Here is a 110,536-nt window from a genome sequence, read left to right as displayed (position 1 = left end):
CAGGTTATCAGCCAAGGGCTATCGCGGTCTTCACCGTCGATGTGATAGGGAGTGTATGTCATGATCTCGTCATAGTGGCCAAGCAACAGATATGCCAGTTGTGCGCCAAAGGGAATTGCGGGAAATGGCCGCGCGTGTTAGCGGTAACGCGAACTTGGACACGCCGCGCAGCACGCCGAGGCAAAAGGACCCGACATGAAAAGAGACCGTAACGTCAAGATCGTCGCAACGCTTGGGCCGGCCAGCTCGACCTATGAAATGATCCGTGCGCTGCACGAGGCGGGCGCCGATGTGTTCCGCCTGAACATGAGCCACGGCAAACACGAAGAGATTGCCGAAAAGCACAGCATCATCCGCCAGGTCGAAAAGGACCTGGACAGCCCGATCGCGATCCTGGCTGACCTTCAGGGGCCCAAGCTGCGCGTCGGCGAATTCGCCAAGGGCGAGGAAGAGCTGGAATGGGGCGAGACCTTCCGTCTTGACCTGGACCCGGCCCCCGGCACCCACAAGCGCGTGAACCTGCCCCACCCCGAGATTTTCGCCGCCCTCAAGGTTGGCGCGCATCTGCTGGTCAACGATGGCAAGATCCGCCTGCGGGTCGAGGAATGCGGCGAGGATTTCGCCAATTGCACCGTTGTCACCGGCGGCACCATTTCCAACCGCAAGGGCGTGAACGTGCCCGACGTGGTGCTGCCGCTGGCCGCCCTGTCGGAAAAGGACCGCAAGGATCTGGAATTCGTCTGTGCGCTTGGCGTTGACTGGCTGGCGCTGTCCTTTGTGCAGCGCCCCGCCGACGTCGAAGAGGCCCGCGCCCTGTGCAAGGGCCGCGCCGCGATCCTGTCCAAGATCGAAAAGCCCGCCGCCGTCGAAGCCTTCGACGATATCCTGGCGGTGTCCGACGGCATCATGGTGGCGCGTGGCGATCTGGGCGTGGAACTGCCGGTGCAGAACGTCCCGCCGATCCAGAAACGCCTTGTGCGCAAATGCCGTTCGGCGGCCAAACCGGTCATCGTGGCGACCCAGATGCTGGAATCGATGATCGAATCGCCGATGCCGACCCGCGCCGAGGTGTCGGACGTGGCCACCGCCATCTACGAAGGCACCGATGCGATTATGCTGTCGGCCGAATCCGCCGCCGGTCAGTACCCGGTCGAGGCTGTGACGACGATGAACAACGTCGCCATCGAGGTCGAAAGCGACGAAACCTACCGCGAGATCATCGAAGCCTCGCGCCATGCCAAGCGCAGCACCGTGGCCGACGGCATCGTTGCCGCCGCCCGCGAGATCGCCGAGACCGCGAACATCAAGACGATCTGCTGCTTTACCTCGTCGGGGACCACGGCGGCGCTGGTGGCACGCGAACGCCCGCGCGTTCCGATCATCGCCATGACCTCGCTGCGCGGCACCGCGCGCCGGCTGTCGCTGCACTGGGGCACCAACTGCGTCATGACCGGCGAGCTTGAGCGCTTCAAGCAGGCAGTGGTCAACGCCGCACGGGCCGCACGGGCGCAGGGCTATGCCGGCGAGAACGACCAGATCGTCGTGACCGCGGGCGTGCCCTTCAACGTGCCGGGCAGCACCAACATCCTGCGTGTCGCCCCCTGCGACGAACGTTTGATCTATAGCACCGATCCGGAGTAACCTGTCGTTAACCTTTGACAGGAGCATCGGATGGATCCCGATACGACTTTGGTGGTCGGCATGGTCATGGCCGTGCTGGCCATCCCCGCCATCGTGTCGGCGTTGTCCGATGGCCGCGCCCCGCGGGTAGCCGCCATCATGGCGATTCTGGCCGGGGGGCTGATGGTCTATGCCATCAATGAAAAAGAGGGCGGATACCGGATCAAGGACGTCCCCGACGTGGTTTATCACGTGATCGGCGATTTCCTCTGACAGGCGGTGTTTTCCGCGGTCCGACCCCCCTTGCCAAACGCGCCGCAGCCTCCTATACGGCGCGTTCCAACCGTGCGTCCGGCCCAAGTGGCATGCCGAGTCGCGCGCTGTAGAAGGAGTACGAAATGCCCAAGATGAAGACGAAGTCGAGCGCGAAAAAGCGCTTCAAGGTCAGCGCCACCGGCAAGGTGATCGCAGGCCAGGCCGGCAAGCGCCACGGCATGATCAAGCGCCACAAGAAATTCATCCGCGATGCGCGCGGAACCACCGCTCTGTCCGCCCCTGACGCAAAGATCGTCAAGGGCTACATGCCCTACGACCGCTGATAGGAGGCTACCGATATGTCCCGAGTTAAAGGCGGAACCGTTACGCACGCGCGTCACAAGAAAGTCATCAAGGCAGCCAAAGGCTACTATGGCCGTCGCAAGAACACCTTCAAGGTGGCCGCACAGGCCGTCGACAAGGCGAACCAGTACGCAACCCGTGACCGCAAGAACCGCAAGCGCAACTTCCGCGCCCTGTGGATCCAGCGGATCAACGCGGCTGTCCGTGCCCATGACGAGGCACTGACATACTCCAAGTTCATCAACGGCCTGAACCTGGCCGGGATCGAAGTGGACCGCAAGGTTCTGGCCGATCTGGCCGTGCACGAACCCGAAGCCTTTGGCGCGATCGTCGCCCAGGCCAAAGGCGCACTGGCAGCCTGAAGCTGATCACATCGGGTGGCAACACCCAAGCGACCCCGCCCGGCCCCGCCGCGGCGGGGTTTTCTCTGTCCGGGCGAAAAGCCTGCGCCAAACGCAACGCGGGCAATCCAAAGGATCGCCCGCGCCGTCTGAACAAACGCCCCGCATCACTGGTCAGCGGACTATATCGGCAAAAAACGGTGCCTAGCTCAGAGAGTTGAGACCGAACAAATTGCCTTCGGTGTCCTGGCACAGGCTCACCCAGCCGAATTCGCCGATCGAGAACTTGGGCCTGATCACGACCCCTCCGGCCTTGGCAACGCGCGCCTCTTCGACGGCACAATCCTCGGCCATGAAATAGATGACGGTTCCGCCCTGCCCCGGCCCGGCATGCGGCGACTTGGTCAGCGCACCCGCCGCGCCATAGACGCCCATGTCGGCCGGAAAGCTCATCATCTGCGATTCGCCCGTGGGATCGCCCATCGGCGCCAGCTTGACCGCCAATACGGTTTGGTAAAATTCCACGGCCCGGTTCAAATCGTCCACGTAGATGTCGAACCATCCAACTGCGTTCATCCTGGTCATTTCAAACGTCCTTGTTCTGTCGCTATGTGCATGACCTAACAAGACGCTGCCGCGCTGTATTGTAGATTTCAGACATCGAACTTGCGGGTGTATTTTCCCGGCGTGTAGCCCGTGGCCTTTCGAAAGGAATGGATGAAGTGGGACTGATCCGCGTAGGACCAGGTGTCATTGCCGTTCAGGGCCTGCTGCAGGCGCAGCACCTTGAGGAAATCATGCGGCGCAAAGCCCGTGGTGCGTTTCAGCGTGCGCTGCAGCTGTCGCGCCGATATCCCGGCGGCCTCGGCCATGTCGGCCACCGACACGATGTCATCAAGGTGCTGGAATATCTTTTCGGTCACCGGGTTCGGCGCCAGGAATTTCTGGTCGACCAGCCATTCGACCAGCCGGATCAGGATCGGCATCTGGTCGGCAAAGGCACGGCCCGCTAGCTGACGGTTCACGTCAAGCAATGGCAGATCGCCCTGATACGGCTGGTCGATGACGCCATGGCAGATCGGTTCGCGGCTGTCCTGCCAGACGCCGGGCAAAAACCGGATGTTCACAAAGTGAAAGCTGCGCCCAAGGTTGAATTCTTCTGACGTGGCGCGCAGTTTCGACACCCCGGTGATGCCCCGGTTGTCCTGGTCAAAGACGATATAGGCACAGGCATCGGGCAGGGCGTGAAACCGGTAGTCCTGCGGCAGCGCGTGCTCCGTCTTCAGTTCCAGAAATCGGTGCACCAATCCGCGCAGATGGCTTGGCGGCTCGACCTCGACGAACTGCACGGCGTCGACGGCCTTGTCCTTGCCGTTGCCCTTCGGGTCATACAGATCCGTCTTGCCGCTCATGTCCCACCATCCCGTCCAAAGCCGTTTTTCTACGGGCTTTTGAAGCGCTTGGGAACCCTCGTGCCAGGGGCGGAGCCCCGCCTTTCGGCAGGGCAATACCGCCCCGGGGACCGGCCTAGCGCAGCTTGGCCAGTTCCGGGTCGATATAGAACATCGAGTTGGGAAGATTGGCCTTTTCCAGCCCGCCCAGAACCACCGTCGTCTGGTTGCCGTCGCCGTCGGTGATGATCCACTGACGCAACTCCACCGGGTTGGCGGTGAATTTCAGCTGGATACTGCCATACTCGGGGCGCTTGGGGTCCTGTGCCGTCACCACGGTCGCGGTGCCGTCATAGCTGTGGTTCTTGACCATGCCCGCCTGCGCAAGGTTCACGTTGCGATCCAGGATGATCGACAGCGGCGTCTGGTTCAGCGGATAGGTTTCCGGCTGGGCGTTCAGCTTGCGATCCAGGATATAGACCGACCCGGCCGAGGCCAGCACCAGCGCCCGTTCCGGCGGGTTATAGTCAAAACGCACCTTGCCGGGGCGCTTGATCGCGATCTGCCCGGTGGAAATGGTGCCATCACTGTTGATCTGGGTGAACGCCCCTTGCGCCGCCTGAATCGTGTTCAGGTAGCGCGAGATTTCGTTCAACGACAACTGCTGCGCCTGCGCGGGCATGGCCAGCGTGATCAGCGTGGCAAAAGCGATAAGAATACGGATCATCAAGCTTCCTTCCTGCTCGGGATGTCCCCTACTTGGCATTTTCGCGCCGGTTATGCGATAGCGCGGGAGGTAAACAAGATATCATCGGCAAGGTTCCCCGTTTCAAGGGGAATGGCCCTGCCGCACCATCAAGCGAAAGTCCATGGTAGAGGCTTTGACCAAAGCACAACAGACCCTGACCGCGCTGGTGCTTGAGGACCAGTTGCAGCGGTTGGTGGACTGCACGCGCGCGGGCACCCCGCTTGCGGTGTACGAAAACCTGCTGTCCTATCCGCAAGACACCTATGACTGGCTGATCGCGCTCGGGCTGCTGCCCGCCACCGCTGGCAAGACGCCAAACGCCCTTTCGCTGCCCACCAACAAGGCGGACAAGCTGCTGAAACCCGCCGATCAGATCAGGGCGCTGGCGCTGGGCCCGCAGGATTACCAGCGTGCCGTGGCCACCTTGTTCAAGGCAAGGCTGTTCTGGCGCAAAGGGCTGAAATTCCACCCCACCGAAATGATCCCGGACCCCGAGGGCGCGGCGCTGTTCAAACTGCTGGCAGATTGCGGGCTGCTGCGGAAACAGGGCAAAGTCTGGGTCTGGACCGAAGGCACCAAGCCCCGGCTTGGCCCTATCCCGCCGCCCAGACCGCCACAGCCCCCTACGCGGGCGCCGGTGGTCTACGACAGCCTGACGCCGATGCTGAAACTGCGGTTCCGGCTCGCACTGTGGATGGGCGGCTTGCAAGGGCTGGCGCGGGCCATCCGGCGGCACAGGCGCAACGGCGCTTGGCACATGAAGGGCAACGGGTTTTACGCCCTTGATCCGGGTGACATCAGCGATCTGGACCTTGCGCGCCTTGTCATCATGCTGGGCTACAAGAAACCGCACTGACAAAAAGGGGCGCAGCCCCGGCCGCGCCCCATGTCACTGTCCTGTCCCGGTTTACTGCTGTTCGGGCACCAGGATTTCGCGCTTGCCGACGTGGTTGGCCGAACTGACGACCATCTCGTCCTCCATCTGTTCGACAAGGCGCGCGGCCTTGTTGTACCCGATGCCCAGCTTGCGCTGGATGTAGGATGTGGAACACTTGCGGTCCTTGATGACGATGGCAACGGCCTGATCGTACAGCGCATCCTCGCCGCCGGTGTTGCCGCCGGTGTTCAGGCCCAGCACCGCGTCGATATTGTCGGCCTTTTCGTCGTCCGGCCCCTGCACCACGCCCGAAACATATTCCGGCGGACCAAAGGCCTTGAGGTGGTTGACGATCTCCTCGACCTCTTCGTCGCTGACAAAGGGGCCGTGGCAGCGGGTGATTTTCGATCCACCCGCCATGTACAGCATGTCGCCCATGCCCAGCAGCTGTTCGGCGCCCATTTCACCCAGGATGGTCCGGCTGTCGATCTTGGACGTCACCTGGAACGAAATCCGGGTGGGGAAGTTCGCCTTGATCGTGCCGGTGATCACATCGACCGAAGGCCGCTGCGTCGCCATGACCAAGTGAATCCCCGAGGCCCGCGCCATCTGCGCCAGACGCTGGATGCAGGCTTCGATTTCCTTGCCCGCCACCATCATCAGGTCGGCCATCTCGTCGACGATCACGACGATATAAGGCATCTTCTTGGGCTCGAATTCATCTGTCTCGAACACCGGTTCGCCAGTTTCGTCGTCAAACCCGGTCTGCACCGTGCGGCTGAACATCTCGCCCTTTTTCAGCGCATCGGCGACGCGGCTGTTATAGCCGTCGATGTTGCGCACGCCCATCTTGGACATCTTGCGATAGCGGTCTTCCATTTCCCCCACGACCCATTTCAGGGCGACAACCGCCTTTTTCGGGTCGGTCACGACGGGGGACAACAGGTGCGGAATGCCGTCATAGACCGACAGTTCCAGCATCTTTGGGTCGATCATCACAAGGCGCAGTTCCTCGGGCGACAGCTTGTACAGCAGGCTCAGGATCATGGTGTTGATGGCCACCGATTTACCCGAGCCGGTGGTCCCCGCGATCAGAAGGTGGGGCATCTTGGCCAGGTTGGCCACCACGGGTTCGCCGCCGATGTCCTTGCCCAGCGCCAGCGGCAGGGCGTGCTTGCCGTCACCGTAATCGCGCCCAGCCAGGATTTCGCGGAACGACACCATTTCGCGGTTGTCATTGGGCAGTTCGATCCCGATCACGCTGCGCCCCGGAACGGTGGACACGCGCGCCGACAGCGCCGACATGGACCGCGCGATATCGTCGGCCAGACCGATCACGCGGCTGGCCTTGAGACCCGGCGCAGGCTCCAGTTCGTACATGGTGACGACGGGGCCGGGGCGGACCGAAACGATTTCGCCCTTCACGCCGTAATCATCCAGAACCGATTCGAGCATGCGGGCGTTTTCCTCAAGCGCCTCGTCCGACAGAACGTGGCGTTCGATCTGGTCGGGCGGCATCAACAGGCCCAGCGGAGGCAGCTCGTAATCGCTGTGCCGTTCCTCGAACTTCAGCTGCGGCTGGGCCTCGGCCTGCGCGCGTTTCGACGGCTGGATCGGCTTGCGCACCGGCTGCTGCACGACCTTCTTGGGTTCGGGCATCGGCGGCACGGCGCTGCGCGCAGCGGGTTGGGGCGCGGCGGCATCGTCAAGGATCATCGCCTCGTCTTCGTCGTCCTCGTAGATATGGACGTCGTCGTCGCCATAGTCGTCAAAGTCGCGCATGTCGGCATAGGCGTCCACCATCGGCGCGGCGGCGGGCTGGGGCGCCTGCGGCACGGCGGTCGCCGCCGGAGCTTGCGGGTCGGCACGCGGGGCAACCGAAACCGAAGGCGCTTGCGGGATCGCGCCTGCGGCGGCCACGGTTCTGGCAACCGCGGCGGTCAGCGGCGGCTCGGCCGGGATCGCGGCCCGCGCCGCGCCGGTCAGGGGCGGTTCGGGCGGCAGGCCCGCACTGGTCGGGGCGGGTTTGAAGATCAGCGGCAGGGGACCATGCCCGCGCCCCTTGGTCAGCGGCTTGCTGGGGTCATGCGCGGGCTTGGTCGCGACCATCGGATCGTCGCGGCGGCGCGCCCGGATGACATCGGCGATCTTTGCCTTGACCCGGTCGGCCCCCGGCGCATCGACATCGTGATCGACAACCGTTTCGACCATTTCGGGTTCGGGCATCGCCTCGCCGCGCTTGATCAGCGCCGGCATCCGGGACAGGAAACTGGTCTTTTCCGGCGGCTCCGGCGCGTCCGCGACCTCTTCCAGGAAGGACGGCATCGGGCCCGTGGCCACGGCGGTTTCGGGGCGGCGCACGCGCGGCGCGGCGGGCATCGGCACGGCCTTTTGCGCGGCGGCCCATTCTGCGGCCTCGGCGGCCTCGGCCTGTTTGCGGGCGCGGCGCTCGGCATTGGCGCTTTGCATTTTCGAGGCGGCGCCCATGGCACCATTGGCGCTGCGACCCAGCACGGCCAGCAGGCTGGCATAGGCCATCACGACGCCCAGCATCAGGAACCGCGCCAGGCCTTTGATCTCGGTCCGGGTAAAGCCCAGCACAAAGGCGCCAAAGACCACGATGACGATGCCCAGCAGCAGCTGCACCAGCTTCAGCCCAAGGCCCGGATCAACCGGCAAAAGGTTCAGAAGCGAGCCCATCATCATGTCGCCGAACAGCCCGCCAAGGCCAAAGTTGTGGCTCCAACCGGTGCTTTCGTGCAGGCCCGAGGCATAGACCGAACACAGGGCAATCCAGATCGGGGCAAAGATCAGACGCGACAGCGCTCCGACTTCTTCGCGGTGCAGCGCAAGACGGCCGCCCCAGACCAGAAAGGTCAGCGCCACGGCCCAGCTGCCCCAGCCGATGATCATGAACAACGGCGCCGCGATCGACGCACCGATCCGCCCCATCCAGTTCTGCACCGGCGCATCCGTCGCCGTCATGAAGGACGGGTCCTCGGGCGTATATGACGCGATCATCGCCGCAGCCATCAGCCCGACGATCACCAGGGCAATCCCCAACAGTTCGCGGCCACGCTTTTCCAGCGTCATCGCGGTGTTTGTGTCGAACAAGGGGTCGCGCCCCCGTGTCTGATAAGATGCCATGCCTCGCCTCGTCTTCTTTTTACTTTTTATCGCCATACAGGCAGTCCCGGATCAGCGTCAGCCCGGCCTCGGTTTCGTCATGGGGGGCGACGATCGCCACCCTGACAAAGCCCTTGCCGGGATTGCCCTGCGCCGTGTCCTTGGACAGGTATTCGCCGGGCAGGACCCGAACACCGGTTTGCTGCCACAGCTTCAGGGTGGCCGCTTCGCCATCTTCGACAGGCAGCCACAGGAACATGCCCGCCCGCGGCGCCATGTAGCCCGGGACATTCCCGAAAATCCGGTCAGCCAGTTCGTATTTCGCAACGTACAGCGCGCGGTTTTGCACCACATGCGCCTCGTCCTGCCAAAGGGCGGCGCTGGCTGCCTGCAGCGGCAGCGGGATCGGCGCCCCGGAATAGGCGCGCAGTTGCTTCATCCGCGCAATGCTGCCCGGCCCGCCCGCGACAAAGCCGGATCGCAGCCCCGGCACGCTGGATCGTTTCGACAGCGAATGAAAGCTCACCACCCGCTCAGGATCGGCGCCCATGCGGCGCGCCACGGTCAGCACGCCGGTCGGCGGCGCATCGCGGTAGATCTCGGAATAGCATTCATCGGCCAGGATCTGGAAATCGTACCGTTCGGCCAGGTCGATCAAGGTTTCCCAATAGGCATCGTCGGCCATCACGCCCTGCGGGTTTGCGGGCGAACAGATATAGCACAGCGCGGCGCGCTTCAGCGTTTCCTCGGGCAGGGCGGCATAATCGGGCAGATGCCCGGTATCGCCCGTCGCCGGCACAAAGACCGGCTGCGCCCCGACCGAAATCGCCGAGATCATGTAAACCTGGTAGAACGGATTGGGCATCAGCACCGCCGGACGCTGGCCGTCCTTGGTTTCCGGGCACAGCGCCATGCCGGCGTTGTACAGGGCCTCTCGGGTGCCGTTCGCGGCCATGATCTGCGTGTCGGGGTCAAGGGCGACGTCAAAGCGCCGCTGCACCCAGCCCGCGATGGCGGCGCGCAGTTCCGGCGTGCCTTCGTTCGGCGGATAGCGGCCGAAATCGGCGGCATTGTCCGCGATGATCTGGCTGATCCACGCAGGAAACGGGTGCTTGGGTTCACCAATCGACATGTGCCGCACCGGCCCACCCGGTTCATGCACGTCCAAAAGGGCGCGCAAACGCGGGAACGCATAGGCCGGTAGGTTCGAGAACCGCTCGGGGAACATAGGATTTCGCTTTTTACTGCCTCGGACGGCGGGATCGTTGTCGCCCCGCTTTCTGGCAGGATACGGAATTTGAGGGGGTTCTGTCCAGAATCTTGCGGCCATGCCCCGGGCTTGTGGCGGGAATGTCGCATAACGGCTTCGGCGACTGCCCCCCTGCCCCGCCGGGACAGGGGCACTGCGCGCCGCCGCGCGGCGCAGAGGCCGCTGCCGGATTAGGCCAGCGCGGTTTCCACCGCCTTGGCCAGATGCAGCAGACGCTCTTCGGCCATCGGCGGCGCCATCAGGCTAAGACCACAGCTTTTGGTGCCGGTGGGCAGGGTGATGGCGCATCCGCCCATCAGGTTGCCGACCCGCGTGTTACGCAAAGTAATCAGGTTTTCAGTGACATAGTAGTCACCCTGCTGCATCAGCTTGTCCAGCTTGGGCGGCAGGTTGGGCGCCGTCGGACAAAGCACCGCGTCAAAGCCCGCGGTCTGCCTGGCCCAGTCTGCGCGCGCCGCCTCAAGCCTTTGCCATGCCGCAACGTAATCGGCGCCAGTGAACTGCGCCCCGGCGGCAAACCGGTCGCGGATCGGCCCGAACATCAGCTGCGGCTGGGCCTCGATGGCCTTGCCCCAGGTACCCCAGGCCTCGGTCGTATAAAGGATGGCGGCGTCCTTCATCGGGCCTTCGATCGCGGGGAAATCAAACGGGACAATCTCGGCCCCCGCCGCCCGCAGGCGGTCAAGCGTCTCGGCATGGGCGCGCGCCGGGGCGTCGCGCAGATCCTCCATCACGATGGTCTGAAGCACGGCAAAGCGGCGGCCCTTCAGACTGCCCTGCCCGCGCAGGTCGATGGGCGTGCGCCCCTCAAGCGCGGCCAGCATCAGCGCGGCATCCTCGACCGTGCGGCACAGCGGCCCCACCGTGTCGAACCGCGCCGCCAAGGGCACGACGCCTTTCAGGCTGATCCGTCCGGACGTGGTCTTGAGCCCCACCAGATCGTTCCAGACCGACGGAATGCGCACCGATCCGCCGGTGTCCGACCCGACCGCCGCCGCCGCCAGCCCAAAGGCAACCGAAGCCGCCGCCCCAGACGAAGACCCCCCCGCAACCGCGTCATGGTCGTTCACGCAAGGCGGGCTTTGCGTCACCGGGTTCAGGCCCAGCCCGGAAAAGGCAAGTTCCGACATATGCGTCTTGCCAAGACAGACCAGCCCCAGCGCGGTGGCGCTGCGCAACACCTCGGAGTCACGGTCCGGAATCCGCCCGCGCAACAGGTGCGATCCCGCCTCGGTCACCGTGCCTGCCGTGTCGAACAGGTCCTTCCAGCTGACCGGAATCCCGTCCAGCGGCGAAAGGCGCTGGCCATTGGCGGCGCGGACTTTGGCGGCTTCGGCCTCGGCCATGGCGCGCTGCGGTGTCAGGCGGGCATAGATGCGCGGCCCCATCGGATGGGCCTGGATCGCGTCCAGAAAATGTCTGGTCAGCGCAACCGGATCAATCTCGCCTGCGCCGATCCCCCGGCCCAGTTCCGACGCGCTCATCTTTGAATAGTCCATCCTGTGGCCCCCTGCCGTGTCACCCGAAAGGTAGCGGCAGCGCGGCGCATGGACAATCCCGATAAGGGGCGCATATTCAACCGCATGGATAGCGATCTGATCATTGTCGGCGGCGGTCTGAACGGCCCTGCCCTTGCCCTGGCCGCCGCTCAGGCGGGCCTGAGCTCCACCGTCATCGACGCCCTGCCTGTCGCCACCCGCGAAGCCGCAGAATTCGATGGCCGTTCCTACGCGTTGGCGTTGTCGTCGCAGCGAATGCTGGCGGCGCTGGGGCTGTGGGATGGACTGGCCGACCTGGCCCAGCCGATAAACGAAATCAAGGTCTCGGACGGCCGCGTCGGCGATGCCAGCGTGTTCCTTGGTCTGCATTTCGACAGCGCCGAGATCGAAGAGGCCCCGATGGGCTATATGGTCGAGGACCGGTATCTGCGCCGCGCGCTGCTGGACGCGATGGAGGCCAGCGACCACATCACCCACCTTTCCGGCGAAACCGTTGTTTCGCAACAGGTTGACCCGTCTTCCGTCACCGTGACGCTGGCCTCGGGGCGCGATCTGTCGGCGCGGCTTTTGGTCGGCGCCGATGGGCGCCAAAGCGGCACCTGCGCGCGCGCCGGGATCAGGCGCACGGGCTGGACCTATGGCCAGACCGCGCTGGTCTGCGCCATTGCCCATGAAAAGCCCCACGGCGGGGTCGCTCACCAGCTGTTCCTGCCGCCCGGACCGCTGGCCATCCTGCCGCTGAAAGGCAACCGCAGTTCGATCGTCTGGAGCGAGCGTGACGCCCAGGCCCGCGCCATCAACGCCCTGCCCGAGGCACAATACCTCGAAATCCTGCGCCCGCGGTTCGGCGATTTCCTTGGCGACATCAGCCTTGCCGGGGGGCGCTATACCTATCCGCTGAACCTGACGCTGGCCAATGCCTTTGTGTCGGACCGCATGGCGCTGGTCGGGGATGCAGCGCACGGCATGCACCCGATTGCCGGTCAGGGCCTGAACGCCGGGCTGCGCGACGTGGCGGCGCTGGCCCATGTCATCGCCCACGCCCAGCGCCGGGGCGAAGACTTCGCCAGCCCGCAGGTCCTTGCCCGCTACCAAAGCTGGCGACGCTGGGACACCGCATCGCTTGCGGCGGCGACGGACCTGTTCAACCGGCTGTTTTCCAACGACAACCCCCTGCTGCGCATCGGGCGGGATATCGGCATGGCGCTGGTCAATGCCGCCCCGGGCCTGCGCCGCAACTTCATCCGCGAAGCCGCAGGCCTGACCGGCGAGCTGCCCGACCTGATGCGCGGCTGACCCCCTTCCCCCCTTTCCCGCCGCATGGCACAAGGGCACAAAGCGAACGAAAAGGGGGGCAAGATGACCCGGAAATGTGCAATCGTCACCGGCGCGGCGCGCGGCATCGGTCTGGCCACGACAGACCTGTTTCTGGACAGGGGCTGGCAGGTGGCCATGGTCGACTGGGACCACGAGGAACTGACACAGGCCGCCGCGACCCGGTCCAACGTCCACGCCATCACCACGGACATCTCAAAACCCGACGAGATCGCGCAGATGGTGCAAGGCACGCTGGACTGGGCGGGCCGGATCGACAGCCTGATCAACAACGCGGGCATCGCCGAATTCGGCTCTATCACCGAATGCACCTATGACATGTGGCGCCGGGTCATGTCGGTCAACCTCGACGGTGTGTTCCTGTGCTCGCAAGCCTGCACCGAGGCGCTGAAACAGACGCAGGGCTCGATCGTCAACATCGCCTCGATCAGCGGGCTGCGCGCCTCGACGCTGCGGGTGGCCTATGGCACCTCAAAGGCGGCGGTGATCCAGTTGACCAAACAGTACGCGGCGGAACTGGGCGAATTCGGGATACGGGTGAACTGTGTCGCGCCCGGCCCGGTGCGCACGAAACTGGCGATGGCGGTGCATACGCAGGAAATCATCGACGCCTATCACGATGCCATCCCGCTGAACCGCTATGGCTCGGAACGCGAACTGGCCGAGGTGATCTGCTTTCTGGCCTCGGAACAGGCATCCTATGTCACCGGCCAGGTGGTCGCCGCGGACGGCGGCTTCGATTCGACCGGCGTGGGGCTTCCGGCGCTGCGCCGCCCGGCAGAGCGAGCGTAACGAAAAAGCGCCCCGCCCGACGTCCGGGCGAGGCGCTGACCCTTGCGGCAGGGCGGGGTCGATCCCGCCCTGCGATGTCTCACTTGATGCGCTGGCCATTGGCCAGAACGTGGCCCTGGTCATTGATCTCGATGGTCGACGTGGCCGTATCCGGCGCCTGGCCAGGCACGGTGAACATCGACAGCATCATGCGCGCACCCATGGCATCATTTTCGGACATCAGCCCCATGGCGATGATCTTGTCGATCAGCCCCTGCGCGCCGCTGACCGACAGGTTCAGCGTACCCTCGGGGCGCGGCAGGCCGTCAAAGCTTTGCGTGTCGGAGTTGTCAAAGGTAAAGGCCCCGTCGCCGGTGATCTTGCCGCCGGCCGCTTCGACCAGCAGACTGTTCAGCGTCACCGCGTTCAATTCACCCGGCACGACCTCTCCGGTTTCGAGTTTGGACATCGCCTCTTCGTCCATCAGGCTGATGAAGGGGGTGACCTTGGCGGTCAGATCCGCCGACACCGTAGCCGGATCGCGCGGCAGTACAGCCGCCGGATCAAAGATGTTCCAGATCATTTCCGAGGTCTTGAACCCGGCCAGCGTCAGGGCGATGGCGGCATCCTGCGGCTCTTCCGAGGCCTGAAGCGGCATCGAGAAGCTGAACTTCGTTTCCGCCATTTCGGCGTTGATCGGCAGCGGCAGCTCTGGCCCCGCCATGGCCAGCACCATGTCAGTATTGCCGACCTCATAGGTGATCTGGTCATCCGACATCGCGAATTTGAGCAGACCCGACCCGGTGGTCATCGTGCCGTTGGTCGTGCCATTGTCGGTCACCGCGAATTCCACGGCGCTGCCGGAATGCGTGATCTCGGCGGCGGCGGCAAAACCGCTCTGGAACAGCGTCATCGGGTCCGAAAAATCAAGCCCGTCCGGAATCAGGGTCTCGCCGCTCATCGCAACCCCCCCGAGCTTGACGTTGAACACGCCGCCATCATCGCTGCCCGGATCGTTGAAGGCCGCGTCGACAACCATGTCACTGGCCGCCATGGTCTGCGACACATTGCGAACGCCCGACATCATGACCGTCCGCGAATTGCCGGTCAGCCCCGTCAGGGTCATCATCACGCGCGCCATGTCGCGGGTGATTTCCTCGCCATCGATCATCAGCTTGGCCAGGGAAATCCCCAAGGCATCGGCGGTATAATCATAGGTCATGTCTTCGGGCGCGCCCGAAACCACCATCTGCAGCCCCGAATGGGTATAGTCCAGGACCATGTCCACAACGTCGCCTTCGATGTCCATCTTCATCGCGATGGGCATGCTTTCGGGAAAGCTCAGGGCAACGGTGCCATCGCCGCGATCCGTCAGAACCACCTGGTCCATCGCGAAACTGGCGCTGCCTTCGCCCTCGGGGATCGGCATGGTGATCACCACATCCGAAACCGTCAGCGCATCCCCGGACAGCGCCTCGGATCCCTCGACCGAATAGCCATAGCTTTCCATGTAGGTTTCCAGATCGTCCCAGACCTGCTGGGGGGTGACATCCGCAAGCGCCGGGCCCGCCATGGCGCAAAAGGCCAGGGCAGAGACTGATGTAAGCCGTTTCATGAATATCCTCATCGGTAGCGATTAAATGACTGTCCTCAGTGTCTGCCCGGACGACAAGCCGGTCAAGGGACTGGATTCCATACTATGTACGCTTTACCTAGATTGTAAGAGAGTGTCGGACCGGAAAGGGCCAAACCATGGATTTGACAGGAAAAACCGCACTGATCACCGGGGCAAGCCGCGGCATTGGCGCCGAAGCCGCCAAAATATTCGCCAAGGCCGGGGCCAAGGTGGCGCTGGTCGCGCGCGGGGCCGATGCCATCGCCGAACTGGCCGGAGAGATCGGCCCGAATGCCGTGGCCATCCCCTGCGACATCGCCCGTTACTGGGAAATGGAACAGGCAGTGGCGAACTGCCTCAGCGCCCATGGCTCGCTCGATATCCTTGTCAACAACGCCGGTGTCATCGAACCCATCGCCCACATGGCCGAGGCCGACCCCGACGCCTGGGGCGACGTCATCGACATCAACCTCAAGGGAGTCTTTCACGGCATGCGCGCGGCGCTGCCGGTGATGCTGGAACAGGGCGGCGGCACCATCCTGACCATCGGATCGGGCGCGGCGCATGGCCCGGTCGAAGGCTGGTCGCACTACTGTTCGTCCAAGGCCGGCGCGCTGATGTTGACCAAAATGGCCGACAAGGAATACCGCGATCAGGGCATCCGCGCGCTTTCCCTGTCGCCCGGCACCGTCGCCACCCAGATGCAGCGCGAAATCAAGGCTTCGGGGATCAACCCGGTGTCCAAACTCGACTGGTCCGACCACGTCCCGCCAGACTGGCCCGCCCGCACCCTGCTGTGGATGTGCGGGGCCGAGGCTGACGGCTTCATGGGCGACGAGGTTTCGCTGCGCGATCAGGCCATCCGGGCCAAGGTCGGTCTGGCGTGATCGAGCTGAGCAAGGAAGACAGCGGGCTGTGGATCGCCACGATCAACCGCCCCGACAAGGCCAATTCCCTGACGCCCGAGATGCTGGAACAGCTTTGCGTGATTGCCGAGGACGCGCGCAACGCGCGCGGTCTGGTGCTGACCGGCACGGGCAAGGTGTTTTCCGCCGGGGCCGATCTGGACGCGGCACGCGCCGGGCTGGCGACCTCGCCGCTGTGGGAACAGCTGTCAGGCGCGATTGCCCGCCTGCCCGGCATTACCATCTGCGCGCTGAACGGCACCGTCGCGGGCGGCGCCATGGGCATGTTTCTGGCCTGCGATCTGCGGATTTCCGTGCCGGGGGCCAAGCTGTTCTACCCGGTGATGAAGCTGGGCTTTCTGCCGCAGCCGTCTGATCCGGCACGCCTGCGCGCGCTTGTCGGCCCGGCGCGGGCCAAACGCATCCTGATGGCAGGGGAAAAGATCACCGTGGACGAGGCGCGGACATGGGGCCTGATCGACCGCATCGACGACGGCGACATTCTGGACACCGCGCGCGCGCTGGCGGCCGACACGCTGGCGGCCAGCCCGGACCACGCCGCCGCGATCAAGCGCCTGATCGGGTAACCCGGGGCGCGCGGCTGTGCTCAGCGATCACGCAGACAATCGCGCCAGCACGGTTTCGGGCGTGACCCGGCCCAGCGCCTTGCCGTCCTCGACCACGGTCAACGGTCCCTTGCCCAGATGCGGGATCAATTCGCGGATCGGCGTTTCCGCCTCGACCTGCTGGCCGCCCTCGCCCGGCTCCATCACGTCGCGCGCGCACAGCACGCCCAGCGGGTTCATGTTGGCGACGAAATCCGCGACATAGTCAGACGCGGGGTTGGAAAAGATATCGCGCGGCGTGCCCAGCTGCACGATGCGCCCGCCCTCCATGATGGCGATGCGGTTGCCGATCTTGAAAGCCTCGTCCAGATCGTGCGACACGAAAATGATCGTGCGCTTCAGATCACGTTGCAGGTCCAGCAATTCATCCTGAAGCCGGCTGCGGATCAGCGGATCAAGCGCCGAAAACGGTTCGTCCATCAGCAGGATCGGCGCATCGGTGACAAAGGCGCGGGCCAGCCCGACGCGCTGCTGCATGCCACCCGACAAATCGCCAACCTTGCGATCCTCCCAACCGGCCAGCCCGACAAGGCGGATCGCCTCGTCCGGGGCCTTGTCCAGATCCTTGCCCTCGGCCATGTTGCCTTTGCCCAGCTCCAGCGGAAAGCGCACGTTTTCGTGCACCGTGCGCCAAGGCAACAACCCGAACTGCTGGAACACCATGGCGATGCGCGACTGGCGCAGCCTGCGCAACTGCGCCGCGCCGCAACTGGTCACATCAACCATGCCGTCACCATCGTTGACCATCACCTTTCCGCGCACCACCGGGTTCAGCCCGTTGACCGCACGCAGCAGCGTGGATTTGCCCGACCCCGACAGGCCCATCAGCACCAGGATCTCGCCCTCGTGCACTGTCAGGGAACAGTCATGCACCCCCAGCACCTGCCCGGTCTGTTCCTGGATTTCCGGGCGCTCCATCCCCTTGTCAGCCAGCGGCAGCGCCTTTTGCGGCTCATCGCCAAAGATGATCGAAACGTTATCGAAAATGACGGCGCTCATTTGTCCCCCCAGCGCAACGCGCGGTCCAGCATGATGGCGACGACGACGATGATCAGCCCGGCCTCGAACCCCAGCCCGGTGTCGACCCGGTTCAGCGCCCGCACCACCGGCACGCCCAACCCGTCTGCCCCGACCAGCGCCGCGATCACCACCATCGACAGCGACAGCATGATGGTCTGGTTCAGCCCCGCCATGATCTGCGGCAGCGCGCTTGGCAGCTCGACCTTCCACAGCTTCTGGCTGGGGGTCGCGCCAAAGGCATCCGCCGCCTCGATCAGCGCCGTCGGCGTCGAGGATATCCCCAGATGCGTCAGCCGGATCGGCGCGGGGACGACAAAGATCACCGTCGCGATCAGCCCCGGCACCATGCCGATGCCGAAAAACACGATCGCCGGGATCAGGTAGACAAAGGTCGGCAGCGTCTGCATCAGGTCCAGCACCGGGCGCATCCAGCCGTACAGGCGCGGACGATGCGCAACCGCGATCCCGATGGGCACCCCCACCCCCATGCAAACCACACAGGCCGACAGGACCAGCGTCAGGCTTTCGGTGGTTTCCTCCCAATAGCCCTGGTTCAGGATGAACAGGAACCCCAGCGCGATCAGCGCCGGAACCTGCCAGCGCCGGTGCAACAGCCATGCCGCCCCGGCCAGAACCGCCACGACAACCAGCGGGTGCGGCGTTTGCAACACCCACAGGATCGCGTCGATCAGCGCCTCCATCGCGACGGCCATGCCGTCGAACACAAAGGCCCCGTGCGTTTGCAGCCAGTCGAACATCGCCTCGGCGGCGTCGCCGACCGGTATCTTGTGCTGTGTCAGCCAGTCCACCGCGCACCCCTTTTCGGTTTCCCCGAACATGCGGGCTTTGACGGCAATTGTGAAGCGGCTTTCCGACACCGATCCGGTTTGCGAAACCTGCCAAACGGTGCCATCCTTCCGCCATAGCGCAGGAGCACCCCGATGTCCGATATCGTTTTCTACACCAATCCCATGTCGCGCGGCCGTATCGTCCGCTGGATGCTGGAAGAGGTCGGCGCGCCCTATAATACCGTGGTTCTGGACTACGGCCCGCCGATGAAGTCGCCCGAATACCTGGCGATCAATCCTATGGGCAAGGTTCCGGCCATCGTGCACAAGGGGCAGGTGGTGACGGAATGCGCGGCGATTTGCGCCTATCTGGCCGACGCCTTTCCCAAGGCCGGGCTGGCCCCCGCCGTCACATCGCCCGAACGCGGCCCATATTATCGCTGGATGTTCATGGCAGCGGGGCCACTTGAAACGGCGGTGGTCAACCGGTCCTTCGGCTTCGAAGTGCCGGACGATCCCCAAAGCCGCGCCCGCGCAGGTTGGATCGAGCTGGACGCCATGGCCGATATGCTGGCCGATCTGCTGTCAGACGGGCGCGACTGGCTGCTGGGGCCGGATTTTTCGGCCCTCGACGTCTTTCTGGGGTCGCAGATCGCATGGGGCCGCCAGTTCGGCACGGTGCCTGACCGAAAAGGATTTGACGGATACATCGGGCGGATCATGTCGCGACCGGCGGCCCGGCGCGCGCAGGAACTGGACGACGCCGCCGGCAAATGACCCGCGCCGCCCCGGCACGGGCGGTCAGGCCGCGTCACGCAGCGGATCGCCCGCCCCCTCTGGGCTGTCACCTTCAAGGTTGAAGTCCGATACGATCTTCATCAGCGCCTGCGCCACTCCGGCCAGTTCGTCCGAAGACGTTTGACTGCTATCGGCCAGCGACAGGTTCTGCCCGGTCAACTCACGCAACTCCTGCATCGTACCTTCCAGCGCGACCAGGTCGCGGGACTGGTCCTTGGCGGCGGCGTTGACGTCGCTCAGCGCACCGTCGATCCGCAGGATCTGGTCGATGATGGCCTGCAATTCCGCGCCGGAGCGATCGACCAGCTGAACCCCGTTCTTGATCTGGTCGACGTTTTCGCCGATCAGCGTCTTGATCTCCATCGCCGCGTCCGATGACCGGCCGGCCAGCGCGCGCACTTCGGTCGCGACCACGGCAAAGCCCTTGCCGCTGGCCCCGGCGCGCGCCGCCTCGACCCCGGCGTTCAGGGCCAGCAGGTTGGTCTGAAAGGACAGCTCTTCGATCATCGTGGTGATCTGGCCGATCTTGTCCGAGGACACCGATATCCGGTCCATCGCCGCCACCGCATTGGCCACGGTTTCGCCCGACTGCACCGCGCGATCCCTGGCCTGACCGGCCATTTCCTTGGCTCCGACGATGGCTTCGTTGGTCGATTGCACACCCTTCGCCAAACGCCCCGTCGCTTCGACCGTCGCCTCGATCTGCGCCACCTGTTCGTTGGTGCGCTGCGCCAGGTCCGAGGCGCTGGCCATCATGTTCTCTGACCGCAGCTCAAGATCCTGCACGGTCTTGGTGATCTCGCCCATAACGGCGCGCAGGTTGTCCACGCTCTGGTTGAAATCCTCGCGGATCGCATCGTATTCGGGCGACAGCGGATCGTCGAAACGCAGGCTCAGATCGGCGTGTGACAGCGCGGCAAGCCCTTCGGTCACCAGATCGACAACCTTCTGGTGCCGGGCGTTCAACGACGCCTCATCCGCCTCTTTCTTTTGTATGGCTTCCTTGCTCAGCTGCTTGAAGCGATAGACCGCCTCGGCCATGCGGCCAATCTCGCCTTTCTGGTCCTTGAAAGGCACCCAGGCTTCGAAATTGCCGTTGATGAATTCGTTCATGATGCCGATCAGCTTGCGCAGACGGGTGGTCAGCCGTTCCACCAGAACCACCGCCAGCCCCAACCCGAACAGGCAGCCGACCAGCACGATCACGGATTGCCGCAGCATCGTGCCCTGCGCTTCGGCCCGTGCGGCATCGGTCACGGCAATCAACTGCGCGCCCAGCCCGCTTTCGACCGCGCGCAGCTGGTCGATCCAGGCGGTCGAGGCGGCGAACCATTGCGGCGCGGTAAGATCGCCCAGCGCACCGCCATAAGGCAGGGCATGGATCGTGTCGCGCATGGCCTGCGCGGTCTGCGCGGCCCGGGTGGCGCGGATATCCTCGGCAAAGCCGGGCTGACCCAGCACCGCCTGCGCCCGCGCCAGATAGGCCCCCTGGCGCGCCGACAGCGCGACAAAGCGCTGGTGGACCTGCGGTGCAAAGCTGTCACTGCCAAGGCCCGTGGCGCCCATGGCGCGTTCCAGCCCGGCCGCCTCCTTGGCAAGCGACAGGTATTGCTGCGCCTCCATCAGGATCGCGGTCCGGTCCATCGCCCGGCCGGTGCGGACCCTGGTCGATACCTCGATCAGCGCGTTGATGATGCCGGTGTAGTACCCGGCCAGCTCCGGCACGGTCATCGCCAGGCCGTCGATCGCCGCGCGCTGCGCGTCCAGCACGGCAAGCCCGTCCAGCGCCGCCTGCACCTGCTGCGGCTCGATGTCCTGTACCGCCGGAACGATGGTCTGGAACGCCTGCCGCACCCCGTCGGTTTCCGCCCGCTGCGCGCTTAGCGCATCGGCGAAATTCGCCCCGGCCGAGGCGATGAACCCCGCGGAATAGCCGCGTTCCTTTTGCAACTCGTGGATCAGGTCGCCGATGCGATCCGAATCCTCGGCAATCTGCATCAAGGCGCCTTGCGCCCGCGTTTCGGCCAGATGGCCACGCAGTCCCTGTGTCGCCAGAAAACCGACCAGGCAGATCAGGGGCAGCAGGGCGCCCAACATCACCATTCTCAGACTCATTACACCCGCTCCGCGCCGCACTTGTACCAAGGGGACTTTAGGCGCGATTCCTGAAGCGGATATTAAAGCGCTGATTTGTCACCAATTTTGCACTGTTTCCACGAACCCCGCGGCCTGACCGCCTGCCGGGTTTAAGGTCTGTCCAACACCCGCGCGAACCCGGACCGCGGCAAATAAGTCACATCTTCACCCGCATCAAAGCGGCGTTGAAAACAGCGACAGGCGGCACCTCAACCCGATGGCCACAGAAGCCCCTGAAATCGCCGAACAACCTAAATACATGAGAAATACTCTCTTTAAGACCGATTATTTTAAATTTCACTTACCCAAAGCCACTACCTATCTCTCGGATCAGCAGAAATGCTCCTGATCCTACGGGTCGGGACACTCTTGATGGGGAAAGGATAGACCCATGACAGAAGCACACAAATACGGCGCAAGCGCGCTGGCACTTTTCGTTGTCCTGTCTGCGTCCGCAGCCTCGGCACAAGGCCTGGTCGGCGGCGACAGCGTCGCGGCAGACCGCAACGAACAGCTGATCGAAGACATCGAAGACGATGCCGAGCGCGAGCTTGATCGTTTTGGCAACGAAAACCGCCCGCAGGGCTTTACCGGTTCGGCCGCCCTGCGCGCCATCGGATCGTCGGGCAACACCGACAGCGTCGACGTCGGCATCGGCACGGACCTGAACTATGTCTGGGGCCAGAACGGGATCGAACTGCAGCTGAACTACGCCTATGGCGAAGACGACGGCAAGAAAACCGAAGAAAGCCTGTTCTACGGGCTGGAATACACCCGTGACTTTACCCCGACCGTCTTTGGTTTTGGCAAGGTTCAGGGCTCGGTCGATGCCTTCTCGGACTTCCAGACCGACACCTTCGCCAGCTTTGGTGTGGGCTACCGTGTCTATAACGACCAGACCAAACAGTGGTCGCTGCAGGCCGGCCCGGGCTATCGCTTTGCCGAGCTCGAAGACATCACCCGCGCCGACATCAGCGAAGGCGCCTTTGGCGTCAGCTCGGACTATGCGCACAAGCTGTCCGAAACGGTGTTCCTGACCAATGACACGGACGTGATCTGGTCGGAATCCGACACCGCGCTGTACAACGATCTCGCGCTCAGCGTGGCCGTCAGCAAATCGCTGGCACTGCGCACCAGCGTCCTGACCGAGTACCACTCCGAAGTGGCCAAGGGCACCAAGAACACCGACAACACGTTCGGCGTCTCGCTGGTCTACTCGTTCAACTAAACCGCGCAGACCCCTCGTGATCCTTGGGGGCGGAGCAATCCGCTCCCCTTTTTCATGCCTGCCGCTGCCCCGGTCCGCGCAAGCGCCCCACGCAAAAGGCCCCACCACCGGCGGGGCCTTTCGGGTTTTCGGATCGGCTCGGGCAACCGCCCTGGCGCGGGTTTACTCCAGCGCGGCCTTCACGGCGGCCATGGCGTCGCCGCCATCCTTGGTGGTCACACCGGTCAGCCAGCCGTCCAGCACGCCGGCATTGCCCTTGAGCCAGGCCTTGGCCGCATCCTGCGGGTCTTCGCCGCCATCCAGGATCGCGCCCATGATCTCGTTCTCCATGGCCAGGGTGAATTCAAGGTTGCTCAGCAGCGCGCCCACGTTCGGGCATTCCGCGACATAGCCCGCACGGGTGTTGGTATAAACCGTCGCGCCGCCCAGATCGGGGCCGAAATAATCGTCGCCCCCGGTCAGGTAGGTCAGGTCATAGTTGGCGTTCATCGGGTGCGGCTCCCATGCAAGGAAAACCACAGGCTCATCGCGGCCATCGGCGCGGCCAACCTGCGCCAGCATCCCCTGCTCGGACGATTCCTTGACCTCGAACCCCTTCAGCCCAAAGGCATCCGCCTCGATCATGTCGATGATCAGGCGGTTGCCGTCATTGCCCGGCTCGATGCCATAGATCGTCTCGTCCAGCGCCTCGGCATGTTCGGCGATCTTGGCGAAATCGGTGATGCCCAGCGCTGCGCCGGCCGCATTGGTGGCCAGCGTGTATTTGGCGCCCTCAAGGTTGGCGCGCACGGTGTCGACGGTGCCTGCCTCGCGGTAGGGCGCGATATCGGCCTCCATCGTCGGCATCCAGTTGCCCAGGAACACGTCAATGTCCCCCGCCGCCATCGAGGTATAGGTCACCGGCACCGACAGCACCTTGATGTCGGTCTCATAGCCCAGCGCGTCCAGCACCAGCGTCGTCGCCGCCGTGGTCGCCGTGATGTCGGTCCAGCCGACGTCGGAAAAGGTCACGCTGTCGCAATTGGCATAGGCGGACGAGGCCGCAATCGTCAGCGCCAGCGCCGAAGTGGTTGTGCGGATCATGGTGGAACTCCCTGTTTTGAATTTGCACGCAGTGAACGCCCAAACCGCCCATTTTGCAACCAAAAGACCGCCCTCGCCCATGGCGCGCGCCTGTGCCATCATTCGCACCAAAGCGACAAGGGGAACCACCATGGCCGATCTCGAAACACGCATCGCGCAGGGGCGCGGCGACACCCCCGCCGATCTGGTCCTGAAGGGCGGTCAGATGCTTGACCTGATCACCGGCGATCTGCTGCACGGCGACATTGCCATCTGCGGCGATACCATCGTCGGCACGCTGGACAGCTACGAGGGCCGCGAAACCCTTGACGTCACCGGCCTGATCCTTGTCCCCGGCTTCATCGACACCCACCTGCATATCGAATCCTCGCTGGTCACGCCTTTCGAATTCGACCGTTGCGTCGGCCCGCGCGGCATCACCACCGCGATCTGCGACCCACATGAAATCGCCAATGTCATCGGCGCGCCCGGCATCCGCTATTTCCAACAGGCCAGTCAGCACACGCTGATCGACATCAAGGTCCAGCTCAGCTCCTGCGTGCCCTCGACCCATATGGAAACCGCCGGGGCCGAGCTGGGTGCAAGCGACCTTGCCGAGCTTATGCACCCCCCCTCGGGCCTTGGCCTTGCGGAATTCATGAACTACCCCGGCGTGATCTTTCGCGACCCGCAGGCCATGGCGAAACTGGCGCTGTTCGAGGGCGGCCATATCGACGGCCACTGTCCGCTGCTGTCGGGGCGCGACCTGAACGCCTATATCGCCGCCGGCATCCGCACGGAACACGAGGCAACGACCCCGCAGGAGGCGCTTGAAAAGCTGCGCAAGGGCATGCGCGTGCTGATCCGCGAAGGGTCGGTATCCAAGGACATGCACGCCCTGCGCCCGCTGCTGACCGAACGAACCGCGCCCTACATGTGCCTGTGCACCGATGATCGCAACCCGCTGGATATCGGCGAATACGGCCACCTCGATTACATGATCCGCGAAATGATCCGCCTTGGCACGCCGCCGCTGGCCGCCTACCGCGCCGCAACCCTGTCCGCCGCCGAGGCCTTTGGCCTGAAAGATCGCGGCATTCTGGCCCCCGGCAAACGCGCTGATATCGTCGCGCTCGACAGCCTTGAGGGCTGCCATGCGCAACTGGTGCTGGCGGGCGGTGTCCGCCTGACCGACGCCGCTTTTGCCGCGCGCGACACCATTGCCCCGGTCGGGCGCCATTCGGTCAAGGCGCCCAAAGTCAGCGCCAGCGATTTCCGCGCCACCGGCAACAAGACCCAGACCGACGTGATCGGCATCCGCCCCGGCCAGATCCTGACCGACCACCTGCACGAAGACATTGCCATCGTCGACGGTGACAAACGCCCCGACGCGGCCCGCGATCTGGTGCGCATCGCCGTGGTCGAACGCCATGGCAAGAACGGCAATATCGCCTGCGGTTTCGTGCGCGGGTTCGGACTCAGGGCCGGGGCCATCGCCTCGACCGTCTGCCACGACCACCACAACATCGCCTGCGTCGGCATGGATTACGATGACATGGCGCTGGCCGCCAACCGGCTGGGCGAAATCGAGGGCGGCTTTGTCGTGACCCAGGGCGGCAAGGTGCTGGCCGAACTGGCGCTGCCCGTGGCGGGCCTGATGTCGCTGGACCCGTTCGAGGTGGTGCGCGACCGCCTTGTCCACCTGCGCGACGCCGCCAAATCGCTGGGCGTGACATTGGAAGAACCGTTCTTGCAACTCGCCTTTCTTGCCCTGCCCGTCATCCCCGCGCTGAAAATCACCGACCGGGGCATGGTCGACGTGGTGAAATTCGAGATCATCGGCTGATCGCGCCGCCTTGGCACCAAGGCGATCAATCTGTACCAAACCGCCCCCGGATTTCGTACCATACGCGGGCACGCCGGTTGCCTGTACGCTGCGCTACTGTTGACGCACGCTGGCTGAACGATCCCGGGGGCAGCATACGCTCCCCCCGAGGCGTTGTGATTTCACCCGTTCAAAGCCGCGCCAGCAGGCCCGGGGTTGGCCAGCCATCGACCGGCAGGCCCAGCTCCTGTTGCACCGCCCGCACCGCTTCACGCGTGCCCGCCCCCAGAATGCCGTCGATCTCGCCCACATCAAAGCCGCGCGCGGCCAGCTTGGCCTGCAATTGCTTCATCTGCTCGCCCTCCAGCCCCGGTTCGGGGTTGCCCGGATCATAAACCGGCGCGCCCTGCAGCCGCGTGCCGAAATAGGCGGCGGTCAGCACGTAGGTAAAGCTTTGATTCCACTCGAAATAGACCCGAAAATTCGGGTAGGCGATAAAGGCCGGGCCCTTGTGCCCCTGCGGCAGGATGATCGAGGCGATCAGCCGCCCGTCATCCAACTGCCCCTGCCGGGCGGTGACGCCCAGCTGTTCCCATTCAGCAACCGATTTACCGGTCTGCAAACCACTGAGCGACCAGTCGAAATTGGCAGGCAGGCGGATTTCCTGCAACCACGGTTCGCCGTGCCGCCAGCCCAGGTGCGACAGCATCTTGGCCCCGGACATAAGCGCATCGGGCGCGCTGGTTTTCAGCGTCACATGGCCGTCGCCATCGCCATCGACGCCGTTTTCAAGGATGTCCTTGGGCAGCATCTGCACCATGCCGATTTCCCCGGCCCAGGCGCCTGTTGTGGTCGCCGGATCAAAATCGCCCTTTTCGTACAGCGACAGCGCGGCAAAGATCTGCGGGCGGAAAATCTCGGGGCGGCGGCAGTCATGGGCCAGCGTGACAAGTGCGTTCAAGGTGTTGAAATCGCCCTGAAACGCGCCGTAATCGGTTTCAAACGCCCAGAACGCCAGCAGCACGCCGCGCGCAATGCCATAGTCCCGCTCGATCCGGTCGAACACCGCGTCATAACGCTCGGACATCTGGCGGCCCTTGTCCAACCGGTTCTGGCTGATCAGCTTGCGCGAGAATGTGATGAACGGGTCCTGAAAGATGCCCTGCCGGCCATCTGCCCTCAAGACGCCTTGATCTTGCTGCGCCGAGGCAAGGAATCGCCGCGCCGTGTCCGCGTCATGCCCCAAACTGGCGGCTTCCGCGACCAATCCATCGACAAAGGCCGAAAAATTGCCACCACAGGGCGTGTCCTGCGCCTGGGCAGCGCCTGCCACGAAAAGTGCACAAATCCAGCTGACGACCCGCATGATGCCTCCTATCATCTTGTTATTGAATGCACAGTATCAGCAGCGCAGCGCAGGGCAAGCCGCGCAATACGCGGCCCTCCGCCCATGTTCACTTTTTGTTCAAATACATTACCATCGCGTTAATGCTTTATTCAGAAATTTGATCACATCTTGTCCCAAGCGCCCACCCCGGGTTTTGGCTGGTCTATTGTGCAGAGGAGATTGAGATGGTTCTGATTGTCGAAAGCAATTCAGCTCTCGCGCTGCTCTGGCAACGCCATCTTGAACGTCTGGGGCACGTGGTCCGCATTGCCGATGACGAAGACCATGCGCTGGGTCTGCTGCGCGAGGTCGAATTCGACATCATCATCCTGGATCTGGTCCTGGAAAACGGCAGCGCGCTAAGCATTTCGGACTTTGCCAACTATCGCCAACCCGAAGCGCGGGTGATCTTTGTCACCAACTCGTCGTTCTTTTCGGACGGGTCGATCTTTCGCCATTGCGCAAATGCCTGCGCCTTCATGACCACCGCGACCGCGCCCGACGATCTGGCCGCGATGGTCGAGCATTATTCCGCCATGCGCGCCTGACAGCCCCTTTCGGCGTCAAACCCTGTCGCGGCCATGCGGCCCGGCGAAATCGGGTTGCGGGCCGATCGGCACGATCCGGTGCGGATTGATGCTGTCATGGCTATAGTGGTAGTGCCGCACGATATGCGCAAAATTGATCGTTTCGGCCACGCCGGGCCATTGATAGAGCTCGCGCAGATACCCCCAAAGGTTCGGATAGTCGATGATCCGCGCACGGTTGCACTTGAAATGCCCGTGATAGACCTTGTCGAATCGGATCAGCGTCGTGAACAGGCGCCAGTCGGCCTCGGTCAGGGTGTCGCCCATCAGGTAACGGTGCGTCGACAGCCGCTGGTCCAGCCAGTCCAGCGTTTCGAACAACGGGTGAACGGCGGCGTCATAGGCCTCTTGCGAGGTGGCAAAGCCGCTTTTGTAGACCCCGTTGTTCAGCGTGTCATAGATCCGCGCGTTCACCGGTTCGATCGCCTCGCGCAGCGGCGCGGGCCAATAATCGTCGGTATTGCCGGTGATCGCATCAAAGGCCGAGTTGAACATGCGGATGATTTCCGAACTTTCGTTCGACACGATGGTCTGGCCCTGCTTGTCCCACAGCACCGGCACCGTCGCCCGCCCCGTCACCCCGGCATCGGACTTGATGTAGATGTCCCTAAGGTAGGGCAGCCCATACAGGTCATCGCCGGTGGCCCCGTCCTGATCGGTTTCAAAGGTCCAACCTTCGTCCAGCATGTCGGGATGTACCACACTGACCGAGATCACATCCTCCAACCCTTTCAGGCTGCGAAAGATCAGCGCGCGATGCGCCCAGGGGCAGGCATAACTGACATACAGATGATACCGCCCCGCCTCGGCCCGAAAACCGCCAACCCCGGTCGGCCCGGCAGAGCCATCCCTGGTCACCCAGTTCCGAAAGGTCGATTGGGCGCGTTTGAACGCCCCGTCCTTGGCCAGGTCCTTCAGGGATTGCCTGTGCCACTTGCCGTCAATCAGATGGCCCATGAAATGTCTCCTTTCGCGCTTGAAAGGAAACCTAGGGCACCAGAGCGGGCGCACAAAGCCAGACCCGCGCGCAGCCCTTGGCGCATGAGCGCACAGAACCCGCGATCAGCGGTCCATCACCGCCTTGATGATCCACAGCAACAGCATGGCGCCCAGAACCGCGCCCACAAGACCGGCCAACATGCCAGTCAGCGCCAGCAGGAACCGCAGGACCAGCGCGCCGATCAGCGCACCCCCGATCCCGACCCCGATCGTCTGCAGCGTGCCAAGCCGCAGGTTCATGAAGCGTGTCGCCAGAAACCCGGCAGCCGCCCCCACGATGATCAACCAGACAATACCCATTTCCGTTTCCTCACTTGCGCCAATGCGTCGGCACGATGATCAACGCCCCGACCGAGGACGCAATCGCATTCAACCCCGGTGATCCGAACCCGATCCCGAACATGAGCCGAACGAAATAGGCCAGGAAGGCCCCGCCAATGCAGATGATGATGCTTTGCAAAATGCCGTTGTGGGTAAACCCGGACCGCTCCGAGGCATAGCCCACGATCCCGGCAATCACGACCGTACCGATCAGGGTCGGAAACATGGCTCAACCTCCCAGTCTTGCGCCCTTTGGAATGGGGTGGCCGCGCAGGAAAACCTCTGCGTCCTGCACACCCTTCCCGGCACGTTGCGCCCGCGTAACCTGCACCGCACCCGCGCCGCAGGCAATGGTGAATGCATCATCCAGCGCCTCGCCGGCCTTGCCCTCGGACGCGACGACCCGCGCGCCCAGCAGCTTGACCCGTTCATCCCCATGCAGCGTCCAGGCCCCGGGAAAGGGCGACAGCCCGCGGATCTGGCGGCTGACCTCCTCTGCCGGACGCGTCCAGTCGATGGCCGCCTCGGCCTTGTCGATCTTGGCGGCATAGGTCACGCCCTCTGCGGGTTGCGCCTGCGGTTCCAACCCATCCAGTTGCGCCAGCGCCCGCACGATCAGATCCGCCCCAAGGGCGCTCAGCCGGTCGTGCAAACCGCCGGTGGTTTCCTCCTCGCCAATCGCGATCGCCTCGCGCAGCAGAACCGGCCCGGTGTCCAGCCCGGCCTCCATCTGCATGATGCAGACGCCGGTCTGCGCGTCCCCGGCCATGATCGCCCGGTGTATCGGCGCCGCCCCGCGCCAGCGCGGCAGCAGGCTGGCGTGGATGTTCAGACAGCCCTGCGCCGGCGCATCCAGAACCGCCTGCGGCAGGATCAACCCATAGGCCACGACCACCGCCACATCGGCGCCCAGCGCCGCGAATTCCGCCTGCTCGGCCGCCGCCTTCAAAGACACCGGATGGCGCACCGGCAATCCCAGCGCCTCGGCCCGCGCCTGCACCGGCGTCGGACGATCCTTCTTGCCACGCCCGGCGGGGCGCGGCGGCTGGCAATAGACGCAGACCACGTCGTGCCCGGCCCCGATCAGCGCTTCGAGCACCGGAACCGAAAACTCGGGACTTCCCATAAAGACCACACGCATCGCGCCACCCCTGTCTTCTTCTTGGTCCATACACTCCGGGGGTGCGGGGGCTGGCCCCCGCTCCGCCCTTCGCCAAATCCGTTACCGCGCGAACTTGCGCGACTTCTTCACCAGCATGTCCCGCTTCATCTTGCTCAGGTGATCGACATACAGCTTGCCGTCCAGATGATCGATCTGATGCTGCACCGAGGTCGCCCACAGCCCGACAAAGTCGCGCTCGACCACCGCGCCGCTGGCATCCATGAACCGCACCGTCACCGCGCGCGGCCGTTTGATCACCGCCGACACACCGGGCAGGTTCGGGCTCGCCTCTTCGTGTTCGCGCAACTGCACGCTGGCGTGCAGCACCTCGGGGTTCGCCATCCGCACCGCGCGGCCCCGCTCTTCCGAGGCATCGACCACCGCCAGACGCAACCCCACCCCGATCTGCGGCGCGCCAAGGCCGACACCCGGCATCGCCTCCATCGTGTCGATCATGTCGGTCCAGATGGCGCGGATCTCGTCGGTGATCCCGTCGACCGGGGCGGCCGCCCGGTGCAGGCGCTTGTCACCATAGGGAATGCAGGGTCGTACCACCATCACAGCGCCTCGTATTCAGACAGGGCCAAAGCCCGTGCATCCGCGTCCAGACGGTCGACATGCAGTGTGCCATCCAGATGATCCAGCTCGTGCTGCGCGCAGATCGCCTCGAACCCCGTCAATCGTCGCCGACAATCGCGCCCCTCGGGGTCGGTATAGGCCAGTGTCACCTCGGCAAAGCGCGGTACCTGAACCTCGATCCCCGGCATCGACAGGCAGCCTTCGCCGCCGCTCACCCGCGCCTCCGAGGTCTCGACAATCGCCGGGTTGATGCAGGCCAGCGGGGTCTTGTCACCGCTTTTCCAGCCTGCATCCATGACGAAAACCCGTGCCAGAACGCCCACCTGCGGCGCGGCCAGACCGCGACCGGGCGCGGCATACATGGTTTCGAACATATCCACGATCAGCGGCGCAACTGCGGCCACATCCGAAACCGGATCGCAGACCCGGGACAGGCGCGGATCGGGCCATGTCAGGATCGGCAGCACGCTCACGCGCGGGCCATCTCGCGCTTGAGCTTTTGCATCTTGCGCGTGATCATCTGACGCTTGAGCGGCTTGAGATAGTCAATGAACAGCTTGCCATCGAGGTGATCGATTTCGTGCTGCACGCAGGTCGCCCAAAGCCCGTCGAATGTTTCGGTCTGCAGGTTGCCGTCGCGGTCGATCCATTCGACATCCACCACCTTGGGGCGTTCGACATCGGCGTATTGGTCCGGGATCGACAGACAGCCCTCTTCATAGACGTTCTTTTCGTCGGACGAGGCCAGAATCCGCGGGTTGAACATCACCAACGGGCGCGGCGCCTCGCCCTCGGCCTTGACGCAATCCAGCACGATCAGGCGATCCAGCACACCGATCTGCGGCGCGGCCAGACCAATGCCCGGCGCGTCATACATGGTTTCCAACATGTCCTCGGCCAGCACGCGCAGGTCGTCCGACAGGTCGGACACCGGCGCGCAGACCTTTTTCAGGCGCGGATCGGGGTGGATGAGAATAGGGCGTTTCATGGCGCTTCACTTAGGCAATACCCGCCTTTTGCGCAAGTCATGGCCTTGCACATGGGGCAAAAGCCGCTAGCGTCGGAAAAAATGATACGAGGACACCAGATGAGCCGCTTTGACGAAGAAATCGACCGCTTTGGGACCCATTCCGTGAAATGGGACATGATGGAGGCGATCTATGGCGTTCCGGCCTCGGACGGGTTGTCGATGTGGGTGGCGGACATGGATTTCCGCCCCCCGGAGTGCGTGCAAAAGGCCGTGCAGGGCATGGCCGATCACGGCATCTATGGCTATTTCGGCGATGACCGCGCCTATCTGGAGTCGATCTGCTGGTGGATGCAGACCCGCCATGGCTGGAAGGTCGACCCCAAGTGGATCTTTTCGACCCATGGGCTGGTGAACGGCACCGGCATGTGTGTCGATGCCTTTACCAACCCCGGTGACGGCGTCGTCCTGTTCACCCCGGTCTACCACGCCTTTGCCCGCGTCATCAAAGCCGCCGGGCGCGAGGTTGTGGAATGCCCGCTGGCGGTTCGCGATGGCCGCTATGAAATGGATTTCGACGCCTATGACGCGCTGATGACCGGAAACGAGCGGCTTTTGATCCTGTGCTCGCCGCACAACCCCGGTGGCCGGGTCTGGACCCGCGCCGAGCTGAAGGGCGTGGCCGCCTTTGCCAAGCGTCACGACCTGATCCTTGTCTCGGATGAAATCCACCATGATCTGGTCATGCCCGGTCACAAGCACATCCCGATGCCGCTGATCGACGGCGACGTGTCGGAACGGCTGGTGATGATGACGGCGACCACCAAGACCTTCAACATCGCGGGCAGTCATATCGGCAACGTGATCATCCCCGACGACGACCTGCGCGCGCGCTTTGCCGCGCGCATGGCGGGGCTGGGGATTTCGCCCAACTCCTTTGGCCTGATCATGGCCACCGCCGCCTATTCCCCCGATGGCGCCGCCTGGGTCGATGATCTGGTGCAGTATCTGGATGGCAACCGCAGGCTTTTTGACGAGGCTGTCAACGCAATTCCAGGTCTGAAATCCATGCCGATGGAGGCAACCTATCTGGCTTGGGTCGATTTCGAAGGCACCGGCATGACCCGCGAGGAATTCACCCACCGGGTCGAAAAGGACGCGCATATCGCCGCCAACCACGGGCCGACCTTTGGTTGCGGCGGCGAAAGCTATCTGCGTTTCAACTTTGCCACGCCGCGCGCAAGGGTGGCCGACGCCGCCGAGCGGTTGCAGCGCGCCTTTGGCGACCTTCAGTAAGTTTCAACGGCAGGAGCGAGGGGCGCTGCCCCTCGCGCTCCCCGGAGTATTTTCACCAAGAAGAAGATGCAGGATCAGACCTTGGGCGGCCGGGGTTTGTAGACCGGCAGGCGCCATCCAAAAGCGATGGAGCCCGCACGCAGGGCAAGCGTGGCAAGCGCGCAGGTCAGCGCGGCAATGCTGGGGGTCAGTCCCGCTGCGTGAGCGATGGCCAGAGCGGCCGAGCCAGCAAGCGCGCAGGTGACATAGAGTTCCCCCTGTTTCAGGACGAGGGGGACTTCGTTGGCGACCACGTCGCGCATCAATCCGCCAGCGCAGCCGGTGGTGATCCCCATGACCAGGATGATCGGTGCAGGTTGGCCAAGGCTGAGCGCGATGCCCGCCCCGGCTGGCACCGCAACCGCCAGCGCGGCGGCGTCCAGCCAGACGATCGCCTGGTAGCGGCTTTCGAGCAGGTGGGCGGTGAAGAAGACCAGCACGGCGGCGCCGCAAGTGATTGCCAGGTAGGCCGGGTCTGTGATCCAGATCGGCGTTCGGTCCAGCAGCAGATCGCGCAGCGTGCCACCGCCAAGCCCCGTGAGGCTGGCGAGGAAGGCAAAGCCGACGATGTCCAGCTGTGCGCGGCTGGCGACAAGTGCGCCGGTCAGGGCAAAGACAAGGACGGCGGTGTAATCGAGAAGGGCAAGCAGGGTCATGGCGGCGGTGTAGCTTGGATTTCCGGGTGAGGCATCCGGAAAGTTCAGCGATGTTGGGTCGGCCGCGAAAGACGGGGCTTTCGCGCGGGGACCGGGTGTCTGGAATGGTGAGGGGGTGGCTGGTGATCTTTTTGCCTTGCAAAAAGACACCCTTGCCACCGGCCGCGAAAGACGGGGCTTTCGCGCGGGGACCGGGCGTCTGGAATGGTGAGGGGGGTGGCTGGCGATCTTTTTGCCTTGCAAAAAGACACCCTTGCCACCGGCCGCGAAAGACGGGGCTTTCGCGGCCTACTTGAACGGGGCCATGCCGGTGCGGGCGAGTTCGTCGGCGCGCTCGTTTTCCGGGTGACCGGCGTGGCCCTTGACCCATTCCCATGTCACGTCGTGGCGCGCCTGGGCCTCGTCCAGCCGCTGCCACAGCTCGACATTCTTGACCGGTTTCTTGTTCGAGGTCTTCCAGCCGTTGCGCTTCCAGCCGTGAATCCAGCTGGTCACGCCGTTTTTCACATAGGCACTGTCGGTGACCACGGTGATGCGGGAAGGGCGGGCGAGGGATTCAAGCGCGTGGATCGCCGCCAGAAGCTCCATCCGGTTGTTGGTGGTCTGTGCCTCGCCGCCGCTGAGTTCGCGTTCCTTGAGGACGGTTTCGCCCTCGACCGCGCGCAGCAGGGCGCCCCAGCCGCCGGGGCCGGGATTTCCGGAGCAGGCCCCGTCGGTATATGCAAAAAGATCAGCCATAGGCGGTGACGGATATCCAAGGCGAGAGGGCGCCGTCAAGGCCCCTATCCCTGCCGGTTTGAAAAGGCCCGGGCGAAAGGCCCGCATCCTTCAAGAGCCCGGTCAGATCCTCTTGGGTGTAAAAGGCGTAAAGCCGGCCCAGCCGGTCGCGTTTGCTGCCCTGCCCTTCCTTGACCGCGATGTGGAACCGGCCACCGGGGCGCAGGATGCGGGCGATCTGGGCAAGGTGGCGGGGCATGGCGGCGCGCGGCGCATGCAAAAGCGAGAAATTGGCCCAGATGGCATCGAAACTGTCGGCTTCCGCCTTGGCCAGATCGTCAAAGCTGGCTTGACGGGCGTCAACGCCGGGCTGGGCGGCGGCGAGGGCCACCATGCTGGCGGAAGCATCCCATGCCTCGACCGACAAGCCCGCCCTGGCCATATGGGCCGCCGCCGCGCCGGGACCGCAGCCAAGATCCAGCACCCGCGCGCCCTTGGGCAGCCCTTCGATAAAGGCGGCGAGGGTGGCATCGGGGCCGTCCGAGGCGGTCACCTGCGCGTATTCCTCGGCGCGGCGATTGTAGACCTCGATCGTGACGGGGTCGGTCATGTCAGGACCCCGACCGCAAGGCAGGCCACCAACAGCGCCGTCAGCAGCACGCGCAGCTGCATCCACCACGCGGGCGCAAGGCCCCAGCGCCAGAACTGCCAGTCCAGCAGGAGCAGTCCGAGAAAGCCCATGATCAGGGAGGTGCCGGCCGAGGTCGGGCCGCCGCCGGTGAAGAAGAACGCCCAGAGCGCCGGGAGGGTCGACAGGGCATAGCCGGTGGCGGCGCGTGCCCCGGTTTCCTTGGTGGCAAAGCCCCAAAGCACCCCGGACATGAAGCTGAGGATCACCGCGCCATAGAACAACTGGATGTAAGGCCCGACAAAGCGTGCGCCAAGGCTGCGCTGGCCCCAGTCGGCCAGCGGTGGCGACAGGACGGTCAGCGCGCCCCAGACGAAGGGGATGACGCCTGCAAGGCCGAGGATCAGGGCGGATCTGGGAATTTGGGTCATGGTTTGGGTTTCCGGCAGTGCCTGCGGTGAGGATGGGAACGAGGGGCTCTGCCCCTCGCGCTCCCCGGGATATTTAGGGCAATTGGAAGCAGCGGGCCAGCCGGGGTCAGATCCTTTCAAGGGCAAGGCGGCCAGCGAGCCCTGCGAAGATCGCCGCAAAGGACCGGTTCAGCCAGCGCATCACGCGGGCGCTGCCCAGCAGCCAGTCGCGGGCCTGCGCGGCAAAAAGGCCGTTGATCACAAAGACCGCAAAGGTCAGCGCCATGAAGATCGCCCCCAGCAGGGCCATTTCGGCGGTGGCGGTTTGCGGGGTGCCCGAAAGGAAGGGCGGCAGGAGTGCGAGGAAGAAGATCGACAGCTTGGGGTTCAGGATGTTGATCAGCGCGCCGCGCCTTGCGATGCGAAAGGCGGGGTCGGGCCGGGCCTCGGCCGAGACCGAAAGCGCGCCGCCTTCCTTCAGTGACTGCCAGGCGAGCCAGAGCAGGTAGGCGACGCCCGCCAGCTTGACCAGCGTGAAGAGCAGCGCCGAGGTGTGCAGCAGCGCGGCAAGGCCAAGGGTGGCCGCCAAAAGGTGCGGCACGATGCCGATGGTGCAGCCCAGCGCGGCAGCGATGGCGGCGCGGCGACCCTGCCCCAGACCAATGGCCAGCGTGTAGAGAACACCGGTGCCGGGGGCGATGACCACGACAAACGCGGTCAGAAGGAATTGGAGAGAGATCATCGGGGCCCCGGGGTTGCTGCGGCGCAAGGGCAGCGTACGGTGCCGCAAGGATTTGCCAACCCTGAAACCGCATAGTCATCCGTGCTGCAGCGCCGAAGATGACTTTCAGGGATGGCCCTGTGCCATCCGCCCAAGACGATCGCAGGGACGGCCCATCGCGCCGCCCCGCCGGGTGCCCGGGGATTTACGCCCACCGGGCCATGTCTGCCCCGTCGGGGCGCGGCGCCGATCTTCGCCAGGTTCAAGAGGGTCCATCAGGGACCAAGTGGGCAACGGCCCGAACCCCGACCCCGCCAGCCTTGTTGCTGCGCGGGGCGGGATCCGTTGCTGCGCCCTGTCCCGGGCTTGCCCCGGAACCTCTGCCCCCGGGCCTGCCGCTGGACGAAAGTTTTCAGGCGGGATGGCGCGGCGGCTGTAGACACCGATCTTGACGGGATCGGGCATGCCAGGTCTCCGCCAAGGTCAATGAGCAGTCCGGGGATATGGCGCTTGGTTCCCTGTCCGCTTTCGCCTGTGGCGAAGGCAGGAAAGAGGGGCCAGCCCCTCGCGCTCCCCAAGATAGCTAGCGGCGCAAGGTCAAGTGCAGAGGCACTGAAAACGCCGCAGCGACGAGTGCCGTGGCCAGAACCAGATCGGGAATGCCGAAGGCGGTGTAAAGCGGATTTGCGCAGTCCATGCTGGCAAGACCAAGCGCCGCCAGCGCCGCGCCGATCGTGGCGATGAACAGGACCGTTTCCAGCCGGGTGATGGCACGCGAAAACCGTGCGAGGCGCAGGAGCGCCGGCAGGGCCAGAAAGAAGAAAAGCATCATGAAGGCATCATCATAGCCGCCGGAACTCATCAAGTCGCAGCAGTAGAACGGGCCGTCAGCGGATCGCGCGGCGAACCCGGGCGAGAGTGCGTCGTAGCCCGTTCCCAGCCCAGCCGCGACCAGCAGCGCCTGAGCATAGACGAAAGAGAGTGCCTGCCTTGTCATCCCGGTTGACGCAGGACCCGCGGCACCTTGAATTCGACGTTTTCCTGCGCCGTTTCAACCAGTTCGACTGTCACGTCGTAGCGGGCGCGAAAGGCCTCGATGACCTCGTCGATCAGCACCTCGGGGGCGCTGGCGCCGGCGGTGATGCCGATGGACTTGATGCCGTCGAGGGCGCGCCAGTCGATGTCCGTCGCGCGCTGCACCAGTTGCGCATAGGAACAGCCCGCCTTGCTGGCGACTTCGACCAGACGGCGCGAATTGGACGAATTGGGCGCCCCCACCACCAGCAGCGCGTCGCAATCCGGCGCGATGGCCTTGACCGCCTCTTGCCGGTTGGTGGTGGCGTAGCAGATGTCTTCCTTGTGCGGGCCGACGATGGCCGGAAAGCGCGCCTTTAGCGCCGCGACGATATCGGCCGTGTCATCCACCGACAGGGTGGTCTGCGTGACGAAAGCCAGCCTTTCGGGGTCACGCACCTGCACATGGGCCACGTCATCGGGGGTTTCGACAAGCAGGACCTCGCCCTCGGGCAGCTGGCCCATGGTGCCGATGGTTTCGGGGTGGCCCGCATGGCCGATCATGATCATCTGAAGCCCGTTTTCGGAATGGCGCGCCGCCTCGATATGGACCTTGGACACCAGCGGACAGGTGGCATCGACATAGATCATTTCACGCCGCGCCGCCGCCGCGGGCACCGATTTCGGCACGCCATGGGCAGAAAAGATCACCGGGCGGTCATCGGGGCAATCGTCCAGTTCCTCGACAAAGACGGCGCCCTTGGCGCGCAGATCATCCACCACGTATTTGTTGTGCACGATCTCGTGGCGCACATAGACAGGCGCGCCCCATTTCTGCAGAGCCATCTCGACGATCTTGATGGCGCGGTCGACACCGGCGCAAAAGCCGCGCGGGGCGGCAAGGTACAGGGTCAGGGGCTGTTGGGTCATGGCGCGTCTCCTTGCCCTTTGGCAGGTAATGCCAAGCCGCGCTCAGGTCCAGCCCCGGATCACCAGCCTGTGACTTGCCTTCCAGCGCTGGAACGCAGGCAAGGACCGCAGCGCGCAAAACAGGGAGAGAACATGCGACACAGGACATGGACAGGACTATTCGCGGCATGCACCGCGCCGATCTGGGCCCAGGCGGAGACGGCGGGTCTGTTGCCCTATGACGATGCGGCCCGGGTCGCCGCCGGCCAGCAGGTCTATGCCGATTTCTGCGCCAGTTGCCATGGCGCAGAGCTGGAAGGGCAGCCCGATTGGCGCGTCGCCGATGCCGACGGCTATCTGCCCGCCCCGCCGCACGATGAAACCGGCCACACCTGGCACCACCCCGACACCTTGCTGGTGCAAATCGTCACCCACGGCACCGAGGCGCTGGCCGGCGGGACCTACAAATCAAACATGATGGGCTTTGCCGAAACCCTGAGCGAAGACGAGATCCTGAACGTGCTGGCCTATATCAAAAGCACCTGGCCCCAAGAGGTGATCGACATGCACAACGGGATGAACGCGCGGGCCATGGGCGGCAACTAGGGCGTCACACGGCGCCCTGCGCGGCGGCGGTGATCCAGGCCAAAACGGCATAGCGCCCGGTCTTGGCCAGGGCCACGAGGCCAAGGAAAACCCACCACCTGGTGCGCATGATCCCCGCGATCACCGTCACCGCATCGCCAAGCGGCGCCCAGCTGAGCAGCAGCGTCCAGACTCCCCAGCGCGCGTACCAGCGCTGCGCCCGGGCCAGTTGCGCCTGGGTCACCGGGAACCAGCGGCGGTGGCGGAACCGTTCGATGCCGCGCCCCAGAACGTAGTTAACCACCGATCCCAGGGTGTTGCCGATGCTGGCCGCGACCAGGATCGCGCCCAGCGGCACTTTGCCCGAAAGCTGCAAGGCGACAAAGACGAATTCGGACTGGAACGGCAACAGCGTCGCAGCCCCGAAGGCGGCAAGAAAAAGGCCGCCAAGTGCGGCGGCCCCCTCCAGAATATCCAGGGTCATGTCAGATCTCTCGTCCCCACGAAAATCCTCGACTCCCTCGATTATTTGCCGGAGGCGACCTCAAAGGGGCGCTCCACCGGGGTTTCCCGCGGCGGGCGGCCGATGACGTCGCGCAGCTCGTCCAACTCGATGAAGTTGTCGGCCTGGCGGCGAAGTTCGTCGGCGATCATCGGCGGCTGGCTGCGGATGGTTGATACAACCGAAACGCGAACACCCTGACGCTGAAGCGATTCAACCAACGGCCGAAAATCGCCATCGCCCGAGAACAGCACGATGTGGTCCACACGCGGCGCAAGCTCCATCGCATCGACCGTAAGTTCGATGTCCATGTTGCCCTTGACCTTGCGACGACCCTGGCTGTCGGTGTATTCCTTGGCCGGTTTCGTCACCATGGTGAAGCCGTTGTAATGCAGCCAATCCACCAGCGGCCGGATCGGCGAATACTCGTCATTTTCCAGCAAAGCCGTGTAGTAGAAGGCCCTTACCATCTTGCCGCGTCGCGCGAACTCCTGCCGAAGCAGTTTGTAGTCTATGTCGAACCCGAGTGCTTTGGCGGCTGCGTACAGATTCGAGCCGTCGATGAACAGCGCAAGCCGTTCGTCTTTGTAAAACATAAAATGTCCTTCCGTACAAAACAGGCTGCCCACAAAGCGTGAGTGAGAAATACGGGGCAAACCTGCATCCAAGGTAGAGAATTTCACCTTGCGTTCAAGCCCAATAACACCCCCTAAGGGATAGTATGACCCCATCTTTAGAACAAGAAATCGTCATTGCGCTGGGCTCCAACCTGGGGTCGACAGCAGGTTCCCCGACGGCAACGATCGCGGCCGCCCTGCTCGCGCTGAACAGCGCCGGGGCACGCTTGCGCCGCGTCAGCCGGTTTTATGCAACCCCCTGCTTTCCCGAAGGCGCCGGGCCGGATTACGTCAATGCCTGCGCTGTTCTGACGGGCCTTGGCAGCCCTGCACAGGCCCTGGACCTGCTGCACCAGATCGAATCGGATTTCGACCGCCAGCGCATCGCGCGCTGGGGCAGCCGGACGCTGGACCTGGACCTGCTGGCCATCGGCGATATCGTGCTGCCGGATCGGCAAGGCTTTGCGCATTGGCACGACCTGCCCGCCGCCGACCAGCGCCGCGTCGCGCCCGATCAGCTGATCCTGCCGCATCCCCGCCTGCACGAACGCGCCTTTGTGCTGGTGCCGATGTGCGATGTCGCGCCGGACTGGCGCCATCCCGTGCTGGGGCTGACCACGGCGCAGATGACCGCGCGACTGCCCGGTGCCCTGACCAGCGGCGTTGTGCCCCTATGATCAATTCGACCTTGTCAAGAGAATTGCGACGGGTTACACGACCATCTTCTGACGGCCCCGCAGGATATAGGAGCGCCCAATGGCCCGCGTTACAGTAGAAGATTGCGTCGACAAGGTTCCCAACCGGTTTGATCTGGTGATGCTTGCCGCCCATCGCGCCCGCGAAATCTCGGCTGGTGCCGCGATCACCGTGGACCGTGACAACGACAAGAACCCCGTCGTCGCCCTGCGCGAAATCGCCGAGGAAACCCAGTCCGCCGAGGAACTGCGCGAACGCCTGATCGAGTCGAACCAGACCCAGATCGAGGTGGACGAGCCCGAAGACGACGCCATGGCATTGCTCATGGGTGCCGAGCAGGACAAGCCTCAGGAGGACGACATGTCCGAAGAGAAGCTGCTGCGCGCGCTCATGGAGGCGCAGGGCCAGGGCTAACGCCGAAAGGTTGTAGCGGAATGATCGCTGCCGAAGATCTTGTTGCCCTCGTCCGCAACTACAACCCGAAGACCAACGAAAAGCTGATCCTCGCGGCCTATGACTATGGCCGCGAGATGCACGAAGGCCAGACCCGCAAGTCGGGCGAGCCTTACTTTACCCATCCCGTCGCCGTTGCCGCCATCCTGACCGAGCAACAGCTGGATGACGCCACCATCATCACCGCCCTGCTGCACGACACGATCGAGGACACGCGCGCGTCCTATTCCGAGGTTGCGGAAAAGTTCGGGACCGAGGTCGCCGAACTGGTCGATGGCGTGACCAAGCTGACCAACCTGCAACTGTCGTCCAGCGAATCCAAACAGGCCGAGAATTTCCGCAAGCTGTTCATGGCCATGTCCAAGGACCTGCGGGTGATCCTGGTCAAACTGGCCGACCGCCTGCACAACATGCGCACCATCAAGGCGATGCGCGCCGAAAAGCAGGTGCAAAAGGCGCGCGAGACGATGGATATCTATGCCCCGCTGGCCGGGCGCATGGGGATGCAGTGGATGCGCGAAGAGCTGGAAGACCTGGCCTTTCGCGTGCTCAACCCCGAAGGCCGCGCCAGCATCATCCGCCGTTTCGTGACGCTGCAAAAGGAAACCGGTGACGTCATTCACCGGATCACCTCTGACATGCGCGCCGAACTGGAACGCGCCGGGGTCGAGGCCGAGGTCTTTGGCCGCGCCAAGAAACCCTATTCGATCTGGCGCAAGATGCAGGAAAAGAAGATCGGCTTTTCCCGCCTGTCCGACATCTACGGCTTTCGCGTGATCACCCGCACCGAAAGCGATGCCTATACCGCGCTTGGGGCCATCCATCAGCGTTGGCGCGCAGTGCCGGGACGGTTCAAGGATTACATCAGCCAGCCCAAGACCAACGGCTATCGGTCGATCCACACCACCGTTTCGGGCCGCGACGGCAAGCGGGTCGAGGTGCAGATCAGGACCCGCCAGATGCACGAGGTCGCCGAAACCGGCGTTGCCGCGCATTGGTCGTACCGCGACGGCGTGCGCGCCCAGAACCCCTTTGCCGTCGATCCGGCCAAGTGGATCGCCGGCCTGTCCGAACAGTTCGACGCCGAGGAAGACCACGATGCCTTTCTCGAGGCGGTCAAGCTCGAGATGTATTCTGACCAGGTCTTCTGCTTTACCCCCAAGGGCGACGTGGTCAAACTGCCCAAGGGCGCGACGCCGCTGGATTTCGCCTATGCCATCCACACGCGGATCGGGTCGGGCTGCGTCGGCGCCAAGGTCGACGGCATCCGCGTGCCGCTGTGGACCCGGCTCAAGAACGGCCAATCGGTCGACATCATCACCGCCGAAGGCCAGGCGCCGCAGGCGACCTGGCTGGAGATCGCCCAGACCGGCAAGGCCAAGACCGCGATTCGCCGCGCCCTGCGCGAGGCGAACAAGGAACGCTTTGCCAAGCTGGGGCACGAACTGGTGCGCGCCGCCTTTGAGAACGCCGGCAAACGGGTCACCGAAAAGGCGCTGGAAACCGCCGCCCGGACGCTGCGGCTCGAGGATGCGGAAACCCTGCTGGCCCGCATCGGCAGCGCCGAGCTGACCGCCCGCGAGGTTGTCGAATCGGTCTATCCCAACCTGGCGATCAAGGATGATACCGTGATCGAGGCCCGGCGCGCCGTCATCGGGCTGGAACACGGGCAGGGCTTTGCCCGCGCCGACTGTTGCCAGCCGCTGCCGGGGGAACGGATTGTCGGGCTGACGCATCGCGGCAAAGGCGTGTCCGTTCACGCCATCGACTGCGCCACCCTGGCCGATTTCGAAGATCAGCCCGCCCGCTGGATGGACCTGCATTGGGCCGATGGTGTCCACCCGCCGGTCTACACGGTGTCACTTGAACTCACCATTACCAACGACGCGGGTGTGCTGGGACGGATTTGCACATTGATCGGAGAGCAAAGGGCCAATATCTCTGACCTGAAATTCATTGACCGGAAACCGGATTTTTATCGCCTGATGATAGATGTCGACCTGCGTGACGCAGAGCATCTGCATTCGGTGATGACCGCGCTCGAGGCCGAAAGCAACGTTGCTTCGGTCGAACGGCGGCGCGATCCGGGTCTTGCGGCGGCTCCGGCAGCGGCGGAGTGACAGGAAAGGCAAGGTATTGGTCTTCAAGCGACGCGATAGACGCCCGGTTCTGAAAGCCGTGCGGGAATTTCTCTGGCCGCGTGGCGGCTGGAAGCGCGCGGCGCAATATGTCCAGCATCGGTTGCACCGCCTGCCCGACCCGCCGCACCGCATTGCCCGCGGCATCTTTGCCGGGGTCTTCACCACCTTTACCCCGTTCTACGGCCTGCATTTCGTCATTGCGGCGCTGATCGCCTGGGTGATGCGTGGCAATATCCTGGCCGCCCTGCTGTCGACCTTTTTCGGCAACCCGCTGACCTATGTGCCCATCGGCGTCGCGGCCATGACCACCGGGCATTGGCTGCTGGGCATTCAGGGCCGCCCGCCGCGTCTGGAAGGGCACCACACCGGGCTGGCCGAGAAATTCGTCAAGGCCGGGCTGGACCTGTGGAACAACCTGCTGGCCACCTTCACCGGCGCCGAGGTCGACTGGACCGACCTGTCGATCTTTTACGACCAGGTCTTCTTTCCCTACATGATCGGCGGCATTCTTCCCGGCATCCTGTGCGGCACCATCGCCTATTACATCTCGCTTCCGCTGATCACCGCCTACAAGAACCGCCGCAAGGGTGTGATCAAGGCCAAGCTGTCCGCGCTGAAGAAAAAGAAAGAGGCCGAAGGCAAAAGCCGCGCCAAGGGCAAAGCCGACTGAGACCGGACACGCAAATGCCGCGCAAGGGCCCTGTATCGCTACAATTCTCGGCTTTCCTTCAGCGGCCCAGCACCTATGATTTGATCAAATCTCAGTCGATGCCCACGAGGGAATGCCCATGACCACCTATGCCGGACGCCTGCGCCTTGGCGTCAACATCGACCACGTCGCCACCGTGCGCAACGCCCGCGGCAGCGCCTATCCCGACCCGATCCGCGCCGCGAAGATCGCCGAAGAGGCGGGTGCCGACGGCATCACCGCGCACCTGCGCGAAGACCGCCGGCATATCTCGGACGCGGACATCGACGGGCTTATGGCGGCGCTCAAGGTGCCGTTGAACTTTGAAATGGCCGCGACCGCGGAAATGCAAAGCATCGCCCTTCGGCACAAACCCCACGCGGTCTGCATCGTGCCCGAAAAGCGCGAGGAACGGACCACCGAAGGCGGGCTGGAGGTGGCCAAGGACGAAAACCGGCTGGCACATTTCATCGCCCCCCTGCGCGAGGCGGGCTGCCGGGTGTCGATCTTCATCGCGGCCGACGCGCAGCAGATCACCGCGGCGCATCGCATCGGGGCGCAGGTGATCGAATTGCACACCGGCGCCTATTGCGATTTCCACGCCGAGGGCAAGTTTGCCCAACGCGACGCCGAGCTGGAGCGGCTGCGCGAGATGGCCAGTTATGCGCATGGGCTGGGCCTTGAGGTGCACGCAGGCCACGGACTGACCTATGAGACGGTGCAACCGGTGGCCGCCCTGCCCGAGGTGATGGAGCTGAACATCGGACATTTCATCATCGGCGAGGCAATATTCATGGGACTGGCCCCGGCGATCCACGAAATGCGCCGCCTGATGGACGAAGCGCGCGCCTGACGGTGACGAGCATTTGCGCCGAAACCTTCATTCACCCTGCGTGCGCCGCGAAACATGATCCCGGACGGGCCGTTTCGCGGCATGTGGCGGCCAAGGCAAAGGAGGCCTGCGCATGATCCTTGGCATTGGCACCGACCTGGCGAACATCGAGCGCATTGCGCGCGTTCTGGACCGTTATGGCGACCGCTTTCGCAACCGGGTGTTTACCGAGGTCGAACAGGCCAAGGCGGAACGCCGGCGCGATGTGGCCGGCACCTATGCCAAGCGTTGGGCCGCAAAGGAGGCCTGCTCCAAGGCTTTGGGCACCGGTTTGCGCATGGGGATTTCCTGGCGCGACATGGCGGTGTCAAACCTGCGCAGCGGGCAGCCGGTGATGACGGTCACAGGCTGGGCGGCGGATCGGCTGGCGCAAATGACCCCGCCGGGTCACGAGGCGATCATCCATGTCACCCTGACCGACGATCACCCCTGGGCGCAGGCCTTTGTGGTGATCGAGGCGCGCCCGATCGGCGGTTGACAGGGGGCTCTGCCCCCGCGCCTTTGGCGCTCCCCCGGGATATTTGGGGCAAATGGAAACACCGGGGTGGATCGCTTGACACCTGACGCGGGGGCGCTCATGTAGCGCGGGAGTATTGAGGCAAAGGGTTTGCGCATGGCCAGTGAAGACAAGAAGAGCGGCGGCATCGTCGAGACGATCAAGACTGTCGTCTATGCGCTGTTGATCGCGGGCGTCTTTCGGACCTTTCTGTTTCAGCCTTTCTGGATTCCCTCCGGGTCGATGAAGGACACGCTGCTGATCGGCGATTTCCTGTTCGTGAACAAGATGGCCTATGGCTATTCCTATGCCTCTTGCCCGTCGATCATCGCCCCGCGGTTCGGGATCAATATCGACGCGCAGGACATTTGCGGGATCTTTGACGGCGACAACAAGCGACTGTTCGGCGGAGAGCCGCAGCGCGGCGACGTCGTGGTGTTCCGCCATCCGGTGACCGGACGCGATTTCATCAAGCGGCTGGTCGGTCTGCCCGGCGACAAGGTGCAGATGCGCGGCGGCGTGCTGCAGATCAACGGCACCCCGGTGCAGCTGGAGCCTGCCGGCGTCTTCGAGGAGATCGCCACCGCGCAGGGGCCGCAGCGGCTGCGCCCGCGTTGCGAAAACGGCCCGGTTGGCGAGGGCGGCGTCTGCACCAAGACCCGGATGACCGAAACCCTGCCCGGCGGCGTGTCGCACAGCATCCTGAACATCACCACGCAGGGGTCGGACAACACCTCGGTCTATACCGTTCCCGAGGGGCATTATTTCTTTATGGGTGACAACCGGGACAATTCCTCGGACAGCCGTGTGCCCAATATCGCGGGTGGTGTCGGCTTTGTGCCCTATGAGAACCTGGTCGGGCGCGCGGATCGTGTGATGTTCTCGTCCGCCGGGCGCAGCATGCTGTTCTTCTGGACCTGGCGCAGCGACAGGTTCTTCAAAGCGATCCAATGAAGCTTTCGGCGGACCTGAAAGAGCTGGAGCAGCGGCTGGGCTATCGCTTTGCCCGGCCCGACCTGTTGCGGCAGGCGGTCACGCATGGGTCGATGTCCGGCCCCGGGCGCGAGGACAACCAGCGGCTGGAATTCCTGGGCGACCGGGTGCTGGGCCTGGTCATGGCGCAGGCGCTTTTGGAGCATGACAAGACCGCGACCGAGGGCCAGCTGGCCCCGCGGTTCAACGCCCTGGTGCGCAAGGAAACCTGCGCCGATGTCGCGCGCGAGGTGGATATCGGCGCGGCGCTCAAGCTGGGCCGCTCGGAGCAAAAGACCGGCGGGCGGCGCAAGATGGCGCTGCTGGGCGACGCGATGGAGGCGGTGATTGCCGCCGTCTACCTGGATGGCGGCTTTGATGCGGCGCAGGCGCTGACCCTTCGGCTTTGGGGCAAGCGCATCGCCAATGTCGAGGACGACGCCAAGGACGCCAAGACCGCGCTTCAGGAATGGGCGCAGGCCCGCGGCCTGGAACCGCCCCTGTACCTGGAAACCGCCCGTTCCGGCCCCGACCACGCGCCCGTTTTCACCATCGAGGCCCGCCTGAGCACAGGCGACCAAGCCGAGGCCACGGCCAGCAACAAGCGCCAGGCCGAACAGGCCGCCGCCAAGGCACTGCTGGCGCGGGTCCGTCAGGCAAAGGCCTGAACCGCCCCTACTTGCTGTTCTCCAAAGATCCGGCGCGCATCGTCGAACTGCCCGGCAAAGGGGCTGGGCCGCGCATTGCGCACCGACGGCTGGGACACAGGCTCAGCCGGTTGTGGCGCGGGGCGCGGGCTGGGGGTGGGGCGCGTATTGCCAGCGGGCCGGGCGGCGCGCTTGGCGGTTTCAGCCTTGTCTTGGGCGTTCAGGGCGCTTTGCACGCGCCGGTGCAGCACCGACAGCCTGTCATAGGCGTCGTTGACCGCCATCAGGCGGCGCGTCGCCTCTTGTGGTGATCCGTACCAGACATCCGGGTGATAGGTCTTGACCAGTCGCCGCCAGGCCGCGCGGATCGTGCTGAACTCATCCTTGGGCGAGACACCCAAAAGCGTGTAGGGGCAGGTCTGTTCAGTGCGGCGGGGCATGGCTGTCATCCATCAAGGCTGTGCATCGGTCTCCGCCCTGGCCCGCTGCCCCCGCGACGGTCCAAGGATGGAATAAGGCATAACTTTGGCATGAATTTTAGGAAAGCCACATTCTTGCCATAAAGTTAACGCGCGCCCGCCCCAATCGGAGCGCCATCGCATGGCTGTTCGACCCGAACTTTCCCCTGTAGCAAGGGTGCATAACCGCGAAGGACCGGGGATGAGCGACAATCTCAAAGGCAGTCTTTTCATGATGCTGGCCATGCTTGGCTTTGGCATCGAGGACGCATTTTTCAAGGCGGCCACCGGGTCGGGCGGGGTGACGGCGGGCATGGGCACCGTGCAATTCGGCCTGATGGCGATGCTGACCTATGCCCTTTATGCCCGTCACAAGGGCGTGCCGCTGTGGGATGCGGCCTATCTGCAAAGGGGTCTGCTGATCCGCACCGCCTTTGAAATCTGCGGGCGGCTGTTTTTCGCGCTGGCGCTGGCCTATACGCCGCTGTCGACCACATCGGCCATTTTGCAGGCGGCGCCGCTGGTGGTGATGCTGGGGGCCGGTCTGATCCTGGGTGAAAAGATCGGGCCGCGCCGCTGGGCGGCCATGGCGGTGGGGTTCCTAGGGGTGCTGCTGATCATTCGGCCATCGCCCTCGGGGATCGAGGCGAACGCCATCTTTGCGCTGCTGGGCATGATCGGCTTTGCCGGGCGCGATCTGGCGACCCGCACCAGCCCGCCGCATGTACGCTCGGCGCAGCTGGGGGTGCTGGGCTTTGGCGTGGTGACCTTTGCCGGCTGCGTGATCCTGGCCTTTGAACCCGGTGCGCCCCGCCTGCCCGATGGCCCCGCCGCGTTGATGATCTGCGGCACGGCGCTGGCGGGAGTGGTCGGCTATACTGCCCTGACCGCCGCGATGCGCACCGGAGAAGTGTCGGTCGTGGCGCCCTTTCGCTATTCGCGGCTGATCATCGCGCTTGTCATCGCCTATGCCGTCTTTGGTGAACGCCCGGATGCGATGACCCTGGCCGGGGCAGCGTTGATCGTCGGATCGGGGACCTATTCGCTCTGGCGTGATGGCAGGGCTGGCGCGAGACGGCGTTCCGGGGTAAAGGCAGAACCTTGATCTTTAGGACTTGACCCATATGACCACACGCGCCGGTTTCATCGCCCTGATCGGAGAGCCCAACGCAGGCAAATCCACCCTGACCAACCGCATGGTCGGGGCCAAGGTTTCGATCGTGACCCACAAGGTCCAGACCACCCGCGCCCGCATTCGCGGCGTGGCGATGGAGGGCGAAAGCCAGCTGGTTTTCGTAGACACCCCCGGCCTGTTCAAACCCAAACGCCGGCTCGACCGTGCCATGGTCGCCGCCGCCTGGGGCGGGGCCGCCGATGCCGATATCATCGTCCTGCTGATCGAGGCGCATCGCGGCATTTCCGAGGGGGTCAAGACCATCCTCGCGGGCCTGCGCGAACTGCCCAAGGGGCGCAAGATTGCCCTTGCAATCAACAAGATCGACCGCGTTCAGCCCGATACCCTGCTGGCCCTGACCCAGCAGATGAACGAAGCCTTTCCCTTTGTGAAAACCTTCATGATCTCGGCGGAAAAGGGGCGCGGTGTCGACGACCTGCGCAAATGGCTGGCGCAGGAATTGCCCGAAAGCCCCTGGCTCTACCCCGAGGACCAGATCGCCGATCTGCCCCTGCGGATGATCGCCGCTGAAATCACCCGCGAAAAGCTGACCCTGCGGCTGCATCAGGAACTGCCCTACCAACTGACGGTCGAAACCGAAAGCTGGGAAGAGCGCAAGGACGGCTCGGCCCGGATCGACCAGATCGTCTATGTCGCCCGCGATGGTCACAAGGGAATCATCCTTGGCAACAAGGGCGAAACGATCAAGGCAATCTCAAAGGCCGCGCGCGAGGAACTCGAAGAGTTTCTGGGCCGCAAGATCCACCTGTTCCTGCAGGTCAAGGTCCGCGCCAACTGGCTTGAGGAAAAGGAACGCTATTCGGAAATGGGTCTCGATTTCCGCGATGGCAACACCTGATCCGTCATGCCCCGCCTGACCGCCCGGTTCTGGGTCGATGCCTACCTGACGCGCCTGCGCCTGTATGACATACCGGCCTTTGTCACCGCCCATGGCGACGACACCGCCGGCGCGGTGCTGGTGAAACTGGCGACGCTGGACGGCAAGGCCACCGCCTTTACCCGGCAATTCAACCTGATGACCGGCGAACAGGGCTGGGTCGAACTGGCCAAGGGGCCAGAGCCCGAGGTTGACGGCTCAATCGCCCGCCAGCGCGGCTTTGACCCCGACCTCTGGGTGATCGAAGTCGAAGACAGGCAAGGCCGCCACCTGCTGGACCAGGACGGCCTGGCCACCTGATCCCGACATCCGCCCCGCGCGCCCGCAGGAGCCCCCGGCCAAAGGCGGGGGCGACAGGCCTGCGCGCGCGAAAGCGCGCTCCGCGTAACAACCGCTTGCCAGCCGGACGCCACGACGCCACCTTGCGGGCATGGAATGGCGCGATACCGGTATCCTTCTGAGCAGCCGCAAACACGGCGAAAGCTCTCTGATCCTCGAGGTGTTCACCCCGCGGCATGGCAGGCACATGGGCGTGCTCAAGGGCGGCACATCGCGCAAGATGGCGCCGCACCTGCAACCGGGGGCACAGCTTGACCTGACCTGGAAGGCCCGGCTTCAGGACCACATGGGCGCCTTCACCGCCGAACCCGAACGCTCACGCGCGGCGCAGGCCATGGGCAGCCGGATCGCCCTGGCCGGGCTGAACGCGACCCTTGCCCTGCTGTCCTTCTGCCTGCCCGAACGCGAACCGCACCCGCCGCTCTACCAACGCAGCGAAGCGCTGCTGGACCTGCTGGATCAGCAGGCCCTCTGGCCCCTGGCCTACCTGCGCTGGGAACTGGCCCTGCTCGAAGACCTGGGCTTTGGCCTGGACCTGACACGCTGCGCTGCCACCGGATCGACCGACGATCTGGCCTATGTCTCGCCCAAATCCGGGCGCGCCGTGTCACGGGCGGGGGCCGGCGCCTGGGCGGACCGGCTGCTGCCGCTGCCCCCGGTCCTGCGCGGCCAGGGCGATGCCGCGGATGCCGAAATCCTCACCGCCCTCGGCACCACCGGCTTTTTCCTCGAGCACCGGCTGGCGCCGCAACTGGGTGAACGCCCGCTGCCCGCCGCCCGCGGCGCGCTGGTCGACCTGCTGGCGCGCCTCGCCGCCGCGGAAGGCTGAGACCAAATGCCAACCCCGGCCGACCGCGTGCACCCTTTCCCCACCCGGATTAAACGGCTAGGTAGTCAAGGATGATATGGACCTTGCCAAATATCCTGACCGTCCTGCGCCTGCTCGCTGCCCCCGGCGTCGCGGTCATGTTCCTGTATTTCCACCGCCCCTACGCGGATTGGGCGGCACTGATCCTGTTCCTGACCGCCTCGATCACCGATTGGTTCGACGGCCACCTGGCGCGCGCCTGGAAACAGGAAACCAAGATCGGCACCATGCTTGACCCCATCGCCGACAAGGCCATGGTGGTGATCGCCCTGATGGTCATCGTCGGCTATTCCTCGATGTCGCCCTGGCTGGTGCTGCCCGCCACCTTCATCCTGTTCCGAGAGGTCTTTGTATCGGGCCTGCGCGAATACCTCGGCGACACCGCCGGCACGCTCAAGGTGACCAAGCTGGCCAAATGGAAGACCACCCTGCAAATGGTCGCCATCGCCGTGCTCTTTGCCCAGGGCGTCTTCGAACACTACTTTGGCATGTCGGTCTATGGCATGGACAGCCCGATGATCGACGGTATCCTCGCCGGCCAGATCGAAGACACGCTGGCCCTGCGCTGGAAATACGCCGGCATGATCTGGGCCGGCAACCTCGGGCTGGCGCTGCTCTGGCTGGCGGCGGCCCTGACCCTGATCACCGGCTGGGACTACTTCCAAAAGGCCCTGCCCTTCCTGAAAGAGGAACGCTGAGATGGACGTTCTCTATTTTGCCTGGGTCCGCGAACGCATCGGCATTCCCCGCGAACGGATCGAGACAAGCGCGAAAACCGTCAACGACCTGGTGGCCGAACTGCGCAGCCGCGACCCGCGCTACGACGCCGCCTTCGCCGACCTCTCGGCGCTGCGCGTCGCCATCGACCAGGACCTGACCGACTTCGACGCCTCGATCGAAGGCGCCCGCGAAGTGGCCTTCTTCCCGCCGATGACCGGGGGCTGACATGCGCATTCTCGTCCAGGAACCGCCCTTCGACTTCGGAGCCGAGGCCGAAACCTTCGCCTCCGGACGCCACGACATGGGCGCCATCGTCACCTTCACCGGCATCGTGCGCGACCTGGCCAGCGGCGACCTCGATGCCATGGAAATCGAACACTACCCCGGCATGACCCAGAAGGCGCTGGAAAAGATCGCCGCCGAGGCCATGCAGCGCTGGTCGCTGGGCGACGTCCTGGTGATCCACCGCTATGGCCGCATGACCCCCGGCGACAAGATCATGATGGTCGCCACCGCCGCCCCGCACCGCAAGGATGCCTTCGAGGCGGCCGAATTCCTGATGGACTACCTCAAATCCCGCGCCCCCTTCTGGAAAAAGGAACACAGCGGCCAGAACGCCGACTGGGTCGCCGCCAGGGACGAAGACGAAGCCGCCCTGACTCGCTGGTAATCAGCGTCCCGTTTCTTTGTGCCGCAAATATCCCGGGGGGCGCGCAGCGCGGGGGCAGCGCCCCCTCTGCCCTTGCCACAGGCGGCACGCGGTCATATTCTTTGACCAATTGACAAGGTGATCCATGCCCTTCCGCCCCGTCCAGTCCGAGAAACTCTCGACCGCCGTTGTCCGCCAGATCGAACAGCTGATCCTGCGCGGCATCCTGCGCCCGGGCGAACGCCTGCCGGCGGAACGCGCGCTGGCCGAACAGCTGGCGGTGTCGCGCCCCAGCCTGCGCGAGGCCGTGGCCGAATTGCAGGACCGTGGGCTGCTGACCAGCCGCGCCGGGGCCGGCATCTATGTCACCGAGGTCCTCGGCAGCGCCTTTTCCGAGGCGCTGATCCAGCTTTTCGCCGGTCACGACGAAGCGGTCTTTGACTACCTGTCGTTCCGGCGCGACATGGAGGGGCTGGCCGCCGAGCGCGCCGCAACCCACGGCACCGACACCGATCTCGCGGTGATCCAGCAACTGTTCGACAAGATGCTCGCCGCCCACGGCAAGCGCAATCCCGATGACGAGGCCAGCCTCGACGCCGAATTCCATCTGGCCATCATCGAAGCCAGCCACAACGTCATCATGCTGCACATGATGCGCTCGATGTACCAGCTGCTGCGCGAAGGCGTGTTTTACAATCGCAAGGTCATGTTCCGCCAGCGCACCACGCGAGAGGCCTTGCTGGACCAGCACCGCGCCATCAACGACGCGCTGCAGGCGCGTGATGCTGCTGCGGCGCGCAAGGCGGTCGAGGATCACCTGACCTATGTCGAAGCCGCGCTTTTCGCCGACCGCAAGGCCAGCGCGAACGAACACATCGCCCGCCAGCGCTATGAACGCGAAAAGGCGCGCGGCTAGGCGGCGGCCGCCGCCTCGATCGCGGCGCGCATGCCCTGCGCCCGCATCACCTCCAGGTGCCCCCGGACCAGACCCAGCCATGTATCACTGCCCTGCAGCGTTGCGGGCATGAAACCCGGCAGCGCGGCCAGCGCCCGGATCACCGCGTCGGTGTCGCGGGCCCCGTCCAGCGCCTGTCTGATTTCCTCGGCGCGCGGGTCGCGCAGGTCAAAATCCGCGCCGCCGTCCTGCACCCCCAGCGCAAAGCGCATCCAAGCGGCGCAGGCAAAGGCGAAGGGTTCAGGCGACTGGCCGCGCGCCATCGCCTCCAGCGCCGGGGCAAAGATCCTCTGCGGCAGTTTTTGCGTGCCGTCCATGGCGATCTGCCGGGTTTCATGCGCCAGGTGGGGGTTTTCGAAACGGCGGCACAGCTGTTCGGCATAGCCCGTCAGATCGACCCCCGGCACCGGCGCCAGGGTCTGCGCCGCAGCGTGCATATGCCGCCGCACCAGCCGCGCCAGCGCTGCATCCTGCATCACGTCGCGCACATGGCGGTGCCCGGCAAGAAAGCCGGCATAGGCCAGCATCGAATGCGCCCCGTTCAGCATCCTCAGCTTCATCTCTTCGTAGGGTGTCACGTCCGCGACAAACAGCGCACCGCCCGCGTCCCATGCCGGGCGCCCGGTGGGAAAATCGTCTTCGATCACCCATTGCCGGAACCGTTCGGTTTCGACCGCTGCGGCATCGTCCTGGCCGGTCAACGCAAGGGCCAGCGCCCGTGTCCCGGGCCCGCTGGCGGGGGTGATCCGGTCAACCATGGTGGCAGGAAAGGCAACCTGCGTACGCAGAAGCGGCAGCAAGTCGGGGGCGGTTTCGGCGGCAAAGCCTTGCAGCAGGGCGCGCAGCATCCGGCCATTGTCCGGCAGGTTGTCACAGCACAAGACGGTAAAGGGCGCGATCCCCGCCGCGCGCCGCTGCGCCAGTGCCCAGACCAGCAGGCCGGCCGCACCGATCGGCTGGCAGGGGGTGGCAAGGTCGTGGGCGATGGCCGGATGGCTGCGGTCGATGCCGCCCGTGGCGCGGTCAAAACCATAGCCCTTTTCTGTCACCGTCAGGCTGACGATTCGGGTCGTGGGGGCACAAAGCGCCGCCAGCACCGCCGCGCGGTCATCCTGCAGTGACAGCGCCCCCGCCAGCGCGCCGATCACCCGCGTCGAGGTGCCGGTGGAATCGCGTTCTATGACGGCAAAGCGGTTGCCCTGCGCCTGCAAGACCTGCGCCACCTCGGTGCTGCGCAGGCTGACGCCGATGATCCGCCAGTCGCCGCCCGCAGCGGCCAGCGCATCGTCGGTATAGACCGCCTGATGCGCCTTGTGAAAGGCGCCCAGACCCAGGTGCACGATCCCCGCGCCATGGGCCTTTGGATCATAGCCCGGCAGCGCCGCGCCCCCGGCCCCGCCGGTCATGCGCCGATGCGCGGTTCAAGCGCCGCGATCACGCCGCGCAGTTCGGCCAGCCCCTTGAGCCGCCCGATCGCCGGATAACCCGGCTGCGCCTGCCGCCCAAGGTCGTCCAGGATGTCCTGACCATGATCGGGGCGGAAGGGGATGTTGCAATCCGCGCGCCCCGCAGCGCGGCGGCGGGCCTCTTCTTGCAGGGCGGCCTCGACCACGGCGACCATGTCGGTATGCCCGCCCAGATGCTCGGCCTCGTAAAAGGAGCCGCGAATATCGTCGCTTTCGCGGTGCACGTTGCGCAGGTGCAGGAAATGCACCCGGTCGCCCAGCCGCTGCATCATGCCCGGCAGATCGTTGTCGGGCCGCGCGCCCAGCGACCCGGTGCACAGGGTGATGCCATTGGCAGGGGTGTCGACCGCCTGGATCACCGCGCGGTAATGCGCTTCGGTGGACATGACGCGCGGCAGGCCCAGCAGCGGCACGGGCGGATCGTCGGGATGGCAGCACAGGCGCAGGCCCAACCGCTGGGCCACCGGGGCGACCTCGCTCAGAAAGTCGATCAGGTGCTGGCGCAGCCGGTTTTCGGTGATGTTGTCGTATTCGGCCAGGTGGTCGCGCACCTGTTCGAGTGAAAAGCTCTCGGCGGCGCCGGGCAGGCCAAAGACGACGTTGCGCGCCAGTTGCTGGCGGCGTGCGTCATCCATCGCGGCAAAGCGGCGGGTGGCCTGATCCTGCAGGGCGGCGTCATAGTCGGCGGCGGCCTGCGGCCGGTTCAGGATGTGCATGTCGAAGGCGGCGAAATCCACCAGGTCAAAACGCATGCAGGTGGCGCCGTTCGGCATGGCAAAGCCAAGATCGGTGCGCGTCCAGTCCAGCACCGGCATGAAGTTGTAGCAGATCACCTCGATCCCGGCGCGGGCCAGGTTTTCAAGGCTGACCTTGTAGGCGGCGATGTGGTCGCGCCACGCGCCTTTCTGCTTTTTGATGTCCTCGGACACCGGCAGGCTTTCGACCACGTCCCAGCCCAGACCAGAGGGGCGGCCATCGGTCATGCGCGCAACCTCGGCCTGCCGTTGGGCGATGGCGTCGGCGGTCCAGACCGCCCCGGTGGGCACATGATGCAGGGCCGACACCACCCCGCGCGCGCCAGCCTGCGCCACGTCGTCTATGGACACCCTGTCCTTGGGGCCAAACCATCTCCAGGTCTGATGCATCGCGGTCCTCCTTGGCCTTGCCGTTACCTGACACCTTATCATCCGGCAATTCAGTTGACTAGTATGGAAGTATGGTACAGCGTGACAAGGGGAGATCGAATCATGGGTTTTGAACAGGCAGGCAACTGCGCGCTGGACGTCAGCCAACCGATCACGCCGCAGGTTTACCGCATCCTACGCGAGGCGATCATCCAGGGGCGTCTGCAACCGGGCAACCGCATTTCCGAATCGGAAATCGCGCGCAGCTGTGACGTCAGCCGCCAACCCGTGCGCGAGGCCTTCATCAAGCTGGCCGGCCAGGGCCTGCTGGCGGTTCTGCCCCAGCGCGGCACCATCGTGTCGCGGATCGACTATCGCGCGGTGCTGGACGCGCGTTTTCTGCGCGAGGCGATCGAGGCCGATATCGTCGCCATCCTGTGCCGCAGCCCCGACCCCGCCCTGATCGCCGATCTGCGCCACCAGCTGTCCCTGCAGCGCGCCGCCAAGGAACCGACCGAATTCATCGCCCTGGACGAAAGGTTCCACCGGACCCTGGCCGAGGGCGCGGGCAAAGGCGGGGCCTGGCGGCTGATCGAAGGGCTGAAATCCCAGATGGACCGCGTGCGGTTCCTGTCGCTGGGCCAGTTCCCCGTCGACAAGCTGATCGACCAGCACCGGGCCCTGGTCGACCGCATCGAAGAGGGCGCCCCGCAGCCCGCCGATGCGGCGATCCGCACCCACCTGCGCGAAATTCTGGGCGACCTGCCCACGGTCGTCGGGGCCCATCCAACGTTTTTCGACCTGCCGGACGGGGAAATCCCCACGCCGGTCAATGCACCCATCCAAGGAGGAGAGGACAGATGATCAACTGGAAACTGCCCGCAATCGCCGCAACCGTCGCGACCCTGCTGGCCGCGCCGCTGGCCGCGCAGGACATGACGCTGAAGCTGGGACACCTGGCAAACGAGGATAACCCCTGGCACAAGGCCAGCGTCAAGTTCGCCGAGGAACTGTCGGCGCTGACCGAAGGCCGCATCGCCGTCGAGGTTTTCCCCAACGAAAGCCTGGGCAAGGAAATCGACCTGATCAACGGCATGCAGCTGGGCACGGTCGACATGACCATCACCGGCGAAAGCCTGCAGAACTGGGCCCCCATGGCCGCCCTGCTGGCCGTGCCCTATGCCTACAAATCGCTTGAGCATATGGACGCAGTCGCCAGCGGCGAGATCGGCGACCAGATCAAGGCGCAGATCATCGAAAAGGTCCAGATCCGCCCCATCGCCCACTTTGCCCGTGGCCCTCGCAACCTGACCTCGAACCGGCCGATCACCTCGCCGGATGATCTGGCCGGGTTGAAGATGCGCGTGCCGAACGTGCCGCTGTTCATCGACGTCTGGAAGGCGCTTGGCGCGAACCCCGGTCCGATGGCGTTTTCCGAGGTCTTCACCTCGCTGCAGAACGGCACCATCGAAGCCCAGGAAAACCCGCTGGCGCTGATCCGCTCGGCCTCGTTCAACGAAGTGCAAAGCCATGTGAACATGACCGAACACGTGCGGTCGTGGATCTATCTGACCATCGCGGAAAGCACCTGGGCCAAGCTGTCCGAGCCCGATCAGGCCGCCGTGATGGAGGCCGCCGCCCGCGCCCAGGCCCATGAGCGCGAGCTGTTCACCGCCTCGATCGCCGATGACCGCGCCTATCTGGAAGAGAAGGGCATGACCTTTGTCGAGGTCGATGGCGCCGCCTTCCAGGCCAAGGCCAAGGACGCCGTCCTTGCCAATGTCAGCGACGAGATCAAGCCCATCGTCGAAGGCCTGTTCGCGCAGTGATGCGCGCCATGCCGGCCTGACGATACCCGGCGCCGCAACGCTCCCGCGGCGCCGGTTTTGCTTTGCCCATTCTGCACATCATCAACGGAGGCGCCGGTGACGCGCTCGGAAAAACTGATCAGGGGCCTGACCTTTGCGGCCCGCCTTGGCACAGGGCTGTCCTTTGCGGTGCTGATTGCCGCCGTGCTGATCCAGGTGGTGGGCCGCTTTGTCGGCAATTCGCCCGTCTGGACCGAAGAGCTGACCCGCTTTGCCCTGCTGTTCACCGTTGCCTTTGGCGCCGGGCTGTCGTTCCGCACGGGCGACCTGGTCAACGTGGACGTGATCTGCGAATCGCTGCCCGGCAGGGCGCCCCTGATGCTGCGCCTGCTGGCCGCCGTGGTGACCGCCGGGCTGGCGCTGTACCTGCTGCCGCATGCCTGGAAATACGTGTCCATCGGCAAGATGCAGACCTCGCCCGCGCTGGGGCTTCGCATGGATGGCGTGCATTTCACCGTTTACCTGATGCTGGCGCTGCTGGCGGTCTTTGGACTGCTGCGGGTGATCGGCATCCTGACGGGCGCCGAAGACGGCAAGCCCGTGAAATCCGAAGAGGACTAGGGCCATGGACGTCACCATCCTTTTCACCGTCTTCATTCTGGGCCTTGTGCTGGGCATTCCCGTCGCCGTGACGCTGGGCCTGTCGTCGCTGGCCTATATCATCGCCGCCGGCCTGCCCCCGGTGGTCATGCCGCAAAAGATCTATGCGGGCATGGACGTCTTTGTGCTGCTGTCGATCCCCGGCTTTATCCTGGCCGGGAACCTGATGAACCGCGGCGGCATCACCGAACGCATCATCCGCTTTGCCAATTCGCTGGTTGGTTGGGTGCGCGGCGGGCTGGGCCTGACCAATATCGCCGCCTCGATGCTGTTCGGCGGGATCACCGGCACCGCCGTGGCCGATGCCGCCAGCATTGGCGGCGTGATGATCCCCGGCATGAAAAAGGCGGGCTATCCGGCCGATTTCAGCGCCGCCGTCACCGCCGCAAGTTCGACCGTGGGGCCGATCATCCCGCCATCGGTGCCAATGATCATCGTCGGGGCGCTGTCGGGCATTTCGGTCGGACAGATGTTCCTGGCCGGGGCCATTCCCGGCATCCTGATGGGGCTGGCGATGATGGTGACCTGCTACATCATCTCGCGCCGCCGCAATTTCCCCCGTCAGGACTGGCAGGGCTTTTCCGAGGTCGGGCGGTCCTTTGCCGGGGCGATCTGGGCGCTGGCGATGACCTTCCTGATCATCTACGGGCTGCTGTCCGGCCTTGCGACCCCCACGGAAACCGCCGTGGTCGCATCGGTCTATGCCTTTTTCGTCGGCGCCTTCATCTATCGCGAACTGCCGCTGCGGGCGGTGCCGGGCATCGTCATCGACAGCGCCATTTCAGCCTCGGGCATCTTGGCGCTGGTCGGTTTCGCCAATGTCTTTGGCTGGATCCTGGTATCTGAACGCATCCCCCAGGCCATCGCGGCAGGTGTGCTGAGCCTGACCGAAAACAAGTACCTGGTGATCCTGATCATCAACATCCTGCTGCTGTTCGTCGGCATGTTCATGGAAACGATCGCCGCGTTGATCATCCTGTTCGTGCCGCTTTTGTCGCTGGCCACCGCTGTCGGGATCGAACCGCTGCACTTTGCCACCTTTGCCGTGCTGAACCTGATGATCGGGCTGACCACGCCGCCGGTCGGCGTCTGCCTGTTTGTCTGCGCCGGGATCGCGCGGCTGCCGCTGGCGCCGGTGGTGCGGGCGATTTTGCCGTTTCTTCTGACGAATATCTTGGTGCTTTTGGCCGTGTCCTATATCCCGGCGCTGGCCACCTGGCTGCCGTCCCTTTTGATCGACTGAGGAAGTCCCATGGAAACCCGCATCTGCCGCCTGCATGACAAACACGACATCCGCATCGAAACCATGCCCGTCGAGCCCGCCAAGGCGGGCGAGGCGCTGGTCGCCATCGGCGCGGGCGGGATCTGTGGGTCGGACCTGCATTACTATCACGACGGCGGCTTTGGCCCGATCCGGGTCAAGGAACCGATCATCCTGGGCCACGAGGCGGCAGGCACCGTCGTTGCCGTGGGCGCAGGCGTGACCGAGGTGAAGGAGGGCGACCGGGTCGCCATCAACCCGTCGCGCCCCTGCATGGAGTGCGAATACTGCCTGAAGGGCATGACCACGCACTGCCTGAGCATGCGGTTTCGCGGCTCGGCCATGCGATTTCCGCATGAACAGGGGCTGTTCCGCGATCGCATCATCGTCGAGGCGCAGCAATGCGTTCCGGTCGGTGATGCGGACATGAGCGCGGCGGCTTGTTCGGAACCGCTGGCGGTCTGCCTGCACGCGCGCCACATGGCGGGCGATCTGCTGGGCAAACGGGTGCTGGTGACAGGCGCCGGGCCGATTGGCGCGCTGTGCACCGCCGTCGCGGCGCAGGCGGGCGCGGCCGAGATCGTCACGACCGATTTGCAGGACATGCCGCTGTCGGTGGCCAAACGGATGGGCGCGACGCGGACCATCAACATGATCACCGAAGGCGAGGCCATGGCCGCCTATGCCGAGGGCAAGGGGTACTTTGACGTAGTGCTGGAATGCTCGGGCGCGGCGCCGGCCATCGCGGGCGCCATCGCGGCGCTGCGGCCGCAGGGGCGGCTGGTGCAGGTCGGGATCGGCGGCGAAACTCCGGTGCCGCTGAACGCCATCGTCGGCAAGGAAATCACCTATCAGGGCACGCAGCGCTTTCGCCACGTCGAGTTCCACGAGGCGGTGCGCCTGATCCGCACCGGCGGGCTGGACGTGACCCCGATGGTCACGGGCCAATTTGCGCTGGAGGATGCGGTCAAGGCCTTTGACACCGCCGGGGATCGCGCCCGGGCCGTCAAGGTGCACCTGACCTTTGCCGCCTGAGCCCCGCGCGCCCCGGACGTGATCCGGGGCCTTGCGCCATCCAAGCCCAGAGGTCCCGGGTCAAGCCCGGGACAGCGGCAGCAGAAATCCATGAGCCAAGACGCAAAAAAACCCGGGCGCGAACGCCCGGGCAGTTTTTCCATTGGCTAACAGGAAGGAGACTTAGCCCTTGGAGAATTCGGGATAGGCTTCCATGCCCAGTTCCGACATGTCGAGGCCGTTGATCTCGTCTTCTTCGGAAACCCGGATACCCACGGTTGCCTTGAGGATGAACCAGAAGATGCCCGAGGTGATGAAGACAAAGGCGCCGATGGCAACGATGCCCATGATCTGCGTGCCGAACGAGGTGTCCGCGGTGTAGAACGGAACCGCCAGGGTGCCCCAGATGCCGGCCAGCAGGTGAACCGGGATGGCGCCGACGACGTCGTCGATCTTGAGCTTGTCCAGCATCGGCACTGCAAAGACCACGATGGCACCACCGATTGCACCGATCCAGAGCGCACCAAACAGCGACGGATCAAGCGGGCCTGCGGTGATCGACACCAGACCGGCAAGCGCGCCGTTCAGGGTCATCGTCAGGTCGGGCTTCTTGTACATGAACTGGGTCAGCAGCAGGGCCGCGATGGCACCGGCAGCGGCGGCCATGTTGGTGTTGGCAAAGATGCGCGACACGTCGGTCACATCACCCACGGTGCCCATCGCCAGCTGCGAGCCACCGTTGAAGCCGAACCAACCCAGCCACAGGATGAACGTACCCAGGGTTGCCAGCGCAAGGTTGGAACCGGGCATCGGGATGGTGCGGCCATCCTTGTACTTGCCGATACGCGGGCCAAGGATCAGGGCACCTGCGAGGGCTGCAAAGCCACCAGCCGCGTGCACCAGGGTCGAGCCTGCGAAGTCAGAGAAGCCTGCCTCGGACAACCAGCCACCGCCCCACTGCCAGGACGCTTCGATCGGGTAGATGAAGCCGGTCAGCACGACGACAAAGGCAAGGAAGGGCCACAGCTTGATGCGCTCGGCCAGGGTGCCGGAGACGATCGACGCGGTGGTGGCGCAGAACATCAGCTGAAAGAAGAAGTCGGAACCAGCCGAGGCATAGTCCAGCGCGGCGGCGTCAGCGCCAAGGCCAACGGGCTCAAGCGAGGTGATGGCAAAGAACGGGCCAAGCCAGCCTTCGACCAGCCATTCGGCGGGGTACATGATGCCGAAACCGACCAGCCAGTACATGATCGCGGCGATCGAAAACAGCGCGATGTTCTTGGTCAGCTGCATGGTCACGTTCTTGGAACGGACAAGGCCTGCTTCGAGCATGGCAAAGCCAGCGGCCATCCAGAAGACCAGAAAGCCCCCGATCAGGAACAGCAGCGTGGTAAAGATATAGGGGTTGATGTCGGGCGCCGCGGCGGCATCTTGCGCCGAACCCAGCGTGGGCAGGGCCACAAGCAGGGCGGCGGGCGCGAGTGTTTTCAGAAACTTCATTTTTCGGATGTCCTCTGTTCGTATCGGCGACGCGTTACAGCGCGTCTGCGTCGGTTTCGCCGGTGCGCACCCGCACGGCCTGCTGCACGTCGAGCACGAAAATCTTGCCATCGCCGATCTTGCCGGTCTGGGCTGTGGTCTTGATGGTCTCGACCACCTGGTCGGCCATTGCGGCGCCCACGACGATTTCCAGTTTGATCTTCGGTACAAAGTTCACGGCGTATTCCGCGCCACGATAGATTTCGGTATGGCCGGACTGAGAGCCGAAGCCCTTGATTTCCGTTACCATCATGCCGCGTACGCCGATCCCGGTGAGCGCCTCGCGCACCTCTTCGAGCTTGAACGGCTTGATCGTTGCAATGATCAGTTTCACCTTGGTCCCTTTCGCTGTGGCAGAGCAGTTGCCTGCGTTATGCACATGCAGAAAGACCACCAGAGCCCTTCAGGGAAAGGAGTCGCGGCCCTGTGAGGGGGCATTTTCCAATTGTTAAGCCTATTTTTTGTGCGCCACACCAAAATCGCCTAAATTTTAATCTGTTCGCAAAGCATTATTCCGCTCATAGGCAGTCAACATTGCTGCGCATTCGCGATAGTCTGCGCATAACGAGGACAAAGAACCCGGGCAGTATTCATGAGTGATTCACGTCGTAGGCCGAAACGGCTTGTCGCCGACAGGCGCTATCCCAAAAAGGCGGCCACCGAGGCCCCGGCCAAGAAACCCGCGCCCAAGCGCCGCAAGACAGCCACGCCGCGCAAACGGCGCAATCCGGTCGTCGCGCTGGTGCTGGGGCTGTTTGGCTGGATCTTCGGGCTGATCTGGAAAATCACGCTGTCGGTCGGGGTGATCGCCGGGCTGGTGCTGGCGGCGATGATCTTCAACGTGCAATCCGGCCTGCCCGAAGCCTCGGCCATGCTGGACGGACGGGCCAAGGGCTCGGTCACGCTGCTGGACAATCGCGGCGCGATCTTTGCCCTGCGCGGCGACCAGTTCGGCGGGGTCGTCACCGCGCAAAGCGTGTCGCCCCACCTGAAGAACGCGGTCGTCGCCACCGAGGACAAACGCTTTTACCAGCATTTCGGCCTGTCGCCGCGCGGCATTGCCGGGGCGATGCGGATCAACATGTCCGAAGGCCGTTCTGCCCTGTCCGGGCACGGCGGGTCGACCATCACCCAGCAAACCGCGAAACTGCTGTGCCTTGGCGTCGAATTCGACCCGACCCAGTGGAAGAACGAAGCCGAATACGTCAACGACTGCCGCCGGTCGTCGCTGCGCCGCAAGGCCGAAGAGGCGATCTTTGCCATGGCGATGGAGTGGAAATACTCCAAGGACGAAATCCTGTCGATCTACCTGAACCGCGCCTACATGGGCGGTGGCGCCTATGGCGCCGAGGCGGCCGCGCAGGGCTATTTCGGCAAACCCGCCGCGGCGCTGAACCCCGCCGAGGCGGCGATGCTGGCCGGTCTTCTGACCGCGCCGTCGTCGCTGGCCCCCACCGCGAACCTGGCCCGCAGTCAGGCCCGCGCCGCCACCGTGCTGCGCCTGATGAACGAACAGGGCTATCTGAGCGACAAGGACGCCGCCTATTACCAGGCCAACCCGGCGGTGCTGTCGGACCAGGCCGGCAACCTGCGCGGCGGCTATTTCGCCGATTGGGTCATGCAGTCGGGCCCCGAATTCTTTACCCGCGACACCACCGAGGACGTGCTGATCCAGACCACGCTGGACCAGCGCATCCAGAAGGCCACCGCCGAGGCGGTGAACCAGGTCATGTCGAAACTGCGAGAAGGGTCGAAGGCCGAGGTCGCCGTGGTGGTCATGTCTGCCGACGGCGCGGTGCGCGCGATGATCGGCGGGCGCGACACCGATGCCAGCGGGGTGTTCAACCGGGCCAGCCAGGCGGTGCGTCAAACCGGATCGGCCTTCAAGCCCTTTGTCTATGCCACCGCGCTGGAGCTGGGCTATTCGCCGCTGGACACGGTGGTCGACGAACCCTTTTGCATGAACATCCCCGGTTCGGGCCAGTGGTGCCCCGAGAACTACACCAAGAACTACCAGGGCCGCGTCACCCTGACCGAAGCGTTGAAACGGTCGCTGAACATCCCGGCAATCAAGGTTTCGGAATCCGTTGGCCGCGATCTGGTGATGAAGGTCGCCCGCGATTTCGGCATCGTGCGCGATCTGCATGACACCCCTGCGATGGCGCTTGGCACCTCCGAGGCGACATTGCTTGAAATGTCGGGCGCCTATGCGGGCATCCTGAACGGCGGGTCGTCGGTCACGCCCTACGGGCTGGTGGAACTGCGCCTGAAGGGCGAGTCCGAACCGCTGATGGGCACCGGGGGCGGCATGGGCGAAAGGGTGATCCAACCCTCGGCCGCGCGGCAACTGATCTGGATGATGGAAAAGGTCGTGACCGAAGGATCCGGCACGCGGGCCAGGCTGCCCGACCGCGAGGCAGCAGGCAAGACCGGCACCAGCCAGGAGGCCCGCGATGCCTGGTTCATCGGCTTCACCGCCGACTATGTGACCGGCGTGTGGATGGGCTATGACGACAACACGCCGCTGACCGGCGTGACCGGGGGCGGACTGCCGGCGGAAATCTGGCACGAGGTCATGGTGCGGGTGAACGACGGGCTGCCGGTCAACCCGCTGCCGATGCAGGCCCCGGAAGCCCCGCAGGTCGCGCCGCAGCCCGCGCCGCAACCGGCACCGGACAGCGTGCAGACCGTGCCGCAAGGCGGCCGCGACCGGGTGCGCGACGGGGTGGCCGAAACCGTGCTGCAACAACTGCTGCGCGACATCCTTGGCGGCGGCAACTGACGAAAAAGGGCGGGGTACACCCCCGCCCTATCGTGCCTTTTATCCTGCTTTTGCACCCGGCCCTGGGGCGGGGCTGCGCCCCGCTTTGGGGCCGGAAACCGGACCCTAGCCGGCCTTGCGCAGGTCCGCGATCATCGCGTCGATATCGCCGCGGCGCTTGTCCAGCATGGCACCGATCTCGGTCCGTTCGGTCAGCAGCATGTTCACCCCTTCCAGATAGAGGTTGTAGAACTTGCCGCTGTTTTGTCCGACAAAGAACACCACCTCGAACGGCGCCTGATTGCGCAGGATCATCGTTCCGGTCACCTGGTAGGCGTTCTTGACCGACTTCGAGCTGTTCACCTCGATCTTGCCGCCGATGAATTCGCGGAACCGCTTGCCATACTTGCGCGAGATGTAGCCGGTGAAGGCATCGGTAAAGGCCTTTTTCTGCGCCGAGGTGGCCCGGCGGCCATCGACGCCCAGCGCCGTGGCCGCGATGGTCGGCAGGTCGGCGTAGCGTTTGAAGATGCCTTCAAAGTCGCGGATCATCGAGGCTTCGGATTTGCCCGAGCTGATGACCCGGTTGATGTCGGCCACCAGCTTGTCGACCAGCGCCTCGGCCTGGGCGGCGGTGGCGGCCTGCGCGGCGCGCGGCCAGGGGGCCACGGTGGCGGTCAGGGTGGCCAGCCCCCCCAGGATGAAACTGCGGCGTGTTGCGTTGATCGGTTTCATCAGAAACCCTCCGTATCAATGGCTTCGGGGTCGACAAAGCTGGCATCCGTGCCGGCGGTGCCATCCAGTTCGAACCGACGATTCTGCAAGTATATCAGGCGCAGTTGCGCATAGGAATCGGCGCTGTCGTGCAGCACGCTGTCATAGGTATCCGCATGGCGCCCGCGGCTGCCCAGCTTGTCAAAATAGGTCGCCACCGTGCCCAGATAGCGTTCGGGGCGCGGCACGATGTAATCCAGCGGATTGGTGAAATAATCGACGAACTGGCCGATGGCGTCGCGCTCTGTCGACGGACCAAGAACCGGCAGTTCGACATAGCCGCCCTCGGGGGCGCCCCAGACATGCAGAGTTTCGCCAAAGTCGGTGCCATCCTCGGGCAGGCCCAGATCGGTGGCCACATCGGCCAGCCCGGCAAAGCCCAGCGTCGCGTTGATGGTAAAGCGCAGGGCGTTCTGCGTCGCGCGCCCCGGTCGCCCCTGCAGGATCTGGTTCACCACGTAGCGCGGCGTCGCCACCGTATCGGCAAAGTTCGAGATGCTGTCCTGCACGCCCTCGGGCACACCGCCGGCGATCCCTGCCCCGGCGCCGCGCACCAGCACCTTGTCCAGGCGCTGGTTGAAACCGTGGACCTGGCGGTTCTCGGCCTCGTTCGGGTCGTGGATGCCATCGGGGGCCTCGCCGGGCCCGGGCACAGAACAGCCCGCCGCCAGCAACAGGCCAACCCCAGCAATAATCACACGAACATGACGCATCTTCGGACCGCTTTCTTCAAATCCCTTGGGAAACCTGACAAGGTTTCCTAAAAGCCTATCTAATTTCTTTTGCCCGGACACCCAATGCAGGCACCGTGTTTCAGGCATCTTGTGACACAATGGCGACATGGATCAATGCCCCTGACCTTGCCACAGATTAAAGCGGGCTACAAAAATACAAGGCAGACATCCGCTGATGCAAAACGATAGTTTCGAAAAAGGGCTGGAAGAATTGCGCGCAGCCCGGCGCAAGAACCGCCCCTATTTCTGGTTTGCCGGTATTTTCAGCTTTTTCGTCAACATGTTGATGCTGACGGGGCCGCTGTACATGCTGCAGGTCTATGACCGCGTGCTTGGGTCGCGCTCCGAGGCGACGCTGATCGCGCTGTCGGTGCTGGTGGTGTTTCTGTATTCCATGATGGGCATCCTCGACTATGTGCGCGGGCGCGTCATGGGGCGGGTGGCGGCGCGGTTCCAGGCCGCCCTGGATCTGCGGGTTTTCGACGCGGTATTGCGCCGGTCGACGGTGCAGAACGATGCGCTGGCCCGCACCGGGGTGCGCGATCTGGAATCGGTGCAGCGGTTCATGTCCTCGCCGGTGCTGATGTCCTTTTTCGACATGCCCTGGACGCCGGTCTTCATCCTGGCGATCATGGTCTTTCACCCCTGGCTGGGCTACCTGGCGCTGTTCGGTGGCGCGGTTTTGATCTTTGTCACGCTGATCAACCAGATCATGACTCGCGCGCCTTCGCTGAAATCGGGCATGACCTCTTTGACCGCCGAACGCACCGCCGAACAGATCCGGTCCGAGGCCGAGTTGGTCACCGCCCTTGGCATGCGCAACGATGCCTTTCTGCGCTGGCTGACCGCGCGCGGAGAGGCGCTACGCGCGCATATCAGCGCAACCGACCTGACCGGCACCTTTTCCACCACGACCAAGACGTTCCGGATGCTGCTGCAATCGGCGATGCTGGGTCTTGGCGCCTACCTGGTGCTGCAGGGCGAACTGACCCCGGGCGCGATGATCGCCGGGTCGATCCTGATGGGCCGCGCGCTGGCGCCGATCGAACTGGCCATCGGGCAATGGCCGATGGTGCAGCAGGCGCGCAAGGGCTGGAACAACCTGGCCCAGCTGCTGACCGAAGTCCCGATCGAACCTGCGCGCACCCAGTTGCCCCGCCCCGCCGCCAAACTTGAGGCGCAGCAGGTCACCGTCGTGCCCCCCGGCGAACAGCAGGCGGCGCTGCGCATGGTCAGTTTCGCGCTCAGCCCCGGCCAGGCGCTGGGGGTCATCGGCCCCTCGGGGTCGGGGAAATCGACCCTGGCGCGTGTGGTGACCGGTGTCTGGAAACCCGCCGGCGGCAAGATGCGGCTGGATGGCGCGACGCTGGACCAATATGGCGCCGACGTTCTGGGCCAGCACATCGGTTACCTGCCGCAGCGCGTCACGCTGTTCGACGGCACGATCGCCGAAAACATCGCGCGGATGTCGCAGCAGCCCGATTCCCAGAAGGTCGTCGAAGCCGCGCAAAAGGCCGATGCCCACGAGATGATCCTAAAACTGCCGCAGGGCTATGACACGCAGGTCACCGCCACCGGCGGCCGGCTGTCGGGCGGCCAGATGCAGCGCATCGGCCTTGCCCGGGCGATGTATGGCGACCCCGTCCTGCTGGTCCTGGATGAACCGAACTCGAACCTCGACAACGAAGGATCAGAGGCCGTGAACAAGGCGATCAAGGCCTTCAAGGCCGAAGGCAAGTCGGTGATGATCATGGCCCACCGCCCCGCCGCCATCAAGGAATGCGACCTTTTGCTGATGCTCGAAGGCGGCAACCGCGTGGCCTTTGGCCCCAAGGAGGAGGTGCTGAAGAAGATGGTGCAGAACCACCAGCAGATCCAGCAAAGCACCGGACAGGGGGGCGTGCGATGAGCGCCGAAAAGACATTTCCGATGCGCGGGCCGATGGTGCTGGGGCTTTTGGCCCTTCTGGTGCTGGTCGGCGGTTTCGGCACCTGGGCGGCCACGACGCAGATTTCCGGGGCCATCGTTGCCTCGGGGCAGATCACGGTGGATCAGAACCGTCAGGTCGTCCAGCACCCCGATGGCGGGGTCGTGTCGGCGATCCTGGTGCAAGAGGGCGATACCGTCGCCGCCGGGGACACCCTGCTGCGGCTGGACCCAAGCGTTCTGCAATCAAAGCTGACCATCATCGAAGGCCAGTATTTCGAACTGATGGCCCGGCGCGGACGGCTGCAGGCCGAACGCGACGACGCCGCCGAAATCCACTTTGCCGACGAGGTCCTGGAACGCGCCGAAACCGACCCCGAGGTCGCCGAACTGGTGGGCGGTCAGCGCAACCTGTTCAACGCGCGCCGCGATTCCATCGCCCGCGAGATCGAGCAGCTGGGCAAACGCGCCGACCAGATCCAGGATCAGGTCAAGGGTATCGAGGCCCAGCAAGAGGCGCTGGCCGAGCAGCTTGCCCTGATCGAAGAGGAACTGACCAGCCAGCAGAAACTGCTGGCCGACGGGCTGACCCAGGCCAGCCGCGTGCTGGCCCTGCAACGCGAGGAATCGCGCCTGTTGGGCAGCGCCGGCGAATTGACCGCGCAAAAGGCGCAGGCGCAGGGGCGGATCACCGAGATCGACATCCAGATCCTGTCGCTGGAAACCCAGCGCCGCGAAGAGGCGATCACCACCCTGCGCGATCTGCAATCGAGCGAACGCGAACTGGCCGAACAGCGCCGCGCGCTGATCGAACAGCTGAGCCGCATGGAAATCACCGCCCCTGTCGGCGGCGTGGTCTATGGCATGACGGTCTTTACGCCGCGCTCGGTCATCCGGCCCGCCGATGCGCTGCTGTATCTTGTCCCGCAGGACCGGCCACTGGTGATTTCCGCCCGGGTCGAACCGATCCACATCGACCAGTTGTTCGTGCAGCAGGACGTGTCCTTGCGCTTTTCCTCGCTGGATCAGCGCAGCACGCCGGAACTGTTCGGGCGGGTCGTGCAGATTTCGGCGGATGCCTTTCAGGACGAGGCCACGCAGATCAGCTATTACCGCGCCGAGATCAAGCTGAACGAAGGCGAGATGGAGCGCCTGCCCGAAGGCGCGGCGCTGATCCCCGGCATGCCGGTCGAGGCTTATATCCGCACCGCCGACCGCACGCCGCTGGCCTATCTGGTGAAACCCTTCACCGATTATTTCGCCAAGGCCTTTCGCGAAAGCTGATCGCAGGCGGGGCGGTCTGCGCCATTCGCCGGATTTTCGCCGACACCAGGCGGCGGGGGGTATTTCCAAATGCCTCCCGTCGCTCTAGCGTCGCGGCAAATGCGAAAGGAAATGCCATGACCAATGCCATCGAAACGCGGCTTGCCGAACTGGGCCTGACCCTGCCCGAGGCCCCGGCCCCGGCGGCCAACTATGTGCCCTATGTCCAGGTGGGCAACACGCTGTACGTGTCGGGGCAGATCAGCATGGCCAATGGCGCGCTGATCTGCGGCAAGCTGGGCGATGACATGGACGTGGCGGCCGGCGCCGCAGCGGCGAAAAGCTGTGCGCTCAGCCTGTTGGCGCAGGTCCGGGCGGCCTGTGGCGGCGATCTGTCCCGGCTGAAACGGGTGATCAAGCTGACCGGCTTTGTCAATTCGACCGGCGATTTCACCGACCAGCCCAAGGTGATCAACGGCGCCTCGGACACCATGGTCGAGGTGCTGGGCGAGGCCGGGCGGCATTCGCGGTCTGCGGTGTCGGCGGCATCCCTGCCGCTGGGCGTCGCGGTCGAGATCGAAGGCATCTTCGAGATCGCCTGATGCCGACCCTGCCCCAGTCCCTTCTGGACCGCCCCATCGCGCACCGCGCCTATCATGATGCCCACGCCGGGCGGCCCGAAAATTCCCGGGCCGCGATCGTGGCCGCAATCGAGGCGGGCTATGGCATCGAGATGGACCTGCAACTGTCCAGCGATGGCCAGGCCATGGTGTTTCACGACTATGACCTGAAACGCCTGACCGTCGCCAAGGGCGCCATCCGCCAGCGCACGGCGGCCGAACTGGGCACGATCACCCTGCGCTACAGCGACGAAACCGTGCCCTCGCTGGTCGAGGTGCTGGACCTTGTGGCCGGCCGCGTGCCGCTGCTGATCGAGCTGAAGGACCAGGACGGCGCCATGGGGCCGAACGTCGGCCCGCTGGAAGAGGCAACCGCTGCCGCGCTGAAACCCTATCAGGGCGAGGTGGCGCTGATGTCCTTCAACCCGCATTCGGCCCGGCGCATGGCGGAATTGGCCCCTGACCGCCCGCGCGGCATCACCACCTGCAGCTATAGCGCCAAGGACTGGCTGATGCTGAACAAGGCGACACGCGACCGCCTGCGCGCCATCCCCGATTTCGACAGCGTTCCGGCGGATTTCATCAGCCACAAGCACAAGGCCCTGAACGCCCCGCGCGTGCAGGAACTGAGGGCGCGCGGCGTGCCGATCCTGTGCTGGACCATCCGGTCGCCCACCGAAGAGGCCGCCGCGCGGCTGATCGCGGACAATGTGACATTCGAGGGTTACGTCGCTTGATCGCCCGGGCGAAAGGGCCAAATGTAAGTCAAGATGACTGACCAGAGCCAGCCCGCCACGATCACCGTCAATGTCCTGACCTCGCTGTCGCAGATCGCGGCCAGCGACTGGGATGCCTGCGCCTGCCCCGAGGCCGCGGACGGCGGCCGCCCGGTCGATCCCTTTACCACGTATCGCTTTCTCAAGGCACTGGAGGACAGCGGTTCGGTCGGGCCGCGTACAGGGTGGGAGCCGCGCTATCTGGTGGCCGAACGCGACGGGGTGCCGATTGCCTGCGCGCCGCTTTATGCCAAGGGTCACAGCCAGGGCGAATACATCTTTGATCACAACTGGGCGCATGCCTGGGAACGCGCGGGCGGGCATTACTACCCTAAGCTGCAGATCGCGGTGCCCTTTACCCCCGCAACCGGGCGGCGTTTCCTGACCCGCCCCGGAGAAGAGGCGACAGGCATTTCCGCCCTGACCCAAGGTGCCATCGAATTCGCCGTGCAGAACGATCTGTCGTCGCTGCACATCACCTTTTGCACCGAAGACGAGGTCAAGGCCGGGGTACAGATGGGCCTGTTGCCGCGCCGCACCCAGCAGTTCCACTGGCTGAACGACGGCTACGCCAGCTTTGACGATTTCCTTGCCTCGCTCAGCTCGCGCAAGCGCAAGAACATTCGCAAGGAACGCGCGCAGGCGCAGGGCTTTGGCGGGACGATCCGCACCCTGACCGGGGATGCCATTCGGCCCGAACACTGGGATGCCTTCTGGACGTTCTACCAGGACACCGGGGCGCGCAAATGGGGCACGCCCTACCTGACGCGCAAGTTTTTCGAGATCGCGCATGATACCCTGCGGGGCGACATCGCCCTGGTGCTGTGTGAACGCGATGGTTTGCCCGTGGCAGGGGCCTTGAATTTCATCGGGCGCGATGTGCTGTTCGGGCGCTATTGGGGCTGTATCGAGGATCATCCCTGCCTGCACTTTGAAACGTGCTATTATCAGGCCATCGACTATGCCATCGCGCAGGGCCTGGCCCGGGTCGAGGCTGGCGCTCAGGGCGAACACAAGCTGGCGCGCGGCTATCTGCCCGCGCCGACGCATTCGCTGCACTGGATTTCGGACAAGGGGTTTTCCGACGCCGTGGCCCGCTATCTGGAAGGCGAACGCGCGGCGGTTGACGAAGACATCGAGATTCTCACGGCCTACGGGCCATTTCGAAAATCCGCCCAGGAGGAACAGCCATGACCGAAAAACTGTCGGACACCGCCCGCAAGACCGTGCTGCAGCCGCTGCTGGACAATGGCTGGACTGTGACGCCGGGGCGCGATGCGATTTCCAAGACCTATGTCTTTGCCGATTTCACCGAGGCCTTTGCCTGGATGACCCGCGCGGCGCTATGGGCGGAAAAATGGGACCATCACCCGGAATGGTCGAATGTCTACAAGACGGTCGAGGTGACGCTGACCACCCATGACGTCGGTGGGCTGTCGGCGCTGGACGCCAAGCTGGCGCGCAAGATGGACAGCCTGTGACGCAAACGAAAGGGGCGGCACAACGGCCGCCCCCCTGGTGTATTCAGATCGCGGCCAGCAGCGCTTCGCCGCCCGAGGTTTCGCAGACGCCGGGGTTTTCCTCGGCGTGCAGCACCACCACCTTGCCGTCATCGACCAGCATCGCATAACGCTTGGACCGATCGATCAGGCCGGCGGGCGGCGCCGAGAATTCCATGCCGACGGCCTTGGTGAATTCGGCCTCGGGGTCACCCAGCATGGTGATGCCGGCAGCGGTCGCGCCGGTCGATTCGCCCCAGGCGCCCATGACGAAGGGATCGTTGACGGACAGGCAGATCACCTCGTCCACGCCCTTGTCGGCAAACGCGTCGCGGGTGCGCATGAAGCTGGGGACATGCGCGGTGGTGCAGGTGCCGGTATAGGCCCCGGGAAGGGCAAAGATCACCACTTTGCGTCCCTTGGTAATGGTATCGAGCGCTACTTGCTCGGGCCCGTTTTCGCCCATCCGGGCCAAGGTGGCCCCGGGCAGTGTATCGCCTGCTTTGATCGTCATGGGTCGTACATCCCTGTAATTGCGTTTCCCTGAGTAGCGACTATAGGCTTTGCGGGACAAAGGGAAAGCGGGAGAGTGCAAAATGGCAGGTGTCGTCGTGATAGGGGCAGGACAGGCCTCAGCCACAGTGGTGGCCCGTCTGCGCAGCAAGGGATACGAAGGGGCGATCACCGTGATCGGCGACGAACCGGTGGTGCCCTATCAGCGCCCGCCGCTGTCCAAGGCCTATCTGCTGGGCGACATGGATCTGGAACGGTTGTACCTGCGCCCGCAAAGCTATTACGCCGACCAGAACATCGATCTGATGACCGGCGTGACCGTCAGCGCGATTGACCGCGCCGCCAAGACCGTGACCGCCGGGGATGCGGTGATTGCCTATGACGATCTGGTGCTGTGCACCGGGTCCTCCCCGCGCCGCTTGCCTGCCTCTGTCGGCGGCGATCTGGGCGGGGTTTTCGTGGTGCGCACGCTGGCTGATGTGGACGCCATGGCGCCGCGTTTCGTGGCAGGCGCGCGGGTGTTGATCGTCGGCGGCGGTTACATCGGGCTGGAGGCGGCGGCCGTGGCGGCCAAGCTGGGGCTCAAGGTCACGCTGGTCGAAGCGGCCGAGCGCATCCTGCAACGGGTCGCCGCGCCGCAGACCTCGGATTACTTTCGCGCCTTGCACAAGGGGCATGGGGTCGACTTGCGCGAAGGGGTCGGGCTGGCGCGGCTGACCGGTCAGGATCATGTCACCGGGGCGGAGCTGGCCGATGGCAGCATGCTGGAGGTGGATTTCGTGATCGTCGGCGTCGGGATCGTGCCGACCAGCGATCTGGCGGATGCAGCCGGCCTGACGATCGACAATGGCATCAAGGTGGATGCGCAGGGGCGTACCTCGGACCCGCATGTCTGGGCGGCGGGCGATTGCGCCAGTTTCCCTGTCGGCGGCGCCCAGATGCGGCTGGAAAGCGTCGGCAATGCCATCGACATGGGCGAACTGGTGGCCGACAACATCATGGGCGCGGGCCTGTCCTATGCGCCCAAGCCGTGGTTCTGGTCGGATCAATACGACGTCAAACTGCAGATCGCGGGGCTGAACAGCGGCTATGACAAGATCGTCGTGCGCGATGGCGGCAGTGGCGCGCAGTCGCATTGGTATTATGCCGGGGACAGGTTGCTGGCGATTGACGCGATGAACGACAGCCGCGCCTATATGGTGGGCAAACGCCTGATCGAAAGCGGCAAAAGCGCGGATGCGGCGGCGGTGGCCGACCCGGCGACCGACCTCAAGGCGCTGTTGAAAGCGTGAGGATCATCGCCGGAGAATTTCGCGGGCGGCGTCTGGCCGCTGTCGGCAAGGGCGATCCCGGGGCGCATCTGCGCCCGACCACCGACCGCGTGCGCGAGGCGCTGTTCAACATGCTGGACGGCGGACGCTTTGGCGCGCCTTTCGATGGCACGCGGGTGCTGGACCTGTTTGCCGGCACCGGCGCGCTGGGGCTGGAGGCGCTGTCGCGCGGGGCCGCGTTTGTGACTTTCGTGGAAAAGGGGCGTGTGGGGCAGCAGTTGATCCGCGAAAACCTGAAGATTTTGGACTGTGCGGACCGAGCGCGGCTGATCGGGGCGGATGCGCTGCGGTTGCCGAGGGCCGAGGCGCAGGCGGACCTGGTGTTTCTTGATCCGCCCTATGGCAAGGGAATGGGGGAAAAGGCGCTGACTGCGGCCCGGGCGGCAGGCTGGATTGCGCCCGAGGCCTTGATCGTGTGGGAAGAAAGCGCGCCGCAGGTCGCGCCAGAAGGGTTCGCCTTGCTGGAGCACCGTAAGTATGGCGACACCACCGTGACCCTGCTGGAGGCGGTTTGATCTGAATGCGCGGGCCTAGCGGCCCGCACAGGTGTTTCAGGAAGGGGGCGCTGCCCCCGTCGCCTATGGCGACTCCCCCGGGATATTTGGGGCAATTGGAAGGGCGATCAGCTGCCCGATCCGGCGCTGGCCTTTTCCACAGCGGCGCGGACGTCATCGACCAATTGGGCGGCGGGTAGGCCGCGGGCAGTCATTTCCGCGATCCAGTCGGTGATGACTTCGTCGCCCTTGGCGCGGATTTCGGCGGTGGCCTCTTCGGACAGGGTGGCGACCTGGTTGCCCGAGGCGATCATCGCCGCCTTGCCGTCGGCATCGCCCAGATCGTGCGCACGGCCTGCCCAGGCGCTGGTTTCCGCGCCGGAGTTGGCGGCGATGATGGCGCGCAAGTCGTCGGGCAGGCTTTCGTACTTGGCCTTGTTCATCGCCCAGATGAAGTAGAGGTTATAGAGCGATTTGTCGCCCGCCACGTCGGTATGGCTGTCGGTGAGTTCGTCCAGTTTCAGCGAGGGCGACATTTCCCAGGTGATCACGCCGCCGTCGACGACGCCTTTGGACAGGGATTCGGGGAACTGGGGGACCGGCATGCCGATGGGCGTGGCGCCGAGTTTGTCGAGCAGCAGGGTTGCCGGGCGCGAAGGCCCGCGCAGCTTGAGGCCCTGAAGGTCGTCGGCGGTTTCGATCGCCGGGCCTTTCTTGTGGATCAGCCCGCGTCCGTGCATGTGCGCGGCGATCAGGTGCACCTCGGCGAAGTCATCGGCAAGGTGCTGCTGGGTGTAGTCCCATGCGGCGCGTGAGGCCTCTTCTGCGGATTTGGTGACCATGAAGGGCAGTTCCAGCGCCTCGGCCTGGGGGAAGCGGCCGCCCTGGTAGCCGGGGATCACCCAGCCGCCGTCGATTACGCCATCAAGGATGAGGTCGTATTGTTCCGGCGCGGCGCCGCCGAGTTGCATGAAGGGATAAATCTCGACCTTGATCCGACCGTTGGATTCGGCCTCGACCTTTTCGGCCCAGGGTTCGATGAAGTATTTGGGGTTCGCCGAATTGGGCGAGACGAAGTGCTGAAAGCGCAGGGTCACCTCCTGAGCCATGGCGGCGGGGGCCAGAAGGCCCGCCATCAGCGCAAGCGCGGCGGTACGGATCGGATGTGTCATCGGGGTCTCCTTCTGCGTTGGGACCGGTTGTGCTGCGATGCAGCGACGGGGGTTAGATACGGGGGCTGTCGCCTAGTTGCAAGTCGGTCGCAAGTTGAAAGGGCCGGGATTTGTAGTCAAACCCTTGCCCGGGGACGGTTTTCCGATGCCGGAGGGAATTTGGCGATGAATTCCCCCCGGCGGAAAAATGCCCGCTGGAAAACGCTGCGGGCGGTGCTATCCTGACATGCGAATAAATGAATTTGGGGAGGCACCATGACTGTTTTCAAACCCTCGCGCCGTGATCTGTTGAGCATGGCCGCGGTGATGCCCGCGCTGACCCTTCCGGTCGCGGCGCGCGCCAATCTGGGGGCCCCGATGGCGGGCAACCCGTCACATTTCAGTTTCATGCTGGGCGAGGCCAAGCTGACCGTGGTGTCGGACGGGCATCTTGAGACACCGGCCAGCGGGCTGGGGATCAACGCCGATCCGGCCGAGGTGCAGGCCTTTTTGCAGAGCTATTTCCTGTCGCCGGAAACCAATTATTCGCACACCAATCACATCGTGATCGAGCTGGGTGATGCCACGGTTCTGGTCGATGTCGGATCGGGGTCACGGTTCCTGCCAACGGCGGGGGACCTGATGGCGAACCTGGAAAGCGCAGGCATTGATGCGGGCGCGATCACCCATGTGGTGATCACCCATGCCCACCCCGATCACATCTGGGGCATTCGCGACGATTTCGACGAGGCGATCCTGCCGGATGCGCAGTTCGTCATCGGTCAGGTCGAGCGGGATTTCTGGATGCAGGACGGTCTGGCCAGCTCGGTTCCCACTGAAATGCAACAATTCGTCGTCGGGGCGGTGAATTCCATTGAAGTGGAGGGCGCCGACTGGACGCTGGTGAGCAACGAGCAAGAGATCGCGCCGGGTATCCGGGTGATCGACACACCAGGGCATACCCCGGGGCATCTGTCAGTCGTGGTGGAAAGCGGCGGGCAGCAGTTGATTGCCCTGGGCGATTCGATGAACCACGCCTACATGAACTTTGCGCACCCCGACTGGTTCAACAATTTCGACATGGACGGCGATGCGACCGTGGCCACGCGCAAGCGGTTGCTGGACATGGCGGCGGCGGACCGGATGGCGGTCTTGGGCTATCACTTCCCCTTTCCCGGGGTCGGACATGTGCGCAAGGAGGGCGAGGCCTATCGTTTCGTTCCCGCCATGTGGCAGTGGTAGGCGCTGCGCCTTTTTGAAACGCAGGGACTGGGGGCCAGCCCCCAGACCCCCGGAGTATTTCCGCCAAGAAGAAGGGCCGGTCAGTAGGTCGGGTGAAAGCGCCCGCCCGGGGATAGGGTGAAGATGTCGACGCCGTCCGCCGTGACCCCGACAGAGTGTTCGAACTGGGCCGACAGGGATTTGTCGCGGGTCACCGCCGTCCAGTCGTCGGCCAGCACCTTGGTTTCGGCGCGGCCAAGGTTGACCATGGGTTCGATGGTGAAGAACATGCCCTCTTCGAGAACGGGGCCGGTGCCGGGGCGGCCATAGTGCAGGACATTTGGCGGGGCGTGAAAGACGCGGCCCAGGCCGTGGCCGCAGAAATCGCGCACCACTGACATGCGGTTGGCTTCGACATAGCTTTGGATGGCGTGGCCGATGTCGCCAAAGGTGTTGCCCGGTTTGACCGCCTCGATACCGCGCATCAGGGAATCGTGGGTGACCTGGATCAGACGCTCGGCCTTGCGGGCGAGTTTTCCGGCCACATACATGCGCGAGGTGTCGCCGTACCAGCCATCGACGATCACCGTGACGTCGATGTTCAGGATATCGCCATCCTTCAGCTTTTTGTCGCCGGGGATGCCGTGGCAGACCACGTGGTTGACCGAAATGCAGCTGGCGTGCTGGTAGCCCTTGTAGCCGATGGTCGCCGAGACGGCCCCTGCCTCGTTCACGCTGTTGCGGATGAAATCGTCGAGGGCGCCGGTGGTCTGCCCGACAAAGACATGGTCGGCGACGTCGTCCAGGATTTGCGCCGCCAGCTTGCCGGCCTTGTGCATCCCGGCAAAGTCCGCGTCGTGGTAAATCTGAATGCCGTCCCGGGTCTTGCGCCCGCCGTGATCAATATTCACGTCATGCTCCATCTTCTCTTTGGTCTTATCTAGCGCCGGAAAACCGGATTTGCCAGAGCGCGCGGCGATGCGGCATCCGGAACCTTCTGGCGCTTGGCCGCGTTGATGGGTGAATCCGAAAGAAGGGGGATCCCATGGATCAGCTGCGCGCGCTGTTCGAGACCGAAATCTACGATGGCAAGGCCCTGGCCGACCTGCTGACGCTGGAGGTCATGGCCCAGGTTCTGGGCAACGTTCTGGCCGCCATGGTCATTTTGCTGGTCGGGCTGTTCGTGGCCGGCTGGGTGCGGCGGCGCATCCGCGCGATCGGCGAGGCCAACCCCAAGCTGGACATCACCCTGTTCCATTTCCTTGGCAACGCGGCCCGCTATGTCATTTTGATCTTTGCGCTTTTGTTCGTGTTGAACACCTTTGGCGTGCAGACCACGTCGATCATCGCGGCGCTTGGGGCGGCGGGGCTGGCCATCGGGCTGGCCTTGCAGGGGACCTTGTCGAATGTTGCGGCGGGGGTGATGTTGATCGTCTTTCGGCCCATCAAGATCGGTGATTTCGTGCAGGTCGCGGGCGAAATGGGCACGGTCAAGGACATCACCCTGAACACCACCGAGCTGGCCAGCCTGAGCAACGTGCAGATCATCATCCCCAATTCCGAGGTCTGGGGCAATGTGATCGAAAATTACTCGGTCTATGATACGCGCCGGGCCGAATGGTCCTTTGGCGTGGGCTATGGCGCCAATCTGGCCAAGGCGGAAAAGGTGATCCACGACACCATCGTGTCGGATGACCGGTCGCTTGCGACCCCCGAACCGTTCATCCAGGTGAACAACCTTGGTGACAGCTCGGTCGATTTTCTGGTGCGGGTCTGGGTCAAGTCGGCGGACTACTTCCAGTATCAGGCCGACATGAAGCGCCGGGTGAAAGAGGCGCTGGATCAGGCCGACATCGACATTCCCTTTCCGACGCGCACTGTGCACATCGAAAAGGACGCGGCCTGACCCGGGGCTTTGACGAAAGCGCGCAAAGCGGTAGCCTGATCGGGATTTCACTGCCCCGGAGATTTCCAATGCGCCTTTTCCTTTTGATCACCGCCGCCCTTGTGCCCGCCGCCCCGGCGATGGCCTATGATTGCCACGACCGCGTCGCCGCCATGTTCGATGGTGGCCCGCTGGACCCGTTCCAGCGCCCGCCGCACAGCTATGCCAATACGGTGACCGGGACGGACGGGGTGGTGCAATACGTCTTTGACGTCTGGTGGCAGACCCCTGTGCGGGCGATTTCGGGGATGCGGGGCGGCGCGCTTTACACGCTGATGGTCGGCTCGGACACTTGGACGGGCCCTTCGGCAAAGGGGCCCTGGACCGAGATGATGAACCAGTTGCCCGAGGATCACGAGGCTTATCAGCGCGAGGTCGTCCGCCAGCAGCAGACCAACCTGAAAGGCGCCGACTGCGCCGGGCTGGTCGAGATCGACGGCCATACGCTGGACAAGGTCAGCTTTTACACCCAGACCGACCCCACGGGCGACATGGGCAGCTGGTTCGGGGCCAGCAACACCGTCTATGTCGACCCCGAAACCGGGCAGGTCGCGCGTTGGGACATGACCGGGTTCACCAATTCGTTTTCCCAGACCGTCACCTTGGACAACCACGTGCTGATCTTTACCTACGATCCCTCGATCCGGATCGAGGCGCCGCAGTAGGTCTTTCCCTTTGCGGCCCCCCGGCGTATCAGCCGGGAACGCGAAAGAAAGGCCCCCGCATGTCCCATGTCACCCTAGTCCGCCACGGCCAGGCCAATTCGACCGCCCGCGACGAGGGCAGCTATGACCAGCTTAGCCCGCTGGGCTGGCAGCAGGCCGAATGGCTGGGCGGCTATTTCCGCACGGCGGGCGAACGCTTTGCCCGGGTCTATTGCGGCACGTTGCGGCGGCATGTGGAAACCGCGCAGGGGATCAACCCGGACTGCGCCACCGCCACCGTGCAGGATGCCCGCCTGAACGAGATGTCGTATTTCGACCTTGCCCATGCGCTGGAGCAGCAACATGGCATCGCCGTTCCGCAGGACCGCGAGGGGTTCATCACCCATCTGCCGACGCTGTTCACCTATTGGAAAGAAGGCCGGATCGACAACCCGCCCGAAAGTTTTGCGCATTTCGAAACCCGCGTCGGCGAGGCCCTGCACGAGATCGCCGCAGGCGAAGGGCGCGCGCTGGTCGTGACCTCGGGCGGGTTGATCGGCATGGCCATGCGCATCGTCATGGGGCTGGAGCTGCCCGCCATGGCGCATGCCTGCCTTGCGATCGAGAACAGCTCGGTCCACCGGATACAGCCTTTGCCGACGGGGCTGGCGCTGACCCAGTTCAACGCCCTGCCGCATCTGGACACCCCCGAACGCCAGCACGCCCGAAGCCACCTTTAACCCGAAAGGCGACTGGGTTAGCGTTGCGGCGATTGGAAAACCGGAGCCGCCATGACCCACCTTTGGATTCGCGCCGAAAGCCGCCCCAACGAAGAACGCGTGGGCATCACGCCAGAGGGTGTGAAACGCCTGCTGGGCAAGGGGTTTCGCATCACCGTCGAGGAAAGCGGAACGCGCTGCATGCCCACGGACGCCTTTGCCAAGGCCGGGGCCGAGATCGCGCCCGAAGGCAGCTGGACGGACGCGCCGCATGACGCCATCATCTACGGGCTGAAGGAACTGCCCGACGACGGCACGCCCCTGCCCCATCGCCACATCATGTTCGGCCATGCCTACAAGGGGCAATCGGCAGGCGCGCGCTTGTTGAACCGCTTTGTCGCAGGGGGCGGGGCGCTTTACGATCTGGAATATCTGGTGGATCAGAACGGCCGCCGTGTCGCGGCCTTTGGCTATTGGGCCGGGTACGCGGGCGCGGCCGTGTCGGTGCTGGCATGGGCGGCGCAACAGCGGGGGCAGGTTTGCCCGGCGGTCCACACCTGGAAAAACTCGGACGCGATGCTGACCGACCTGCGCGCGGCGCTGGATGGCAAGACGCCGAAGAACGCGCTGGTGATTGGCGCGCTGGGGCGCGTGGGCACTGGCGCCACGGACCTTTGCACCGCGCTGGATATTCCGGTGACGCAGTGGGACATGGCCGAAACCGCGCATGGCGGCCCGTTTCCGCAGATTTTGGAGCATGATCTGTTCTTCAACTGCATCCTTGCGCGGCCCGGTTGCCCGGTCTTTGTGCCGGCCTTGGCCAAGGCAGCGGCACGCAGGCTGACGGTGATCGGCGATATCGCCTGCGATCCGCAGTCCGATTTTTCACCCATCAAGGTCTATGACCGTGAGACCGACTGGAACCACCCGGTGACGCGGGTGCATGACGCCCCGCCGCTGGACGTCATGGCGATCGACAACCTGCCGTCGCTTTTGCCGCTGGAATCCTCGCAGGATTTTGCCGGGCAGATGCTGCCTTGGCTGGAAACGCTGAACACCCTTGGCGATGGCGTCTGGGGCCGCGCGCTGGCAACCTATAACGAACACAAACCCGAGGTGACGACATGACGATCCATTGGTGCGGCACCGGTCTTTCGACCGTGCCCGGCCTGCGCAGGCTGATCGAGGCGGGCCATGACGTGATGGTCTGGAACCGGACCGTCGACAAGGCCCGCGCGGCGGTGGGCGATCTGACGGACAACATCCACGCCTTTACGCAGGAGGCGCTGAGCGCCAAGGTTCAGGCTGGCGATGTGGTCGTGTCGATGCTGCCCGGCGACTGGCACGTGCCGCTGGCGGACATGGCGATTTCCGAGGGCGCGCATTTCGTGTCCTCGTCCTATATCGCGCCGGAAATGCGCGCACTGGACGCGGCGGCCAAGGCGGCGGATGTGCGCGTCGTGAACGAGATCGGCCTTGATCCGGGGATCGACCATCTGATGGCGCATCATCTGGTGGCGGATTACCGCGCCTCAAACGCCTATGACCCGGCCAACGCCATCAGCTTTCATTCCTATTGCGGCGGCGTGCCGAAGATCGCCAACGCCTTTCGCTACAAATTCAGCTGGGCCCCGGTGGGCGTGCTGAAAGCGCTGAAATCGCCGTCGCGTTCGATCCGGCATTTTTCGGAACTGAACGTCTCGCGGCCTTGGGATGCCTTGGGGCGGTTCGACGCGCCGCTGGCGGTGCCGGAAACCTTCGAGGTCTACCCGAACCGCGATTCCATTCCCTTCATCGCGGATTACAAGTTTGACCCGGCCTGGCCGGTCAAGGATTTCGTCCGCGGCACCCTGCGCCTGAACGGCTGGGCCGAGGCCTGGGCCGATATCTTTGCCGAGGTCGGAACCGCGTCCGACGCGCGCCTGGCCGAGATTGCGGCGGGGCTGTTGAAGGAAAACGCCTATGACAAGGGAGAGCCCGACCGGGTGGTGCTGTGCGTGTCCTTCGAGGCGCAAAAGGACGGGCAGACCGTCTGGCACAAGACCTATGTGATGGACGCCTGGGGCGACGCGCGCGGCACCGCCATGGCGCGGCTGGTGTCGGTGCCCGTGGCGCTGGCGGTCGAGGCGGTGCTGAACCGCGAGGTGCCCGCCGGCGTGCAGGCGGCGCCGTCAGACCCCAAGCTGGTCGAGCGGTTCATGGGCGAAGTGCAGACCCTGGCCCAACATCTGACCGTGGTCGATCATCTGGCCTGAAGCGTTTGGGTCAGCGGGCGGGAGCGAGGGGCCAGCCCCTCGCGCTCCCCGGGATATTTTGAGCACAAAGAAACCAGGGGCGGATTATTTTCCCAGCTTCGGCGCAGGGTTGTCGAGCACAAGATCCGCATCCGAAAACCGGAAGGGCGCGCGGACGCCGGGGATGCCCTGCGGGGCGATTTTCAGGCCTCGGGCGATGACCTGCGGGTCGGCGAAAACCTCGGCCATGTCGTTGATCGGCCCTGCGGGGATGCCTTTTGCCTCGCAACCGTCGAGCAACTCGGATTTGGTGCGTTTGCGGGTTTCGGCCATCAGGCGGGCGATCATCGGCTCGCGGTTCTGGACGCGGTCGGCATTGGTCAGGTAATCGGGATCGGTGGCCATGTCGCCAAGGTTCAACAGAGCGCAGAGCCGTTGGTATTGCGCGTCGTTGCCGGTGGCGATGATGATGTGGCCATCGGCGCAGTCGAAGACCTGGTAGGGGGTCAGGTTCGGATGGTAATTGCCGGTGCGGCCCGGCGGGATGCCGGTGGACAGGTAGTTCAGCGCCTGGTTGGCCGTAGCGGAAACCGCGCAATCGAGCAGCGCCATGTCGATGTGCTGGCCTTTGCCGGTGCGCGCGCGCTGGTGCAGCGCGGCAAGGATGCCGGTGACGGAATAGAGCCCGGTGAACAGGTCGGTGATGGCGACCCCGGCGCGTTGCGGTTGGCCATCGGGTTCGCCGGTGATCGACATCAGCCCGGACATGCCCTGAATGATGTAGTCATACCCGGCGCGGTGGGCATAGGGGCCATCCTGCCCAAAGCCGGTGATCGAACAGTAGATCAGGCCCGGGTTCAGCGCCGACAGGCTGGCGTAGTCCAGCCCGTATTTCTTCAGGCCCCCGACCTTGAAATTTTCGATCAGGATATCGGCCTCGGCAACCAGAGCGCGCATCCGCGCCTGGCCTTCGGGGCTGGCGATATCGACCACCTCGGAGGCTTTGCCGCGATTGCACGAATGAAAGTACGAGGCCGAGCGGTCGCCGTCGTGGTCGATGAAGGGCGGGCCCCATTTGCGGGTATCATCGCCAGCGGGCGCCTCGATCTTGATGACCTCGGCGCCCAGATCGGCCAGTGTCTGGCCAGCCCAGGGGCCGGCCAGGATGCGGGCCAGTTCGATGACCTTCAGGCCCTCGAGCGGGCCGCGCGGCGCCGACGTCATTCGGCCAGTTTCTCGTCCAGGATGGCCGCGAAATCGGCATAGCTCATGTTGGCGTATTTCTTGCCGTCGATCACAAAAGACGGGGTCGAATCGATGCCATGCGCGGTGGCATTGGCCTGATACCAGCTGACCAGCTTTTCCAGCTTTTCGCCGTCGGTCAGGCAGGCCTCGAGCTGATCGGCGTCGATGCCGGCAAGGCGGCCGATCTTGCGCAGTTCCTCGGCGATGGCGCCATCGCCGCCGGCGCGGCTCCATTCGGCCTGGCCCTTGTAGATCAGATCGCTGATGCCAAAGAACTTTTCCGGCCCGCCGCAGCGCGCGACAAGCGAGGCCCACATGCCGTATTTGTCAAAATACACTTCGCGGTAGGTAAAGCGGATCTTGCCGGTGTCGACGTAGTTCGCCTTGAGCTGCGGCAGCAGGTTGGCATGGGCCGTGGCGCAATGCGGGCAGGTATAAGAGGCGTATTCGATCACTTCGAGCGTCGCCGCGGGATCGCCGATGGTCATTTCCGTGATGCCAAATTCAGAGGCGGCGTCAGGCGTGTCGCTGACGGTCTGCGCCTGCGCCGCCATGCCGGACCCGGCATCCGGTTGCGAGACCCACCAATACCCGGCGCCACCAAGGGCGATCAGGACGGCGGCAATTGCGATCATGCGGTTCATATGGTGCCTCATTCGTTTGTCTGGCCGCTTGGGGTCAGCGGCGGCGTTCGTTCTTGGATATGACGTTTGCCCCCAGACGTTCAAGCGCTGCGCGCAGCCCGGCGTCGCCGACCTGCATGGCGGCGCTGCGGGCGCGTTCTGTCTGTTCGGGATTGGGGCGGGGCTTTTCCGCCTGCTTCGGGCGGTGGTTGAAATCGGCCTGCCCTTCGGCGAATCCGGTGGCGGCGGTCTGGGTGACGCGCAACCGGGTGATGGCGTTATAGCCGTAGACCGCGTTGATCCGTTCGCGCAGCTGTTCCTTTTGCATTTCCAGCATCGGCGCGTTGGCACCGGTGGTCAAAAGCGTCAGCGTCGCGCCAAAACCCCCGCGTCCATAGGAAATTTCGACAGGACGCGAGATGGCCGCGATGTCGGCGCCGGCGATTTCCTCCCAGTGGGTCAGGACACGCGACTGGGCAAAGCCCCGGCTTTCCGAGGCCTTGCGGATATTGCCTTGCAGCAGCTTGGCGGTGTGGGCAAAGCCGTAGGTGGACGTCTTGCGGTGCGACATGGGTTGAATCTCTTGGTGCAAGACTATTCTAGTGGCCAGCGCGTCCCGCGTCAGCCCCACAATTCACCACCTCCGAAGGAGATCAAACTTGCGTGAGATGGCAAAAGCCGCCGATCTTCTGGAATGGTACGACCGCCATGCGCGGGATCTGCCGTGGCGGGTGCGCCCCGCGGCGCGGGCAAACGGCGTTGTGGCCGACCCTTATCGGGTCTGGCTGTCCGAGATCATGTTGCAGCAGACCACCGTCGCCGCGGTCAAAAGCTATTTCCAGACCTTCACGGCGCGCTGGCCGACGGTGCAGGACCTGGCCGCCGCGCGGGACGAGGACGTGATGGCCGCCTGGGCGGGGCTGGGGTACTACGCCCGCGCCCGCAACCTGTTGAAATGCGCGCGTGTCGTGGCGGACGAGCATGGCGGCCTGTTTCCCGCCGATCACGCGACGCTTTTGACCCTGCCGGGGGTCGGCGCCTATACCGCTGCGGCGGTTTCGGCGATCGCCTTTGACCTGCCCGAGGTGGTGGTGGATGGCAACGTTGAACGCGTCATGGCGCGGCTGTTCGACGAACACACGCCCCTTCCTGCCGCCAAACCGATCCTGACGCAGCACGCGGCGTCGCTGACGCCCGACACCCGCCCCGGCGATTACGCGCAGGCGGTGATGGATCTGGGCGCGACGATCTGCACGCCCAAGCGGCCCGCCTGCGGGCTGTGCCCCTGGCGTCGCAACTGTGCGGCCTGGGCGGCGGGAACCGCACCCGAACTGCCAAAGAAAAGCCCCAAGAAGAAAAAGCCGGTGCGTCTGGGCATCGCCTATCTGGCGCGCCGGGTGGACGGCGCAATGCTGCTGGAACGGCGCCCGGACAAGGGATTGCTGGGCGGTATGCTGGGCTGGCCCGGATCCGAGTGGGACGACGCCCCGGCCGAGGCGCCGCCAATCCGCGCGGAATGGAAAACCGTGGCGGGCGAGGCACGCCACACCTTTACCCATTTCCACCTGCGCCTGACGGTCAGGACGGCGCTTGTGCCGATGGACCGCCAGCCCACGCGCGGCGAATTCCTGACCCGCGACGAATTTTCCCCTGCCGACCTGCCCACTGTCATGCGCAAGGCCTTTGATCTGGCACAAGGCGCGTGACGTCAGGCTTGGTCAAAACCGGGGACAGAGGCTATCAATCCCGCAGCGCAATTCGGAGTGCACCATGATCCCCCACCAAGACGTCGCCAGGCTGTCGTCCGCCCTGCCCTTCTGGATGTCGCTGGGGCTGATCCCGCTGGTCTGGCTGGGCGCGTTTCTGGGCGGCTGGTGGGTGCTGCTGCCGATCCTGTGCACCTGGTACCTGTTTTCGGCGCTGGACGCGGCGCTGGGGTTGAACCTGGAAAACGCCGACCTCGAAACCTCCGAGGACGAGCTGGTCTGGTACAAGGCCATCACCAGCGCCTGGGTGCCCTTGCAGTTCCTGTCGCTGTTCGGGCTGATCGCCTATGCCACGCGGGCCGAACACCTGTCGGGGTGGGAGCTGTTCGGGGTCTTCTTTGGTGTCGGCGTGATGACCGGGACGGTGGGGATCAACTATTCGCATGAATTGATGCACCAGAAGAACCGGCTGGAACGGGCGCTGGGGGATCTGCTGCTGGCGATGGTGCTCTATTCGCATTTCCGGTCGGAACACCTGCTGGTGCATCACCGCTATGTCGGCACCCCGCGCGATCCGGTGACGGCGCGCTATAACGAGGGCTTCCACCGGTTCTACCCGCGCGTTTTGCGGCAAAGCCTTGTCTCGGCCTTCAGGGCGGAAAAATCCATGTTGGCGCGCAAGGGTCTGCCCTGGCATCACCTTTCGAACCCCTTCTGGAAATACTGGGGTCTGCAAACAGCGATGCTGGTGCTGGCCTGGGGCTTGGGCGGCGGTCTGGGGCTGGTGCTGTTTCTGGTGCAGGCCGGGGTCGCGGTGTGGCAGCTGGAACTGGTCAACTATGTCGAACACTACGGCCTGACCCGAAAACATCTGGGCGATGGCAAATACGAACACGTCCTGCCCCGCCATTCGTGGAATGCCGCGCACAAGGCGTCGAACTGGTTGCTGATCAACCTGCAGCGCCATTCCGACCACCACTACAAACCCGACCGGCGGTTCCCGCTGCTGCAGAATTATACCGAGGCCGAGGCACCGCAGCTGCCCTATGGCTATCCGGTGATGACCATGGCCGCGATGATGCCGCCGCTGTGGAAACGGGTGATGAACCCAAAGGTCCGGGACTGGCGCGCCCGCTATTACCCCGAGATCACCGATTGGTCGGACTACAACAAGGCGCGCACACCAATGCCGCGGTGACCAGAATTTTTGCCGAAAATTCTGGTGCGCCCCCGTTCGCAAGGTCGCACCCCCATGCTGTGGGGTGACATTGCGCGCCTGCAAAGCTAGAAGGCCCGCAAAACCACCCCGTTTTTGACATGAGGATTCCCATGACCACGCAGGTTTTCGGCCACAAGAGCCCCGACACCGACAGCACCGGCAGCCCGATCATCTGGGCCTGGTACATGAACGAAGTGAAAGGCGAGGCCGCCAAGCCCGTCCTTCTGGGTGAGCCCAACACCGAGGCCGCCTTCATGCTGACCCGCTGGAACCTCGACAAGCCCGAAATCATTTCCGGCGTCGAAGCGGGTGCCAAGGTCGTCATCGTTGACACCAACAACCCCGCCGAGCTGCCCGCCGACATCAACGCCGCCGACATCACCGCGATCATCGACCACCACAAGCTGGTCGGCGGTCTGGAAACCAAAGGCCCGATCGACATCACCGTGCGCCCGCTGGCCTGCACCGCGACCATCATGGTCGACCTGATGGGTGACGACGCCGCCAAGATGCCCGAGGCGATCAAGGGCGCGGCGCTGTCGTGCATCCTGTCCGACACCCTGGAATTCCGTTCGCCCACCACCACGCCGCACGACAAGGCCGTGGCCGAAAAGCTGGCCGCCGATCTGGGGATCGACATCGCCTCCTATGCGGCCGAGATGTTCGAAGCCAAATCCGACGTCAGCGCCTTTTCGGATGCCGAACTGCTGCGGATGGATTCCAAGGAATACACCGTCGATGGCAAGGATTTCCGCGTTTCCGTTCTGGAAACCACGGCGCCCAAGCTGGTGCTGGACCGCAAGGACAGCCTGATGGCGTCGATGGTTGATGTCGCCAAGGAAGACGGCGCTGACCAGGTTCTGCTGTTCGTCGTCGACATCCTGAACGAAGAGGCCACGCTGCTGGTGCCGAACGATCTGGTCAAGACCGTGGCCGAGAAGAGCTTTGGCGCGACCGTGACCGGCGATACCGTTGTTCTGCCGGGCATCATGAGCCGCAAGAAACAGATCATCCCGAACCTGAAGGTCTGAAGGCAGGGGGGCTCTGCCCCCGTCCCTTCGGGACTCCCCCGGGATATTTCAGGCACAAAGAAACATGGGGCCGGAGCGTTTTGCGTTCCGGCCCTTTGCTATGGGTGGAACGGGACGGGCTGGCCAAGGGTGACCCCGGCGGGCGAGATCCGGCAATCGAAGGCAAGGGTTTCCACGCCGGCGCTGGTAGCCGCGCCGAAGGCCTGCGCATAGGCCGGGTCGATATCCGAGGCGAGGGTCATCGCCGTGCAATCGGTGCGCTGGATCAGGTAGAGCATGACCGCGCGGTGGCCCGCCTGCGCCATGTCGGCCAGTTCGCCTAGGTGCTTGGCGCCGCGCGCCGTGACGCTGTCGGGGAATTCGGCAAGGCCGGATTGGCGCGACAGGGTGACGGACTTGACCTCGACATAGGTGTCGGGGCGGGTTTCGCCGGTCAGCAGGAAATCAATGCGGGAGTTGGTGCCGTATTTCACCTCGGGGCGGATCAGGTCATAGCCTTGCAGGCCCGGCACCTGACCTGCCATCAGCGCCGTCTTGAGCATGCGATTGGGCACGCCGGTATCGACGCCGGTGAAATGCCCGCTTTCGTGTTCGACCAACCGCCAGGCGAATTTCAGCTTTTTCCTGGGGTCGTCGTTCGGTTCAAGCCAGATACGCTGGCCTTCGTCCTTGAGCCCCAGCATCGAGCCGGGGTTGGCGACATGGGCCGTGACTTCGCGCCCATCTTCCAGCAGGCAATCGGCAAGGAAGCGTTTGTAGCGGCGGATCAGCGTGGCGGGGATCAGGTCGGATTGAAAGCGCATGGGTCGCGGCCTATACCGTGATCAGACCCCGCGCAAGGAGAGCGAAGATGCCCAACCCAACTGCCGCCATGCTTGTCATCGGAGACGAGATCCTGTCGGGCCGGACCCGCGATGCCAACATGCATTACCTTGCCCAGGAATTCACCAAGCACGGCGTCGACCTGAAAGAGGTTCGGGTGGTCAGCGACGATCGCGCCGCCATCGTCAGCGCCCTGAACGCGCTGCGCACGGGCTTTGACGTGGTGGTGACAAGTGGCGGCATCGGGCCGACCCATGACGACATCACCGCCGATTGCATCGCCGAGGCCTTTGGCGTCCATATCGGTGTGCGCGATGATGCGCGGGCGCTGTTGCAGGCCCATTATGATCGGCAGGGGGTCGAGTTCAACGCCTCGCGCCAGCGCATGGCGCGCATTCCCGATGGCGCCACGCTGATCGACAACCCGGTGTCGATCGCGCCCGGCTTTTCGATGGAAAACGTGCATGTGATGGCCGGGGTGCCCAGCGTCTTTCAGGCCATGGTGGCCAGTGTCCTGCCAAAGATCACCGGCGGCGCCCCCCTGCTGAGCCAGAGCCTGCGGATCATGCGCGGCGAAGGTGAAATCGCCGCGCCGCTGGGTGAATTGGCGGCGCGCTATCCGGACCTGTCCATGGGGTCCTACCCATTCCAGCGCGATGGCGTTTTCGGGGCAAACGTGGTGATCCGGGGCAGCGATGGGGCGCAGATCGACCATGCCATGGCGGAACTGGCGGCACTGTTTCCGCAGCAGTGACGCCGCCCTTCAAGGGTGATGGACAGCGCCGCAAGCGGAGGCCATAAACACCGCATGACCAAGGATCTGACCCACGCCCCTTCGCTTGACCAACTGTTTGCGGTTGTCGATGCCACATGGCCCGCGGCGGCCACGGTGCAGGCCGGTCCATGGTTGCTGCGCGAAGGGCGCGGCGGCGGCAAACGGGTGTCGGCGGCCACCGCGACGGGACGCTGGCGCGAGGATGATCTGGGTGCCGCCGAACAGGCGATGCGGATGATGGGGCAGACGCCACTTTTCATGATCCGGCCCGGCGATGAGGCGCTGGACACGATGCTGGCGCAGCAGGGCTATGACATCATCGACCCCGTGCACATCCGGCTGGTTCCGGCACGGCAGTTGACCGATCGGCGCATCCCGCCCGTCACCGCCTTTACCGTATGGGAGCCGCTGGCCATCATGCGCGAGATTTGGGAAGAGGGCGGCATCGGCGAGGCCCGCCAACAGGTGATGGAACGCGCGCCCGACCCCAAGACCGGCCTGTTCGGCCGCGTCAGTGACAGCCCCGGCGGCACCGGGTTCTGCGGCATCCATGACGGTATCGCCATGGTGCACGCGCTGGAAATCCTGCCGCACCACCGGCAAAAGGGGCTGGGCGGCTGGATGATGCGCGCCGCCGCGTTCTGGGCCGTCGACAACGGCGCGGACTGGCTGGCACTGGTGGTCACCAAGGCCAACACCGGCGCCAACGCGCTGTACGCTTCCCTTGGGATGGAGGTTGTGGGAGAGTACCACTATCGCATTCTCCCCGATCCGGAAGGCCCCAAGACGTGACCAAAGACAGCCCCACCGCCCTTGATCTGCCGATGGCAAACCCGCTGCCCGAGGCAACGCAGAAATACTTTGACGTCTGCCAGGACAAGCTGGGCATGGTGCCGAACGTGCTGAAAGCCTATGCCTTTGACATCGACAAGCTGAACGCCTTTACCGCCATGTACAACGACCTGATGCTGGCCGCATCGGGCCTCAGCAAGCTTGAGCGCGAGATGATCGCGGTGGTCGTATCCTCGGTGAACAAGTGTTTCTATTGCCTGACCGCCCATGGCGCGGCCGTGCGGGAATTGTCAGGCGATCCAAAGCTGGGCGAAATGCTGGTGATGAACTGGCGCGTCGCCGATCTGGACCACCGGCAGCGGGCCATGCTGGGCTTTGCCGAAAAGATGACCAAGGCCAGCGCCGAGATTGCCGAGTTCGACCGCGAAGCGCTGCGCGACGCGGGTTTCAGTGACCGCGATATCTGGGATATCGCCAATGTCGCCGGGTTCTTCAACATGACGAACCGGGTGGCCAGCGCGACGGATATGCGCCCCAATGATGAATACCACGCGCAGGCGCGTTAAACTCGCGGCGCTTGTCGCGCTTTTGGCAGGGCCCACCCTGGCGCAGGACCTTGCCCTGCCGCAGGGCGCCGCCCTGACCCGCGAATTCGAAAAGAACCCCGGCGCCTATGATTTGCCGGTGGGTCCCTGGACGATCAAGGGCGGCCTGCCCACAAGGCGCGTCGAGGGGGCGATTTCGACCCAAAGCTGGCGCATCGAAGGGTCGGGTCTGACGCCCCTGCAAATCATCGCGCCGCTGCGCGAACAGCTGGTCGAGGCGGGCTATGACATCGTGCTGGACTGCGTCGCGCGCGCCTGTGGCGGCTTTGACTTTCGGTTTGCCACGCTGGTCCTGCCTGCCCCGCAGATGTTCGTCGACCTGACCGATTTCCATGCGCTGTCTGCCGTTTCCGCCGATGGCAGCGCCGTGGCGCTTTTGGCCAGCCGGGATGCCACCTCGGCCTATCTTCAGATCATCCGGGCGGGCGCCGTGGCCACCGGGTCAGCCGTGACCGCCACCGCCGCCCCGGTCAAGGCCACGACCGCCGCCGCCGCGCCCCAGGGCGTCGCGGGCCAGCTGGAAAGCCAGGGCCATGCGATCCTGCGCGATCTGGTCTTTGAAACCGGGTCCTCGTCGCTGGCCGAGGGGGCGATCGGGTCGCTTGACGCCATCGCCGCCTATCTTGCCGCGAACCCGGCGCGCCGTGTCCTGTTCGTGGGGCATACGGATGCGGTCGGATCGCTTGAAGGGAACCAGGCGCTGTCGCGCAAACGCGCCATGTCGGCGGTCGCGTACCTGCGCAACCGCCACGACATTCCCGAAAATCAGGTCGGCGCCGATGGCGTCGGCTATCTGGCCCCCGTCGCCAGCAACCTGACCGCCGAGGGCCGCGAGGCAAACCGCCGGGTCGAGGCTGTGCTGATCCCGGTCGAGTAGGCCCTAAAGCCCCAGTTGCCCGGCCAGCAGGTCGATGATTTGCGCATGGATCGCCGCGCGGTCACTGCCCTCGGGATCGGTGCAGACGGGATCGTCCTTTTCCTCTTTCAGGATATCTTCGCCCGCCGGTTTGCATTCCGGCAGGATCGCGAAATGGTTTGCGGGGACGATCAATTCCACCTGTGCCTGCGGCACCAATGCGCCGAAACCGCTGCCGGTGTCACTGAAATCGGCAGCGTAAAGACGGTCAGGGCCTTCACCCAGACCAATCAGCAGCAAAGGCACGTTCAACCCTGTCACATCCTTGGAGGTCACCCCCCAGTGCAAACCGGGGTCGATCGCGGCAACCTGCGTTACCCGCGCATCACTGAAATCGGCGTTCCACTGGGCCGCGTCCAGCGCGTGCAGATCGACGCCCGCGCGCTCCAGATCAAGGCAATGGCTGGACCGGCCCTGCGCCGCGTCGCAAGACGTTGCATAGCCATCCAGATTGCCACGCACCCCGCCCAGCGACAGCGCCGTCCAGCCGCCAAAGCTGAACCCAGCGGCCATGACCTGATCCGACAGCATCGGCGCAAATTCCGACGCCTGAAGCCAATCCAAAGCGGTGGACATATCCTGCGCGCGGGTGCCGTGGTTCATCCCCGCCAGAACGTCCATGTCCCCGGTCGTGCTGTTGGGATGGTTCACGTCGATGACCACCGCGCCGCGCGCCGCCAGCCCCGCCGACAACCACTGCAAAGACCGGATGTTCCCGCCCAACCCATGGCTAAGCAGAACCACTGGATGGTGCCCCTTGGCAGGGGCGGCATCGCGCAGGATTTCGGTGCCGTAGAACACGGCGTTTTCGGCATAGACCTCGGGCGTGCCGCCCTGCTGGGCCGGATACCAGACGGCGGCCTGCATGCTGCGGCCATGATGGGGCGCCATGATTTCGATATCCCGCACCCCGGCAAAGGGGTCGGCACTGGCTTGGGTGGAAAGGAAGCCAAGGGTGATGGCCGTGACAAGCGTCTTCATCGTCGTTACTCCTGCGTTTGCGATGTTGATGCAGACACTCTGCGCCGCCTTGCGTCGCGCCGCGTCCGAAGACCGGTTTGCGGACGTCCTGAAACCGGTTGTTGGACCTTTTGCAAGTGATGCCCACCTTTCCCGTTCCCTTGTTCGCCGCCGTTTTGCTGGCCATTGTGGCCCTGCATCTGGCGCTGCGCAGTGAACGCGCCGGATGGCTGGCCGCCCTTGTCGGGGCCTGCGCGGCGCAGGCACTGGTGCTGTCGCTTGTCCAGCACTACGGCTTTGCCCAGTTTCGCCTGTTGCAGGCGGTGACCGCCACGGTGATTCCGCCGCTGGCCTGGATCGCCTTTACCGCAGGTGCCTTGCGCCCCGTGACCCGCAGGGACGCCAGGCATTTCGGCGCGCCTCTGCTGGCACTCGCCTGCGCGCTGCTGCTGCCGGATCTTCTGGATGCACTGATTCCCCTGACCTATCTTGGCTATGGCTTGGCCATCGGCCACCGCGCCCTGGCCGGGGGTGACGCCATGCCCCGCACCCGGCTGGAAACCGGCGAACTGTCCGCGCGCTTCTGGATCACCATCGCGGGCGCACTGCTGGTGTCGGCCTTGTCGGAGGTCGCCATCCTGGGCGCCATCATCACGGGCAACGCCGATCTGCGCCCCTGGATTGTCAGCTTTGTCACCTCGGCCACCAATCTTGTGGTTGGCTGGGTCTGCCTGTCGCCCGGCCTTGCCCCACCCGAAGCCACGGACGATACCCCCGAAGCGCCCGAGGTGACCGAAGAAGACAGCCGCATCACCGCGCGGCTGGACAAGTTGCTGGACGACACGGCGCTGTATTTGGACCCGGACCTGACGCTGGATCGCCTGGCCCGCCGTCTGAGCCTGCCGCGCAAGACCCTGTCGGCTGCGCTGAACCGGGTCAGTGGCGAAAACGTATCGCGCTATATCAACGCCCGCCGCATCCGCGCCGCCTGCGATCGTTTGACTGCGGGCGAACGGGTGACCGAGGCCTGGCTGTCGTCCGGTTTCAACACCAAGTCCAACTTCAACCGTGAATTCCTGCGCGTCACCGGGCAGACCCCCAGCGCCTGGGCCGCAGCGCACAAAAAAGAAAACCCCGAGGAAACCCCGGGGCTCAGGTAGCCTTGTTCACAGGCTGGGAAGAACGGCGTGGCGGATCGGCCTGCCCGGCGGCAGGCCAGCCCGCAATTACCAGGCGTGCGGCCCCTTTTCGGCAAAGGAATGCACGAGAAAGTCGATAAAGGCGCGCACCTTGGGCTGGGTGAACCGGCCCGGCGGGTAAACCGCATAGATGCCCTGGGTTTCCTGCGGCAGATCGGGAATGACCTCTTCGACCAGGCCCTGCTCCATCGCTTCGTGGTACAGGTAGGACGGCAGATAGGCGATGCCCAGACCCGCGATGCAGGCGTTCAGCAGCGATTGGCCGTCGTTCACCGTCAGCCAGCCAGCGGTGCGCACCTGGCGCTTTTCGCCGGACGGCGCGGTGATTTTCCACACGTTGCCCGAAGACTGGTTCGAATAGTGCAGCAGCTTGTGTTCGTTCAGATCGTCGATGCGCTGCGGGCGGCCGAATTTCTGGAAATAGCCGGGCGCGGCGATCATGCGTTTGGTCGTCTCGGTCAACTTGCGGGCACGCAGGGTGCTGTCCTCAAGCTCGCCAATCCGGATGGCCATGTCAAAGCCTTCGCTGATCAGTTCGACATAGCGGTTGTTCAGCACCATGTTCACCGTGATGTCCGGGAATTCCGCAAGGAAATCCCCCAGCACCGGCGACAGGTGGTTCACGCCGAAATCCGTCGCGACCGAAATCCGCAACAACCCCGAAGGCGCCGATTGCATCGAGGTCACCAGCGCATCCGCTTCGCCTGCGTCATTCAGCACGCGGCGTGCACGGTCGTAATAGGCCAGTCCGATTTCCGTCGGAGAGACACGGCGCGTGGTGCGGTTCAGCAAACGCGCCCCAAGCCGGGCCTCAAGGGACGACACATGCTTTGAGACGGCGGATTTCGATATCCCCATCTTCTTGGCGGCATCGGTGAAACCCCCTTGGTCAACGACCGTGGCGAAGGCTTCCATTTCCGTGAGGCGATCCATGCTCGTCCCTCTTCTCGTTTCTGCGGTTGGATCAAGGAATGCCCGCCAACTGCGGCGCAACTTGGGCAGAGGGTAGACAATTGAGGGGTATTGCAGGGGCTGTCCGTTCTGGGGAAACGGTTTGCGGCGGCAGATCGCCCCGCGCATGGGCGGGGCGATCCGGTGGGTCAGCGTTGCGGTGGTTGGCCTTGCGCGGTCGGCGGCACGGATCGCAAGGCCCGTGCCAGAAACCCCGGACCCTTTTCGCGCGCAGGGCCGTGCCAGTCCTCGTTCCTTGTGGCGATCATCGTCACTGCCAGCGCCAGGAAGGCCAGCGTCGACCCCGCAAGCAGAGCGTAATCGGCGGATTGCAGGATCAGGTACAAGACGGCGTAAACCACCACCAGGGCGATGCCCAGAACAAGCGCCCTGCGCCCCAGCTTCAACCCGATCACCCCGAACAGCGTCAACAGCGCAACCGTCGCCCCGGCGGACATCCCATAGGCCATAGCAAAGCCCAGATGCTCGGCATAACTGACCATCAGCAGCACGAAAACCGTCTGCGCAAGCCCGACAAGGATATACTGCACCGCATGGGCGGTCCGGCCGGTTCCCCGCTCGATCAGCAGGATGGTCAGAAAGGTCAGGGCGATGAACAACACGCCATAGCGGGCCGCGCGAAAGGCTTTCTGGTAAAAGTCGTTCGGCTCGATATAGCGCAGCCCGAAATGCGTGGCGCGGGCTGTCTGGTCCATGTCACTGCGCGACACCTGCGGCAGCGCCCGCGCCAGATGCGGGATCGTCCATTCGGCGCTGAAGCCATCGGCGGTGATTTCAGAGCGATCCGGCAGAAAGGCGCCATCGAATGACGGATGCGGCCAGTCGCTGACAAGCGTCACATGACTATTGCGCCCGACGGGCGCCACATGCAGCGACTGCGCGCCATTGAACCCCAACTCAAGACCAAAGGCCCCAGCTTGCCGCGGATCACCCACCGGGGCCCTTAGCCCCTGCCGGTCGGTGCGCGGCTCAAGCGCCCGTTCAGTGCCATCCACCGTCAGCCGCGCCGCCCCGCGCAGGGCGCGGTTGCTGGAGACGCTCAGGCGCAACTCGGCCTCGTCCCACAGCAGCCGTTCGTTTTGTGCGATCTGGCCCTCGGCGGCCAGCGCAGCGAAATCAAAGGCCAGAACCGCCTGCGCCTGATAGACCGGCACCCGGAAAATGCCCCGACTGCGGATCTGCGTCGATGTCTTTATCTGCGCGTCAAAGCCTTCGGGGTACAGATAGACCGGGGCGGCGCGCTGCGTGATTGTCTCTTCGAACCGCTCTACCAGATCCTTGCCGGTTTCGGGGTCGGTCATCACCACGCCGCTGACCGGATCAATCCGGGGCCGCGTCGACAGCTGCGTGACGGTTTCCTCGACCGGGATCACCAGCTGCGGCCCAGAAAGGCTCTGGGCGCCTCCCCACTCCTCGCCGACCGCTTGCAGGGTCTGCTGGGAATAGAACTTGCGGTCCTGGATGACCTGAGCCGCGAAAAACAACGGGATGAACATCAAAAGAACCAGAAAACCGACGATGAAAAACCGACGGCCGGCGGAGGGACTGACTGACTGGGGCATGGAACGCACTCTCTTGGATTGGACAATGTCCGATCCTTAGGGCTATCGTCCCCCGCCCTTTGCGCAAGAGATGTGCAGGTTTTTCGCAATGCACGCGGCATGGGTCGGCGGGCGGGCGTGGTTCCGCAGGAACAAGAGCCGCCCCGACCCTTACAAACCCGCCGCCAGCCTGACCCCCTGGTCGATCGCCCGCTTGGCGTCCAGTTCCGCCGCCACATCGGCGCCGCCGATCACATGGCAGGCCACGCCCCGTGCCTCCAGCGCATCGGCCAGCGACCGCTCGCTCAGTTGCCCGGCGCACAGCACGACCGTGTCGCAGGCGATCACCTCGGGCCGCTCTCGCGCCTCGCCATAGGACACATGCAGGCCCTCGTCGTCGATGCGTTCATAGTTCACGCCGGCCTTCATCTGAACGCCCTTCATCTGCAACCCCGCGCGGTGAATCCAGCCGGTGGTCTTGCCCAGCCGCTTGCCGGGTTTTTCGGGTTTGCGTTGCAGCAGCACCACCTCGCGCGCGGGTTTGTCCGGTTGCGGCCCCTCGGGCGCCAGCCCGGCGCGATGTTCGGCGGGGTCACTGACCCCCCATTCGCGCATCCAGTCCGGCAGGCTTTCCGTCGGGCTGTCCTTGGTCACAAGGAATTCGGCCACGTCGAACCCGATCCCGCCAGCGCCAATCACGGCCACTCGCTTGCCCACGTCGGCACGCCCGGTCAGCACGTCGACATAGCTGACCGCATGGGTTTCCTGCCCCGGAATGCCAGGATCGCGCGGAACAACCCCGGTGGCCACGATCACCTCGTCAAAGCCTTGCAGATCGTCCGCCCCGACACGGCGTCCCAATGTGACGGTGATGCCCAGATCGGCCACCATGGCGCGGAACCAGTCCACAAAGCCGTGGAACTCCTCTTTGCCAGGCACCTGTTTGGCCATGTTCAACTGCCCCCCGATTTCCGAGGCAGCGTCAAACACCGTCACGTCATGCCCGCGCTGCGCCGCCGTGATCGCCGCCGCAAGACCGGCAGGCCCCGCGCCAACTACGGCGATTTTCTTGGCCGCCTCGGCGTGCGTCACCACGATCTCGGTCTCATAGCAGGCCTTGGGGTTCACAAGGCACGACGACACCTTGCCCGCAAAGGTATGGTCCAGGCAGGCCTGATTACAGGCGATGCAGGGCGCGATCAGCGCGGCTTTGCCAGCCTCGGCCTTGGCCACGAAATCCGGATCGGCCAGAAACGGCCGCGCCATCGACACCATGTCGGCGCAGCCTGTGGCCAGCACATCCTCGGCCACCTCGGGCGTGTTGATCCGGTTCGATGTGATGACCGGGATCCCCACCTTGCCCATCAGCTTTTTCGTCACCCAGGCAAAAGCCGCGCGCGGAACGCTGGTGGCAATGGTCGGAATGCGCGCCTCGTGCCAGCCGATGCCGGTGTTGATGATCGTGGCCCCCGCTTTCTCGATCTCCTGCGCCAGGTGCACCACCTCGTCAAAACTCGATCCATTGGGCACAAGATCGATCATCGACAGCCGGTAGATCACGATGAAATCCGGGCCGACGGCCTCTCGCACCCGGCGCACCACCTCGATCGGCAGGCGGATGCGGTTCTCATACGAGCCACCCCAGCGGTCCGTGCGCTTGTTGGTATGGGCCGCGATGAACTGGTTCAGGAAATACCCCTCGGAGCCCATGACCTCGACCCCGTCATAGCCCGCCTCGCGCGCCCGCAGTGCCGCCGTCACCATGTCGGCGATCTGCTTTTCGATCCCCTCTTCGTCCAGCTCCTTTGGCGGAAACGGCGAGATCGGGGATTTGATCGCTGACGGCGCCACGCATTCCGGCCCATAGGCATACCGTCCGGCGTGCAGGATCTGCATGGCGATCTTGCCGCCCGCCTCGTGCACCCGGTCCGTCACCATGCGGTGATTGGCGATATCCTTGTCGTTGAACAGCCCTGCCGCGCCGGGAAACACCCCGCCTTCACGGTTCGGCGCCATGCCGCCCGTCACCATCAGGCTGACCCCGCCGCGCGCCCGCGTCGCATAGAACTCGGCCACCCGGTTCCAGTCTCCGGTTTCTTCCAGGTTCGTATGCATCGAACCCATCAAAACCCGGTTTTTCAACGTCGTGAAACCCAGATCAAGCGGTGCAAGCAGGTGGGGGTAATTGGACATGGCGGCCTCCCTTCGCGTGGTCGGGGGCAGAACACATCATCGGCGCTGCGCTGTCACCGTCAAACGTGGCGTCACGGGCGCTTGGGGCGGGGTTTCACCCCGTACCCCTCAAAGAACCAGCACCAGAACAACGATCGAGGCGGTCAGAAACCCGATCCCCGCATATTCCCGCCGCGTCACCGTTTCGCGGAAAAACAGGACCGAGGCCGCCAGCGACAGGATCAGCTCGACCTGCCCCAAGGCATAGACATAGGCCGCCGTCTGCAAGGTGAAGGCGGTGAACCAAGACAGTGTCCCCGCCATCGAGGTCACGCCCAGCCACAGCGCCGTTTTGCGCGCCGCCCAGACAGCGCTGATCTGACCCGGTTCGCGCCAGTGCAGCCACAGGCCCAACGCCGCCGTCTGCATCATCGTCACACAGACCAGCGACACCCCGGCCCGCAACACCGGATCGTCGCTGGGCACCGCCAGAGAGGCCGCGCGATACCCCACACCGGCCACCGCGAAAAAGAACCCCGATCCCAGCCCCAGAACCACCGCCCGGCTGCGCAGCCCGCGCCACAGGCTGTCAACCGATCCCGGCGTCCGTGACAACAGAAGCACCCCGATCAGACCGATCCCGATGGCCAGCCAGCCCCCGGCGGAAATCACCTCGCCCAGCACCACCAGCCCCAACAGGGCGGTTTGCAGCACTTCGGTCTTTTTCAGCGTGATCCCGACGGCGAAATTGCGTTCGCGGAAACACAGCACCACCAGCACCGTGGCCAGGATCTGCCCCAGCCCGCCGACAACGGTCCAGCCATAGAAATCCGCGCCCAGTTGCGGCAGTGCCGCGCCGGTCCATGCGAAATACAGCCCCACCACGACCCAGGCCGCAGGCATCGCATAAGCAAAGCGCGCAAAGGTGCTGCCCGTGGCCGAAAGCCTGCCGCTGGACAGCACCTTTTGCAGCATGAAACGCACGGTCTGAAAACTCGCCGCGCACAGGGTTGCAATGATCCAAAGCTCCATGCGCCCCGCTATGCCCGCGCTTTACGGCTTTGGCCAGAGCGGATGCGGAACCGGGTCCTTGGCACGCCAGAAATACTGTCGAAAGATCTGGGCGTAGGACCGGAATACATAGCCTTCGTTGCGGCTTTGGTATCTGCGGCGGTTGGCATAATACAGGCGCGGCAGGTGATACCACGGCACGGCGGCATGCATGTGATGGACCACGTGCAGGTTGTTGTTCAGAAAGATCAGCGCCAGCGGCCCCTTGTCCTCGATGATCACCGTGCGGCCGCGCGCCTGCTCATGGGCCTGATGTTCCAGAAAGGTGCGGATCTTGAGGATCGACAGCGCCGCGTAGGTGGCCACGCCCAGCGCCCAAAACGGCATCTGGCCCACCGCCAGCATCCACAACACGACCACCGCGACCGCAGGCACATGCAGCAGCCAGCCCAGCAGAGCCCGCTTGTCGTCCGCCCGGACCGCGCGAAGATCAGCGGCGACAAAGCTGATGGTTCCCAGCATAGGCCCAAGGACCAGCCGCCCGGCAAGCGTATTGTTTGCCCGATGCAGCGCCCTGCGCCAGCGCGGCAGCCGCGCCCAGAGTGCCGGGTCCAGATAATTGCTTTCGGGGTCGTCATAGGGGTCGGTCAGAACGGAATCCCGGTGATGCGCCAGATGCGTGTCCTTGAACCGCAGATAGGGAACCACCAGCGACAAGGCCGGAAACACCAGTACCCCGTTCCAGAACCGGGACCGGAACGGATGGCCATGCAGCATCTCATGCGTCAGCGACGAATGCAGCGCCGCCGACAGCGACACGAACACCATGCCCAGCGGCAACCACAGCGCGGCCGCCCAAGTGGTGCCAATCCCCCACAGCAGGTAACACAGCGCCAACAGCGCCAGCGTCGGCCATTCGAATGTGCGCAGCCTTTGCCCCAGACTGGCCCCGCGTGCCCGGTTCTTTTCCAATTGCCTGAATTCCCTGACCTCTTTCGCTCAGGTAACGGGAATGTGAGCCTTCGGGGAATTCCGTATTTGATTAACAAATCCACCAATGCGTGATATTTATCACCTCATGCCGCATTTGATCGACAAACGTACACGCGCCGCCCTGCTGCGCACCCGTCTGGCGCAGGCCATGGCCCGCGCAGGCAGCAACCAGACCGCCCTTGCCCGCGCGATCCAGGTGGATCGCTCGACCATTTCGCAGCTGCTCAAGGACGATGGGGCGCGCCTGCCCAATGCCCATCTGGTCGGGGCCTGCGCACAGGCGCTGGGGGTGTCGAGCGATTGGCTGCTGGGCCTGTCGGACCGGCCCGAACGCGCCGCCGACCTTCTGGCCAGTTCCATGACCGTGTCGCAAGCCCCGCGCGCCCTGATCGACGACGCCATCTTTGACTGGCACCGAGAGGCCGACGGCTACAAGATCCGCTATGTCCCCGCGACCCTGCCCGACATGCTGAAAACCCAGGCCGTGCTCGAATGGGAATACGGCCCCCACCTGGGGCGCACCCCCGAACAGGCGATCAACGCCGCGACCGACCGGCTGAACTGGATGCGCACGTCGCGTTCTGACTATGAAATCGCCATGCCGATCTATGAGCTCGACAGCTTTGCAAAGGGTACCGGCTATTACGACGGGCTGCCCGCCGCCGCCCGGCGCGAACAACTGCGCCACCTGATCGCCCTGTCCGAGGCGCTGTATCCCCGGCTGCGGATCTACCTTTTCGACGCCCGCCGCCTGTATTCCGCGCCGATCACCATTTTCGGCCCGCTGCTGGCAGTTCTCTACCTTGGTCAGAACTACCTGGCCTTTCGCGATACCGAGCGGATCAACACCTTTACGAACCACTTCGACCACCTGGTCAAAGAGGCCAGCACCACTTCGCGCGCCTTGCCCGACCACCTGCGCGCATTGGAGCAAGGGCTGCCGGGCTAGCCGGAAATCTGTTTTTTTAGGAAATGGTAAGAGGGCTGATCGTGCAAGGCGATGGCCCGCTCCAGGCAAGACAGGGCCTCGGGCTTGCGCCCCATGTCGTTCAGAAACAGCGCAAGAACCGCCAGATATCCATGGGAGTGTTTCTGACTGTCATAGATCGCGGCCATTTCCCGAAAACACTGCCGTCTAAGGGCGGATTTGCGCAACTTGAACAGAAACGATGCCCTGTGGGCGACCGGAAACAGAGCCTTGTATTTGGTATAGATCGCAAATGCGGTACGCGGTTTCCTGGCGGCAATGCCGTGCGAAATCGTGATCGCCCGGGCCGGTGCGTTGCGTCGGGTCTGCCTGACGATGTCAGCCAGTGCCACGGGGTCGTTGGACAGGGCTGCGGTAACGATGTTGCCAAAGATGGCAGTTCTGGAAACGCATTTCACGCTGCCATGCCCGGCATTCACCAGCTTCACCAGGGTGGCGTCAATGCGGTCGCAGATTTTGGTGGCGCTTTCCCAATCGCCCCTGTCTGCGGGGTCGCAGGCAACGACGTTCATCGCAGCCCCGCTATCGCGCCGGATCGCCATCCCGGAATTCAGGGCCGGATCAAAGTACTGGGAAAACCTGTGATCTTCGATTTCCTCGGGGTTTATCGAATACTGCGGGGAAAAGGCGACGGCGGCATCCAGGCCAAGACGTTTTGCGTAGTACAGGATTGCCCAGGCGCCCATGCTGAACCCATAGCCAATCCTTTTGGGGTATGGGTTTATGATCTTTCGCACGGCCTTCAGCGTGTTCGAAACCGATTGTTCCGGAAATCAGTTCTGCCTTTTGGCGACGAATCCGATCCCTGCATAGCCCAGCTTGGCAATGGGTTCTCCTGCCCAGATGTCATGATTTGGATAGGGCCGCATCATCATTTCGCTGAAGGTCACGATTACCCCTTCGTCCCTTGTGCCGGGCTGGTGGATGCACTGCAGGTGCTCGTCCTCATAAAGAAGGATGTTTTTCATGGGCGTCTTCATGGGAACGAAATTATCTCGATGCCTTCCAAGCCTTTCAGCCAGCCTTTTGGTCCAAGACTGGCTGATCATTGTGCAATCCGACTGCCAGGGTGGATCGCGCGAGACCTTGGGTAAAGCAGAAATCGCCGGGCGTCACCATGCGTTGGAACAGGTTGCCATTGGGCTTCTGCCATTGCCGCCTCAATAGGGCATCGGATGCGCCTTGTGCGCCGTGTCGATGGCCTCCAACAGTTCCTTGCTCAGGGTCAGGTCAGCCGCGCCAAGCGCATGCTCCAGCTGATCCAGATGTGTCGCCCCAAAGATTGACGAGGCGACAAAGGGCCGCCGCGCCGACCAGGCCAGCGCCATCTGTGTCGGGTCCAGCCCGAAATCGCGCGCAACATCCAGATAGGCCTGCACCGCGGGCAACACCCGGTCCGTCATCCGCCCACCCAGATCGGGGTTGTCGACGCGGCGCGACCCCTCGGGAATGCCCTGCTGGTACTTGCCGGTCAAAAGCCCCTGCGCCAAGGGCGAGAACGGCAGCAGACCGACATCCTCGTTCACCATCAGCTCGGCCAGATCGGTGTCGGCAAGACGGCACATCAGCGAATATTCGTTCTGGATCGTCATGACGCGGGGGCCGCCGACCCGCTCGGCCATCTGCAGCCACATGGCGGTGCCCCAGGCGCTTTCGTTCGACAGGCCAAAATGCCGGATTGTGCCACGCTCGACCTCGCGGTCCAGCGCGCCCAGCACGTCAGCCATGTGTTGCAAGGTATCCTCGCGGTTCTGATCCGAAGGATCGTAGCTCCAGTTCTTGCGGAACATATAGCTGCCGCGGTTGGGCCAATGCAGCTGGTACAGGTCGATGTAATCGGTCCTCAGCCGCTTGAGCGAGGCCTCGATGGTCTGCGGAAGGATATCGGCGGTGATCGGCGCACCGCCCCGCACCTGCTGGTTGCCCTTGCCGGTGATCTTGGTGGCCAGCACCCAGTCGCCGCGTCGCCCGGTCTTTTCGAACCAGCTGCCCAGAACCGCTTCGCTGCCGCCCACGGTTTCCTTTTGAACCGGGTTGACCGGGTACATCTCGGCGGTGTCGATGAAATTGATCCCACCGTCCAGCGCCCTGTCCATCTGGGCGTGAGCATCAGCCTCGGCGGTGTGGCGGCCAAAGGTCATGGTGCCCAGGCACAGCTCTGACACCTTCAGGCCCGACCGGCCCAGCAGGTTCATCCTCATCGTGTTTCTCCAATGTGTTGTCGGCTTTGCGCGTGACCATAGCTCCCTGTGCCCGAATGCCAAGCCCGACGCCAAAACGCTTGAGAACAAAATAAGAACATGTATCCTTGCCGACATGAGTCTTGCCGATCCCCTTCTGCGCCGTCGCCCGCACCGACCGCCCCCCGCGCTAAGCCTGTGGGACGAGGTCCAGCTGCCCTATGCCCGGGTGCACGAGATCTGCGGGCGCGCGCGCCGCACGCTGGCCCTGCAGATCGCGGCCCAGGCCGGGAACGAAGTGTTCTGGATCGCGCCCCCACGCGGCGGCGCGGGGCTGAACCCTGACGGCATGGTGCCGCTGATCGCCCCGGGGCGCGTGACCTTTCTGACCCCGCGCAACGCCACCGACCTGCTGTGGTGCATGGAAGAGGTGCTGCGCGCCGGCTGCGTTTCCACCGTCATCGCCGAACTGCCCGAACCGCCCCCCATGACCCCGGTGCGCCGCCTGCACCTGGCCGCCGAAACCGGCGCGGGGCTGGGCATGCGCCAGCCGCTGGGGCTGATCCTGACACCCGGACGCGGCGGCGCCGCAGGCATCGAAACCCGCTGGAGCCTGGAACCCGCACACCAGCCCGGGCGCGATGTCTGGCGGCTGGAACGGATGCGCGCACGGATGCTGCCGCCCAAGGTCTGGATGCTGGAAAACGGCAGGCTGGGCCCCGTGGCCAAGGGGCAAACGGGACCCAGCCCCGCCATGCAGGCCGTTGGCCCTGGCGGCTGACCCCGCCTGGACCGTCGCCAGCCTGCCGACCCGGGCTTAACGCAAGGTGACCCCCAAAACGACACCCCGCGTCGCTTCGAGTAGTGACATCCCCCCGCCCCGCTGCTTGTATCGCCCCATGCGCCTGATCATTTCCTTTGCCACGCTGTTCCTGTCAGTCATCCTGTTGCAGCTTTCCTCGGGGGGGCTTGGGCCGCTGGACGCGCTGTCCGGCTTTGCCCTGAACTTTTCGACCACCCAGATCGGCCTGCTGGGTTCTGCGCATTTCCTGGGCTTTTTCATCGGCTGCTGGTGGGCGCCGCGCCTGATGGGATCGGTGGGCCATTCACGCGGCTTTGCCGCCTTTACCGCGCTGGGCACCATCGGCATCCTTGGCCACGTCCTGACCGACAGCCCGCCCGCCTGGGCCGCGCTGCGCATCGCCCAGGGCATGTGCGTGGCAGGCTGCTACACCGTGATCGAGGCCTGGCTGCAATCCAAGGTCACCAACGAAACCCGCGGCCGCGCCATGGGCGCCTACCGTGTGGCGGACATCGGCGCATCGCTGGTGGCGCAACTGCTGATCTCGGTGCTCGAACCGGCGCATTACGCCTCGTACACCTTGCTGGCGATCTTCTGTTCGGCCTCGCTTTTGCCGCTGACGCTGACCCGGCTGGACCAGCCCGAAACCCCCGAGGCTCCGCGCCTGACCCCGGGCCTTGCGTGGAACCGTTCGCCCCTGGCGGTGGCCGGCGTGCTGGTGTCGGCCCTGTCGGGCGCCTCGTTCCGCATGGTCGGCCCGATCTATGGCACCGAGGTCGGGCTGGCGACATCGCAGATCGCGGTGTTCCTTGCGGCCTATGTCGCTGGCGGCGCGGCCTCGCAACTGCCGGTCGGATGGCTGGCGGACAAATTCGACCGGCGCACCGTGCTGATCTGGCTGTCGGTCGCGGCCATCGGCAGCTGCATCCTGACCGCCACCGCCACCAACCTGTCGACCGGCTGGATCATGGCCAATGCCGCGCTGTTCGGCCTGACGACCTTTCCGATCTACTCGGTCTCGGCGGCGCATGCCCATGACTTTGCCGAAACCCATGAACGGGTCGAACTGTCGGCGGCGCTGATGTTCTGGTACGCGACCGGCGCAATCGCCGCCCCCTGGATCGCCGCCCAGCTGATCCAGTGGTACGGCCCGCCCGCCCTGTTCACCATGATCGGCGTCGGCCATGCGGTGCTTGTGGTCTTTGGCATCATCCGGATGCGGGCCCGCCCCGCCGCCGAGGAACGCACCGCCTATATCTATTCGCCGCGCACCTCGTTTACCGTCGGGCGGCTGATGTCGCGGTTCCGCGAGAACAAACCAGACAAACCCGACAAGCCGTAGCGCCAAAACCCTGTTCCCCTTGCCGCGCCCTTGCGCTAAGCACCGTCCAAACCGGCAAAGAGGCGTACCATGGCACGGCACCTGATCACTTCCGCCATTCCGTACATCAACGGGATCAAGCACCTTGGCAATCTTGTGGGCAGCCAGTTGCCTGCCGACCTTTATGCCCGTTACCTGCGCGCCCGCGGCAACGAGGTGCTGTTCCTTTGCGCCACCGACGAACACGGCACGCCCGCCGAACTGGCCGCCGCCAAGGCCGGCAAACCGGTGGCCGACTACTGCGCCGAAATGTGGCAAGTGCAGGCTGACATCGCCAAGGGGTTCCGGCTGAGCTTTGACCATTTTGGCCGCTCGTCCAGCCCGCAAAACCACAAGCTGACCCAGCATTTCGCCGGCAAACTGGCCGAAAACGGCCTGATCCGCGAAGTCACCGAACAGCAGATGTACTCCAAGGAAGATGGCCGTTTCCTGCCGGATCGTTACATCGAAGGCACCTGCCCCAACTGCGGGTTCGACAGCGCCCGCGGCGACCAGTGCGACAACTGCACCAAGCAGCTGGACCCGGTCGACCTGATCAACCCGCATTCAACCATTTCCGGCAGCACCGATCTGGAAATGCGCGAGACCAAGCACCTGTACCTCTGCCAGTCGCAGATGAAGGACCAGCTTGAGGAATGGATCGACAGCAAAACCGACTGGCCAATCCTGACCACCTCGATCGCCAAGAAATGGCTGAACGACGGCGATGGCCTTCAGGATCGCGGCATCACCCGCGATCTCGATTGGGGTGTGCCGGTGATGAAGGGTGATGACCCCTGGCCCGGCATGGAGGGCAAGGTGTTCTACGTCTGGTTCGACGCCCCCATCGAATACATCGCCTGTGGCGCCGAATGGGTCGAGGCGGGCAAGGGCACCGATTGGGAACGCTGGTGGCGCACCGACAAAGGCGCCGACGACGTGCGCTATACCCAGTTCATGGGCAAGGACAACGTGCCCTTCCATACCCTGTCGTTCCCGGTCACGATCCTTGGCTCGGGCGAGCCGTGGAAGCTGGTCGATTACATCAAGTCGTTCAACTACCTGAACTATGACGGCGGCCAGTTCAGCACCTCGCGCGGGCGCGGGGTCTTTATGGATCAGGCGCTTGAAATCCTGCCCGCCGACTACTGGCGCTGGTGGCTTCTCAGCCACGCGCCGGAATCCTCGGACAGCGAATTCACCTGGGAAAACTTCCAGACCTCGGTGAACAAGGATCTGGCCGATGTGCTGGGCAACTTTGCCTCGCGCGTGACCAAGTTCTGTCGCTCGAAATTCTCCGAAGCGGTTCCGGCGGGCGGCACCTATGGCCCGCGCGAAGACCAGCTGATCGCCGATCTGACCGCGAAAATCCGCGAATACGAAGGCCATATGGAGGCCATCGAGGTCCGCAAATCCGCCGCCGCCCTGCGCGCGGCCTGGGCCCTGGGCAACGAATACCTGCAAGAGGTCGCGCCCTGGACCACCTTCAAGACCGATCCCGATCAGGCCGCCGCGCAAATCCGTCTGGCCCTGAACCTGATCCGGCTTTACGCGGTGATCTCGGCCCCCTTCATCCCCGATGCCTCGGCCGATCTGCAGGCGGCCATGCAATCGGACGTCACCGACTGGCCCGACGACATCGCCGCCGCGCTGTCTGTCATGCCCGAGGGCCACGCCTTTACCGTGCCCGAAGTCACCTTCCGCAAGATCACCGATACCGAGCGGGAAGAGTGGCAGGAACGCTTTGCCGGGGTGCGCAGCTGACCTTTGACCAAGGCGTAGATCAGGGCCGGATCACCAGCTTTCCCTTTACTTCGCCCATCCCGGTGCGCCGCAATGCGCCCGGGACCTCGGACAGGGGCAACACGCCCTCCAGATGCGGGGCCATGCGCCCCTCGACGACCATCTGTGCCACGCGCTGTGTCAACGCGCGCCCCGATGGCACCATCAACATCCCGATGGATTTGCCGCGCAGGCGATAAGCCACGCCACCAAAAACCAGCGCCAGCAAGACGCCGACATTGCCCCCGACCGCCTTGTAAACGCCGCCGGACTGCAACGCCCGCGCAATCCGGTGCGGCCCGCGCGTCGCGACCATATCCAGAATGCGATCCCATTTCTCGCCGCCATCGGCCCAGTCGCGCTGGCGATAGTCGATGACCTCATCCGCGCCCAGCGATCGCAGCCAATCCAGCTTGCCACTATTGTCGACTGCCGTGACATGCGCCCCCGCCGCCTTGGCCAGTTGCAGCGCCATGGTCCCTGACCCGCCGCCCGCGCCATTGATCAGCAGGCGCATGCCCGGTGCTAACCCTTCGGTCCCGGCCACCGCAATGCCCCCGGCCTGCGGCAGACAGGCGGCGATATCGTCCGGCAACAGGTCAGGCACCGCAACCGCATGCGCCGCCGGAACACAGGCGTATTCGGCAAAGCCGCCGCGCGTCATCACGAAATCGCCCATGATCCTGTCGCCTGGCGCGAACCCGGTCACACCGGCGCCCAGCCTGTCCACCAGACCGACGATATCGGACCCCAGAACCGGCTGCTTTGGCCGCCACAACCCACCCACCATCCGGGCATAGTAGGGCGATCCCACAAGGTATTCCCAATCCGACAGGTTGACCGCACAGGCCGAAACCCTGACCCGGATCTGCCCCTTGCCCGGCTCGGGCATCGGGCTGTCCTCCAGCCGCAATTGCTCTGGCCCGCCGTAATGCGTGTGAACGATTGCCTTCATATCCGCCCCCCCTTTCACCGCCCCACCATAGGCCACACCCCACCCCGGCACATTGTCCAAGGTCAACGCACGATTGACAGCCCCTGCGCCCCTTGCTACGCCGCGCGCCTTATCCAAAGGGGACACAGCATGGCACGCAAGCGCAAGGGTCGCGACATTTCCGGTTGGCTTGTGGTCGACAAACCCGCTGGCATCACTTCGACCGCCGTGGTCAACAAGGTGCGTTGGGCGCTGGATGCCAGGAAGGCCGGCCATGCCGGCACGCTGGACCCCGAGGCGACGGGCGTTCTGGCCATCGCCCTGGGCGAGGCTACCAAAACTGTCCCCTACATCACCGACGCGCTCAAGGCCTACCGCTTTACCGTGCGCCTTGGACAGGCGACCAATACCGACGACACCGAAGGCGAGGTGATCGCAACCAGCGATCTGCGCCCCACGGATGATCAGATCAAGGAAGCCCTGCACCAGTTTGTCGGCGACATCATGCAGGTGCCGCCGCAATTCTCGGCGGTGAAAATCGACGGCGAACGCGCCTACAAACGCGCCCGCGACGGCGAGGAAATGGAAATCGCCGCCCGCCCCCTCTGGGTCGAGGAACTGGTGATGACCGACCGCCCCGACGCCGACCACGTCGAGCTGGAAATGACCTGTGGTAAAGGCGGTTATGTCCGGTCCATCGCGCGCGATCTGGGCAAGGTTCTGGGCTGTCACGGCCACGTGCTGACCCTGCGCCGCATCTGGTCCGGGCCATTTGATGTCGAGGACGGGATCAGCATTCAGCAGATCGACGAACTGGCCAAGACCCCGGCGCTGAACGCCTATATTCGCCCGCTCGAACAAGGTCTTGCCGACCTGCCCGAGCTCAAGGCCACCCCCGAAGGCGCAACCCGCCTGCGCAACGGCAACCCCGGCATGGTCATCGCCTCGGACGTGGAATACGGCGACGAGGCATGGGCCTCGCTCGACGGTCAGCCCATCGCGGTCGGCGTCTACAAGGCAGGCGAATTGCATCCCACCCGGGTTTTCGTGCAGGCGCAGGACTAGGGCGCTGACGGGACGGCGGGCGGGGCGCCTTTCGGCACAGCCGAAACAGCGCCGCGCGACGTCCTAGCGCAGCATCTTCAGCCAGCGGGTCAGTGCGTCCAGCGATTCGGGCTCATCCAGAAACGGGATATGCCCACGGTCCGGAACCTCAACAGCGATCATGTCGGGGCGGCGTTTGCGCATCTCTGCGAAACAGGCTTCGGACAGCAGGTCCGAATTCGCCCCCCGGATCGCACACAGCGGCAGCCCAGCCAGCGCATCGAACAGCGGCCACAGGTCCGGCGCAGGCTGGGCGCCGCCGCCCAGCACCGCATCACGCAGCTTGGGATCATAGGTAATCTGCAACCCCTCCGGACCCTCGCGATAAAGCATTTTGACTTCGTCCAACCACCGCCCCTCGGGAAGGTTTTGAAAGGCAGTCAGCGCCGCCTGCCGTTTGGTCGCGGCTTCCTCATAGGTTTTCCATCGCGGCTGTTTCCCAAGGTAATCCTTGATCACCTCAAGCCCGGCATCGGCAATCTCGGGCCCGATATCGTTCAGCGCCACCCCCAGCAGCCGGTCCTTGACCGTCGCCGCCAGCACCATGGCAATCAGCCCCCCGCGCGAGGTGCCCAGAACTGCCGCC

118 protein-coding genes (2 of these 118 cut by a window edge) are annotated in these 110,536 nt (G+C 64.4%); 64 read left to right on the top strand and 54 right to left on the bottom strand.

Going from position 1 to position 110,536, the window contains the following annotated elements:
- Window positions 1–62, bottom strand: the beginning of a protein-coding gene (locus QF118_RS05415) for an N-formylglutamate amidohydrolase (RefSeq protein ID WP_282301625.1). 676 nt of this gene lie to the left of the window's left edge; 62 of the gene's 738 nt are visible here — the first part of the coding sequence; the start codon lies at window positions 60–62; its stop codon lies beyond the left edge, outside the window.
- A gap of 133 nt (window positions 63–195) precedes the next feature.
- Between QF118_RS05415 and pyk the strand changes: the two genes are divergently transcribed.
- From pyk to rplT, 4 genes are all read left to right on the top strand, one after another.
- A complete protein-coding gene (pyk, locus tag QF118_RS05410; RefSeq protein ID WP_282301624.1) occupies window positions 196–1,641 on the top strand; it encodes a pyruvate kinase in 1,446 nt (481 codons plus the stop codon).
- 30 nt (window positions 1,642–1,671) lie between these two features.
- Window positions 1,672–1,893 (top strand): hypothetical protein, encoded by a 222-nt coding sequence (locus tag QF118_RS05405; RefSeq protein ID WP_282301623.1) that lies wholly within the window; start codon window positions 1,672–1,674, stop codon window positions 1,891–1,893.
- Window positions 1,894–2,018: 125 nt separating this feature from the next.
- Complete coding sequence (gene rpmI / locus QF118_RS05400) at window positions 2,019–2,219, top strand: 50S ribosomal protein L35 (RefSeq protein ID WP_282301622.1); 201 nt, start codon at window positions 2,019–2,021, stop codon at window positions 2,217–2,219.
- A gap of 15 nt (window positions 2,220–2,234) precedes the next feature.
- A complete protein-coding gene (gene rplT, locus QF118_RS05395; protein WP_282301621.1) occupies window positions 2,235–2,600 on the top strand; it encodes a 50S ribosomal protein L20 in 366 nt (121 codons plus the stop codon).
- 183 nt (window positions 2,601–2,783) lie between these two features.
- Here the strand turns inward: rplT and QF118_RS05390 are convergent, their stop codons facing one another.
- From QF118_RS05390 to QF118_RS05380, 3 genes are all read right to left on the bottom strand, one after another.
- Window positions 2,784–3,155 carry a VOC family protein gene (locus tag QF118_RS05390; RefSeq protein WP_282301620.1) on the bottom strand — a complete coding sequence of 124 codons (372 nt, stop codon included), beginning with the start codon at window positions 3,153–3,155 and terminating at the stop codon, window positions 2,784–2,786.
- 77 nt (window positions 3,156–3,232) lie between these two features.
- Window positions 3,233–3,991, bottom strand: a complete 759-nt coding sequence (locus QF118_RS05385; protein ID WP_282301619.1) for a helix-turn-helix domain-containing protein — start codon at window positions 3,989–3,991, stop codon at window positions 3,233–3,235.
- 115 nt (window positions 3,992–4,106) lie between these two features.
- Window positions 4,107–4,697, bottom strand: coding sequence for a LolA family protein (locus tag QF118_RS05380; RefSeq protein WP_282301618.1), 591 nt, complete (start codon window positions 4,695–4,697; stop codon window positions 4,107–4,109).
- A gap of 154 nt (window positions 4,698–4,851) precedes the next feature.
- Here QF118_RS05380 and QF118_RS05375 point away from each other — a divergent pair, with 154 nt between their 5' ends.
- The gene (locus QF118_RS05375) at window positions 4,852–5,574 is read left to right on the top strand and encodes a hypothetical protein (RefSeq protein WP_282301617.1); all 723 of its coding nucleotides are present in this window, start codon (window positions 4,852–4,854) and stop codon (window positions 5,572–5,574) included.
- 51 nt (window positions 5,575–5,625) lie between these two features.
- Here QF118_RS05375 and QF118_RS05370 read toward each other — a convergent pair whose 3' ends face one another.
- The 3 genes from QF118_RS05370 to QF118_RS05360 form a co-directional block, all read right to left on the bottom strand.
- Complete coding sequence (locus tag QF118_RS05370; protein WP_282301616.1) at window positions 5,626–8,742, bottom strand: DNA translocase FtsK; 3,117 nt, start codon at window positions 8,740–8,742, stop codon at window positions 5,626–5,628.
- A gap of 19 nt (window positions 8,743–8,761) precedes the next feature.
- On the bottom strand, window positions 8,762–9,949 hold the full coding sequence (locus tag QF118_RS05365) for an aminotransferase class I/II-fold pyridoxal phosphate-dependent enzyme (RefSeq protein WP_282301615.1): 1,188 nt from the start codon (window positions 9,947–9,949) through the stop codon (window positions 8,762–8,764).
- Between the two features lie 212 nt (window positions 9,950–10,161).
- Window positions 10,162–11,490, bottom strand: a complete 1,329-nt coding sequence (locus QF118_RS05360; protein WP_282301614.1) for an amidase — start codon at window positions 11,488–11,490, stop codon at window positions 10,162–10,164.
- 48 nt (window positions 11,491–11,538) lie between these two features.
- On the opposite strand from QF118_RS05360, the gene QF118_RS05355 reads away from it, so the two are divergent.
- Window positions 11,539–12,786: a UbiH/UbiF/VisC/COQ6 family ubiquinone biosynthesis hydroxylase gene (locus tag QF118_RS05355; protein ID WP_282301613.1), complete on the top strand. Its 1,248-nt coding sequence runs from the start codon at window positions 11,539–11,541 to the stop codon at window positions 12,784–12,786.
- 63 nt (window positions 12,787–12,849) lie between these two features.
- Window positions 12,850–13,617, top strand: coding sequence for an SDR family NAD(P)-dependent oxidoreductase (locus QF118_RS05350; RefSeq protein ID WP_282301612.1), 768 nt, complete (start codon window positions 12,850–12,852; stop codon window positions 13,615–13,617).
- A 79-nt stretch (window positions 13,618–13,696) separates the two neighbouring features.
- On the opposite strand, the gene QF118_RS05345 is transcribed toward QF118_RS05350, so the two are convergent.
- Window positions 13,697–15,211 carry a DUF2125 domain-containing protein gene (locus tag QF118_RS05345; protein ID WP_282301611.1) on the bottom strand — a complete coding sequence of 505 codons (1,515 nt, stop codon included), beginning with the start codon at window positions 15,209–15,211 and terminating at the stop codon, window positions 13,697–13,699.
- A gap of 137 nt (window positions 15,212–15,348) precedes the next feature.
- Here QF118_RS05345 and QF118_RS05340 point away from each other — a divergent pair, with 137 nt between their 5' ends.
- Window positions 15,349–16,098 (top strand): SDR family oxidoreductase, encoded by a 750-nt coding sequence (locus tag QF118_RS05340; protein ID WP_282301610.1) that lies wholly within the window; start codon window positions 15,349–15,351, stop codon window positions 16,096–16,098.
- Window positions 16,095–16,703 (top strand): enoyl-CoA hydratase/isomerase family protein, encoded by a 609-nt coding sequence (locus tag QF118_RS05335; protein ID WP_282301609.1) that lies wholly within the window; start codon window positions 16,095–16,097, stop codon window positions 16,701–16,703. The genes QF118_RS05340 and QF118_RS05335 overlap by 4 nt, the downstream gene beginning before the upstream one ends.
- 27 nt (window positions 16,704–16,730) lie before the next feature.
- Here QF118_RS05335 and choV read toward each other — a convergent pair whose 3' ends face one another.
- On the bottom strand, window positions 16,731–17,741 hold the full coding sequence (gene choV / locus QF118_RS05330; protein WP_282301608.1) for a choline ABC transporter ATP-binding protein: 1,011 nt from the start codon (window positions 17,739–17,741) through the stop codon (window positions 16,731–16,733).
- Window positions 17,738–18,571 carry a choline ABC transporter permease subunit gene (gene choW / locus QF118_RS05325; protein ID WP_282302413.1) on the bottom strand — a complete coding sequence of 278 codons (834 nt, stop codon included), beginning with the start codon at window positions 18,569–18,571 and terminating at the stop codon, window positions 17,738–17,740. Before choW ends, choV begins: the two co-directional genes overlap by 4 nt.
- A 132-nt stretch (window positions 18,572–18,703) precedes the next feature.
- Here choW and QF118_RS05320 point away from each other — a divergent pair, with 132 nt between their 5' ends.
- Complete coding sequence (locus QF118_RS05320; protein ID WP_282301607.1) at window positions 18,704–19,327, top strand: glutathione S-transferase family protein; 624 nt, start codon at window positions 18,704–18,706, stop codon at window positions 19,325–19,327.
- Window positions 19,328–19,351: 24 nt separating this feature from the next.
- Here the strand turns inward: QF118_RS05320 and QF118_RS05315 are convergent, their stop codons facing one another.
- Window positions 19,352–21,463 carry a methyl-accepting chemotaxis protein gene (locus QF118_RS05315; protein ID WP_282301606.1) on the bottom strand — a complete coding sequence of 704 codons (2,112 nt, stop codon included), beginning with the start codon at window positions 21,461–21,463 and terminating at the stop codon, window positions 19,352–19,354.
- A 412-nt stretch (window positions 21,464–21,875) separates the two neighbouring features.
- Between QF118_RS05315 and QF118_RS05310 the strand changes: the two genes are divergently transcribed.
- Complete coding sequence (locus QF118_RS05310) at window positions 21,876–22,712, top strand: DUF481 domain-containing protein (protein ID WP_282301605.1); 837 nt, start codon at window positions 21,876–21,878, stop codon at window positions 22,710–22,712.
- Window positions 22,713–22,874: 162 nt separating this feature from the next.
- On the opposite strand, the gene choX is transcribed toward QF118_RS05310, so the two are convergent.
- Complete coding sequence (choX, locus tag QF118_RS05305) at window positions 22,875–23,795, bottom strand: choline ABC transporter substrate-binding protein (RefSeq protein ID WP_282301604.1); 921 nt, start codon at window positions 23,793–23,795, stop codon at window positions 22,875–22,877.
- 130 nt (window positions 23,796–23,925) lie between these two features.
- On the opposite strand from choX, the gene ade reads away from it, so the two are divergent.
- Window positions 23,926–25,620, top strand: coding sequence for an adenine deaminase (ade, locus tag QF118_RS05300; RefSeq protein ID WP_282301603.1), 1,695 nt, complete (start codon window positions 23,926–23,928; stop codon window positions 25,618–25,620).
- Window positions 25,621–25,789: 169 nt separating this feature from the next.
- Here ade and QF118_RS05295 read toward each other — a convergent pair whose 3' ends face one another.
- A complete protein-coding gene (locus tag QF118_RS05295) occupies window positions 25,790–26,965 on the bottom strand; it encodes a lytic murein transglycosylase (protein ID WP_282301602.1) in 1,176 nt (391 codons plus the stop codon).
- Window positions 26,966–27,171: 206 nt separating this feature from the next.
- Between QF118_RS05295 and QF118_RS05290 the strand changes: the two genes are divergently transcribed.
- A complete protein-coding gene (locus tag QF118_RS05290; protein ID WP_282301601.1) occupies window positions 27,172–27,534 on the top strand; it encodes a response regulator transcription factor in 363 nt (120 codons plus the stop codon).
- 15 nt (window positions 27,535–27,549) lie between these two features.
- Here QF118_RS05290 and QF118_RS05285 read toward each other — a convergent pair whose 3' ends face one another.
- The 7 genes from QF118_RS05285 to def (QF118_RS05255) form a co-directional block, all read right to left on the bottom strand.
- Window positions 27,550–28,530, bottom strand: a complete 981-nt coding sequence (locus QF118_RS05285) for a glutathione S-transferase family protein (protein WP_282301600.1) — start codon at window positions 28,528–28,530, stop codon at window positions 27,550–27,552.
- Window positions 28,531–28,635: 105 nt separating this feature from the next.
- Window positions 28,636–28,872, bottom strand: coding sequence for a GlsB/YeaQ/YmgE family stress response membrane protein (locus QF118_RS05280; protein WP_282301599.1), 237 nt, complete (start codon window positions 28,870–28,872; stop codon window positions 28,636–28,638).
- Window positions 28,873–28,882: 10 nt separating this feature from the next.
- A complete protein-coding gene (locus tag QF118_RS05275; RefSeq protein ID WP_282301598.1) occupies window positions 28,883–29,119 on the bottom strand; it encodes a hypothetical protein in 237 nt (78 codons plus the stop codon).
- Window positions 29,120–29,122: 3 nt separating this feature from the next.
- Window positions 29,123–30,034: a methionyl-tRNA formyltransferase gene (gene fmt / locus QF118_RS05270; RefSeq protein WP_282301597.1), complete on the bottom strand. Its 912-nt coding sequence runs from the start codon at window positions 30,032–30,034 to the stop codon at window positions 29,123–29,125.
- 81 nt (window positions 30,035–30,115) lie between these two features.
- Window positions 30,116–30,613: a peptide deformylase gene (def, locus tag QF118_RS05265; RefSeq protein WP_282301596.1), complete on the bottom strand. Its 498-nt coding sequence runs from the start codon at window positions 30,611–30,613 to the stop codon at window positions 30,116–30,118.
- A complete protein-coding gene (def, locus tag QF118_RS05260; protein WP_282301595.1) occupies window positions 30,613–31,107 on the bottom strand; it encodes a peptide deformylase in 495 nt (164 codons plus the stop codon). Before def (QF118_RS05260) ends, def (QF118_RS05265) begins: the two co-directional genes overlap by 1 nt.
- Window positions 31,104–31,622, bottom strand: coding sequence for a peptide deformylase (def, locus tag QF118_RS05255; protein WP_282301594.1), 519 nt, complete (start codon window positions 31,620–31,622; stop codon window positions 31,104–31,106). The genes def (QF118_RS05260) and def (QF118_RS05255) overlap by 4 nt, the downstream gene beginning before the upstream one ends.
- An 81-nt stretch (window positions 31,623–31,703) precedes the next feature.
- On the opposite strand from def (QF118_RS05255), the gene QF118_RS05250 reads away from it, so the two are divergent.
- Window positions 31,704–32,897 carry a MalY/PatB family protein gene (locus QF118_RS05250; RefSeq protein ID WP_282301593.1) on the top strand — a complete coding sequence of 398 codons (1,194 nt, stop codon included), beginning with the start codon at window positions 31,704–31,706 and terminating at the stop codon, window positions 32,895–32,897.
- Between the two features lie 74 nt (window positions 32,898–32,971).
- Here QF118_RS05250 and QF118_RS05245 read toward each other — a convergent pair whose 3' ends face one another.
- The 7 genes from QF118_RS05245 to ispH form a co-directional block, all read right to left on the bottom strand.
- Window positions 32,972–33,592, bottom strand: coding sequence for a trimeric intracellular cation channel family protein (locus QF118_RS05245; protein ID WP_282301592.1), 621 nt, complete (start codon window positions 33,590–33,592; stop codon window positions 32,972–32,974).
- A gap of 288 nt (window positions 33,593–33,880) precedes the next feature.
- Window positions 33,881–34,330, bottom strand: a complete 450-nt coding sequence (gene rnhA, locus QF118_RS05240; RefSeq protein WP_282301591.1) for a ribonuclease HI — start codon at window positions 34,328–34,330, stop codon at window positions 33,881–33,883.
- Complete coding sequence (locus QF118_RS05235; protein ID WP_282301590.1) at window positions 34,323–34,919, bottom strand: class I SAM-dependent methyltransferase; 597 nt, start codon at window positions 34,917–34,919, stop codon at window positions 34,323–34,325. The genes rnhA and QF118_RS05235 overlap by 8 nt, the downstream gene beginning before the upstream one ends.
- Window positions 34,916–35,368, bottom strand: a complete 453-nt coding sequence (locus QF118_RS05230) for a DUF3429 domain-containing protein (protein ID WP_282301589.1) — start codon at window positions 35,366–35,368, stop codon at window positions 34,916–34,918. The genes QF118_RS05235 and QF118_RS05230 overlap by 4 nt, the downstream gene beginning before the upstream one ends.
- 106 nt (window positions 35,369–35,474) lie before the next feature.
- Window positions 35,475–36,089 (bottom strand): LysE family translocator, encoded by a 615-nt coding sequence (locus tag QF118_RS05225; RefSeq protein ID WP_282301588.1) that lies wholly within the window; start codon window positions 36,087–36,089, stop codon window positions 35,475–35,477.
- 562 nt (window positions 36,090–36,651) lie between these two features.
- Window positions 36,652–37,065: a hypothetical protein gene (locus QF118_RS05220; protein WP_282301587.1), complete on the bottom strand. Its 414-nt coding sequence runs from the start codon at window positions 37,063–37,065 to the stop codon at window positions 36,652–36,654.
- Entirely contained in the window at window positions 37,062–38,012 is a 951-nt protein-coding gene (gene ispH, locus QF118_RS05215; RefSeq protein ID WP_282301586.1) for a 4-hydroxy-3-methylbut-2-enyl diphosphate reductase, read from the bottom strand. The genes QF118_RS05220 and ispH overlap by 4 nt, the downstream gene beginning before the upstream one ends.
- 132 nt (window positions 38,013–38,144) lie before the next feature.
- On the opposite strand from ispH, the gene QF118_RS05210 reads away from it, so the two are divergent.
- On the top strand, window positions 38,145–38,597 hold the full coding sequence (locus tag QF118_RS05210; protein WP_282301585.1) for a c-type cytochrome: 453 nt from the start codon (window positions 38,145–38,147) through the stop codon (window positions 38,595–38,597).
- Between the two features lie 4 nt (window positions 38,598–38,601).
- Here the strand turns inward: QF118_RS05210 and QF118_RS05205 are convergent, their stop codons facing one another.
- Both QF118_RS05205 and QF118_RS05200 read right to left on the bottom strand, forming a co-directional pair.
- The gene (locus QF118_RS05205; RefSeq protein ID WP_282301584.1) at window positions 38,602–39,060 is read right to left on the bottom strand and encodes a YqaA family protein; all 459 of its coding nucleotides are present in this window, start codon (window positions 39,058–39,060) and stop codon (window positions 38,602–38,604) included.
- Window positions 39,061–39,101: 41 nt separating this feature from the next.
- Window positions 39,102–39,674, bottom strand: a complete 573-nt coding sequence (locus QF118_RS05200; protein WP_282302412.1) for a LabA-like NYN domain-containing protein — start codon at window positions 39,672–39,674, stop codon at window positions 39,102–39,104.
- Between the two features lie 125 nt (window positions 39,675–39,799).
- Here QF118_RS05200 and folK point away from each other — a divergent pair, with 125 nt between their 5' ends.
- The 8 genes from folK (at window position 39,800) to rnc (ending at window position 46,701) form a co-directional block, all read left to right on the top strand.
- A complete protein-coding gene (gene folK, locus QF118_RS05195; RefSeq protein WP_282301583.1) occupies window positions 39,800–40,372 on the top strand; it encodes a 2-amino-4-hydroxy-6-hydroxymethyldihydropteridine diphosphokinase in 573 nt (190 codons plus the stop codon).
- Between the two features lie 79 nt (window positions 40,373–40,451).
- A complete protein-coding gene (rpoZ, locus tag QF118_RS05190; RefSeq protein ID WP_282301582.1) occupies window positions 40,452–40,805 on the top strand; it encodes a DNA-directed RNA polymerase subunit omega in 354 nt (117 codons plus the stop codon).
- A gap of 20 nt (window positions 40,806–40,825) precedes the next feature.
- The gene (locus tag QF118_RS05185; protein WP_282301581.1) at window positions 40,826–42,964 is read left to right on the top strand and encodes a RelA/SpoT family protein; all 2,139 of its coding nucleotides are present in this window, start codon (window positions 40,826–40,828) and stop codon (window positions 42,962–42,964) included.
- A gap of 16 nt (window positions 42,965–42,980) precedes the next feature.
- Window positions 42,981–43,655 carry a DUF2062 domain-containing protein gene (locus QF118_RS05180; RefSeq protein ID WP_282301580.1) on the top strand — a complete coding sequence of 225 codons (675 nt, stop codon included), beginning with the start codon at window positions 42,981–42,983 and terminating at the stop codon, window positions 43,653–43,655.
- A 118-nt stretch (window positions 43,656–43,773) separates the two neighbouring features.
- Window positions 43,774–44,526 (top strand): pyridoxine 5'-phosphate synthase, encoded by a 753-nt coding sequence (locus tag QF118_RS05175; RefSeq protein WP_282301579.1) that lies wholly within the window; start codon window positions 43,774–43,776, stop codon window positions 44,524–44,526.
- 112 nt (window positions 44,527–44,638) lie between these two features.
- The gene (gene acpS / locus QF118_RS05170) at window positions 44,639–45,043 is read left to right on the top strand and encodes a holo-ACP synthase (RefSeq protein WP_282301578.1); all 405 of its coding nucleotides are present in this window, start codon (window positions 44,639–44,641) and stop codon (window positions 45,041–45,043) included.
- A 135-nt stretch (window positions 45,044–45,178) separates the two neighbouring features.
- The gene (gene lepB, locus QF118_RS05165; RefSeq protein WP_282301577.1) at window positions 45,179–46,015 is read left to right on the top strand and encodes a signal peptidase I; all 837 of its coding nucleotides are present in this window, start codon (window positions 45,179–45,181) and stop codon (window positions 46,013–46,015) included.
- Window positions 46,012–46,701, top strand: a complete 690-nt coding sequence (rnc, locus tag QF118_RS05160) for a ribonuclease III (RefSeq protein ID WP_282301576.1) — start codon at window positions 46,012–46,014, stop codon at window positions 46,699–46,701. The genes lepB and rnc overlap by 4 nt, the downstream gene beginning before the upstream one ends.
- Here the strand turns inward: rnc and QF118_RS05155 are convergent.
- Window positions 46,686–47,120: a J domain-containing protein gene (locus QF118_RS05155; RefSeq protein ID WP_282301575.1), complete on the bottom strand. Its 435-nt coding sequence runs from the start codon at window positions 47,118–47,120 to the stop codon at window positions 46,686–46,688. The genes rnc and QF118_RS05155 overlap by 16 nt on opposite strands.
- A 220-nt stretch (window positions 47,121–47,340) precedes the next feature.
- Between QF118_RS05155 and QF118_RS05150 the strand changes: the two genes are divergently transcribed.
- From QF118_RS05150 to QF118_RS05115, 8 genes are all read left to right on the top strand, one after another.
- Window positions 47,341–48,243, top strand: a complete 903-nt coding sequence (locus QF118_RS05150) for a DMT family transporter (protein ID WP_282301574.1) — start codon at window positions 47,341–47,343, stop codon at window positions 48,241–48,243.
- 19 nt (window positions 48,244–48,262) lie between these two features.
- Entirely contained in the window at window positions 48,263–49,171 is a 909-nt protein-coding gene (era, locus tag QF118_RS05145; RefSeq protein ID WP_282301573.1) for a GTPase Era, read from the top strand.
- Between the two features lie 6 nt (window positions 49,172–49,177).
- Window positions 49,178–49,510 carry a DUF1491 family protein gene (locus QF118_RS05140; RefSeq protein WP_282301572.1) on the top strand — a complete coding sequence of 111 codons (333 nt, stop codon included), beginning with the start codon at window positions 49,178–49,180 and terminating at the stop codon, window positions 49,508–49,510.
- A 130-nt stretch (window positions 49,511–49,640) separates the two neighbouring features.
- Window positions 49,641–50,378, top strand: coding sequence for a DNA repair protein RecO (gene recO, locus QF118_RS05135; RefSeq protein WP_282301571.1), 738 nt, complete (start codon window positions 49,641–49,643; stop codon window positions 50,376–50,378).
- A 71-nt stretch (window positions 50,379–50,449) separates the two neighbouring features.
- Entirely contained in the window at window positions 50,450–51,115 is a 666-nt protein-coding gene (gene pgsA / locus QF118_RS05130; RefSeq protein WP_282301570.1) for a CDP-diacylglycerol--glycerol-3-phosphate 3-phosphatidyltransferase, read from the top strand.
- 1 nt (window position 51,116) lies between these two features.
- Window positions 51,117–51,362 (top strand): molybdopterin converting factor subunit 1, encoded by a 246-nt coding sequence (gene moaD / locus QF118_RS05125; protein ID WP_282301569.1) that lies wholly within the window; start codon window positions 51,117–51,119, stop codon window positions 51,360–51,362.
- Between the two features lies 1 nt (window position 51,363).
- Window positions 51,364–51,807: a molybdenum cofactor biosynthesis protein MoaE gene (locus tag QF118_RS05120; protein WP_282301568.1), complete on the top strand. Its 444-nt coding sequence runs from the start codon at window positions 51,364–51,366 to the stop codon at window positions 51,805–51,807.
- A gap of 124 nt (window positions 51,808–51,931) precedes the next feature.
- The gene (locus tag QF118_RS05115; RefSeq protein ID WP_282301567.1) at window positions 51,932–52,702 is read left to right on the top strand and encodes an FCD domain-containing protein; all 771 of its coding nucleotides are present in this window, start codon (window positions 51,932–51,934) and stop codon (window positions 52,700–52,702) included.
- On the opposite strand, the gene QF118_RS05110 is transcribed toward QF118_RS05115, so the two are convergent.
- Both QF118_RS05110 and uxuA read right to left on the bottom strand, forming a co-directional pair.
- The gene (locus QF118_RS05110) at window positions 52,699–54,147 is read right to left on the bottom strand and encodes a mannitol dehydrogenase family protein (RefSeq protein ID WP_282301566.1); all 1,449 of its coding nucleotides are present in this window, start codon (window positions 54,145–54,147) and stop codon (window positions 52,699–52,701) included. The genes QF118_RS05115 and QF118_RS05110 overlap by 4 nt on opposite strands.
- On the bottom strand, window positions 54,144–55,352 hold the full coding sequence (gene uxuA, locus QF118_RS05105) for a mannonate dehydratase (protein ID WP_282301565.1): 1,209 nt from the start codon (window positions 55,350–55,352) through the stop codon (window positions 54,144–54,146). The genes QF118_RS05110 and uxuA overlap by 4 nt, the downstream gene beginning before the upstream one ends.
- Before the next feature lie 102 nt (window positions 55,353–55,454).
- Here uxuA and QF118_RS05100 point away from each other — a divergent pair, with 102 nt between their 5' ends.
- The 5 genes from QF118_RS05100 (at window position 55,455) to QF118_RS05080 (ending at window position 60,095) form a co-directional block, all read left to right on the top strand.
- Window positions 55,455–56,195, top strand: a complete 741-nt coding sequence (locus tag QF118_RS05100; protein WP_282301564.1) for a GntR family transcriptional regulator — start codon at window positions 55,455–55,457, stop codon at window positions 56,193–56,195.
- Window positions 56,192–57,160, top strand: coding sequence for a TRAP transporter substrate-binding protein (locus QF118_RS05095; RefSeq protein ID WP_282301563.1), 969 nt, complete (start codon window positions 56,192–56,194; stop codon window positions 57,158–57,160). The genes QF118_RS05100 and QF118_RS05095 overlap by 4 nt, the downstream gene beginning before the upstream one ends.
- A gap of 96 nt (window positions 57,161–57,256) precedes the next feature.
- Window positions 57,257–57,760 (top strand): TRAP transporter small permease, encoded by a 504-nt coding sequence (locus QF118_RS05090; RefSeq protein WP_282301562.1) that lies wholly within the window; start codon window positions 57,257–57,259, stop codon window positions 57,758–57,760.
- Window positions 57,761–57,764: 4 nt separating this feature from the next.
- Window positions 57,765–59,042, top strand: coding sequence for a TRAP transporter large permease (locus QF118_RS05085; protein ID WP_282301561.1), 1,278 nt, complete (start codon window positions 57,765–57,767; stop codon window positions 59,040–59,042).
- A gap of 9 nt (window positions 59,043–59,051) precedes the next feature.
- Window positions 59,052–60,095 (top strand): L-idonate 5-dehydrogenase, encoded by a 1,044-nt coding sequence (locus QF118_RS05080; RefSeq protein ID WP_282301560.1) that lies wholly within the window; start codon window positions 59,052–59,054, stop codon window positions 60,093–60,095.
- Window positions 60,096–60,257: 162 nt separating this feature from the next.
- Here QF118_RS05080 and QF118_RS05075 read toward each other — a convergent pair whose 3' ends face one another.
- Both QF118_RS05075 and QF118_RS05070 read right to left on the bottom strand, forming a co-directional pair.
- A complete protein-coding gene (locus QF118_RS05075) occupies window positions 60,258–61,574 on the bottom strand; it encodes an ammonium transporter (RefSeq protein ID WP_282301559.1) in 1,317 nt (438 codons plus the stop codon).
- A gap of 34 nt (window positions 61,575–61,608) precedes the next feature.
- Window positions 61,609–61,947, bottom strand: a complete 339-nt coding sequence (locus QF118_RS05070; RefSeq protein ID WP_005855408.1) for a P-II family nitrogen regulator — start codon at window positions 61,945–61,947, stop codon at window positions 61,609–61,611.
- A gap of 258 nt (window positions 61,948–62,205) precedes the next feature.
- Here QF118_RS05070 and QF118_RS05065 point away from each other — a divergent pair, with 258 nt between their 5' ends.
- The gene (locus QF118_RS05065) at window positions 62,206–64,395 is read left to right on the top strand and encodes a transglycosylase domain-containing protein (RefSeq protein WP_282301558.1); all 2,190 of its coding nucleotides are present in this window, start codon (window positions 62,206–62,208) and stop codon (window positions 64,393–64,395) included.
- A gap of 105 nt (window positions 64,396–64,500) precedes the next feature.
- Here the strand turns inward: QF118_RS05065 and QF118_RS05060 are convergent, their stop codons facing one another.
- Both QF118_RS05060 and QF118_RS05055 read right to left on the bottom strand, forming a co-directional pair.
- Complete coding sequence (locus QF118_RS05060; protein ID WP_282301557.1) at window positions 64,501–65,109, bottom strand: MlaC/ttg2D family ABC transporter substrate-binding protein; 609 nt, start codon at window positions 65,107–65,109, stop codon at window positions 64,501–64,503.
- Window positions 65,109–65,861 (bottom strand): MlaA family lipoprotein, encoded by a 753-nt coding sequence (locus QF118_RS05055; RefSeq protein ID WP_282301556.1) that lies wholly within the window; start codon window positions 65,859–65,861, stop codon window positions 65,109–65,111. The genes QF118_RS05060 and QF118_RS05055 overlap by 1 nt, the downstream gene beginning before the upstream one ends.
- Before the next feature lie 196 nt (window positions 65,862–66,057).
- Between QF118_RS05055 and QF118_RS05050 the strand changes: the two genes are divergently transcribed.
- From QF118_RS05050 to QF118_RS05025, 6 genes are all read left to right on the top strand, one after another.
- Window positions 66,058–67,791: a type I secretion system permease/ATPase gene (locus QF118_RS05050; RefSeq protein ID WP_282301555.1), complete on the top strand. Its 1,734-nt coding sequence runs from the start codon at window positions 66,058–66,060 to the stop codon at window positions 67,789–67,791.
- Complete coding sequence (locus QF118_RS05045; protein WP_282301554.1) at window positions 67,788–69,092, top strand: HlyD family type I secretion periplasmic adaptor subunit; 1,305 nt, start codon at window positions 67,788–67,790, stop codon at window positions 69,090–69,092. The genes QF118_RS05050 and QF118_RS05045 overlap by 4 nt, the downstream gene beginning before the upstream one ends.
- 116 nt (window positions 69,093–69,208) lie before the next feature.
- Entirely contained in the window at window positions 69,209–69,673 is a 465-nt protein-coding gene (locus QF118_RS05040) for a RidA family protein (protein WP_282301553.1), read from the top strand.
- A complete protein-coding gene (locus QF118_RS05035; RefSeq protein WP_282302411.1) occupies window positions 69,670–70,428 on the top strand; it encodes a glycerophosphodiester phosphodiesterase family protein in 759 nt (252 codons plus the stop codon). The genes QF118_RS05040 and QF118_RS05035 overlap by 4 nt, the downstream gene beginning before the upstream one ends.
- A 33-nt stretch (window positions 70,429–70,461) precedes the next feature.
- A complete protein-coding gene (locus QF118_RS05030) occupies window positions 70,462–71,661 on the top strand; it encodes a GNAT family N-acetyltransferase (protein WP_282301552.1) in 1,200 nt (399 codons plus the stop codon).
- Window positions 71,658–71,948 carry a 4a-hydroxytetrahydrobiopterin dehydratase gene (locus tag QF118_RS05025; protein WP_282301551.1) on the top strand — a complete coding sequence of 97 codons (291 nt, stop codon included), beginning with the start codon at window positions 71,658–71,660 and terminating at the stop codon, window positions 71,946–71,948. Before QF118_RS05030 ends, QF118_RS05025 begins: the two co-directional genes overlap by 4 nt.
- A gap of 43 nt (window positions 71,949–71,991) precedes the next feature.
- Here the strand turns inward: QF118_RS05025 and QF118_RS05020 are convergent, their stop codons facing one another.
- The gene (locus tag QF118_RS05020; protein WP_282301550.1) at window positions 71,992–72,480 is read right to left on the bottom strand and encodes a peroxiredoxin; all 489 of its coding nucleotides are present in this window, start codon (window positions 72,478–72,480) and stop codon (window positions 71,992–71,994) included.
- 82 nt (window positions 72,481–72,562) lie between these two features.
- Here QF118_RS05020 and QF118_RS05015 point away from each other — a divergent pair, with 82 nt between their 5' ends.
- Together QF118_RS05015 and rsmD are read left to right on the top strand one after the other, a co-directional pair.
- Complete coding sequence (locus QF118_RS05015) at window positions 72,563–73,771, top strand: NAD(P)/FAD-dependent oxidoreductase (protein WP_282301549.1); 1,209 nt, start codon at window positions 72,563–72,565, stop codon at window positions 73,769–73,771.
- Entirely contained in the window at window positions 73,768–74,325 is a 558-nt protein-coding gene (rsmD, locus tag QF118_RS05010; protein ID WP_282301548.1) for a 16S rRNA (guanine(966)-N(2))-methyltransferase RsmD, read from the top strand. The genes QF118_RS05015 and rsmD overlap by 4 nt, the downstream gene beginning before the upstream one ends.
- Window positions 74,326–74,432: 107 nt before the next feature.
- Here rsmD and QF118_RS05005 read toward each other — a convergent pair whose 3' ends face one another.
- Window positions 74,433–75,476, bottom strand: a complete 1,044-nt coding sequence (locus tag QF118_RS05005) for a TRAP transporter substrate-binding protein (RefSeq protein WP_282301547.1) — start codon at window positions 75,474–75,476, stop codon at window positions 74,433–74,435.
- Between the two features lie 255 nt (window positions 75,477–75,731).
- On the opposite strand from QF118_RS05005, the gene QF118_RS05000 reads away from it, so the two are divergent.
- A complete protein-coding gene (locus tag QF118_RS05000) occupies window positions 75,732–76,697 on the top strand; it encodes an MBL fold metallo-hydrolase (RefSeq protein WP_282301546.1) in 966 nt (321 codons plus the stop codon).
- 80 nt (window positions 76,698–76,777) lie between these two features.
- Here QF118_RS05000 and map read toward each other — a convergent pair whose 3' ends face one another.
- Window positions 76,778–77,587, bottom strand: coding sequence for a type I methionyl aminopeptidase (map, locus tag QF118_RS04995; protein ID WP_394357074.1), 810 nt, complete (start codon window positions 77,585–77,587; stop codon window positions 76,778–76,780).
- A gap of 134 nt (window positions 77,588–77,721) precedes the next feature.
- Between map and QF118_RS04990 the strand changes: the two genes are divergently transcribed.
- From QF118_RS04990 to QF118_RS04970, 5 genes are all read left to right on the top strand, one after another.
- Window positions 77,722–78,582: a mechanosensitive ion channel family protein gene (locus QF118_RS04990; RefSeq protein ID WP_282301544.1), complete on the top strand. Its 861-nt coding sequence runs from the start codon at window positions 77,722–77,724 to the stop codon at window positions 78,580–78,582.
- Between the two features lie 68 nt (window positions 78,583–78,650).
- Complete coding sequence (locus QF118_RS04985) at window positions 78,651–79,286, top strand: hypothetical protein (protein WP_282301543.1); 636 nt, start codon at window positions 78,651–78,653, stop codon at window positions 79,284–79,286.
- Window positions 79,287–79,345: 59 nt separating this feature from the next.
- A complete protein-coding gene (locus tag QF118_RS04980) occupies window positions 79,346–80,005 on the top strand; it encodes a histidine phosphatase family protein (RefSeq protein ID WP_282301542.1) in 660 nt (219 codons plus the stop codon).
- Window positions 80,006–80,056: 51 nt separating this feature from the next.
- Window positions 80,057–81,112, top strand: coding sequence for a saccharopine dehydrogenase (locus QF118_RS04975; protein WP_282301541.1), 1,056 nt, complete (start codon window positions 80,057–80,059; stop codon window positions 81,110–81,112).
- A complete protein-coding gene (locus tag QF118_RS04970; protein ID WP_282301540.1) occupies window positions 81,109–82,239 on the top strand; it encodes a saccharopine dehydrogenase C-terminal domain-containing protein in 1,131 nt (376 codons plus the stop codon). The genes QF118_RS04975 and QF118_RS04970 overlap by 4 nt, the downstream gene beginning before the upstream one ends.
- An 84-nt stretch (window positions 82,240–82,323) precedes the next feature.
- Here the strand turns inward: QF118_RS04970 and QF118_RS04965 are convergent, their stop codons facing one another.
- Genes QF118_RS04965 through QF118_RS04955 form a run of 3 tightly spaced genes read right to left on the bottom strand, consistent with a single transcriptional unit; the run spans window position 82,324 to window position 84,657 of the window.
- Window positions 82,324–83,442, bottom strand: a complete 1,119-nt coding sequence (locus QF118_RS04965) for a CaiB/BaiF CoA transferase family protein (protein ID WP_282301539.1) — start codon at window positions 83,440–83,442, stop codon at window positions 82,324–82,326.
- The gene (locus tag QF118_RS04960; RefSeq protein ID WP_282301538.1) at window positions 83,439–84,107 is read right to left on the bottom strand and encodes a DsbA family protein; all 669 of its coding nucleotides are present in this window, start codon (window positions 84,105–84,107) and stop codon (window positions 83,439–83,441) included. Before QF118_RS04960 ends, QF118_RS04965 begins: the two co-directional genes overlap by 4 nt.
- Window positions 84,108–84,141: 34 nt before the next feature.
- A complete protein-coding gene (locus QF118_RS04955; protein ID WP_282301537.1) occupies window positions 84,142–84,657 on the bottom strand; it encodes a DUF721 domain-containing protein in 516 nt (171 codons plus the stop codon).
- Between the two features lie 97 nt (window positions 84,658–84,754).
- On the opposite strand from QF118_RS04955, the gene mutY reads away from it, so the two are divergent.
- From mutY to QF118_RS04940, 3 genes are all read left to right on the top strand, one after another.
- Window positions 84,755–85,792 carry an A/G-specific adenine glycosylase gene (gene mutY / locus QF118_RS04950; protein ID WP_394357083.1) on the top strand — a complete coding sequence of 346 codons (1,038 nt, stop codon included), beginning with the start codon at window positions 84,755–84,757 and terminating at the stop codon, window positions 85,790–85,792.
- A 64-nt stretch (window positions 85,793–85,856) separates the two neighbouring features.
- Entirely contained in the window at window positions 85,857–86,990 is a 1,134-nt protein-coding gene (locus QF118_RS04945; RefSeq protein WP_282301535.1) for an alkane 1-monooxygenase, read from the top strand.
- 131 nt (window positions 86,991–87,121) lie between these two features.
- Entirely contained in the window at window positions 87,122–88,042 is a 921-nt protein-coding gene (locus tag QF118_RS04940; protein WP_282301534.1) for a manganese-dependent inorganic pyrophosphatase, read from the top strand.
- 98 nt (window positions 88,043–88,140) lie between these two features.
- Here QF118_RS04940 and sfsA read toward each other — a convergent pair whose 3' ends face one another.
- Window positions 88,141–88,845 carry a DNA/RNA nuclease SfsA gene (gene sfsA, locus QF118_RS04935; RefSeq protein WP_282301533.1) on the bottom strand — a complete coding sequence of 235 codons (705 nt, stop codon included), beginning with the start codon at window positions 88,843–88,845 and terminating at the stop codon, window positions 88,141–88,143.
- Window positions 88,846–88,892: 47 nt separating this feature from the next.
- Between sfsA and QF118_RS04930 the strand changes: the two genes are divergently transcribed.
- From QF118_RS04930 to QF118_RS04915, 4 genes are read left to right on the top strand one after another with little or no spacing between them, the layout of a single operon-like run.
- The gene (locus QF118_RS04930) at window positions 88,893–89,618 is read left to right on the top strand and encodes a competence/damage-inducible protein A (protein ID WP_282301532.1); all 726 of its coding nucleotides are present in this window, start codon (window positions 88,893–88,895) and stop codon (window positions 89,616–89,618) included.
- Between the two features lie 54 nt (window positions 89,619–89,672).
- Window positions 89,673–90,431 (top strand): GNAT family N-acetyltransferase, encoded by a 759-nt coding sequence (locus QF118_RS04925; RefSeq protein WP_282301531.1) that lies wholly within the window; start codon window positions 89,673–89,675, stop codon window positions 90,429–90,431.
- Complete coding sequence (locus tag QF118_RS04920) at window positions 90,428–90,997, top strand: peroxidase-related enzyme (protein WP_282301530.1); 570 nt, start codon at window positions 90,428–90,430, stop codon at window positions 90,995–90,997. The genes QF118_RS04925 and QF118_RS04920 overlap by 4 nt, the downstream gene beginning before the upstream one ends.
- A complete protein-coding gene (locus QF118_RS04915) occupies window positions 90,969–91,913 on the top strand; it encodes an OmpA family protein (RefSeq protein WP_282301529.1) in 945 nt (314 codons plus the stop codon). The genes QF118_RS04920 and QF118_RS04915 overlap by 29 nt, the downstream gene beginning before the upstream one ends.
- A gap of 3 nt (window positions 91,914–91,916) precedes the next feature.
- On the opposite strand, the gene QF118_RS04910 is transcribed toward QF118_RS04915, so the two are convergent.
- Window positions 91,917–92,933, bottom strand: coding sequence for an alpha/beta hydrolase family protein (locus QF118_RS04910; RefSeq protein WP_282301528.1), 1,017 nt, complete (start codon window positions 92,931–92,933; stop codon window positions 91,917–91,919).
- 119 nt (window positions 92,934–93,052) lie between these two features.
- Here QF118_RS04910 and QF118_RS04905 point away from each other — a divergent pair, with 119 nt between their 5' ends.
- On the top strand, window positions 93,053–94,072 hold the full coding sequence (locus QF118_RS04905) for a helix-turn-helix domain-containing protein (protein ID WP_282301527.1): 1,020 nt from the start codon (window positions 93,053–93,055) through the stop codon (window positions 94,070–94,072).
- 66 nt (window positions 94,073–94,138) lie between these two features.
- On the opposite strand, the gene QF118_RS04900 is transcribed toward QF118_RS04905, so the two are convergent.
- From QF118_RS04900 to QF118_RS04880, 5 genes are all read right to left on the bottom strand, one after another.
- Window positions 94,139–95,044 (bottom strand): LysR family transcriptional regulator, encoded by a 906-nt coding sequence (locus tag QF118_RS04900; protein ID WP_282301526.1) that lies wholly within the window; start codon window positions 95,042–95,044, stop codon window positions 94,139–94,141.
- Window positions 95,045–95,211: 167 nt separating this feature from the next.
- Entirely contained in the window at window positions 95,212–96,645 is a 1,434-nt protein-coding gene (gene creD / locus QF118_RS04895) for a cell envelope integrity protein CreD (protein ID WP_282301524.1), read from the bottom strand.
- A 150-nt stretch (window positions 96,646–96,795) separates the two neighbouring features.
- Window positions 96,796–98,817, bottom strand: coding sequence for an NADPH-dependent 2,4-dienoyl-CoA reductase (locus tag QF118_RS04890; RefSeq protein WP_282301522.1), 2,022 nt, complete (start codon window positions 98,815–98,817; stop codon window positions 96,796–96,798).
- Between the two features lie 108 nt (window positions 98,818–98,925).
- Complete coding sequence (locus QF118_RS04885; protein ID WP_282301521.1) at window positions 98,926–99,828, bottom strand: EamA family transporter; 903 nt, start codon at window positions 99,826–99,828, stop codon at window positions 98,926–98,928.
- Between the two features lie 21 nt (window positions 99,829–99,849).
- Window positions 99,850–100,779: a fatty acid desaturase gene (locus QF118_RS04880; protein WP_282301520.1), complete on the bottom strand. Its 930-nt coding sequence runs from the start codon at window positions 100,777–100,779 to the stop codon at window positions 99,850–99,852.
- A gap of 106 nt (window positions 100,780–100,885) precedes the next feature.
- On the opposite strand from QF118_RS04880, the gene QF118_RS04875 reads away from it, so the two are divergent.
- Window positions 100,886–101,749, top strand: a complete 864-nt coding sequence (locus QF118_RS04875; RefSeq protein WP_282302410.1) for a helix-turn-helix domain-containing protein — start codon at window positions 100,886–100,888, stop codon at window positions 101,747–101,749.
- On the opposite strand, the gene QF118_RS04870 is transcribed toward QF118_RS04875, so the two are convergent.
- The 3 genes from QF118_RS04870 to QF118_RS04860 form a co-directional block, all read right to left on the bottom strand.
- Window positions 101,746–102,330, bottom strand: coding sequence for a hypothetical protein (locus tag QF118_RS04870; RefSeq protein ID WP_282301519.1), 585 nt, complete (start codon window positions 102,328–102,330; stop codon window positions 101,746–101,748). The two genes, QF118_RS04875 and QF118_RS04870, sit on opposite strands and share 4 nt — an antisense overlap.
- 231 nt (window positions 102,331–102,561) lie before the next feature.
- Entirely contained in the window at window positions 102,562–102,756 is a 195-nt protein-coding gene (locus tag QF118_RS04865; RefSeq protein ID WP_282301518.1) for a hypothetical protein, read from the bottom strand.
- Between the two features lie 192 nt (window positions 102,757–102,948).
- Window positions 102,949–103,989, bottom strand: a complete 1,041-nt coding sequence (locus QF118_RS04860) for an aldo/keto reductase (RefSeq protein ID WP_282301517.1) — start codon at window positions 103,987–103,989, stop codon at window positions 102,949–102,951.
- 115 nt (window positions 103,990–104,104) lie between these two features.
- Here QF118_RS04860 and QF118_RS04855 point away from each other — a divergent pair, with 115 nt between their 5' ends.
- The 3 genes from QF118_RS04855 to metG all read left to right on the top strand — a co-directional run bounded on the left by QF118_RS04855 (window position 104,105) and on the right by metG (window position 107,894).
- Complete coding sequence (locus QF118_RS04855; RefSeq protein WP_282301516.1) at window positions 104,105–104,749, top strand: ImuA family protein; 645 nt, start codon at window positions 104,105–104,107, stop codon at window positions 104,747–104,749.
- 118 nt (window positions 104,750–104,867) lie between these two features.
- Entirely contained in the window at window positions 104,868–106,112 is a 1,245-nt protein-coding gene (locus QF118_RS04850; RefSeq protein WP_282301515.1) for an MFS transporter, read from the top strand.
- Between the two features lie 69 nt (window positions 106,113–106,181).
- Window positions 106,182–107,894 (top strand): methionine--tRNA ligase, encoded by a 1,713-nt coding sequence (gene metG / locus QF118_RS04845; RefSeq protein ID WP_282301514.1) that lies wholly within the window; start codon window positions 106,182–106,184, stop codon window positions 107,892–107,894.
- A gap of 19 nt (window positions 107,895–107,913) precedes the next feature.
- Here metG and QF118_RS04840 read toward each other — a convergent pair whose 3' ends face one another.
- Complete coding sequence (locus tag QF118_RS04840; RefSeq protein ID WP_282301513.1) at window positions 107,914–108,867, bottom strand: NAD(P)-dependent alcohol dehydrogenase; 954 nt, start codon at window positions 108,865–108,867, stop codon at window positions 107,914–107,916.
- Window positions 108,868–108,996: 129 nt separating this feature from the next.
- Here QF118_RS04840 and truB point away from each other — a divergent pair, with 129 nt between their 5' ends.
- Window positions 108,997–109,911 carry a tRNA pseudouridine(55) synthase TruB gene (gene truB / locus QF118_RS04835; RefSeq protein ID WP_282301512.1) on the top strand — a complete coding sequence of 305 codons (915 nt, stop codon included), beginning with the start codon at window positions 108,997–108,999 and terminating at the stop codon, window positions 109,909–109,911.
- A gap of 63 nt (window positions 109,912–109,974) precedes the next feature.
- Here truB and QF118_RS04830 read toward each other — a convergent pair whose 3' ends face one another.
- Window positions 109,975–110,536, bottom strand: the 3' portion of a protein-coding gene (locus QF118_RS04830) for an alpha/beta fold hydrolase (RefSeq protein ID WP_282301511.1). The gene runs 260 nt beyond the window's last position; only the last 562 of its 822 coding nucleotides appear in the window; its start codon lies beyond the right edge, outside the window; its stop codon occupies window positions 109,975–109,977.

It is taken from the genome of Tropicibacter oceani, from assembly GCF_029958925.1.
Classification (GTDB): domain Bacteria; phylum Pseudomonadota; class Alphaproteobacteria; order Rhodobacterales; family Rhodobacteraceae; genus Pacificoceanicola; species Pacificoceanicola oceani.
Note: the sequence above shows the minus strand (reverse complement) of the source record. Positions and strands in the feature narration are given on the sequence as shown.

Bases quoted from the DNA above. Each gene is read 5' to 3' on its own strand.
- pyk (WP_282301624.1), top strand. From the start codon at position 196: ATGAAAAGAGACCGTAACGTCAAGATCGTCGCAACGCTTGGGCCGGCC.
- QF118_RS05405 (WP_282301623.1), top strand. From the start codon at position 1,672: ATGGATCCCGATACGACTTTGGTGGTCGGCATGGTCATGGCCGTGCTG.
- rpmI (WP_282301622.1), top strand. From the start codon at position 2,019: ATGCCCAAGATGAAGACGAAGTCGAGCGCGAAAAAGCGCTTCAAGGTC.
- rplT (WP_282301621.1), top strand. From the start codon at position 2,235: ATGTCCCGAGTTAAAGGCGGAACCGTTACGCACGCGCGTCACAAGAAA.
- QF118_RS05390 (WP_282301620.1), bottom strand. From the start codon at position 3,155: ATGAACGCAGTTGGATGGTTCGACATCTACGTGGACGATTTGAACCGG.
- QF118_RS05385 (WP_282301619.1), bottom strand. From the start codon at position 3,991: ATGAGCGGCAAGACGGATCTGTATGACCCGAAGGGCAACGGCAAGGAC.
- QF118_RS05380 (WP_282301618.1), bottom strand. From the start codon at position 4,697: ATGATCCGTATTCTTATCGCTTTTGCCACGCTGATCACGCTGGCCATG.
- QF118_RS05370 (WP_282301616.1), bottom strand. From the start codon at position 8,742: ATGGCATCTTATCAGACACGGGGGCGCGACCCCTTGTTCGACACAAAC.
- QF118_RS05365 (WP_282301615.1), bottom strand. From the start codon at position 9,949: ATGTTCCCCGAGCGGTTCTCGAACCTACCGGCCTATGCGTTCCCGCGT.
- QF118_RS05360 (WP_282301614.1), bottom strand. From the start codon at position 11,490: ATGGACTATTCAAAGATGAGCGCGTCGGAACTGGGCCGGGGGATCGGC.
- QF118_RS05355 (WP_282301613.1), top strand. From the start codon at position 11,539: ATGGACAATCCCGATAAGGGGCGCATATTCAACCGCATGGATAGCGAT.
- QF118_RS05350 (WP_282301612.1), top strand. From the start codon at position 12,850: ATGACCCGGAAATGTGCAATCGTCACCGGCGCGGCGCGCGGCATCGGT.
- QF118_RS05345 (WP_282301611.1), bottom strand. From the start codon at position 15,211: ATGAAACGGCTTACATCAGTCTCTGCCCTGGCCTTTTGCGCCATGGCG.
- QF118_RS05340 (WP_282301610.1), top strand. From the start codon at position 15,349: ATGGATTTGACAGGAAAAACCGCACTGATCACCGGGGCAAGCCGCGGC.
- choV (WP_282301608.1), bottom strand. From the start codon at position 17,741: ATGAGCGCCGTCATTTTCGATAACGTTTCGATCATCTTTGGCGATGAG.
- QF118_RS05320 (WP_282301607.1), top strand. From the start codon at position 18,704: ATGTCCGATATCGTTTTCTACACCAATCCCATGTCGCGCGGCCGTATC.
- QF118_RS05315 (WP_282301606.1), bottom strand. From the start codon at position 21,463: ATGAGTCTGAGAATGGTGATGTTGGGCGCCCTGCTGCCCCTGATCTGC.
- QF118_RS05310 (WP_282301605.1), top strand. From the start codon at position 21,876: ATGACAGAAGCACACAAATACGGCGCAAGCGCGCTGGCACTTTTCGTT.
- choX (WP_282301604.1), bottom strand. From the start codon at position 23,795: ATGATCCGCACAACCACTTCGGCGCTGGCGCTGACGATTGCGGCCTCG.
- ade (WP_282301603.1), top strand. From the start codon at position 23,926: ATGGCCGATCTCGAAACACGCATCGCGCAGGGGCGCGGCGACACCCCC.
- QF118_RS05295 (WP_282301602.1), bottom strand. From the start codon at position 26,965: ATGCGGGTCGTCAGCTGGATTTGTGCACTTTTCGTGGCAGGCGCTGCC.
- QF118_RS05290 (WP_282301601.1), top strand. From the start codon at position 27,172: ATGGTTCTGATTGTCGAAAGCAATTCAGCTCTCGCGCTGCTCTGGCAA.
- QF118_RS05285 (WP_282301600.1), bottom strand. From the start codon at position 28,530: ATGGGCCATCTGATTGACGGCAAGTGGCACAGGCAATCCCTGAAGGAC.
- QF118_RS05280 (WP_282301599.1), bottom strand. From the start codon at position 28,872: ATGGGTATTGTCTGGTTGATCATCGTGGGGGCGGCTGCCGGGTTTCTG.
- QF118_RS05275 (WP_282301598.1), bottom strand. From the start codon at position 29,119: ATGTTTCCGACCCTGATCGGTACGGTCGTGATTGCCGGGATCGTGGGC.
- fmt (WP_282301597.1), bottom strand. From the start codon at position 30,034: ATGCGTGTGGTCTTTATGGGAAGTCCCGAGTTTTCGGTTCCGGTGCTC.
- def (WP_282301596.1), bottom strand. From the start codon at position 30,613: ATGGTGGTACGACCCTGCATTCCCTATGGTGACAAGCGCCTGCACCGG.
- def (WP_282301594.1), bottom strand. From the start codon at position 31,622: ATGAAACGCCCTATTCTCATCCACCCCGATCCGCGCCTGAAAAAGGTC.
- QF118_RS05250 (WP_282301593.1), top strand. From the start codon at position 31,704: ATGATACGAGGACACCAGATGAGCCGCTTTGACGAAGAAATCGACCGC.
- QF118_RS05245 (WP_282301592.1), bottom strand. From the start codon at position 33,592: ATGACCCTGCTTGCCCTTCTCGATTACACCGCCGTCCTTGTCTTTGCC.
- rnhA (WP_282301591.1), bottom strand. From the start codon at position 34,330: ATGGCTGATCTTTTTGCATATACCGACGGGGCCTGCTCCGGAAATCCC.
- QF118_RS05235 (WP_282301590.1), bottom strand. From the start codon at position 34,919: ATGACCGACCCCGTCACGATCGAGGTCTACAATCGCCGCGCCGAGGAA.
- QF118_RS05230 (WP_282301589.1), bottom strand. From the start codon at position 35,368: ATGACCCAAATTCCCAGATCCGCCCTGATCCTCGGCCTTGCAGGCGTC.
- QF118_RS05225 (WP_282301588.1), bottom strand. From the start codon at position 36,089: ATGATCTCTCTCCAATTCCTTCTGACCGCGTTTGTCGTGGTCATCGCC.
- QF118_RS05220 (WP_282301587.1), bottom strand. From the start codon at position 37,065: ATGACAAGGCAGGCACTCTCTTTCGTCTATGCTCAGGCGCTGCTGGTC.
- ispH (WP_282301586.1), bottom strand. From the start codon at position 38,012: ATGACCCAACAGCCCCTGACCCTGTACCTTGCCGCCCCGCGCGGCTTT.
- QF118_RS05210 (WP_282301585.1), top strand. From the start codon at position 38,145: ATGCGACACAGGACATGGACAGGACTATTCGCGGCATGCACCGCGCCG.
- QF118_RS05205 (WP_282301584.1), bottom strand. From the start codon at position 39,060: ATGACCCTGGATATTCTGGAGGGGGCCGCCGCACTTGGCGGCCTTTTT.
- QF118_RS05200 (WP_282302412.1), bottom strand. From the start codon at position 39,674: ATGTTTTACAAAGACGAACGGCTTGCGCTGTTCATCGACGGCTCGAAT.
- folK (WP_282301583.1), top strand. From the start codon at position 39,800: ATGACCCCATCTTTAGAACAAGAAATCGTCATTGCGCTGGGCTCCAAC.
- rpoZ (WP_282301582.1), top strand. From the start codon at position 40,452: ATGGCCCGCGTTACAGTAGAAGATTGCGTCGACAAGGTTCCCAACCGG.
- QF118_RS05185 (WP_282301581.1), top strand. From the start codon at position 40,826: ATGATCGCTGCCGAAGATCTTGTTGCCCTCGTCCGCAACTACAACCCG.
- QF118_RS05175 (WP_282301579.1), top strand. From the start codon at position 43,774: ATGACCACCTATGCCGGACGCCTGCGCCTTGGCGTCAACATCGACCAC.
- acpS (WP_282301578.1), top strand. From the start codon at position 44,639: ATGATCCTTGGCATTGGCACCGACCTGGCGAACATCGAGCGCATTGCG.
- lepB (WP_282301577.1), top strand. From the start codon at position 45,179: ATGGCCAGTGAAGACAAGAAGAGCGGCGGCATCGTCGAGACGATCAAG.
- rnc (WP_282301576.1), top strand. From the start codon at position 46,012: ATGAAGCTTTCGGCGGACCTGAAAGAGCTGGAGCAGCGGCTGGGCTAT.
- QF118_RS05155 (WP_282301575.1), bottom strand. From the start codon at position 47,120: ATGCCCCGCCGCACTGAACAGACCTGCCCCTACACGCTTTTGGGTGTC.
- QF118_RS05150 (WP_282301574.1), top strand. From the start codon at position 47,341: ATGAGCGACAATCTCAAAGGCAGTCTTTTCATGATGCTGGCCATGCTT.
- era (WP_282301573.1), top strand. From the start codon at position 48,263: ATGACCACACGCGCCGGTTTCATCGCCCTGATCGGAGAGCCCAACGCA.
- QF118_RS05140 (WP_282301572.1), top strand. From the start codon at position 49,178: ATGCCCCGCCTGACCGCCCGGTTCTGGGTCGATGCCTACCTGACGCGC.
- recO (WP_282301571.1), top strand. From the start codon at position 49,641: ATGGAATGGCGCGATACCGGTATCCTTCTGAGCAGCCGCAAACACGGC.
- pgsA (WP_282301570.1), top strand. From the start codon at position 50,450: ATGATATGGACCTTGCCAAATATCCTGACCGTCCTGCGCCTGCTCGCT.
- moaD (WP_282301569.1), top strand. From the start codon at position 51,117: ATGGACGTTCTCTATTTTGCCTGGGTCCGCGAACGCATCGGCATTCCC.
- QF118_RS05120 (WP_282301568.1), top strand. From the start codon at position 51,364: ATGCGCATTCTCGTCCAGGAACCGCCCTTCGACTTCGGAGCCGAGGCC.
- QF118_RS05115 (WP_282301567.1), top strand. From the start codon at position 51,932: ATGCCCTTCCGCCCCGTCCAGTCCGAGAAACTCTCGACCGCCGTTGTC.
- QF118_RS05110 (WP_282301566.1), bottom strand. From the start codon at position 54,147: ATGACCGGCGGGGCCGGGGGCGCGGCGCTGCCGGGCTATGATCCAAAG.
- uxuA (WP_282301565.1), bottom strand. From the start codon at position 55,352: ATGCATCAGACCTGGAGATGGTTTGGCCCCAAGGACAGGGTGTCCATA.
- QF118_RS05100 (WP_282301564.1), top strand. From the start codon at position 55,455: ATGGGTTTTGAACAGGCAGGCAACTGCGCGCTGGACGTCAGCCAACCG.
- QF118_RS05095 (WP_282301563.1), top strand. From the start codon at position 56,192: ATGATCAACTGGAAACTGCCCGCAATCGCCGCAACCGTCGCGACCCTG.
- QF118_RS05085 (WP_282301561.1), top strand. From the start codon at position 57,765: ATGGACGTCACCATCCTTTTCACCGTCTTCATTCTGGGCCTTGTGCTG.
- QF118_RS05080 (WP_282301560.1), top strand. From the start codon at position 59,052: ATGGAAACCCGCATCTGCCGCCTGCATGACAAACACGACATCCGCATC.
- QF118_RS05075 (WP_282301559.1), bottom strand. From the start codon at position 61,574: ATGAAGTTTCTGAAAACACTCGCGCCCGCCGCCCTGCTTGTGGCCCTG.
- QF118_RS05065 (WP_282301558.1), top strand. From the start codon at position 62,206: ATGAGTGATTCACGTCGTAGGCCGAAACGGCTTGTCGCCGACAGGCGC.
- QF118_RS05060 (WP_282301557.1), bottom strand. From the start codon at position 65,109: ATGAAACCGATCAACGCAACACGCCGCAGTTTCATCCTGGGGGGGCTG.
- QF118_RS05055 (WP_282301556.1), bottom strand. From the start codon at position 65,861: ATGCGTCATGTTCGTGTGATTATTGCTGGGGTTGGCCTGTTGCTGGCG.
- QF118_RS05050 (WP_282301555.1), top strand. From the start codon at position 66,058: ATGCAAAACGATAGTTTCGAAAAAGGGCTGGAAGAATTGCGCGCAGCC.
- QF118_RS05045 (WP_282301554.1), top strand. From the start codon at position 67,788: ATGAGCGCCGAAAAGACATTTCCGATGCGCGGGCCGATGGTGCTGGGG.
- QF118_RS05040 (WP_282301553.1), top strand. From the start codon at position 69,209: ATGACCAATGCCATCGAAACGCGGCTTGCCGAACTGGGCCTGACCCTG.
- QF118_RS05030 (WP_282301552.1), top strand. From the start codon at position 70,462: ATGACTGACCAGAGCCAGCCCGCCACGATCACCGTCAATGTCCTGACC.
- QF118_RS05025 (WP_282301551.1), top strand. From the start codon at position 71,658: ATGACCGAAAAACTGTCGGACACCGCCCGCAAGACCGTGCTGCAGCCG.
- QF118_RS05020 (WP_282301550.1), bottom strand. From the start codon at position 72,480: ATGACGATCAAAGCAGGCGATACACTGCCCGGGGCCACCTTGGCCCGG.
- QF118_RS05015 (WP_282301549.1), top strand. From the start codon at position 72,563: ATGGCAGGTGTCGTCGTGATAGGGGCAGGACAGGCCTCAGCCACAGTG.
- QF118_RS05005 (WP_282301547.1), bottom strand. From the start codon at position 75,476: ATGACACATCCGATCCGTACCGCCGCGCTTGCGCTGATGGCGGGCCTT.
- QF118_RS05000 (WP_282301546.1), top strand. From the start codon at position 75,732: ATGACTGTTTTCAAACCCTCGCGCCGTGATCTGTTGAGCATGGCCGCG.
- QF118_RS04990 (WP_282301544.1), top strand. From the start codon at position 77,722: ATGGATCAGCTGCGCGCGCTGTTCGAGACCGAAATCTACGATGGCAAG.
- QF118_RS04985 (WP_282301543.1), top strand. From the start codon at position 78,651: ATGCGCCTTTTCCTTTTGATCACCGCCGCCCTTGTGCCCGCCGCCCCG.
- QF118_RS04980 (WP_282301542.1), top strand. From the start codon at position 79,346: ATGTCCCATGTCACCCTAGTCCGCCACGGCCAGGCCAATTCGACCGCC.
- QF118_RS04975 (WP_282301541.1), top strand. From the start codon at position 80,057: ATGACCCACCTTTGGATTCGCGCCGAAAGCCGCCCCAACGAAGAACGC.
- QF118_RS04970 (WP_282301540.1), top strand. From the start codon at position 81,109: ATGACGATCCATTGGTGCGGCACCGGTCTTTCGACCGTGCCCGGCCTG.
- QF118_RS04965 (WP_282301539.1), bottom strand. From the start codon at position 83,442: ATGACGTCGGCGCCGCGCGGCCCGCTCGAGGGCCTGAAGGTCATCGAA.
- QF118_RS04960 (WP_282301538.1), bottom strand. From the start codon at position 84,107: ATGAACCGCATGATCGCAATTGCCGCCGTCCTGATCGCCCTTGGTGGC.
- QF118_RS04955 (WP_282301537.1), bottom strand. From the start codon at position 84,657: ATGTCGCACCGCAAGACGTCCACCTACGGCTTTGCCCACACCGCCAAG.
- mutY (WP_394357083.1), top strand. From the start codon at position 84,755: ATGGCAAAAGCCGCCGATCTTCTGGAATGGTACGACCGCCATGCGCGG.
- QF118_RS04945 (WP_282301535.1), top strand. From the start codon at position 85,857: ATGATCCCCCACCAAGACGTCGCCAGGCTGTCGTCCGCCCTGCCCTTC.
- QF118_RS04940 (WP_282301534.1), top strand. From the start codon at position 87,122: ATGACCACGCAGGTTTTCGGCCACAAGAGCCCCGACACCGACAGCACC.
- sfsA (WP_282301533.1), bottom strand. From the start codon at position 88,845: ATGCGCTTTCAATCCGACCTGATCCCCGCCACGCTGATCCGCCGCTAC.
- QF118_RS04930 (WP_282301532.1), top strand. From the start codon at position 88,893: ATGCCCAACCCAACTGCCGCCATGCTTGTCATCGGAGACGAGATCCTG.
- QF118_RS04925 (WP_282301531.1), top strand. From the start codon at position 89,673: ATGACCAAGGATCTGACCCACGCCCCTTCGCTTGACCAACTGTTTGCG.
- QF118_RS04915 (WP_282301529.1), top strand. From the start codon at position 90,969: ATGATGAATACCACGCGCAGGCGCGTTAAACTCGCGGCGCTTGTCGCG.
- QF118_RS04910 (WP_282301528.1), bottom strand. From the start codon at position 92,933: ATGAAGACGCTTGTCACGGCCATCACCCTTGGCTTCCTTTCCACCCAA.
- QF118_RS04905 (WP_282301527.1), top strand. From the start codon at position 93,053: ATGCCCACCTTTCCCGTTCCCTTGTTCGCCGCCGTTTTGCTGGCCATT.
- QF118_RS04900 (WP_282301526.1), bottom strand. From the start codon at position 95,044: ATGGATCGCCTCACGGAAATGGAAGCCTTCGCCACGGTCGTTGACCAA.
- creD (WP_282301524.1), bottom strand. From the start codon at position 96,645: ATGCCCCAGTCAGTCAGTCCCTCCGCCGGCCGTCGGTTTTTCATCGTC.
- QF118_RS04890 (WP_282301522.1), bottom strand. From the start codon at position 98,817: ATGTCCAATTACCCCCACCTGCTTGCACCGCTTGATCTGGGTTTCACG.
- QF118_RS04885 (WP_282301521.1), bottom strand. From the start codon at position 99,828: ATGGAGCTTTGGATCATTGCAACCCTGTGCGCGGCGAGTTTTCAGACC.
- QF118_RS04875 (WP_282302410.1), top strand. From the start codon at position 100,886: ATGCCGCATTTGATCGACAAACGTACACGCGCCGCCCTGCTGCGCACC.
- QF118_RS04870 (WP_282301519.1), bottom strand. From the start codon at position 102,330: ATGGCGATCCGGCGCGATAGCGGGGCTGCGATGAACGTCGTTGCCTGC.
- QF118_RS04865 (WP_282301518.1), bottom strand. From the start codon at position 102,756: ATGAAAAACATCCTTCTTTATGAGGACGAGCACCTGCAGTGCATCCAC.
- QF118_RS04860 (WP_282301517.1), bottom strand. From the start codon at position 103,989: ATGAGGATGAACCTGCTGGGCCGGTCGGGCCTGAAGGTGTCAGAGCTG.
- QF118_RS04855 (WP_282301516.1), top strand. From the start codon at position 104,105: ATGAGTCTTGCCGATCCCCTTCTGCGCCGTCGCCCGCACCGACCGCCC.
- QF118_RS04850 (WP_282301515.1), top strand. From the start codon at position 104,868: ATGCGCCTGATCATTTCCTTTGCCACGCTGTTCCTGTCAGTCATCCTG.
- metG (WP_282301514.1), top strand. From the start codon at position 106,182: ATGGCACGGCACCTGATCACTTCCGCCATTCCGTACATCAACGGGATC.
- QF118_RS04840 (WP_282301513.1), bottom strand. From the start codon at position 108,867: ATGAAGGCAATCGTTCACACGCATTACGGCGGGCCAGAGCAATTGCGG.
- truB (WP_282301512.1), top strand. From the start codon at position 108,997: ATGGCACGCAAGCGCAAGGGTCGCGACATTTCCGGTTGGCTTGTGGTC.